Source organism: Clostridium sp. AF19-22AC, assembly GCF_003479085.1.
Lineage (GTDB): Bacteria > Bacillota > Clostridia > Lachnospirales > Lachnospiraceae > Faecalicatena_A > Faecalicatena_A orotica.
On sequence record NZ_QUGN01000007.1, the window covers coordinates 1 to 115,343 of the forward strand.

The window sequence follows — 115,343 nt, forward strand, 5'->3', positions numbered from 1 at the left end:
TTTTTATTATTTCACTTGTCTACCTAGAAGGGAGCATATCAGAGTTTGCGGCGGCCTGTTTTTTTGCTTTATAGAAAGTGCACCCTGTGAAACTAGATTCATTCTATCTATAGGCGGCGAAGTTTGTCCAGCCTGAAATCCAGTTCTTTTCCGGTACGCGGATGACGGAATGTAAGACGGCAGGCATACAACTGGAGAGTATCATAACTCCGCGGACTGCCGTCTTCTCTGGGATCTTTCGCGGGAGTGACGCCATATTTCCGGTCACCGGCAATGGGGCAGCCAAGATGGGACATCTGCACCCGGATCTGGTGGTGGCGTCCTGTTTCCAGAGTGATTTCGGCCAGCGAGTACGGAGGTTTTGACTCCAGTATTTTGTAATGCAGCAATGCCTTTTTTGCACCAGGGGTGTCGGCTGTGCACACGCGGGAAGAATTCGTTCTGGCATCCTTAACAAGGTAATTAGTGAGATCACCTTCAAGGGATACGGGTGTTCCGGTAAGTATCGCCCGGTAATGCTTTCCGAAACCGGATTGTGTCAACTGCCGGCTGAGGTTTTTTGCGGCAGCGGGTGTCTTGGCAAATACAAGCAGCCCCTCTACCGGCTGGTCCAGCCGGTGTATGACCGCGAGATACGGCTGCTGCTTACCCGGGGAATTTTTATAAATATAGTTTTTTAATATACTTACCATATCAGGTGCCTGCATCATGCTGCTTTGGGTGGCAGTGCCGGCCGGCTTGATACAGACGATCAAATCCTGATCTTCAAATATAATCTCGGGTGTCATAAGTTCGCTCCTTTGGTTTGATATCCTTGACTTTTCTGAAAAATCTGACTACACTGATTATCGTATAAATAAAAAGCGAGGTCAAGTATGATAACATATTTATTATTGATTATAGGTTTTTTCCTGCTTATCAAAGGAGCAGATTTTTTTGTGGATGGAAGCTCCAGCGTGGCAAAACTTCTTAAGGTTCCTTCTATTGTAATCGGACTTACGGTGGTTGCCTTTGGGACAAGCATGCCGGAGGCATCTGTCAGCGTGACAGCCGCGCTGATGGGGAAGAATGAACTGGCAGTGAGCAACGTGATTGGCTCCAATATATTTAACCTTCTGGTGGTTCTCGGGGCGAGTGCACTTGTGCGGCCGATTCAGGTGAAGTGGTCTATCTTGAAGCGCGAGTTTCCATTTTCCATTGTGATAACGGCGATTCTTCTGCTGATGATGACAGGATTCGATTTTCAGGGCATTATGTCAGGCGGAGAGAATAAGGAATATATACTGTCAAGAATATCCGGGGTGATTCTGCTTGTTTTATTTGTCGGGTTTGTTATAGCAGCGGTGATTGATGCACTGCATTCACGCAGGAAGATTGCTGCCTCAGGGGAACCTGAGGAAGAGTATGAATCTCTGACACCGGTGCGTAGTGCGGTTTACATTGTGGTTGGAATTGCCGGAATCATTATCGGAGGAGATTTTGTGGTAGACAGTGCGTCAGAGATTGCAGCAAGTTTCGGTCTCAGCCAGACATTTATCGGCCTGTCTATTGTTGCATTAGGAACATCCCTTCCGGAGCTGGTAACCTCGATGGTAGCGGCGAAGAAGGGGGAAAATGATCTTGCACTCGGCAATGTTGTGGGATCAAATATATTTAATATACTCCTGATTCTGGGGATGTCGGCATCAATTACTCCAATTACGATCAATGCTCTAGCCGTGCAGGATACAATCATATTAATTGTGGCAAGCATCCTTGTTTATATATGTGCTGTGAGCAGAAAGGGACTCTCCAAACTGGAGGGCCTGATGTTCCTTCTGTTCTATGCAGGATTTTTCACATATATTCTGGTGAGGTGATTTGCTCAGGCGCATTGATTTTTCAGAGCAATTCTATTATACTTGAATAAGGTGGTGCCGGCAGCCGGCACTGGCGCCTATTAAGATGAAAGCGATATGGAATATATTTTACAGAAATCCTGTAAAGTGAGGCATAGGTGAAGATATGGCGAATCAAGATTGGGAGAAATTTGGTGAAGATATAAGCAGAACTGTGCAGGAGGCGATCGATGCACAGAATTTTGACCGTTTGAACCAGACGATTACGAATACGGTTAACAGCGCGATGAATAATCTGGGGAAAGGTTTGCATAATGTAGGGGATGCTGTGGATAAGACTGCCCAGAGTTTTCAGAAACAGTCCTATAGGAACAACAGACGTGTGAACAGGGATGCTTACCGGTATAACAGGCAGGCGGGACCGTCTCCGTTCGGGGGAAGCGGTGCGTTTCGGGGAGAAAATGTTTATAAGGAAGGCAATACAGGTCCGGGGCCGAATGCTGGTTTTAACGGATATGGTTATCAGGGACAGAGTTATCAGAACCAGCGGTACCAGCGTCAGGAAGTGCGGCAGAGCAGAAGGAACAGCGCCGAAGAGGGACTGGCTGCACTGCAGAAGCATCCGGGGCTCTTTGTGAAGACATCGGGGGCGAAGGCCGGCGGTATTGCGATGACGGTGACGGGATATACGCTGGGGGTTGCGATGTTTCTGATTCTGGCGTTTTTAATAATCGGCATAATTGTTACGACAGAGGTAGTGCCCACGGGAATTTTGGCATTTTCGGTCATTACCGGTATTATGATGTTTGGCGGAGGAATTCTGGCCGGAATCGGTACAGCCTTGTTAGGCAGAGTAAAGCGGTACAGGCTCTACTTAAGCACGCTTGGCGATAAAGAGTACTGTGAGATAAAGGAACTGGCCGGCCGTCTGAGGAAATCTAATAAATATGTTGTGAAAGATATACAGAAGATGATCCGTAAAGGCTGGTTCAGACAGGGGCATCTGGACAGCCAGAAGACATGCCTCATTGTGAGTAATGATGCATTTACACAGTATAATGAACTGATGCAGCGCATGGAAAAGCAGAAACTGGAAGAGAAGCTGAACAGAGAAAAGCAGGCTCAGGAACATAAGAATCTGGACCCGCAGGTGCAGGAGATTATCCGTACCGGTGATGAATATATTAAGAAGATTCATAAAAGTAATGATGCTATTCCGGGAGAAGAGATATCTGCTAAGATTTCACGCATGGAGGTGCTGGTAGACAGGATCTTTGACAGGGTTGAGCAGAACCCGGAGAACATAACGGATATCAGACGGCTTATGGAGTATTATCTTCCAACGACTGTAAAACTTCTCGAAGCCTATGAAGAACTGGATGCAATGCCGGTACAGGGTGAGAATATCCTTTCATCCAAGAACGAAATAGAAAAGACACTGGATACATTAAATGTAGCTTTTGAAAAGCTGCTTGACAGCCTGTTTCAGGATACAGCCTGGGATGTGGCGGCCGATATTTCTGTGCTGAATACGATGCTTGCACAGGAAGGACTGACAAAAGATGATTTTTAAACAGCATACTTGCTCAACGGAGGAGAAAATATGAGTAATGAATTTGAAGGATTTGCGACAACCCCTACATTAACGCTGGAACCTTTTCAGGAGGAGAAACAGGCCCCGGCCCCGGTTCCTGAGAAGGAGGAGCCCGCACTTGATGACAGTCTCCTGTCAGAGGAGGAAAAGCGTGCCGTGGATGCTTTTGCCAGCCAGATCGATCTGACGAACTCGGCTGTGATTCTGCAGTACGGGGCAGGAACACAGAAAAAGATGGCTGATTTCTCGGAAAATGCCCTAGAAAATGTAAAGACGAAAGACTTAGGGGAGATCGGTGACCTGCTGTCCGGTGTGGTAAGGCAGCTGAAAGATTTCGATGAAGAAGAGGAGAAGGGATTCCTTGGTATCTTTAAGAAGCCGGCCAATAAGATTTCAGCGATGAAAGCGAAGTATGCCAAGGCAGAGGTCAACATCAACCAGATCTGCAAGGTCCTTGAAAACCATCAGGTACAGCTGATGAAGGACATCGCGATTCTGGATAAGATGTATGCGGTCAACCTGACATATTTCAAGGAACTTTCCATGTATGTACTGGCTGGAAAGAAGAAACTGAATGAAATCCGTTCTACCACGCTTCCGGAACTGCTTAATAAGGCACAGTCTTCAGGGCTGCCGGAGGATGCACAGGCGGCAAAAGACCTGGATTCTATGTGCAACCGGTTTGAAAAGAAGATACACGATCTGGAACTGACACGCACGATTTCGATCCAGACGGCCCCACAGATCCGGCTTGTGCAGGGGAACGATACGCTGATGGTAGAGAAGATTCAGTCTACGATAGTGAATACCATCCCGCTTTGGAAAAGCCAGATGGTGCTTGCACTTGGAGTTGAACATTCTGCGCAGGCAGCGGCAGCGCAGCGTGAAGTGACCGACATGACTAATGAGCTGCTCAGAAAGAATGCAGAGAAACTGAAAATGGCCACAATTGAAACTGCGAAAGAGTCGGAGAGAGGCATCGTGGATATCGAGACACTGAAGATTACCAATGAGTCGCTGATTTCTACATTAGATGAAGTTATGCACATTCAGCAGGAAGGCCGCCAGAAGAGACAGGAAGCGGAAAGAGAAATGCAGCGTCTCGAGGGTGAACTGAAACAGAAGTTACTACAGGTACAGGGATAAATTAACCAGTCTTGACAATTTATTTTTTATCAAGTAAAATCACATGTATAATTAGCGATGAACGGGAAAAGTATATGCGCAGAAGTATAACAGAGAGGGAGTGTATGGTGGAATCTCCTGTATGGAACGCATAGAACCGGCCCGGGAGCTGCCGCGGGAAACTGCGGCGTAGAACCGGCGTTAACGGTATATGAGTGAGCTGCGTCAGGGGATGCAGTTAATTAGGGTGGTACCGCCGAGACTTTCGGTCCCTTTTTTGCAGGGAAGGAAGTTTCGGCGGTTTTTCGCTGTACATGGATTCTTCCCGCAGGCATAAAGTAACGGAGCAAGGGCTTCGGATCATGGAAAAGGAGACACATTATGGCAAAGGAAAAGAAATTAGTCGAATCAATCACATCGAGGGATGAGGATTTCGCACAGTGGTATACCGATGTGGTGCGTGAAGCAGAGCTGTGTGACTATTCAGGAGTAAAAGGATGCCTGAACTACCTGCCCAACGGATATGCAATCTGGGAAAATATTCAGGCAGATCTGGACAAACGTTTTAAAGATACCGGGGTAGAGAATGTATATCTGCCGGTCCTGATTCCTGAGAATCTTCTTCAGAAAGAAGCAGATCATATTGAAGGATTTGCACCGGAAGTAGCGTGGGTAACACATGGCGGGCTCGAGAGGCTTCAGGAGAGATTCTGTATCCGTCCTACCTCTGAGACATTATTCTGCGATCTGTGGAGCAAGACGGTACAGTCATACAGGGACCTTCCAAAGGTATGGAACCAGTGGTGTTCTGTGCTCCGCTGGGAGAAGACAACAAGACCTTTCCTGCGTTCCAGAGAGTTCTTATGGCAGGAAGGACATACAATCCATGCGACCTATGAAGAGGCAGAGCAGAGAACCCTGACCATGCGTGATGTATACAGAGACTTCATTCAGGATGATCTGGCGATTCCGCTTATCTGTGGACGCAAGACAGAGAGTGAGAAGTTCGCAGGTGCGCAGGATACCTATACAGTAGAAGCGCTGATGCATGACGGGAAAGCACTGCAGTCAGCAACCAGCCATTTCTTCGGTAATGCATTCCCGGATGCTTTTAATATTAAATATGCAGATAAGAACAATGAACTGCACAGTGTTTATGAGACTTCATGGGGGTTGTCGACAAGAATCATCGGGGCGATCATCATGGTACATGGTGATGACAGCGGTCTTGTACTTCCTCCGAGAATCGCACCGGTACAGACAAGGGTGATCCCGATTGCACAACACAAAGAGGGCGTGATGGACAAAGCAAACGAACTGCTTCAAGCATTAAAGGCTGCCGGATACCGTGCAAAGATAGACGATTCCGAGAAGAGTCCGGGATGGAAGTTTAGTGAGCAGGAGATGCTCGGAATTCCAACCAGGATCGAGATCGGACCAAAAGATATTGAGAACAACCAGGTTGTAGTAGTACGCCGTGACACAAGAGAAAAGATTGTAGTGCCGATGGATGAAATCACAACAAAGCTTGCTGAAATTCTGGAGACAATCCAGAAAGACCTGTTTGAGAAGGCAAAAACTTTCCTTGATTCCCATATCGATTCTGCAGTGACAATGGACGAGATGGTAGAAAAGTTCCAGGATAACCGCGGATTTATCAAAGCGATGTGGTGCGGGGAGGAATCCTGCGAGGATGATATCAAAGCACTGACAGGCGGGGCATCCTCAAGATGTATCCCGGATGAGGAAGAACACCTGTCAGATGTGTGCATCTGCTGTGGGAAACCGGCTAAGCACATGGTATACTGGGGAAAATCATACTAAAAATATACGGGGTCAGGCACTTTTGCAAAGGGGTCTGACCCCTTTGAACAAAAAAGAAACGATAAAGTTGACATGGAGGCGGCGATAATGGACAGAGAAGAAGCATATAAGATTCTTACGAAATATATGAAGGGTGAAAGATATCTTCAGCATTCTTATGCTGTGGAAGCAATTATGCGCGGGCTGGCAAAGAGACTTGCCCCTGAGCAGGAGGAGCGCTGGGGGATTGTCGGACTTCTGCATGATCTGGACGAGGAACAGTGTGAATGGCAGGAACATCCGGAGGTGCACGGACCGACGTCCGTAGAAATATTGAAAAAAGAAGGAATAAATGATCAGGAATTGTTCGATGCTATATGTGCGCACAATCCTGCCTCTGGCGTGAAAGCACATACAAATCTTCAGTATGCGGTGCTGGCGGCCGATCCTATGAGCGGCTTTTTGAAAGCGATTGCCCAGATCTATCCGGACAAGAAGATAACTAGTGTAAAGCACAAATCAGTAAACAAAAGATTCAATGAGCTCCGTTTTGCATCGGGGGCGAACAGGGATTATATGGAAGCAATTGAATTTACCGGGCTTTCTCTGGATGAATTTATCGATATTTCATTGGAAGAAATGTGCAGTATCGCGGATGTTTTAGGTCTTTAGGGGGCAATATAGGCAAAGTTTAAAAAACTTCACGAAAATCGGAGCAAAGCCCTTGACTTTCCTGAAAAAACGTAATAAACTAATTTAGCGTGCACAAAGGCGTATAGTTTTTTGTGTGCAAATCAAGATAATTACGATTATCTGCAACCCCTCACCGTATAAGCGGGAGGAAACGAAAGAATCATAGGAGGTGAAAAAGAATGCCAACATTTAACCAGTTAGTTAGAAAAGGACGTCAGACTTCTGAAAAGAAATCAACAGCACCGGCACTTCAGAAAGGATACAACTCTCTGCAGAAACGTGCTACGAATGTATCTGCACCACAGAAGAGAGGTGTATGTACAGCTGTTAAGACAGCTACACCTAAGAAGCCTAACTCAGCTCTGAGAAAGATCGCCAGAGTTCGTCTCTCTAACGGAATCGAAGTAACAAGCTATATCCCGGGAGAAGGACACAACCTTCAGGAGCATAGCGTTGTTCTGATCCGCGGAGGAAGAGTTAAGGACCTGCCAGGTACAAGATACCATATTGTCAGAGGTACACTTGATACAGCAGGTGTTGCTAAGAGAAGACAGGCTCGTTCTAAATACGGCGCTAAGAGACCTAAAGACGCTAAAAAATAGGACTTGAAAACTTAGCAATTTGTAACTAAACAGTTAAATATCGTATCACAAACAGAACTATGATTATCGTACCTTGTTGGATCTCCACGGTTCAATAAGTACAGGTTGCGGATTTAAGATATTAAAAGTCTCGCGGCCACGAGCACATGAAGCGCGATTTCCATAGAAAGACACATGTGAGTACCGATGAATTAATCCCGGAGAAGACCGGAAATAATGATTAAGGAGGGAAGGACCGTGCCACGTAAAGGACATACTCAAAAAAGAGATGTATTAGCGGATCCAATATACAACAATAAAGTTGTTACCAAACTTATCAATAACATCATGTTAGATGGTAAGAAAGGTGTAGCACAGAAGATTGTATACGGAGCATTCGAAAGAGTTGAAGCAAAGGCTGATAAGCCAGCTATCGAGGTATTTGAGGAATGCATGAACAACATCATGCCTGTACTCGAGGTTAAGGCAAGACGTATCGGTGGAGCAACTTATCAGGTACCTATCGAAGTAAGGGCAGACAGAAGACAGGCGCTTGCACTTCGCTGGCTGACAATGTATTCTCGTAAAAGAGGCGAGAAAACAATGGAAGAAAGACTTGCTAATGAAATCATGGATGCAGCTAATAACACTGGTGCATCAGTGAAGAAGAAAGAAGATATGCACAAGATGGCAGAAGCAAATAAAGCATTTGCTCACTACCGCTTTTAATTAGGAGGAAAAAATCTTGGCTGAAAGAGAATATCCATTAGAGAGAACCAGAAATATTGGTATTATGGCTCATATTGATGCTGGTAAGACAACATTGACAGAGCGTATCCTCTATTATACTGGTGTAAACTATAAGATTGGTGATACTCATGAAGGTACTGCTACGATGGACTGGATGGAGCAGGAACAGGAAAGAGGTATCACAATCACTTCAGCCGCTACAACATGTCACTGGACTTTGGAAGAGAAGACTCAGCCAAAGCCGGGTGCTCTGGAACATCGTATAAACATCATCGATACACCAGGACACGTTGACTTTACTGTAGAGGTTGAACGTTCACTTCGTGTACTGGATGGTGCTGTAGGTGTATTCTGTGCTAAAGGTGGAGTTGAGCCGCAGTCAGAAAACGTATGGCGTCAGGCAGACACATACAATGTACCAAGAATGGCGTTCATCAACAAGATGGACATCCTGGGTGCTGATTTCTACAATGCTGTAGAACAGATCAAGACAAGACTTGGTAAGAATGCAATTTGTCTTCAGCTGCCGATCGGTAAAGAAGATGAATTCAAAGGAATCATCGACCTGATGGAGATGCAGGCTTACATCTATAATGATGAAAAGGGCGAAGACATTTCTATTACAGATATTCCGGAAGAAATGAAAGACGATGCAGAGCTTTATCATACTGAATTAGTTGAAAAGATCTGTGAATTAGATGACGATCTGATGATGGAATACCTGGAAGGTGAAGAACCATCTGTAGAAGCACTCAAAGCTGCTTTGAGAAAAGGAACATGCGAGTGTACAGCTGTACCGGTATGCTGCGGTACTGCATACAGAAACAAAGGTGTTCAGAAATTATTGGATGCAGTTATCGAATATATGCCTGCTCCGACAGATATCCCTCCGATCGAAGGTGTGGATGATGAAGGAAACAATGTCGTAAGACATTCATCCGATGCAGAGCCATTTTCCGCTCTTGCATTTAAGATCATGACAGACCCGTTTGTAGGTAAGCTTGCTTACTTCAGAGTATATTCAGGTTCTATCAACTCAGGTTCTTACGTGCTGAATGCAACAAAAGGCAAAAAAGAACGTGTTGGACGTATCCTTCAGATGCATGCCAACAAGAGGGCAGAGCTGGATAAAGTATATGCCGGAGATATCGCGGCAGCAATCGGATTTAAGTTCACAACAACAGGTGATACAATCTGTGATGAACAGCATCCGGTTATTCTGGAGTCCATGGAATTCCCAGAGCCTGTTATTGAGCTCGCTATCGAGCCTAAGACTAAGGCTTCCCAGGGTAAATTAGGTGAGTCTCTTGCAAAACTTGCAGAAGAAGATCCTACGTTCCGTGCACACACAGATAAAGAAACAGGACAGACAATCATCGCAGGTATGGGTGAGCTCCATCTGGAAATCATCGTAGACAGACTTTTACGTGAATTCAAGGTAGAGGCTAATGTAGGTGCACCTCAGGTTGCTTACAAAGAGTCCTTCACAAAACCTGTTGATGTAGACAGCAAGTACGCTAAACAGTCCGGTGGACGTGGACAGTACGGACACTGTAAAGTTAAATTCGAACCAATGGATGTGAATGGTGAGGAAGTATACAAATTTGATACAGCTGTAGTCGGCGGTGCTATTCCGAAGGAATACATTCCGGCAGTAGGTGAAGGTATCGAAGAGGCAATGAAAGCCGGTGTTCTGGGTGGATTCCCGGTTGTTGGTGTTCATGCTACAGTATATGACGGATCATACCATGAAGTCGATTCCAGTGAAATGGCATTCCATATTGCAGGATCTCTGGCATTCAAGGACGCTATGAAGAAATCTTCACCAGTGCTTCTTGAACCTATTATGAAGGTTGAGGTAACAATGCCTGAAGAATATATGGGAGACGTTATTGGAGATATCAATTCACGCCGTGGACGTATCGAAGGTATGGATGACTTAGGCGGCGGTAAGATCGTACGTGCGTACGTTCCGTTGTCAGAGATGTTCGGTTATTCAACAGACTTACGTTCCAAGACACAGGGACGTGGTAACTACTCAATGTTCTTCGAGAGCTATGAGCCGGTACCGAAGTCTGTACAGGAAAAAGTATTGTCTAATAAAGAGGCATAAATAAAATGGTTAAATCTCATAAAAAGGCTTGAAAAAGCTGTGATTATGAAATATAATCAGAATTAGCCGAGTAAAAGCGTAAACCAATAAAATGCCTGTAATCAGGCTATATATTAAGGAGGATTATTCAAAATGGCAAAAGCTAAATTTGAAAGAAACAAACCACATGCTAATATTGGTACCATCGGACACGTTGACCATGGTAAAACAACATTAACAGCTGCTATCACAAAAACACTTTCTGAAAGAGTTGCCGGAAACGCAGCAGTAGATTTCGAAAACATTGATAAAGCTCCAGAAGAGAGAGAGCGTGGTATCACAATCTCTACAGCTCACGTTGAGTACGAGACAGAGAAACGTCATTATGCACACGTTGACTGCCCAGGACATGCTGACTATGTAAAGAACATGATCACAGGTGCTGCTCAGATGGACGGAGCTATCCTTGTTGTAGCTGCTACTGACGGAGTTATGGCTCAGACAAAAGAGCACATCCTTCTGTCACGTCAGGTTGGTGTACCTTACATCGTAGTATTCATGAACAAATGTGACATGGTAGACGATGAAGAGCTGCTTGAATTAGTAGAAATGGAAATTCGTGAACTCTTAAGCGAGTATGAATTCCCAGGAGATGATACTCCGGTTATCCAGGGATCAGCTCTGAAAGCTCTGGAAGATCCTTCATCAGAGTGGGGAGACAAGATCATGGAACTTATGGACGCTGTTGACAGCTGGATTCCAGACCCACAGCGTGATACAGATAAGCCATTCCTGATGCCTGTAGAGGACGTATTCTCTATCACAGGACGTGGTACAGTTGCTACAGGTAGAGTAGAGCGTGGAACACTTCACGTATCTGATGAAGTTGAAATCATTGGTATCCATGAAGACGTTAAGAAGACTGTTGTAACAGGAATCGAAATGTTCCGTAAACTGCTTGACGAAGCTCAGGCTGGTGACAACATCGGAGCTCTGCTTCGTGGTGTTCAGAGAACTGAAATCGAAAGAGGACAGGTTCTGATCAAACCAGGTACAGTTAAATGCCACAAGAAATTTACAGCTCAGGTATACGTTCTGACAAAAGATGAAGGTGGACGTCATACACCATTCTTCAACAACTACAGACCTCAGTTCTACTTCAGAACAACAGACGTAACAGGTGTTTGCGATCTGCCGGACGGAGTTGAAATGTGCATGCCTGGAGATAACGTAGAAATGACAATCGAACTGATTCACCCAGTAGCTATGGAAGAGGGTCTTGGATTCGCTATCCGTGAAGGTGGACGTACAGTTGGATCAGGAAAGGTTGCTAAGATCATCGAATAATCGTTGATTTACAATCAATCAGTATAATTAAAACCGCAATTCTTGAGTAATCAGGAATTGCGGTTTTTTAATGTACCAGTTAAATATATGCTCTTTACCAGAACGTGATTTTTATGTTATGCAAATAATTGCTTTAGAGCTACTTATAGTAGTATTTTCCTTTGAAACATGGTATACTATTTTCAGAAAATTATGTTCGGAATAAAGAAAGGAATGGTCTTTCAGACAATTGCTGAATGAATGTCAGAAAGCCATCGGGAAATCAATATGAAAAAGAAATGGCAGTATGCCCTCCTTGGTTTTTTCCTTGGAATGGCACTTTTAGTCTGCTCTGTTTTTCATTCTGTATACAGTACCCAGTCTTACGGGCGATTGATAAACTATGTTGGTATTGTACGGGGAGCAACACAGCGTCTGGTGAAGCTTGAACTGAACAATGAACCAAGTGACGAACTGATAACGTATCTGGATGATATTCAGGAGAATTTAAGGGATGGAGAGGGAAAGTATGATTTAATCCTTCCGGATGATGAAGAATATCAGGAATGTCTGGGTCAGTTGGAGGACCGTTGGGAAGAACTGAAAGAAGATATTTATACATATCGGGAAGATCATTCTGAAAAAGATGAACTGCTAAAGGATAGTGAATCGTATTTTGCATTGGCCAACGATACTGTATTTGCGGCAGAAGCATTTTCATCTGACCAAATCAGGAATCTGCTGGGAATGACGATTGTCCTTATTGCATGTATTATTGTGATCTGGCTTTTCTTATTTTGGTCTAATATAAGAAAGATACTGAATCTTGAAAGTGCGAATAAAACATTGGAAGATAAGGCCGGAAGAGATATTCTGACAAATGCATATACTGTAGTGAAATTTAAAGAAGTTGCCCAAAAGCTGTTGGACAAAAACCACGATAAAAAATATGCGGTATTTTATGTTGACTTTGCAGATTTCAAGTATATTAATGATTTGTTTGGATATGCGTGGGGAGACCGGATACTGAAGGAGTACGCGAATATTATACAGAAAGATATGAGGAGTGATGAAGTTTTCTGCCGTGTGAATGCGGATAATTTTGTGATTCTGAGATACTATGACTCAAAGAAAGAATTACTGGAGAGACAAAAAGAAGTTGATACAAGGGTTACAGAGTATATGCGTCAATCAACCGAGAAACATGCACTCTCTGTGTGCTGCGGGTTATGCTGTGTCGAAGACGTTATAGAGGACTTGAAGATTGAAGGCCTGATGGACCGGGCCAATTTTGCAAGAAAAACGGTAAAGACAGGTAAGTTTGACAAATACCGTTTCTATAACGAGAGTATCAGGCGAAAGCTCTATCAGGAGAAATCTATTGAGAGCAGTATGGATACAGCACTTGAACAGAAGGAGTTCAAAGTATACTACCAGCCTAAGGTTGAGCTTTCCACCAACAGGGTAGTCTGCTCAGAGGCACTTGTCCGATGGCAGAAGCCGGACGGTACAATCATTTCCCCTGCAGATTTCATCCCTGTTTTTGAGAAGAATTATACGATACCGCTTCTTGACAGATATGTATTTGAAGAAGTATGCAGATGGCTCAGGCATCTGCTGGATACGGGGAGAGAGGCACTGCCTGTGTCTGTAAATGTTTCCCGTCTTCAGTTTTATAACAGTGATTTTGTTAAGGCTTACGCAGAAATCCGTGACAAATACAGGATACCTGAAGGGCTGCTGGAAATTGAGTTCACAGAGACCATCCTGTTTGATAACTGGGACGTACTGAGCGGAATCGTCGAGGATCTGCACAAGGCAGGATTTTCCTGTTCTATAGATGATTTTGGAAAAGGATATTCTTCCCTCAGTACAATACAAAATCTGAATATAGATGTCCTGAAGATTGATGCCATGTTTTTCCCGAATATTACCACAAAAGAAAAGGACAGGCTGCTTGTCGAGGGAATCATAAAACTGGTCCGCCAGTTCGGTGTTGTGACTGTAGCGGAAGGCATTGAGACAATGGAGCAGGTAGAATTTTTAAGGAGCGTTAATTGTGACATGATTCAGGGATATGTGTTCTACAGGCCAATGCCTGAAGCGGAATACGAAGAGCTGCTATATACGCTGGAGAACCGGAGAGAGGATATTCCTGTGCAGGAAAGACTAGAGACATGCCTGTGTTGAAAGAATAGGTGTCAGATGAACTTAATATGAAGATAAGAATCCACCAGAGCTGTAAGATGGCATCTGGTGGATTTTTATTAGGGCGCTGTGTATTTTGGGGATCATAAAATATCCAACTTAATTCGAAAAATATCCCACCTTATCCAAAAATAATACAAATATATCGTAAGAAAACATACCATATGAAAGAAATATATGATTGTTGTCTTTTGGGAATAGCGGTAAAATATTGGTGACAGGAGGTCATAAGATGATAAAAGTATTTCTTGTAGAAGATGAGATTGTAATAAGAAACGGAATTAAAAACAGTATTGACTGGCATAGAGAAGGTTATGAATTTGCAGGAGAGGCGAGTGACGGAGAACTGGCTTACCCAATGATCCTGAAGGAAAAGCCGGACATACTGATCACAGATATCCGCATGCCCTTTATGGACGGCCTTGAGCTTAGTAAAATGGTCAGAGAGGCACTTCCAGATATTAAGATCCTGATCCTGAGTGGGTATAATGAATTCGACTATGCGAAGGAAGCGATTCACATAGGGGTTGCTGACTATCTTCTGAAGCCGATATCATCGGCAAAGCTTTTGGGGGCCCTCGGCCATATTGCGAGGCAGGTTGAGCAGGAGCGCGAAGAGCAGCAGATGAAAGAACAGTTCAATAAGGATAACCAGGAATTTATCGAGAATGAGAAAATGAGACTGTTTGACGGATTGATTGCAGGGAACCTTTCTGTGAGTCAGGCGGTAAACGAGGCAAAGGCATTGGGAATGGACTTGAGTGCACAGGTGTATAATGTGTTATTGTTTAAAGTGTCTGTAAAAATCAATGATTATGATACACCCGAACAGGCAATGGAAGCTTTTCGTGACATTGAAAGTGCACCGGATACCGTACCGGGGACTTTTTATTTCCGCAGGGGCGTGGAAGGCTGGGCATTTCTTGTAACGGCAGGGACGGTGGAAGAGGAGCAGGAGAAGATGAACCGCCTCAAAGGATATTTTTCAGAGGTCATGGAGAAGTATCCCGGCGTCGAATATTACGGGGGGATCGGACAGAGCGTTCAGCGGATCCGGGAGCTCGGAAACTCTTACGATCAGGCAGGGATTGTGTTTTCTACACGCTTTGTCAATGAGTCCCGGCAGATCCTGACTGCAAATGATATCAGGCTTATACATGAGAAGGGAACCATCAATGTACAGAGCCTTGACTTAATGGAGAGGAACAGGACACTAATGGAGAAGTTTCTCTCAAAAGGGACGGCAGAGGAGATTGAAAGTTTCCTTACAGCCTATTTTGACGAGATGCCGAAAGAAAATATGCAGTCATCCCTGATGCGCCAGTATATTACAATGGATATGTACATCGTAGCCAGTTCTTTCTGTGACAGGCTTGGAATCCCCAAGGAGGAGCGCGAAGAAGAGGCGAAAGAGCTGGAAACAGCCTTACAGACGATGACAGGAGAAGAAAGCGTGAACAAATATGTCAGACAGCTCCTGAAAAATACAATTGACAGAAGGGATACAGTGAGTGGGAGCCGCTATTCCGATGTGATAGAGAAGGCAAAGGAGTATATTGCTTCCAATTATATGTCTGAAGATGTATCCCTGAATACTGCGGCGGCTGCTGTAAATATGAGTCCAAGCTATTTCAGCTCGGTATTCGGGCGCGAAGCCGGCAGGACATTCGTGGAATACCTTACGATGGTGAGGATGGATAAGGCAAAAGAGCTGCTGATGTGCTCCCCGCTTAAGACTTCTGAGATCGGTTATGAGGTGGGGTATAAAGATCCCCACTATTTCAGCTACATATTTAAGAAGACGCAGAACTGTACTCCGAAGGACTACAGACAGCGGGGAAAGAAGGGGCAGGAATGAAAAAACACGGCAAATCATTAACGTTAAATAAGCGGATAGCCCTGATCCCATGCTCTGTATTCCTTCCAATGCTTCTGGTTGTGGTCTATCTGGCTGTAACATTAATCAGGTCTGCCGATGCTTACAGCGCGATCACGGAGAGCGTCATGTATGCCAACTTTTATTCGAAGGAATTCAAAGAACGCATGGATTACAGCATGTATCTGGCAGTGATCGGCAGTAAGACAACGGAGGAATTAGGGGATGGTAAGACGACGATCAACGGTGTTGTGACAGTAGACCCATATAAATATATAGAAGAATTATCGGATGTCTGTGATGAGCTGTCAGATATGGCAACCGCGTCTATTAACAGGAAGAAGATCATTCAAGTGAATAACAGCCTGAAATCTCTGAAAAAATGTGTGACAGAACTGGAGCGTATGATTACGGATAATGTCTCCTATGATGAAAAGATGGATTATCTGGATGAAAATATCCGCGGAAGAAGCGGTCTTACCACTGTGATACAGGGAGCTCTGCAGGAGTATGTATACAACGAAACGAAGAATTTTGACCAGGCGAAGGATGAACTTCGGTTAAAGACAAGAAATGCCGTTGAAATGACCATTATTGCCCTGTGCATCACCGCAGTGATTGCGATCGGTTTGTCCATACTGGCGGTCCGGAGTGTAACACGTCCGATTAAAAAACTGTGCTCGCAGACGAGGAAGGTTGCCAAAGGGGACTTTACTGCCAAGACAAAGATTGAAACGGTGGATGAGATTTCAGTTCTGACAGACAGTTTTAATGATATGACGGCAGAGATCGGCGTGTTGGTGGACAATATCAAGAAACAGGAAAAGAACCTGCGCATCACAGAGTCCCGCCTCATGCAGGCACAGATTAACCCGCATTTCCTCTATAATACGCTGGATGCGATTATATGGCTGGCAGAGGAAAAGAAAACGGATGATGTTGTTTCTATGGTGAACTCCCTGTCGGAATTTTTCCGCACAACGTTAAGCAAAGGGAAGGATTATATTACGGTAAAAGAAGAAAAATCCCATGTAGAGAGCTATCTGGAGATCCAGCAGTACAGATATCAGGATATCATGGATTATGAGATTGATATTGCAGAAGAAATATACCCTTACATGATACCAAAGCTGACCCTGCAGCCCCTCGTGGAGAATGCCCTTTACCACGGAATCAAGAATAAAAGGGGGAAGGGCACGATCAGGATCACCGGATGGAAAGAAGGGGAGAGGATTTACCTGAAGGTATCTGATAATGGAATCGGCATGAGTGAGCAGGCGCTTGATAAACTGCGCAGAAGCATGTATGGCATCAACGGTGAGGTGGATGAGAGTGGTTTTGGACTGGCGAACGTGAATCAGCGCCTGCAGTATTATTATGGTGAAGAATATGGGGTGTTTTTTGAGAGTGAGGAAAATGCCGGCACAGAGGCCACTGTAATTATCCGGGCAAAAAATATCGCCCCTTTATCGTAAATAATCCATACTTCTATAAAAATGGGATGAAGATATCTTAAAATATTATAAAAATGTAAAAGGATAGTCTGTTTCTTATTTCCGGAAAAATCTGTAAGATATAGCCAAGATGATTGATACAAAAGCAATCAGAAATTTAAGGAGGATTTGTAGAATGAAGAAAAAATTGTTATCAGCATTTATGTGTGTTGCGATGTCGGCGGCATTACTTGCAGGATGCGGCGGAAAAGACCAGAGCGCCGATGCAGGTACAGACAACGGGGGAAATGAGGGCGGCAGCGATGTAATCACGATCGGTTTCTCACAGGTTGGTGCGGAATCTGACTGGCGTACGGCAAACTCTGAATCTATGAAGAGTACATTCAGTAAGGATAACGGATATGACCTGATTTTTGATGATGCACAGCAGAAACAGGAGAATCAGATTACTGCAATCCGTAACTTTATCCAGCAGGAAGTTGACTACATTGTGCTGGCACCTGTTACAGAGACCGGATGGGATACCGTTTTACAGGAAGCAAAAGACGCAGATATACCGGTTATCATTGTTGACCGTATGGTAGACGTTTCAGATGATGACCTGTTTACCGCATGGGTCGGATCAGACTTCGAACTGGAAGGAAAGAAAGCATGTGCATGGCTGAATGCATACGCAGAAGCAAAAGGAATGAAGGAAGTTAATATCGTGGACATCCAGGGAACAATCGGTGCATCTGCCCAGATCGGCCGTACAAAAGGTCTGGAAGACGCGGCAAAGGAGTATGGATGGAACCTGCTTGCATCACAGTCAGGCGAATTCACACAGGCAAAAGGACAGGAAGTTATGGAGTCTATGTTAAAACAGTATGACAACATCAATGTAGTATACTGCGAGAACGATAACGAGGCATTCGGTGCAATCGATGCGATCGAAGCAGCAGGCAAGACAGTAGGTCCTGACGGGGATATCCTTGTAATGTCATTCGATTCAACAAATGCAGGACTGACAGATACATTAAGTGGAAAGATAATCCTTGACACAGAGTGTAACCCGCTCCACGGACCCCGCGTAGAAGAAATCATTAAGAAACTGGAAGCAGGGGAGACGCCTGATAAACTGGCCTATGTTGATGAAGAAATCTTTGCACACGGCGCTGATGTTGCATCTGTAACAGTTGACGGAAAAGACTATGCTGTAACAGAAGTAACGGAAGATGTTATCTCACAGCGTGCATACTAAGAAGAAAATAAAGACCAGACTGCCGGAAGCGGCAGATATTTAGAAGCAGGAATTGAACAGACAGGCGTGGCGGAAGACTTAAGGCATGTTACCTGATATGCTGCCACGCCCTTTTTATGCCCAAAATCGGCGAAGGAAAGCAGGTGAACCCCAAAATGGAAGATAATATTGTATTGACGATGAGAGATGTCTCAAAAACATTTCCGGGTGTGAAAGCATTACAGCATGTAGATTTCACACTGAGGAAAGGAGAAATCCATGCATTAATGGGAGAAAACGGGGCCGGGAAATCTACACTGATCAAGGTGCTGACCGGTGTGCATGAATTTGAATCCGGTGAAATCCGGTTAGAAGGAATCGACGGCGCAGTAATCAATCGTTCCCCCCAGGATGCCCAGGGCCGGGGGATTAGTACCGTTTATCAGGAAGTGAACCTCTGTCCGAACTTAAGTGTCGCAGAGAATCTGTTTATCGGCAGAGAACCGAAGAAAGCAGGTATGATAGACTGGAAGACAATGAATAAAAAATCCACACAGATATTAAAGGATTTGGATATAGAAGTATCAGCGGGACAGAATTTAGAGGAATGTTCCATTGCAAACCAGCAGATGATTGCGATAGCAAGAGCGGTTGATATGCAGTGTAAAGTGCTGATATTGGATGAACCGACATCATCACTGGATGATGATGAAGTAGAAAAGCTGTTTACCCTGATGAAGAAGCTTAAAGACGAAGGCGTCGGAATCATATTTGTTACTCATTTCCTGGAACAGGTTTACGCGGTATGTGACAGGATCACAGTACTGCGAAACGGGGAACTAGTCGGGGAATATGCAGTGAAAGACCTGCCGCGTGTGATGCTCGTGGCAAAGATGATGGGAAAAGATTTTGACGACCTTGCGGATATAAAGAGCCTGCATGGTGAAAAGGACTACAGCAGGGCGGATACGGTTATTCAGGCAAAAGGCATTGGGAAAAAGGGAACGATCCGGCCGTTTAACCTGACAATCCGTAAAGGGGAAGTGATTGGCCTCTCCGGCCTGCTTGGATCCGGACGTTCCGAGCTGGTCCGGGCGATATACGGAGCAGATAAGCCGGACAGCGGTGTTCTGGAAGTAGACGGGAAACCGGCAAAAATCAATGCCCCGATCGACGCAATGAAAAAGGGGATGGCTTATCTGCCTGAGGACAGGAAAAGGGACGGTATTCTGGCAGATTTGTCCGTGCGTGAAAACATCATTATAGCCCTGCAGGCGAAGAGGGGGATGTTCAGGCCTATGAGCCGGAAGGAAATGGAAGAAGCGGCAGACAAGTACATTGATATGCTGCAGATTAAGACAGCCAGCCGGGAGACACCGATCAAGAGCCTGTCAGGGGGGAACCAGCAGAAAGTGATCATCGGGAGATGGCTGCTGACGAATCCCGAATATCTGATTCTGGATGAACCGACGAGGGGAATCGACATCGGAACAAAGACGGAGATACAGAAACTGGTTCTGGACCTTGCCGACCAGGGAATGGCGGTGACCTTTATTTCTTCTGAAATAGAAGAAATGCTGCGTACCTGTTCCAGAATGGCAATCCTGCGCGACGGGAAAAAGGTAGGGGAGTTAGAAGGCAGTGAACTGTCCCAGGATGGCATTATGAAAGCGATTGCCGGAGGTGAAGAGTAAGATGAATAAGAATTTCAATCTAAAAAAATTAACAGGCATGCGTTTGTTTATGCCAATCGTTTGTCTGCTTGCGGTGCTGCTGATCAACGTCATTACGACGCCGGGATTTTTTAAGATATCGCTGAACAATGGTGTACTATATGGCTATATCATTGACGTGGTAAACCGTGCATCTGAGCTGGTTGTACTTGCAGTCGGAATGACCCTCGTAACGGCGGCATCCGGCGGGCAGGACATCAGTGTGGGAGCCGTGATGGCCGTGGCAGCGGCTATCTGCTGCCAGATACTGTCTGGCGGGGACGTTTCCACAAATGCATTCCAGAACCCCTTCATACTGGCGGTTATTGCGGCTCTGGCCGGTGCCGTTCTCTGCGGTGCGTTCAACGGTTTCCTTGTGGCAAAGCTGAACATCCAGCCAATGGTTGCCACCTTGATCTTATTTACGGCAGGGCGCGGAATCGCGCAGTTAATTACAAAAGGACAGATTACATATGTCCGTGTAGAGAGTTACAAGCTGCTGGGCGGCTACATCGGAAAGTGTCCGATCCCGACCCCGATATTTGCGGCAGTCATTGTTATTCTGATTGTACATTTTATCCTGAAAAAGACAGCGCTCGGCCTTTACATTGAAAGTGTCGGTATCAACGCGACCGCTTCCAGACTGGTAGGGCTTAATTCTACCATGATTAAGTTCCTGACATATGCCATTTGCGGCTTTCTGGCGGGTATTGCAGGCCTTGTGGCATCCAGCCGTATCTATTCAGCCGATGCGAATAATATCGGTCTGAATCTGGAAATGGACGCGATCCTTGCGGTCGCACTCGGCGGCAACGTACTCGGCGGAGGTAAATTCAGCCTAATGGGTTCTGTCATCGGTGCATACACCATTCAGGCGCTGACGACAACTTTATATGCCATGAATGTATCAGCTGACCAGCTTCCGGTATATAAGGCAATCGTTGTAGTCATTATCGTGACGCTGCAGAGCCCTGTATTTAAGAAGGCGGTAGCAGGAATGAAAGCAAAACGGAGTTTGAAAAGGCTGGCGGCGGAAGGAGGAAATCAGTAATGAATCGGTTTAAAAATAAGAAAAAATTAAACGGCAGCAGTTATCTGCTTATAATTACCATCCTTCTGTTCATCTTTATGTATGTGGCAGGCATGGCAGCCTTTAGCGACAAAGGATTTGCAAAACCCCAGATGTTCCTGAACCTGTTCATATCAAATGCGGGACTTCTTGTCATCGCTATGGGGCAGACGATCGTCATGATCACTGCAGGAATCGACATCTCGGTTGGTTCGGTGACAGCGCTCGTCTGCATGGTAATCGCAAACCAGATGGAGAACCACGGCGCCAATGCGTATGCCGCGGTAGCTATGGCGCTTGGAATTGGCCTCGCGTTTGGCCTTGTGCAGGGGTTCCTTGTAGCATATCTGGACATCCAGCCGTTTATCGTGACACTGGCCGGGATGTTCTTCGGAAGAGGAATGACATCCATGATCAGCACGGAAATGATATCTATTAAGAATGAAACATTTTTGAAATGGGCTAACTATAAGATTTACCTTCCAATCGGTTCCTACAGCAAGAGAGGGAATTTCCTCCCGGCCTATATATACCCGACGGTCGTGATTGCACTTGTTGTACTCGTTATTATCATCATCGTCATGAAGTATACGAAATTTGGGCGCTCGGTCTATGCAATCGGGGGAAATTCCCAGAGTGCTATGATGATGGGGCTGAATGTCAGGAAGACAAAGCTGAAAGCTTACCTTCTGGATGGGTTTCTGGCAGGACTTGGCGGGTTCCTCTTCTGCCTGAACAGCTGTTCCGGATTCGTAGAGCAGGCAAAAGGGCTGGAAATGGATGCGATTTCATCCGCGGTAATCGGTGGTACACTGCTGAGCGGCGGTGTGGGGGCGCCATTTGGAACATTGTTCGGAGTTCTGATCAAGGGAACCATCTCGAGTCTGATAACCACACAGGGGACGTTGTCCAGCTGGTGGGTAAGAATCACACTGTCCGCATTGCTGTGCTTCTTCATCGTGTTACAGTCCATTTTTGCGGGAATGAAGAAAAAGAAGTAGTGAAGCAGTTCCCCGGCAGTCTGATGATTTGGATGGCGGATTGCGTCGCAGATGCAGTACAGTGGGAAAAAGAGGCAGAAAATAAAAGACATCTCTTTTGTCTTTGTTTTTCTGTCTCTTTTTAGTTCAAGTATTACTGAGAGTGCCAAAAAGCGTGATTACAGTAACGCTGCAACTGGCGGTTGCGGGTGTGTAAATTAGAAATGGTGGTGGGATTCTCTGGCAGATGGTATAGTAAAGGCAGGATAAAGATAAATTTTGAGGGGCTGAAAAGATGCTGACATATTATGAAAACTTGAAATGGAGGAGCTTGATATGACGATTGGTGAGAAGATTCAGAGGTGCAGGAAGGAACAAAAGATGTCTCAGGAGGATCTGGCTTCAAGGCTTGGGGTCTCAAGGCAGGCTGTTTCTAAGTGGGAATTGAATGAATCTGTGCCGGATACAGAGAATGTAGTTGAGCTGGGACGGATTTTCCGGGTTTCGCTGGATTATCTTTTGAAGGCCGAAATTTCGGAACCGGAAGAAACTGCGTGTGTGGTGGATGATTCTTATCAGGAGGATGAAAAAAGAGGAGGGACGAAAAACGTGAAATGGTACAGGCGCCCGGCGGTTATTGTCTATTTCGTTGTCTGTATTTTAATTATCACAAGTTTATCTTTTTTGGATTCCCCAGGAGTGGGACTTCTGTATGTGCTCGATATTACCTTCCTTTGGGGGATCGGATATCTGGTATGGCTGTGTGTAAAGGCTTTGAAAAAGTATGTACGGAAATAGAACTTAGTGATTGTGGAAATCTTTGTGTAAATCCGTCTTTTGATTGTGGATATCTTTAATGTATGATAAAATTTATGTGGAAAAAAGCAGGATGTATCATGATAAGGAGAAAAGATTATGCAGGATTTTACTTTTTACAGTCCAACCTATTTTGTGTTCGGAAAAGGAAAAGAAAATGAGGCAGGACATTATGTGAAACGGTTTTGCGGAAGCAAGGTTTTGATCCACTACGGCGGCGGAAGTGTAAAGCGCTCCGGACTGCTTGACAGAGTGAAAGCTTCATTAGAACAGGAAGGAATCGAGTATGTGGAGCTCGGAGGTGTTAAGCCGAATCCCAGAAGCGGCCTTGTGTATGAGGGAATTGAACTTTGCCGGAATGAAGGCGTTGATTTTGTCCTGGCTGTCGGTGGAGGAAGTACGATTGATTCTTCCAAGGCGATTGCGGCAGGGGCTATTTACGACGGAGATTTCTGGGACTTTTATCAGGGGAAGGCGATAGAGCGTGCACTTCCGGTAGGGACAATCCTGACGATTGCGGCAGCAGGCAGCGAAGGGTCACCGGATTCTGTCATTACGAAAGAAGAAGGGATGTTTAAGAGAGGGGCATCAGGGGAAGGGATACGCCCGGCGTTCTCTATCCTGAATCCGGAGCTCACACAGACTCTTCCGGCTTATCAGACAGCCTGCGGGGCGACAGACATTATGGCCCATGTTTTTGAACGTTATTTTACAAATACTGCTGATGTAGAGATTACAGACAGATTCTGTGAAGCAGTACTGCTTACAATGGTAAAAGAAGTTCCAAGGGTTCTTGCAGATCCCAATAATTATGAGGCGCGTGCAAACATTATGTGGGCAGGAATGACAGCCCATAATAATATCTGCGGAGTAGGAAGAGAACAGGACTGGTCCAGCCATGATATAGAGCATGAATTAAGCGCAGTTTATGATTGTGCACATGGAGCGGGGCTTGCAGTGGTATTCCCGGCCTGGATGAAATATACGGTGGAGCACAATCCGATGAGGTTCGCCCAGATTGCTGTCCGTCTGTGGGGATGCCAGATGGATTTTGAAAATCCAGTCAATACGGCCCTTGCGGGAATAGATGCATTTAAATCATTCCTCAGCTCGATCGGGATGCCAGTATCCTTTGCAGAACTTGGAGCAAAGGAAGAAGATATCCCTGCGATGGCAGAAAAATGCTGTCATGGAGACAACAGGGGCGGGACGGTTGGAAATTTTGTGAAATTACATCAGGAAGATGTGGAAAACATTTACCGTCTGGCATTATAATGAATAAGCAGAACGATAACAACAAGATGGAGGAAAAAGGAAAATGAAAATAGGAATTGGAAACGATCATTCAGCACTGGAACTGAAAGCAGAGATCATAGAGTTTCTTGAGAATAAGGGGCACGAAGTGGTTGACTTCGGGACTAATTCAGCAGAGAGCTGTGATTATCCTGTATATGGCGAGAAAGTTGCACGTGCTGTTGTAAGCGGGGAAGTGGATCAGGGGATTCTGATCTGCGGAACAGGACTTGGCATTTCACTGGCCGCAAACAAGGTAAAGGGAATCCGTGCGGCAGTCTGCAGTGAACCTTTTACCGCGCGCATGGCAAGACAGCATAATAACTGCAATATTCTGGCTTTTGGTGCAAGGGTAGTCGGCGGGGAGCTTGCGAAGATGATCGTGGAGACATGGCTTGATACAGAGTTTGAAGGAGGCCGCCACCAGCGGAGAGTGGACATGATCAGTGCTATTGAAGAAAAGAACGAATAGGAAGCTTTTACATAAAAGAGGAATTGAATTATGAAGAAAACAATTCTTGATTGTGATACAGTTGCTCTGGATGAGGAAAACGGCGCCCTGGTGATTATCGACCAGACCCAGCTTCCGACGAGGATCGAGCTTAAGTTCCTTACAGATATAGAAGATATCTGGGAGGCAATCTATCTGCTCAAGGTCAGAGGGGCGCCGGCGATTGGTGTGGCAGCAGCAATCGGTGTGTATCTTGCGGTAAAAGACCTTCAGACTGACAGTATGGAGGTTTTTTCAAAGAAGTTTAAAAAGGCAAAGGATTATCTGGCATCGTCCAGACCGACTGCCGTGAACCTCTTCTGGGCCCTTGACCGGATGGAGGCGGTGGTTACTGGGCACATGCAGTGCGGCGTCGGGGAAGTGAAAGAACTCCTGCACCGGGAGGCGGTTAATATCCGCTCAGAAGATATTCAGGTCTGCCGCAGGATCGGCGAAAATGCACTAGAACTCGTTAAGCCGGGAGCCGGCCTGCTTACACATTGTAACGCGGGACAGCTCGCTGCGGTAAAATACGGAACGGCCACAGCACCGATGTACCTCGGACAGGAGCGGGGGTATGGATTCCGCATCTATGTGGATGAGACGCGTCCACTGCTTCAGGGGGCAAGGCTGACCGCATTTGAACTGCAGGCCGCGGGTATGGATGTAACGCTGATCTGTGATAACATGTCCAGTGCGGTTATGAAAAAGGGGCTGGTGGATGCAGTCTTTGTGGGATGTGACAGGGTTGCGGCAAACGGAGATACAGCAAATAAAATCGGCACATCCGTAGTGGCGGCTGTGGCAAAGTATTATGGGATTCCTCTGTATGTCTGCGCGCCGACATCAACGATAGACATGTCCCTTCCGACAGGAGATAAAATACCGATAGAGGAACGTTCGGATGACGAAGTCACAGAAATGTGGTACGAAAAAAGGATGGCACCGGCAGGAGTCAAAGTTTACAACCCCTGTTTTGACGTAACGGATCACGGATTGATCTCAGGTATCATTACAGAATACGGCATGGCAAAGGCTCCTTATGAAGAGGCGTTTCGGGAGATATTCAGGGAAAAACTTAGTAAGTAGAATGAAATACACAATCGGTGATATAAACTAGATTGTGTATTTTTTTGACAATATTAAAAATTTGGAAAAAATTGGAAAAATATGTATCTTGTAGGGGAGAAAGTGTGCTAAAATATGAACATAGGAATCATATATCATTCCTATAATTGTGGTGTTTGGTTCAGGAAGCTTTTCTGAAAATACACAGGGAGATCGGTATGGAGGAACGCAGAAGAAAAATCTTACAGGAACTTGAAGAAAAAGGAAAGGTCCGTGTAAATGAATTGAGTGCAGAGCTGGGGTGTTCTGAAGTGACAATCAGGAATGACATCAAATGTATGGAACGTGCAGGACTTCTGATTCGTACTCACGGAGGTGCACTAAAGATAGAAGAAACCCCGCAGAAAAAATATTCCGCAGAAAGCATCTACAGGAATACAGACAAGAAAAAAGCCATTGCTGCACGTGCGTACGAGTGTGTAGATGACCGGGACACAATTATTATTGATGATACGTCTACCGGTTTTTATCTGGCACTTCATATTAAGCAGCATGCTGAGAAAAGAATTGCAGTTGTGACAAATTCACTGCTTGTAGGTAATGAGCTTGCAGGATTGGATCATGTTGAACTTTACATGGTTGGCGGCCCGGTAGGGGGACACCTTGCGGCTACTATGGGGGACGAGGCAGTCGCAGATATTTCCAGATTCCATGTGGACAAGGCTTTTATTGGCGTGCATGGCATTAATTTTGATGTGGGGATTACATCAACAGCATCTCCACAGGTTCAGGTGAAGCAGGCGATTATGAAAGCTTCAGATAAGGTAATTGTGCTGGCAGACAGCAGTAAATTCGGCGGTGGATATCTGTCAGTTATCTGCCCGCTGAGAGATATTTACCAAATCATCACAGATGAAGAGGTAGATGAGGAATATTCTGAACGCGCTGAAAGAGAGCAGATACCGCTTATAATTGCATAATTGCCGGAAAATACAACGGCTCAGGGCTCCTGCTTCAATTTGATGCAGGAGTCAAAATCGTGGAAAATTTATCTTGTATAAAGCGTTATGCAGTGCTATACTAACTTCACATCAAAATCTCAGACCATTTTATTCATAATATTCTAAGGTCTGAATCTTATTTTCTGCATCTGGCAGAAGATAAATCTGATTTCCTTGGCGATTCAGCCGGAAATTACCAGTTTTGATGAACTAAAAACTAAATAAGGTGGATATGATCAGTGTCCAGGCAATGTACTCTGCTTTATGTTATCATATACAATTTCAGACTTTTTGTATGGTAATACTAGATTGAAACAACATGGGCCTGTGTATATAATAGAAGCTAGGAGAGTACATCTTACGTGACGTTTGGCATATCCCCCGGAAAGAAGCATGCATCCGGCGCTGTTTTGATATGGCGAAGCAGGTAGAGGACGCGCAGGAGCAGGTATTTATACTTTCTGGTATACTGGTATTTGCAGATAAGGTGATAGATAACGAAGATTCTAAGGAAATGAGGGAATGGATAATGATGACAAAAGTATCAAAGTTATTCGAAGAAGAAAAGATCGAGTATGGGAGAAAAGTGGCTGCAGAGGTTTCTGAGAAGGCGGCTAAAGCAACGAAAGAGGCAGTTGAAAAAGCAACGAGAGAAAATGAAATTGGGATTGTAAAAAGGATGCTGTCTAATGGTATTTCCTTGGAACAGGTTAAAGCAGTCGTGACTATTTTAACGGAAGAGGAAGTGAAAGACCTGCAGAAGGAAGTTAAACGGCAAAATAATAATGATTAAAAATTTCAATATTATTTGTAGTATTGAAATAAAGAGTCAATTGTACTAAAATTGATGTGTAACAATTGGAGAATATTTAACAATTTAGTATTATTCAAAAAAATGCAGAAAATTTGAACGCTGTATCATTTGTAAGAATGAGTTTTCTGGCAAAGGAGGAAAAGTAAAGTGGGGATTACGATAAAACAACTGTCAGAAATGAGCGGATATTCCTGTTCAACGATTTCCCGTGTGATTACGAATAAAGGGAATGTAAAGGCCGAGACAAGGGAAGCCGTTGAACGGCTTTTGATGGAGCAGAATTACCGTACGAATGTTATGGAATTGAGAATGGCCGGAATTAACCAACGGACGATCATGATTATAGTCGGAGACCTGGATAACTGGTTTTATATGGAGATGATACGGGGAATACAGAGGCGGGTGGCAGAGGAAGGCTACATTTCCGTAATCGGATACAGTGATAATGAAGAAAAGGCCGAAAATGAATATGTCCAGATGGCTTATCAGGAAAGCTATGCAGGGATCATGTTCATTAACGTGAAAGGTGACTCTATCCTGAAGCAGATGCTTATGCAGAATAAGTGTCCGGTCGTGTTCCTGAACAGGTCGGTGCGGTTTGTAGATCTGGATACGGTTTGCAGTGATAATTATCAGGGGGGATATATGGCAACAAACTACCTGATTGAGATGGGACATAGAAAGATAGCTCATCTGACCGGGAGTCTGTATTCATCTGTTACTTTTGAGAGGATGAGGGGCTATGAGGATGCCATGCGGGATGCCCATTGTGTCATATCTAAGCACAGCCTGTTTTATGGGGACCTTAAAAGGGAAAGTGGATATCAGTTTGGCAGACAGCTTGCCGAGAAAGGATGGGACTTTACGGCAGTATTCTGTGGGAATGACCTGATGGCCGTCGGACTTCTGGAGGCGCTGGAAGAGTATGGAATACAGGTCCCTGAGGAAGTCAGCATCGTATGTTATGATGACACACCGATAGCGGAAAAGGCAAAAATACATTTGACAACAGTGGGAGTAGAGGCAAGCCGTATGGGGAAAGTTGCGTCAGAAATGCTGCTCTCCAGAATAGCCGGAGAAAATATAGAGTCCAGAACAATATCCTTTAAACCTAAGATGACAATACGAGACAGTGTCAGGAAGATATAGGACAAGGTGATGGCGGCCCAGAATTTATAAGAAAAGGGAGCCGGATCAACAGAAAGAAATTTGATGAACCAAATCAAATTTCTTTCTGTTGATCCGGCTCCCTTTTCTTATATATACGTAGACAGAAAGAGTAATATTGATAAAAATTTAACAACAAAACGAATGAATAAAAATTTCATAAACGATATTCTGGTTATTGTTTTGTTACAAAAAAGAAATAGGAAGTTTAGGTAATTTACGAATTGCGAAAGTATTGGTAAGGGAATAAGCTTTAAGTAGGTACAGAGAGTTGATAAAGATCAAAGGAGGCACACATGAGACTGAAAGATAAAGTAATCATTGTTACGGGGGGAACAAAAGGAATCGGAAGAACGATTGCACTGGCAGCTGCGGCAGAAGGGGCAAAGGTTGTGATCGGAGGCCGGGATGCAGAAGGCGGCCGTACATTTGTTGAAGAAGTGAAGCAGAATACCCCGGGCGACGGTATGTTTGTGAAGGGGGATCTGACAAGTGTGGACTGTTGCAGGGAACTGGTCGAGGAGACGGTTAGAAAGTACGGGAAGCTGGATGGTCTGGTTAATTATGCAGGAACAGTATTATCAATGGCCCCGATCACAGAGACAACCGAGGAACAGTTTGATTCTATTATGTCTATCAATTTTAAGAGTGCGTTTTTTGTCACTAAATATGCGGTAAAGGTTATGCAGGAGAATGGGGGAGGTTCCATCATCAATATGGGATCCATGCACGCATATGGGGGAGAGATCGACAGAACGGCCTATGCCTGTTCCAAGGGGGCAATGTATACACTTTATAAACACATTGCAAAGAATTATGCAAAGGACCTTATCCGGTGCAACTGGATTACAATCGGCTGGGTTGCAACACCAGGGGAACTGGCCCTTAGAAAGGAACAGGGGGTCGGTGAGGACTGGCTGAATGAAGTGGGGAGTAATTACTTTCCAATGGGCCGGCTCCAGACCCCGGAGGATTATACAGATAGTGCGTTATTCCTGTTGGGAGACGGATCTTCACAGGTAACGGGAACGGAGATATTTGTAACAGGTGGGTTTATGTTTTAAATAATACCGGATGTGTTACTGTTCACACCCTACGGGCGTGCACAGTAACGGCATCTGCCCATTAAAAGTCGCCTGCGGCGAGGGGCAGATGCCCCGAAACCATCACTTTATCGGCCCCGATGCCGTGCAGCTAGGTGCACGGCACGGTGTGAACAGTAACCCGGATGTGCCTAGCGGGTACAGGATTGGAGGAGACAAGTGAAAGATATTGTAATTGTTTCAGGAGCAAGAACAGGAATCGGAAGTTTCGGGGGCTCACTGAAAAATATGAGTGCCAGTGACCTTGGCGGAATCGCCATAAAAAGTGCGGTTGAGAGGGCGGGGTTAAAACCGGAACAGATTGATGAAGTTGTGTACGGATCAGTGGGGCAGATTGCGGAAAATGCATTTATATCCAGAATCAGTGCAATTAAGGCAGGTATTCCGTATGAGGCTACGGCGTTAAGTGTGAACAGACTCTGCTCGTCAGGACTTCAGGCGATTCTGACTGCGGCACAGGAAATCGAAACAGGATTTTGTGAAATTGCAGCAGCCGGCGGAACGGAGAGTATGTCCACGCTTCCTTATTATGTAAGGAACGGACGGTTCGGATACCGGATGGGGCATGGGGAGCTGGAGGATGGCCTTATTACCATACTCTCAGACCCGCTTACAAGAGACCATATGGGGATCACTGCTGAGAATGTGGCCGAAAGGTATCAGATTTCGCGGGAAGATCAGGACACCTATGCATACAAAAGCCAGATGAGGGCGGCAGCGGCAAGAGACGCCGGAAAGTTTAAGGATGAGATCATACCGGTTACGGTAAAGGTTAGCAAAAAGGAAGAAAAGGTCTTTGAACAGGACGAATATATCAGAGATACGATTTCACTGGAAAGTCTTGCGAAGCTCCGCCCATGTTTTAAAAAGGATGGAACTGTCACTGCGGGAAATGCATCTGGCATCAATGACGCAGCGGCAGCAGTCGTTTTGATGGAAGAAAGAAAGGCGAAGGAGCTTGGATTAAAACCTCTTGTCAGAATCAAGGCAGCGGCATGTGCAGGAGTCGATCCCGCACTCATGGGAATCGGACCGGTTCCGGCAATGAAGAAATTATTTGCACAGACAGGCCTGACAAAAGAAGATATCGGCCTTATTGAATTAAATGAAGCCTTTGCTTCACAGTCTCTGGCCTGCATCAGGGAACTCGGACTGGATGAAGATAAGGTGAATGTAAACGGAAGCGGGATCTCAATGGGACACCCTATCGGAGCGACCGGATGTATCATTACTATTAAATTAATGAATGAAATGATCAGGAGACAGGTAAAGTACGGCATTGCTACACTGTGTATCGGGGGAGGCCAGGGGCTGGCAGTGTTATTTGAACTATGTGGCAACGATTAAGCACATCCGATTAAGAGGAGAAACAGATCGTGTGAACAGTAACGGAAAGGATATCTCCTATGGATTATACGGATCATATAAAACAATACCATAAACCTTTTTTAAACATATATGGGACATTAGTCGATTCTGCAGTCAGATATCCGGACAAAATTGCTATTGCAGATGATGAGAGATCGGTTACATACGCTCAGCTGCTTAACGAAGCAGACAATTATGCGTCAAAAATAGCTGGATTGAAACTCAACACCGGAGATCAGGTCGGATTTGTCATGGTAAACAATATTCGTATGGTATCCTGCTTCTACGGGGCGGTGAAACTCGGATGTATCGTGGTCATGATTAATACAAAATTTAAGGCAGAGGAAATAGCAAAACTTCTTTCAGAGATGGATGTCAAAGCAGTGTTCTGTGATGAGAGATGGAAAGACAAGGTAACAGGGACTGCGGAGAAGCTGGGTATCTGCCATGTTATTACGGAAAATTATGACTGGGGTGAGATAGAAGAAAAAAAGACTTCCTATGTGCAGAATCCGGACTACCCAGCTGTTATTATGCATACATCAGGGACGTCTGGTCCACCGAAAGGGGTCATGATTACCCACCGGAATATACTGGAGACTGCATATGGATATCAGGAAATTCAGGGGCTTGACAGCAGTGCGGTTACAGTATTGTCTGTTTCACTGTTCCATATTCTGGGACTGAGCTGTGTTACGACATACTTTATTTATCTGGGAGGCACTATTGTAATGTCCGCGTTCTATGATGTCAAGGATGTCTTGAAAAATATAGTGAAGTGGAAAGCAACACATTTTCATTCGGTTCCGACGGTATACCATCAGATTATTCTTGCCGGCAGCGGTAAAGTGAGTCTCTCATCTTTAAAAGTTACAGTATGCGGAGGCGCTCCGATCAAGGAAGAACGAGTCAGGGAATTTGTAAAACTGGCGCCTAATGCATCCTTCCGCCTTGCTTACGGAATGACGGAGACGGCCGGGTCAGGGGCATTATCACGCGGGCACCGGGAACCGTTAAAGGCAGTGAAGAATGTTTACATAGAAGTACAGGGGAAAAACGGGCGGTCTTTGAAACCATATGAGAAGGGGGAGATTGTGTTTTACGGACCTGTTGTGGCAAAGGGGAGATGGAATTGTGAATCTCTGAAAGAAGACAGGATGCCAAGCGGTGACACCGGTTATATGGACGAAGAAGGCAGGATATTTGTGCTGGACAGGATGAAGGACTTGATTAACCGGGGCGGGGAGAAGATATTTCCTTCGGAAATAGAAAGCACACTTCTGGAATATCCGGGAATCATCGCAGCTTCCGTGGTGGGAGTCAGAGATGAGGAGTATGGAGAACTTCCGGCAGCAGTCGTCGTGCCGGGCCGGGGAGAAAAGGTGGATAAAGAGGCGTTGAAGTACTGGATGAAGGAAAGGACAGCTACATTTAAAATGCCCTGTATGTTCGAGATATGGGACAGTCTGCCTGTAACACAGAATGGCAAAGTAAGGAAAACGGAAATTAGAAAAATGCTGGAAGAAATGAGGGATAAAGGATGAAAAAGCCCAAAGTGATTACGGCCGGCGAGGCTGTCGGATGGATCAGGAATGGTTCCACGCTGTGCACGATCGGGATGTCGCTGGTTTCATCGTGTGAAACAATATTGAAGGAAATAGAGAGACAATTCTTAGAGACCGGAGAGCCGAGAGAGCTTACCTATCTGCACAGCTGCGGACAGGCTGACCGGAGAGGCGGGTTTGTACATCTTGCACATGAAAATCTTCTGAAACGGGTGATCGGGGGACACTGGGGGCTCGGTCCACAGATGATGGACCTTATCGCCGGAAACAAGGTGGAAGCCTACTGCCTGCCGCAGGGACAGATGGCAAATATGTACCACAGCATGGCACTTCGGGAACCGGGTAAGATCAGCAAGATAGGTCTTGGAACATTTATTGATCCGCGAATTGAGGGCGGAAAGATGAATGAAAGAACAAAGCCTCTCGAAGATATTGTGGAAGTGATCGAAATAGACGGGGAAGAGTATCTGAGATATAAGGAAATTCCAATTGATACCTTACTGATCCGCGGGACTTATGCGGATGAAAATGGAAATATTTCCACAGAAGAAGAGGCTATGGTACTGGAAGTATTGCCGGCTGTAATGGCTGCGAAGCGTTTCGGAGGTAAAGTGATCTGTCAGGTAAAGCGGATCCTGAAGGCAGGATCAATGGATCCCAAAAGGGTGGTGGTGCCCGGAGTATTTGTGGATGGGATTGTGGTATGTGATGATGTTTATGAAAACCACCGGCAGACCTCATCCTGGTATTATGACCCTTCCTACAGCGGGCAGGCAAAAGTTTCAGAGTCTGCATCTGAGCCGGTACCCTTAAGTGTAAGGAAAATTATCGGTAGAAGGGCCGTCATGCTTCTTAGTAAAGACAGTATTATCAATGTAGGAACCGGGATACCGAACGACGTGATCGGTGGAATACTGGAGGAGGAAGATCTTCTGGATGATATTACGATCACAGTGGAGTCAGGAATCTACGGAGGCGTACCGGCGGGCGGCATTGATTTTGGCATATCCAGAAATCCGCAGGCTCTGATTCCTCATGACAGGCAGTTTGAATTCTACAATGGTGCAGGTATCGATTTTACTTTCATGGGTGCCGGGGAGATGGATAAAAACGGCAATGTAAACGCGACAAGAATGGGAAACAAGGCACCCGGAGCCGGTGGATTCATCGACATTACGACGCTGGCCAAAACGGTTGTATTCTGTTCAACATTTACGGGAAAAGGTTTGGATGTCAGTTATGATTCAGAGGGAATCAGAATCAGGAAAGAAGGGGAGATCAAAAAACTGGTAAATAATGTACAGCAGATTTCTTATAATGGGAAGCTTGCAGCCAGGAATGGCCAGAATATGTATTATGTGACAGAACGTGCCGTTTTCCGGCTGACTGAAGACGGTCCGATGTTAATTGAAATCGCAGAAGGAATAGACCTGCAGACAGATGTGCTTGACCAGATGGAATTCACTCCGCTGATCAGTACGAATCTAAAATTCACGGATAAGGCAGTTTATCAGGAAAAGCCGGTCGGGATCAAAGAAAGGATGGTGGGAGCTTGAAACCACTCAGACTGCACCATGTCGGGATTATTATGAATTCTAAGGAAAGGGCTGATTTGTTTCTGGAACAGTTTGGACTGGAGACAGATTATATGGAATACGTGGAAGAATACCATGCAGATTGTCTGTTTACGAAATACACGGAACAGGAAAGTCCTATAGAACTGATTATACCGACAGAAGGTGTTTTAAAGGAATATAACAGGGGAAAAGGCGGAATCCATCACATTGCTTTAGAGGTGGATGATGTGGAAGCGGCAAGGGCAGAATTCGAAGGAAAAGGGATGGAGATGCTGGAAAAAGTGCCTGTGAAGGGCGCAGGAGGGATTCTCGTCAATTTTTTAAGACCAAGATATGGACTGGGCGTTTTGGTAGAGTTTGTCCAGAGAATATAAGGCAGGATAACTGTTACGGACCGTGACCAGTTACAGAATATGAATGAAAGGGGAAGAAGAATGGATGTAAAAAAAGTAATGGTGGTTGGAGCAGGCATCATGGGCAGCGGCATAGCACAGGTCTGCATTGAACATGGTTTTGAGACGGTTCTGGCGGATATATCACCAGAGTATGCAAAAGCTGGGGCTGCTAAGATCGAACATTTTTTACAGCGTAAAATTGAAAAAGGACGCATGGAGGAAAATGAGAAGGAGAAGGCACTGGCCCTGCTGAGGGCGGCTTCAATAGAAGAAGGCGCAGATGCCGATCTGGTGATCGAAGCGGTGACCGAGGATGTAGAGATTAAAAAAGAAATTTTCCAGAAACTTGATGAATTGTGCAGGCCGGAAACGATACTTGCCTCAAATACATCGACGATTTCTATTACACTGCTTGCCGGCGCTACGCAGAGACCCGAACAGGTAGTGGGCATGCACTTCTTTGTTCCGCCTCCGGTCATGAAACTGATTGAAGTGATACCGGGACTGTTGACAAGCGAAGAGACAGAGAAGACAGCGATGGAAACAGCAGAGGCTTTCGGGAAAACACCTGTGAAGGCGCCTGATTCCTCCGCATTTCTTGTGAACCGGCTTCTTGTCCCTATGTGGAACGAGGCGATGTTCCTCGTTATGGAAGGCAATGAACCAAAGGACATTGACACGGCTATGAAGTTAGGCGGAAATCTTCCGATGGGGCCGCTGGAACTGGCAGATTTTGCCGGACTGGATACTGTGCTGGCAGTAATGACCCAGATGTATACTGACCTGGGGGAACCGAAGTACCGTCCGTGTCCGCTGCTTAAGAAAATGGTGAACGCGGGGCTTCTGGGAAGAAAGAGCAAAACAGGATTTTATAACTATTAGAAACTCACAATTTCAGGTATATGCAGTTGCCTCGGTGCAGCCGATGCAGGAAAAACACTATGGTATTAAAACAATACAGGCCAGAAAATCTGGATGCAGGGATTTCAAGAAAGGGGAAAGAGGTATGAAAAATAGTATGATGAAGAAGGTATTGCCATGTTTGCTGGCAGGAGCACTTGTATTATCTTTAACAGCATGTTCATCCGGTACGGAAGAAGATAAAGGAGAGACAAAAAAAGAGGAAACAAAGACAGAAGATACAAAGGAAGGCAATACGGATGATCTGACATTTGCACTTGCAGTGCCTACACTGGATAATCCATATTTCGTACAGGTTCAGCAGGGTTTTGAAGATAAGTGTAAAGAACTTGGGGTTAAGACAATTGTGAATGGATCTGATTATGATTCAGCCCAGCAGTTCTCACAATTTGAAAATTATGTTTCAGCAGGTGCACAGGCAATCCTTGTATGCCCGGTCGATGCGGTCAGCCTTGAAGATGCGGTGGATCAGGTGCATGAAGCCGGCGGTAAGGTAATGGGAATTGCACAAGGCGTTTCCAATGCAGACGCGAATAATATACTTGATGATTATGCTTACGGCGTTAACAACGGAGAGCAGGCAGCAAAATGGATCAATACTTATTTAAAGGATGAGGCAAAAGTGAAAGTCTGCCTGATCACACTGGATCATGTGGAACAGGTAAAACTCCGCGGTGACGGTATGGAAGATACAATCAAAGAAAAGTGTCCGAATGCCGAAATCGTATACCGGCAGAAAGCAGAAACGATGGAAGAAGCAATGAATGTAGCTGAAACAGCACTTCAGGCCAATCCGGATATCAAAGTAATCGCATGTGTCAACGACCAGCATGCCCTCGGTGCATGGCAGGCAGTACAGAATCTGGGGCTTAACACCGACGATTTCTATATTGGCGGAGGGGATTATACAGATGAAGCAATTGAAGCAATGAAAGACCCGAAATGTGCGATCCGCCAGACTACAGACATCCAGCCATACCAGTCTGCACAGGAATGTGCACAGAGAATGTATGACATGGTTGTGAATGGAGAGAAGGGGACGGAGACATTGCTGACACTTCAGCCACACTGGCAGGAAGCATATAAAGATTTGGAAAATGAATAAGAAAAGCAAAGTATAAATGGCTGAGGATGAGGCAGTAATTAAAAAGGTACGCATATACCAGGACAAAGTGTGAGTAATTCAGGAATAAAGCGGTGATGAGAGGCTTTCTGTTCGAATAAAAATTTGAAAAGATATTCGATAGAGCAGAAAGCCTTTTCAGCTTTTTTCAGACGGTCCCGGAAATCAGGAGGAACAGATATGGGCGAGACGATACTGAAGCTGAATAATATTGGAAAAAAGTTCCCGGGCGTGGTTGCTCTGGACCATGTGTCATTTGAACTGAAAAAAGGTGAGGTTCATGCACTTTTAGGCGAAAATGGAGCCGGAAAATCGACATTGATCAAGATATTGACAGGGGCATATGAACCTACAGAAGGTACGATAGAATATAACGGAAAAACCTATGAAAAATTTGAGCCTAAGCAGGCAAAAGAACTGGGGATAACTGCGATTTATCAGGAATTTAATCTGGTACCATACATTTCTGCGGCACAGAACGTATTTTTAGGGCAGGAGTTGAAAAAGGGAATATTTCTGGATATGGCGGGGATGGAAAAGAAAACAACGGAACTTGCCAGAGAAATGGGGGTAGAAATCAACCCGAAAACAAAAGTTAAAGATCTGGGAGTTGCTTATATGCAGATTGTAGAGATCATAAAAGCAATATCTGAGGATACTAATATACTGATTATGGATGAACCCTCTGCTCCTCTGACAACCCGTGAAATAGACGCAATGTTTCAGATTGTCAAGCGGCTGAAGGAAAAAGGGATCACAATTATTTATATTTCTCACCGGCTGGAGGAACTGTTTGAAATCTGTGACCGTGTCACAATCATGAGGGATGGAAAATATATTTGTACAAAGGAAATCAGGGATGTCACAAGACATGAACTGATTGCGGACATGGTAGGACGGGAGCTGAACGAAATGTATGCGGGCGGTGCCGGGGCTTCAGACGACATTATTATGGAAGCAAAAGATTTATGTACGGATAAGATACACCATATATCGTTCAGCCTGAAAAAGGGGGAGATCCTTGGTTTTGGCGGTCTGGTTGGTGCAGGCCGGACAGAAACCGCACGGGCGTTATTCGGTGCGGATGAACTACTGTCAGGGACTATCATGAAAAATGGGGAAGTGGTAAAGATTCATTCCCCAAAGGATGCAATCAAAGCAGGAATTGGCCTGCTGCCAGAGGACAGAAAGGATCAGGGGCTTGTGCTCGGGATGAGTGTGAAGGATAATATCGTCTATTCCATCTTGAAACAGGAAACAAAAAGAATTTTTCTGGATAAGAAGGACATACATAAAAAATGTTCAGATCTGAAAGATGATCTGCGGATAAAAACACCCTCACTTGGCCAAATTAGCAAATTTCTGTCAGGAGGAAACCAACAGAAGGTAGTATTGGCAAAATGGATGGCAACGGACTGTGACGTCCTGATATTTGATGAGCCGACAAGAGGAATCGACGTCGGGGCAAAGCAGGAGATATACCATCTCATGAACCAGCTGACTGCACAGGGGAAAAGCATCATTATGATCTCGTCTGAAATGCCGGAACTGTTCGGAATGGCAGACCGGGTTATTGTCATGCATGAAGGCTGTATAAAAGGCGAATTGAGCAAAGAAGAGTTTGACCAGGAGAGAATGCTTGCAATCGCATCAGGGCTGTAGAGCTGAACGGGGAATAAAAACGGAGGTTAGAATATGCAGAAGAAAAAAGTAAATCTGGTAAGTTTTCTTGGAAAATATGGAATTGTCGTAGTCCTGATAGTCCTGATTGTGTTCTTTTCTGTGACGAGTAAGCAATTCCTTGCTGTAAGTAATATTATCAATATTTTAAGGCAGGTTGCAGTTGTCGGGATTATGTCGGTAGGCATGACGATGGTCCTGATTACGGGCGGCATCGATCTGTCGGTAGGATCCGTGGCGGGGGTAGCCTGTGTATCAACGGCACTTTTGATGAATAAAGGTCTTCCGTGGGCGGCAGCCGTACTGCTTGTATTGATTGTGAGCTGCGCATTGGGCGGAATCAATGGTTTCTGTATAAATGCATTGAGTATTCCTCCTCTAATCACCACGCTGGGGATGATGACTGCATTAAGGGGCACGGCCTACCTTCTGACAGGCGGCCTTCCGGTCTTTGGATTTCCTAAGGATATTCTCTTCCTTGGAAAAGGTTCTGTAGCAGGGATTCCGGTACCGGTTATCATTATGGCGGTAATTTTTGTGATTGGTATTTTGTTTATGGATAAGACGAGATATGGGGTATATATCTACGGTGTAGGAGGAAATGAGGAGGCTACGAGGCTCTCAGGAATCAATGTTAAGAAGATTAAATATCTGGTCTATATGGCGTCTGCCACACTGGCGGGACTGGCAGGCATCGTACTTCTGGCCAGAGTAAACAGTGGCCAGCCAAAGGCAGGGGACGGATATGAGATGGATGTTATTACGGCAGTCGTATTAGGTGGTGTCAGCATCTCAGGAGGAGAAGGAAGCATGCCGTTTGTTATTATCGGAGTCCTTTTCATGGGAGTGCTTTCCAATGGTATGGTCATGCTGAATATACAGGATTATACACAACAGGTAGTAAAAGGTATCGCACTTCTGCTGGCAGTGGCATTTGACCGTTATATGCAGAATAAGAAGGCGAAACAGGTAGAGTAACGAAGATGCCAAACGGGAGGAAACTATGCGGGAATCGGGAAATGCAAACATTCAAATAGAAAGTATGGGATCACGGGTTCAGTTTTATACTCTGAAAAACCAAACAGGAATTCAGGTTACTCTGACAAATTATGGGGCGGCTGTTTATCGGATACTTACACCTGACCGTGACGGCAGAGTCGATGACATTGCCTTGTCCAGTCCTTCCCCGGAAACATTCATGGACAACAAAGCATTTTTCGGGGCTACGGTAGGAAGAGTGGCAAATCGTATAAAACAGGGCAGAATTACGGTAGGCTGCAAGGAGTACCAGTTGTCACTGAATGAAGGAAAAAACCACGCTCATGGCGGATTTTCCGGGTTTGATAAGAAAATATGGAATGGAAAAATAAGGAATAATGCAGTAGAATTTACTTATACAAGTCCGGACAAAGAGGAAGGATACCCGGGCAGTGTGACGGTAACGGTGAGTTACCGGCTGGACGGGGAAGGGAGGCTGCATATCCGGCATCATGCCGAAAGTACGGAAGACACGATTATCAATCTTACAAACCATACGTACTTTAATCTGGGAGGACATGCTTCCGGTAAGATATATGACCAGAGACTTCAGATAAACGGAGGTTTTTATCTGGAAAGTGACGCGGAACTGATACCAACCGGACAGATATTGCGTGTGGGGGGAACGCCCTTTGATTTTACTCAGGAAAAAGAGCTTGGGCTGGATATTCATTCAGAGATACCAATGCTCACCAACAATGGAGGATATGATGTAACATTCCTAAAAGCGGAACGTGGATTTACCAGAGCCGCGGTTCTAAAAGACAAAAAGTCAGGGAGATGCCTGGAGGTCTTCACAGATTACCCTGCAATCCACCTATATACAGGCAATTTTCTGAAAGATGAACCGGGACTGGAGGACAGGGTATATAACCGGCACGAATCTGTATGTCTGGAAGCGCAGCGGCTTCCCTTCGCCAGCGGTTATGCACATTTTGGTGAAATCGGACTGAAAGCAGGAGAGCAGATGGAAAGAAATATTTGTTATCATTTTTCGGCAGAAAGGTAGAGAGGTGTCAGAATGAATGTAGAATTAGTACTAAATGCGAAATGTCTGATCGGAGAAGGCCCATGCTGGGATGAGCCTACAAAAACGATTTATTTTGTGGATTTGCTGGGAAACCGTATTTATTCATTTGATGGGAAAATCGAACATCACGTGAGCTTTGACCAGAATCTGGGGGCAGCAGTAGTAAGGGAGAAAGGCGGACTTGCCGCAGCAATGCAGCATGGCTATTATTTCGTTGATTTTCCGGGAGGCGGATTGGAAAAGATTGCTGATCCTGAGGCGGAATATCCGGATCATCGGTTCAACGATGGTAAATGTGATGCAAAGGGGCGGTTTTGGGCAGGTACCATGAGTAAAAATCTGGATACCGGATATGGAGAGGCAATACCGGACTGTGGTCTGTATTGTCTGGATACGGATGGAAAGGCGGAACAAAAGCTGTCAGATGTAATACAGGGAAACGGGCTTGGCTGGACGAAGGACAGTAAGAAAATGTATTTTATTGATTCCCAGACTTATACGGTACAGGAATTTGATTTTGATCTTGAAAAGGGTAGTATTTCAAATGGCAGAGTAGCAGTGGAGGTACCAAAGGAGATGGGGCTGCCCGACGGCATGACTGTAGATGACGACGGCATGCTCTGGATCGCACTGTGGGGAGGCGGATGTGTAAGCAGGTGGAACCCAAAGACCGGCGAACTGCTGTGCAAGATAGAAGTTCCGGCGAAGAATGTGACAGCATGCACATTTGGAGGCCCCGATATGAATGAACTTTACATCACTACAGCAAAAATGGATACGGATGAGGAACAGTATCCTCATGCCGGCGGCCTGTTCAAAATCAAACTGGATATAACAGGAACACCATCGTATCGTTACCAGGGGTGACGGAAACATTACAGGTGGTACACTAAAATAAAAAGGTTAAAGGAACAAAGGGACCTGCCGGATAAATAACGGCAGGTCTTATTGTCTTATTATTCGAATAACTTTTTCAGATATGTCCGGATCTTTCCTTTCGGGAGCTGGGAAAGGAATGCATCATCCCAGTGCTTTCTTAAAAACATTTCTGTATCGGCATCAGCGGTATCATTCAGGACGTCATATTCAATCTGTTTACCGAGTTCTTTCAGCAGGTCAGAATGCCGGATTCCAAACGCAACGCAGTAATTGTGAAGGCCAAGCTGCTGCAGGAGATATGTGATCCTTTCAAAGTCCCTCACTGTCATCTTCTCTTCATTCAGTATCAGTTTCGAATCGGATTCCGAGCATAAGGCCAAAAACAGTATCTTTTCTTTTTCTATTTGTAATTCTTTTATCTTTTGGAATTCTTCCGGGTCTGTGGTAAAATTATCATCATACATGGTGTCTCTCCTGATGAGTTGTTTTATATTTCGCAAATGCTGGAAATTAAGTTTCTTTACTCATTTTTCTCCTACCTGGTTAATATATTCCATATGTTGCAATATAACTAATAATACATGATACATTGCAAATTTGCAATATATTATTAGGGTCTGTTGCATAATATAATGTAGACAGTTACCAGACAGTTGGAGGTGGGTCTATGGAAGAGAAGAAGCAGCCGGTGAAGTTCAGAGTTGCGAGAAAACCGATATATAAAGAAGAAAAGACCGTGAACATGACGTTGCGAATAGATAAGGGGCTACAGCAAAAGTATGATTTATGGGCAGAGAAAACAAATCGTTCCAGAAATGAACTTATGTGTATGGCACTGGCTTATGCAATGGAGAATATTGAAATCATTGACGAGGAAGACAATTGACAGAAAAAGGTGTCAGAACACTGAAAAAAGAGGCTGGGCGCTAATGGATGATTCAACATTAGCGCCCGGCTTCTTTTGGGTTAATTGATTTCTCCAATCAGGTCTTCAAGTACGTCTTCCACAGAATCGGTGACATAAGTTGAGTAATAGGAGATGCCGGGTGCGGCATTGGACATGGCATAACTGGTTCCTACAAGCTGGAGCATCTCTACATCATTGTACTGGTCGCCGAAAGCCATACATTCCTCCGGGCTGATATGAAGCTGATCAAGTAGTGTCTGCAGTGCAGTCCCTTTATTAGCCCCGGGGGCAATAAAATCGATCCAGATGTTGCCGGATGTAACGACCTTGATTTCGCTGCCGAACATATCCTGCAGATGCTTCAGATATTTATCGATAATGTGGGGGCCGTCCTTCATATTACAGATTGCAATTTTTAAAATAGGTCCCTCTACTGCCGCAACATCATCTACAATCTGGGTCGTATTTTTCATAATATTAACAATGTGGTCTACAAAAGCCGGATCATTGTTTTCGATAAAGCAGGAGTCCTCTCTGGATACCACAATCTCAAAATGCTTCTCACGCTTGATCTCCTCGATGATTCTGGCACACAGGCCGTCATCAATAGTGGCACGGGCAATTACTTTGCCCTGATGAACACAGATGGAGCCGTTCTCGGCAATATAGGATATTTCGTCCTTAATCTGTTCGAACACCCTGCGCTGGTTGTCATATTGTCTTCCGCTGGCAGATACAAATCGTACGCCTGTTTCTATTAGCTGATGGATCAGTTCAATGGCACGTGGTGTAAGTTTCTGGGCTCCGCCCTGCAGAAGAGTGCCGTCGAGATCACTTGCTACTAATTTAATCATAAAGCCCTCCATAGCCTGTTATATATTAAGTGTAACTGTTCAGGACTGTGAACAGTTAGTTGCACTTCTTATATATTACCTTAAATCAGGCGGATTGTATAGCCTTGTTCTGTGAAAAAATGTGTGCTAGTATTGATATTGTAGGAATTGTGCGGAAATTGCGCAGGGGTCTGACCCCTTTGCAATTCTGTATTTGTAGGAAAGCCGAGGGATAAGATGAAACAGTATGATGTTATTATTATTGGTGCCGGCCCGTCTGGTATATTCTGCGCATATGAGTTGAAACGCCAGAAGCCGGATATGAAGATTTTAATGGTTGAGAAGGGACGCTGCATTGAAGACCGGCGGTGTCCGAAACGAAAGACAAAGGTATGTGTCGGCTGCCAGCCATGTTCGATTACAACAGGTTTCGCGGGTGCCGGGGCATTTTCAGACGGTAAGCTTTCACTGTCACCGGATGTCGGGGGAACGCTCCCTGAGATTCTAGGCTATGAAAAGGCGACAGAATTAATCAATGAGGCAGACAGCATCTATCTACAGTTTGGAGCCGATAAGAAAGTGTATGGTATTGAAGACCAGCAGGCGATCACTGACATACGATCCAAGGCAATCCGTGCTAATTTAAAGCTGATTGAATGTCCGATCCGGCATCTGGGAACAGAAGAAGGGTACAAGATTTATACCCGGCTTCAGCATCATCTGCTGGATGCGGGCGTGGAGATTCTGTTTAAGACGATGGTAGAAGATATTATTATAGAAGACGGAGCCGCAAAAGGAGTCACGACTGATAAAGGTGAGAGCTATTATGCACCGGAGATTGTCTCCGGGGTAGGCAGGGAGGGTTCGGAATGGTTTTCACATATCTGCAAGGGGCATGATATCGAAACCAGAAACGGAACGGTTGATGTCGGAGTCCGGGTGGAAGTCCGTGACGAGATCATGAAAGAGCTCAATGAAAAGCTCTACGAGGCAAAGCTGGTGTATTATACGCCTACATTTGATGATAAAGTCCGTGTATTCTGCACAAATCCGTCCGGGGAAGTTGCGACGGAATATTATGAAAACGGCCTTGCGGTTGTAAACGGGCACGCGTATAAATCAAAGGATATGAAGACGAACAATACGAATTTCGCCCTTCTTGTATCCAAGAACTTTACGGAGCCGTTTAAATCCCCGATTGAGTACGGTAAACATATAGCCCAGCTGGGTAATATGCTGTGCGGCGGGAGAATTCTGCTCCAGCGCTATGGGGATTTCCGAAGAGGCCGCAGGACCACGGAAGAGCGCCTGCTCCGTAACAATATTACCCCGACGCTGAAGGATGCGGTACCGGGTGACTTGTCACTGGTATTCCCGCACCGGATTATGGTTGCCATTGACGAAATGATCAAGGCGCTGGATAAGGTAACGCCGGGGATTGCCAGCGACGAGACACTTTTGTATGGTGTAGAGGTTAAATTTTATTCTAATAAAGTACTGGTTGATAAGAACTTCGAGACAAATGTGAAAGGACTGCGTGCGATGGGGGATGGCGCATCCATCACGAGAGGACTGCAGCAGGCATCAGCGAATGGACTGTGTGTAGCGCGTGCCATCATAAATAAAATGGAGAGTTAGTATACCGCCTCCTGAATACTGTTCACAGGCACGCTTGTAGTTACTGTTCTCAGGCAAGTCTGTAAACAGTAACGCGCCTGCCCATAAAAAAATGTTGTAACTTGAGCCATATCAGAATATAATGTTAATGAATGTTGCATCCCGGGGTATAGAAAGTATGCCCTAAGCAGCATGGCAACCAGAAACTAGATGATAAGAGGATGAAGACATATGGGTAAATATTTTGGAACAGATGGATTTAGAGGAGAAGCAAATGTAGTTCTGACTGTCGAGCATGCCTTTAAAGTCGGCCGTTACCTGGGATGGTATTTCGGACGTGAACATAAGGCAAGAATCGTAATCGGAAAGGACACAAGAAGAAGCAGCTACATGTTCGAATATGCACTGGCTTCTGGGCTGACGGCATCAGGAGCAGATGCATACCTGCTTCATGTGACGACAACACCGAGTGTTTCCTATGTTGTCCGGACAGAAGACTTTGACTGCGGCATCATGATATCAGCGAGCCATAATCCATTCTATGATAACGGCATCAAGGTCATCAACGGTCAGGGACATAAGATGGAGGCAGAGGTAGAAGAGAAGATCGAGGCGTATATTGACGGTGAGATTGAAGAACTCCCGCTTGCAACGAAGGAAGACATCGGACGCACAATCGACTATGCAGCAGGAAGAAACCGCTATATCGGTCATCTGATCTCACTTGCTACACGTTCTTTCAAAGACATGAGAATTGGCCTTGACTGTTCGAACGGAAGTGCTTTCACGATCGCAAAGAGTGTATATGATGCGCTGGGAGCGAAGACCTATGTCATCAATAACGAGCCTGATGGAACAAACATCAACACAAACTGCGGATCGACACATATCGAAGTACTTCAGCAGTATGTAAAGGATAAAAAACTGGATGTAGGATTCGCATTCGACGGCGATGCCGACAGATGTATTGCAGTAGACGGCAATGGACATATCGTAGATGGTGACCTGATCCTCTATGTATGCGGAAAGTACCTGATGGAGCAGGGGCGTCTTGCGGGAAATACAATCGTAACGACAATCATGTCTAATTTAGGATTATACAAAGCCTGCGACAAGATAGGCATGAATTACGAACAGACAGCCGTGGGCGACAAGTATGTATATGAAAATATGCTTCAGAACGGCTATGTGCTGGGCGGCGAGCAGTCCGGGCACATCATATTCAGCAAACATGCAAGGACCGGTGACGGCATCCTGACATCTCTCATGATCATGGAAGTTATCATGGAGAAAAAACAGTCACTGGCAAAATTATGCGAAGAAGTAAAGATTTACCCGCAGCTTTTGAAAAATGTCCGCGTAACAGACAAAAAGACAGCACGGGAGAATCCGGCTGTACAGAAAGCAGTAGAGGATGTGACGGCGGCACTTGGAACTGACGGCCGGATCCTTGTAAGAGAAAGCGGTACAGAGCCTGTGATCCGTGTCATGGTAGAGGCTTCAACCGATGAAATTTGTGAAAAATATGTAGATCAGGTGATTGATGTGATGAAAGCTGAGAATCTTGTTATCAAATAGGAGGACGGCAAAGTCTGGGAAAGCTATATAAAGGTTACTGTTTACAGGCGTGCCTGTGAACAGTAACATATAAAGAAGAGACTGTATCTGCGCCTTTGATGGCGTGATACAGTCTCTTTTTTAAGCCTCTTCTAAATCAGGTGCATATCAGCCTCTGTGTTACAATGTCGGAATAGATTTCAATATTTTCATCCCTCATATCTGTTACGTGTATGACATCAGGATAGAGCTCTTCTTCTGAACTGCCGGCAAGCAGCGTCTCCAGATGGTTAGGCTGTCTCAATATTTTCTCTTCATTAAAGTATACATCCCGTTCATTCTGGAACAAAGCAATATAGAAGATATTGGACTCTACGATATCCTGGAAGAAATGGCTTCCGTAGGAGAGGTCTGGCATGAGCCCGAGTTTTTCATAGGAAACCTCACAAATGGCGTTCATGTTACAGAGATCTGTAAACCGGACAGGAACTCCTAGGGCAGGCGTTGTTGTACCCCAGCGGCCAGGGCCGATGAGCACGGCATGTCTGTCCTTTAATATATGATTCAGTGTTCCGATCTGGTTCGCTATAGCGTACTTCTGTGGCTCGGTCAGCTTTAGGTATGGCTTGATCCTTACAAAGATGAAATAATGCACCGGAAGCCGGACATTTCCGCCCATAAAGTTTCCTTTTGAAGAAAAGTAAGCCTGTTCCCGGTCTACGTTCTCAGGAAAGTCAATCTTCCTGCCCAGCCCCTTCGTCTGGAGCGGGCGGCATTGAAGAAGATTGATGCGGTAGTGTTCCTCTTTATTGAAGTTACAGGTAAACTCAATGTCCACTGGGTAATCATAGGTATGAGACAAAATTGCCAGAATATTTTCCAGTGCTTTCGGAAAATCTGTATGCCTCAGCAGCCGTGTAAAACTGACGATATCCGGGACATTCCGGTTCCGGTGCCCGGTTTCCCTGAAATGTCTTGCAAGCTCAAAATCTGGTTCCATAAAGAGCCTGACATTCGTCTTTAACGGAAGTCCCCTGACCGACTCAATCGGAATAGTCTGGAATTCATTTTCCTCCAGATTAATTACATCCACATAATGCTGTGAGAACTTTCTTTCATCCCCGTAGGCCAGCAGGGGCGGGCGTTCCGGCTTGTCCAGCGCAACGATGCGCGGATAGTCGGAATTGACCCTGTCCACGGCCCGTGTTCCCATTCCGAACACAAGGCGCAGCATTCCCTTGGACGGATCTGTGTTCTTATCCCAGACAAAGAGGTTGGAAGAATTTCCGACACCTGCACAGTGCGGGAAGAAATACTTTCCGTGGTAATCACCGGAAACCCTCTGCACGAGCAATGCCATCTGCTCATCCTTATCTGCCAGACCTCGGTTTTGACGATACTCCAGCGCTTCACGGCTCATTGTGCTGGCGTAAACCTTTCGTACGGCATCCAGAAAAGCATCGTACCTTTCCTCCGGGGTTCCCTGGTTCGGACAGAAAAAGCTGTCATACTTTCCTGCAAACGCATTCCCGAAATTATCTTCCAAAAGAGAACTGGACCGCACGATAATAGGAGACTGCCCGAAATACTCCAGCATTACCATGATCTGCTCTTTAATGGTAGTTGGGAAATGCCCGCTCAGCAGGATTTCCCGAAGCTCTGCTGCCGCAGTAAAGTATCCTTCACCGGTTTTTTGCTGCATGCGGAGCCTCCAGCCGCCATTCTGGACGATATAAGTGTAAAAGACGTCAGACCCTATATAATAGGAATCATGCCGCTCCATATGTTCTTTATAAAAATCCGGATTCTTTGTTTCCAGTATCTTGCGGGCCAGAAGCATACCGACAGATTTTCCGCCGATGTAACCCGTTCCGATCTCCCGGCTCCCGATCTGGATCAAATCCTCCAGTGTAAAGAATTCTCTGCTTAGTGCTGCTATGCGTGACCGCTTACCAATCAGGAGATTCTGCAGGTTTTCTTTTACATAAGCCTGCTCGGCAAGGGATGCGCTTAAGTAAGGCTTCGCTTCCTCGAAACTTAAATCCCAGTAATCAAGCTTCTTAGTATGGATCTGGAGTCTGGAAAATAGTTCCGCGGAGCTTGCACTGTCCGTGATACATTCCGAACCGACCTCTGTCAGAAGATGAGGGAGGAACATAACAGGAGAATAACGTTTCCACACCTTCAGTGGATGCAGATAGTAGCGGCTGTCAATATAGTATAAGTTTAAAAGAAGCTGTGTGACCTCCCGGATTCGGGCAATCGTGTCCTGCGTATGGGCATTCCTGTAAAGTGCAAAATATGTGACAGCATCCCGCTCAAATAAGTAAGGGCATGTAACCTGAAAGAAATTTCCCGTCATGAGGTCGGAGCACCAGAATTCCTGCAATTCGCTCAGACAATCGAATACATAGAATGCGTTCTTCCCTTCGGCAGTGATAATCTGGTAGACACTGCTTGTAAAAGATTCAAATCCCATACCGGCATCCAATGTAAACATTTCAAAATCAGCACCCTTTTCAAGGAGCGCTTCCTTATCTATCAGCGGCGCGTGGCAGCCGAAATGAATATAAACAAGACGTCTGTGATCAGCAGCGGCCTGCTGCACAAAATGCTCCACCACAAATGAGTAGGCTTCAAAAGAATCCACCTGCCAGATGATATTATCTCCGGGGCGGAGGGTATCAATGACTTCATCAGCACCCTTAAGGCCTGTACTTATCTGCTCCATACTTTCCATAGCTTTCCTCCATTCCCTGATATACAGGATTCATAAAGGTATATCAGAAGAACAATCATAATTATAACCAGTTTACCACAAAAAGAGAAAAAAACAAAATGCCGTTGCGAATTTAAGGAATAAAAAAATCCGGAGTTCGAAATTGATACTGAACTCCGGATTTTTAATTCTGTCCATGACGCCAAACCTTCTTACCTGCTGACAATCACAGTCGGATACCCCGCCCGTTTCAGCCGCTGTTCCATTTCGGTTGCGTCATCGAGTGTATCATAATTACCAACCTGCACCCGGAAGAATCCGTCTGAATCTATAATCGAAGCAGGGAAGTCCTGTTCCAATAGTTCGTTCAGCAGTCTGTTGGCGTAAGTAGGGTTGCGGAAGGCACCGACCTGTACTCTGTATCCGGGCGGGTCGATCTCATGATCCATCTCCAGAGTGTCGAGGATTCCGTCCGCGATAGCCTGGGCGATGTCATTAAAATTATCATCAAAAAGCTGGTTATCGGTATTGGAATTGATAAAACCGACTTCTACCAGCACGGCCGGCATGCGGGTGCGCCGGAGTACGACCAGATTTGGGCGGGCTTTTACGCCGAGATTTACAAAACCAACAGATTCCAGCTGCTCATTGATGTTTTCTGCCATTTCGAGTTTAATTCCCGATTTGTCATATACAAGTGACTCTACCCCGGATACGACATTATCCGTGGGGAAGGAATTGCGGTGTATGGAAATAAAAAAGTCGACACCGGCATTATTGGCCTCCATTGCTTTTTCATATGGAGACTGGTATACGTCCGTTGTCCGGGTGTACTGCACGTCGATTCCATTATTCTGAAGAATTTCCCCTATAGCCAGTACAAGGCGGAGCGTATCATCCTTTTCCTGACGCCCGTTGTATACAGCACCGGGATCACGCCCCCCGTGGCCGGCATCTAACATGATTGAATAAGGCATAAGTATAATTCCTTTCACATTGTTCTATTTTATAATATGTTGGAATCCAAAAGAAGTTACCCCGCCACCGGAATGTTTTGGAAAATAAAAAAATCCCTGCATTCCATTAAGGAAATGCAGGGAGAACTGTTATATTTTTTAAGCTTCTGTAGAAACTCCTGATTCTGATTCCATATTTTCATCATCGGATTCTTCATCATCGGATTCTGTCTTCTCAGGCAGATAGACGTGTACACTTTCAACACGGTTCTTATCCAGCGTTTCTACAACGAGCCGTATACCATGTTCACTTGTAACTTCGTCACCAACTTCAGGAAGACGGTCAAGATGTTCGATAATAAATCCGCCGAGGGAATCATAATCCTCAGACTCCAGTTCTAAGTCAAGACGGTCATTTACATCGTCCAGACTCATGGAGCCTTCAATAATATATTCATATTCATTTAACTGCTTTACAAATTCTTCCTCGTTCTCGTCGTATTCGTCGTGAATCTCGCCCACGATCTCTTCCAGGATATCCTCCAGTGTGATCAGGCCGGCTGTCTCACCGTACTCGTCCAGAACGATTGCAATATTGAAGGAAGCATCCCTCATCTCCACAAGGAGCTCGGAAATGTTCTTATATTCATAGGTAAAATAGGCTTCCCTGAGAATGTCACGCACACAGAAATGCTCCTTGTTATCGAAAAGAAGCAGGTCCTTCATGTTAATGGTACCGATGACATTATCTGTTGTATCTTCGTAAACGGGAAGACGCGTAAACTTGTCCTCCTTGAAAATGTCGATCAGCTCTTTATAAGTGCTGTTCACATCTGCGAATGTCACATGCACACGGGGCACCATGACATCCTTTGCACGTGCATCGCCTAAGTCGAACACGTTGTAGATCATTTCTTTTTCTTCCGATTCGATGATACCGTCCTCGTGGCTTACATCCACAATCGTCCGGAGCTCATCCTCCGTCATTGCGTTATTCTTTGCATTGGGGTCAATGCGGAATAAAAACAGGATACCACGGGAGAATAGATTAATAATAAATATAAAAGGCGTCATAATGGTCATAAATGGCCGTATCACGCGTATATAAGATAGAGAAAGCTTATCTGAATGCAGCGTCGCTATACTCTTCGGGGTAATCTCTCCAAATACAAGGATTGCAACTGTAAGTGCTGCAGTTGCGATACTCACCATATATCCGCCGAAGCTGTATGCCAGCGTAGCGGCCAGTGAAGACGCGGAAATATTGACAATGTTGTTGCCGATCAGGATGGCGCTCAGCATCTTACGGGAATGATTCTCCGTAACATCTAAAACAACCTTTGCACGCTTGTTGCCGTCTTCCGCAAGAGAACGCATTCGTATCTTGCTTACGGTAGTCAGCGCTGTCTCCGCTGATGAAAAAAATGCAGACAGTAGTAATAATACGATTAATATAACAAATTGTATGGCATCACTCGAGTCCAATTATCTGTTCACTCCTTTATTCCTTTAATTGCTCTGTTGCCAAAAGCATGTACACGAAATTAATATACATCATTTAGGGAGATTTTGCAAGCATTAGGCGCTTTATCATGGCTGGCAGGGGCGAAAAATGGAATGTCAGGTGAAACTCTTTTCTTAGGTCACAGGTTGAAATACGGTAAGGTTTGTTGTATGATTTGGGTAAAGAAGCGCGGCATAGCTGCAATACAAAGTTTAGGAAATTAGAGAATTGGAGAACGTTTATGGTTTTATATGAAAAGTTATGTGACTTACTTGGAGCAGAACAGGTTCTGAAAGATGAGCCTATGAGCAGGCATACTACATTCCGTGTCGGGGGCCCTTCGGATTATTTTGTGGTTCCCCGCAGTACAGGGGAGATAAGGGACACGATAGCAATCTGCAGACAGGAGGGGGTTCCTTATTATATCTTAGGAAACGGAAGTAACCTTCTGGTGGGAGACAAAGGATACAGGGGGGTGGTCATCCAGATCTATAAGAATCTGAATCAGATACGGACAGAGGGAAATCTGATTTATGCACAGGCGGGTGCGCTGCTTTCGAAGGTTGCGGCAGAGGCGTTGGAACACAGCCTGAAAGGCTTGGAATTCGCATCCGGTATCCCGGGGACACTCGGGGGAGCCGTAATGATGAATGCGGGTGCCTATGGCGGCGAGATGAAACAGGTGATTGAACGTGCAGTGGTCCTGACTCAGGATGGGGAGATTAAGACCCTGTCACTGGAAGAACTGGAACTGGGTTACAGGACCAGTATTATTGCCCGGGAAAACTATGTAGTTCTGGAGGCCGTAATTCGTCTTGAAAAGGGAGATGCAGAAGAAATCCGTTCATATATGGAAGAACTGAAAAACAAGCGTGTAACGAAACAGCCACTGGAATACCCTAGTGCGGGCAGCACATTCAAGCGTCCCGAGGGCTTTTTTGCAGGGAAGCTGATTGAGGATGCAGGCTTAAGGGGATTTCAGGTAGGAAATGCACAGGTTTCGGAAAAACACTGTGGCTTTGTGATCAACAAAGGCGGTGCGACTGCGGCCGAGATTGTTTCTCTGATGGAACAGGTTGCAGACAAGGTGGAAGCAAACGCGGGAGTCAGGCTGGAACCGGAAGTGAAGAGGATAGGAGAATTCTAAGATGAGATTTGTAGTAGTTACGGGGATGTCGGGCGCTGGAAAATCAACTGCCTTGAAGATGCTGGAGGATATGGGATATTTCTGCGTGGATAATCTGCCCATTTTGCTTATGCCGAAGTTTGCAGAGATGCTTTCAACCCCGGATACGGAGATCGAAAATGTCGCTCTGGGAATTGACATCCGGGGCGGTCAGGCATTTAGAGGACTGGAAGAGAACTTAGCTCTGATTGACAAGATGGGGATACACTATGAGATTCTCTTTCTGGATGCCGGAGATGACGTTCTCGTGAAGAGATATAAAGAAACGAGGCGCCAGCATCCCCTGGGAGGGGAAGGTCATATTGACCGCGGGATTGCAAAAGAGAGAGAGAAGATTGCGTTCTTAAAAATGCAGGCCACGTATATACTTGATACAAGTAAGATGCTGACAAGGGAGCTGAGGCTGGAGCTTGAGAAAATCTTCGTAGAGGGGAAGGATTTCAAGAACCTGTACATTACAGTTATGTCGTTTGGATTTAAATATGGAATACCTCAGGATGCAGATCTTGTATTTGACGTCCGTTTTCTCCCGAATCCCTACTATATAGAAGATTTAAAGCCGAAGACGGGAAATGATCCGGAAGTCAGGGATTATGTCATGGATAATGACAAAGCGAGGGAATTCCTTGCAAAGCTTACAGACATGATGGATTTCCTCATTCCCAATTATATACTGGAGGGGAAGAACCAGCTGGTCATCGCTGTCGGATGCACTGGTGGGAAGCACCGGTCAGTCACGCTTGCAAATGCCCTGCACCAGTTTCTGGAACCGAAGGACAGTTATGGAGTGCGTATTGAACACCGGGATATCGGGAAAGATGCAATCACAAAGGCAAAATAATACAGGAGAGCATTATGTCATTTTCAGGGAATGTAAGGGAAGAACTATCGAAACAGTGGAGTACTGCAAGGCACTGCCAGATCGCTGAATTAGCCGCGTTGATCAGCATGTGCGGGTCGATTGTCATCAATAGCTGCGGCCGCTACAGTGTAAAAATTCATTCGGAAAATCTTGCTGTTGCAAGAAAGTGCTTTACATTAATCGAAAAAACATTTAATATAGAAGCTGATATCTCTATCCGCAGGAATATTCCGAAGCAAAGTGTTTCCTATGCAGTCGTAGTCAGACGGCATAATGACGCCCTTCGTATCCTTCAGGCAACGAAGCTGATAGACGAACATCAGGCAGGATTTGAAGAGGTTCATATAGTGAATCCGCTTGTAGTCCAGCAGACCTGCTGCCGGCGTTCTTTTATCAGAGGGGTATTTTTAGCGGCAGGCTCAATGAGTGACCCCAACAAGTCATATCATTTCGAAATTGTCTGTGCGTCACCGGTAATGGCACGCCAGATACAAGAACTGATTTGCGGATTTTCGATGGATGCCAAGATTGTCCAGAGGAAGAGGTCCTATGTTGTATACCTGAAAGAAGGTTCCCAGATAGTGGATATCCTGAATATTATGGAGGCGCACATTTCATTAATGGAACTGGAGAATGTCCGTATCTTAAAAGAAATGCGCAACACCGTAAATCGTAAAGTAAATTGTGAAACTGCCAACATTAACAAAACCGTATCTGCAGCAGTTAAGCAGGTAGAAGATATTACATATCTGAGAGATACAATAGGTTTTGAAAAATTGTCGGAAGGATTGGAAGAAATAGCGCTTGTCCGCCTTTCTCATCCTGATGCGACACTGAAAGAGTTAGGAGAACTCTTATCACCGCCGGTCGGTAAGTCTGGAGTGAACCACAGGCTTCGCAAGTTAGGTGAGATGGCAGAAAAGGTTAGGCAAAACAAGGAGGATTATTATGATTGAAACACCGGTTGTTGTTAAGCAGGAACAGGGTCTTGACGGTAGACCTATTGCTTTGTTGGTACAGGAGGCAAGCCAGTATGCAAGCAAAGTATATATCCATATTGACGAAAAACAGATAAATGCAAAAAGTATTATGGGAATGATGAGTCTGACACTCAAGGAAGGTGAGACTTTCACAGTAGTAACAGAGGGCGAAGATGAAGTGAAGGCTGCAGAAGGAATTAAATCTTTTTTTTCAGAAGATTCGAAATAATCCGGCCAGGTTTATAATATAATAAAGAACAAGAAAGAGGTTGTGCTTTTGTACAGCCTCTTTTATAATGAGTACATGAAAATGAAGTTTAAGTGATATTAGACGGAGGAAGTAAGCTATGAAGAAAATGCTTTTTATTTATAATCCGAACGCAGGGACCGGCCTGCTGAAGCCAAAGCTGTCAGAGGTGCTGGATATTTTCGTAAAGGGCGGCTATGAAGTGACGGTTTATCCCACACAGCGGTATCACGATGCACTGAGCAAGACGATTTCCTATACGGATGATTATGATATTGTCGTATGCAGCGGCGGGGACGGGACTCTGGATGAAGTTGTGACAGGAATGGCCCAAAGGGAGAAACAGGTTCCAATCGGCTACATACCAGCAGGAACGACGAATGACTTTGCCAACAGCCTCCATATCTCTAAAGACATGCTGGAAGCGGCTGACACAGCGGCAAATGGAGTCCCTTTTCCGTGTGATGTCGGAATCTTCAACGACGATTTCTTTGTCTATATTGCAGCTTTTGGCCTGTTTACAGACGTATCCTACGAGACAAAGCAGAGTATGAAAAACGTACTGGGACATCTGGCTTATGTGCTGGAAGGAACCAAACGTATTTTCAACATCCCATCTTATCATATAAAAGTAACCCATGACGGGGAGACACTTGAGGATGATTTTGTATTCGGAATGGTGACCAATTCAAGATCGGTAGGAGGCTTCAAAGGAATCATCGGGAAAAATGTCGTATTCGATGACGGAGAATTCGAGGTGACACTGATTAAGACACCGAAGAATCCGATCGAGCTCAACGAAATCATCGGATCTCTGGTGATTAAGCAGATTGACTCTGCACATATGTATTCCTTCCGTACAGGCAGCATCAAGTTTGAATCCGTGGAAGAAATCCCGTGGACGCTGGATGGTGAATTCGGAGGAGAGCATGATGAAGTCGTGATAAAAAACAGAAAGCAGGGGCTTAAGATTATGGTAGCTCCAAAGGCAATTGAAAGATTGTCCGTAAAAGGCAGGATTGAAGCTGCAATCCAGGAGTTTCAGGGAGAAGAGTAATATAATTTCACAGAAACCATAATATAAAAAAGGCTGCGGTGAGTGCCATGTGGGTATAATCGGCAGCCTTCGTAAAAAGTTATCAAAAAAAGTTGAAAAAAGTACTTGCATTATTAAAAAAGGTATAGTATAATGAAATTCGCTTGTGAGAGCGAAATAAAACATGGCTCCATGGTCAAGCGGTTAAGACGCTAGCCTCTCACGCTGGAATCAGGGGTTCGATTCCCCTTGGAGTCACTACGAAAAATTATCCATAGAATATTCTATGGATAATTTTTTTGTCTGAATCCTTATATATCAAGGGGAAGAGGAGAAAGTATCTCTAACATCCCTATTCTGATAATCTTTTATACGTCTTAAAATCCCTCTAAACAGTAATCTTCTTGTCCTAACCCGAAAGACTTGATTAAATTTGTCCACTTTCATTATAGTCATGGTAAGACTATTTTCCAATAGTCGCAATGAGACTTTCTTATAATAAAAAGATAAGGAGGGACTCTCATGGTTTATGAAAATATCCGCAATTTGCGGGAAGACAGTGATAAAACTCAGATTGAATTAGCAGAATACCTCAATATAACTCAAACTACTTATTCAAAGTATGAATTAGGGAAAATAAATGTTCCGGTAGAAGTCTTTGCAAAATTAGCAGATTATTATCACGTATCTGTTGATTACTTACTCGGACGAACGAAAAATAAAAATTAATATATAGTGTCATCAAGGTTTGATTACATCTGCCCGGACAATGTGAGAAACGCTTAGGTAGTTCGTTTATTGTTGACAATTTTGTATACTTTGCTATAATATACTTAACAAGAGAACCGTTGGTCAGCGTACACCTGACCGCCGGAAAATAAGTGTTATAAAGATAGCGCCTTTTACCAGAGCAGGGGCGCTATTTTTTGCGTTTTATAAGCATTACAACAAGAGTAATAACAGCGCAAAGCATATATTATTTATTCTTTATTATAACTAATTATCATATCCAGAATCCTCTGTGACCGTTCGGAAAGTGTATAGCTCCCTTCATGAAGGCACCAGTCATAAATCAGTCCCCTTGAAACTCCAAGGATATCCTCTGTAATCGCAGTAGAATCACCGTGAAGGGTTCCTGTCTCTGTTTCTGCTTCAACGGCATGCAGGATGGTCTGATAGAAAAAGCGGTCAGGGTTCAGGATATACTTTTCATTGCTGGAAAGCTGATGCTTGAAGTATTGGAGCGCTGCCATTGCACCCATATTTTCCATTGAATGGGCCTGCTCCATTATAAGGAACCGGATAGCTTCAAGCGGTTCATCGGGGTGTCCCTGATTCCAGGCTTCTTCAGACTGCTGGTCAAAGAGCCGGTAACCCTCATCCAGAATGTTATCCTTGCTCTGAAAATGATGATAGAAAGCACCTACAGATACCTCTGCCTCATTACAGATATCCTGAACTGTTATACTCTCGTATGACTTCTGTGCGAATAAAGACAAGGCACAGGAAAAGATTTTCTGTTTGGTTGCCAGAGCCTGTTTCTGACGGTTTGTCTGTGGTTTCATAATATTCCCCCTTATATACGGCAAAGCGGACGTTACTGTGAACGCCCCGCAAGGGGGCGGTAACGGGCGGACCTGCTTTATATACACTAGGATAACATGCAGATTCTGTTTTTGACAATACAGCAAATCAGAATTGGACATATTTCACAAAATAACATTCGCCGAATTGTATTCTGTGTCAATGGATTTTATAGGGGAGAAGTGTTATTATTTTAACAGAACAATAAACGGATCAAAAATTGCTCGTAAAACTGAGCAATCCAAGAGGATGGAAGGAGATGCCTATGTCTACAAAGTATGAACATTTATTTTCCCCGATTAAGGTAGGAGGTGTTGAACTGCCGAACCGTATCGCCATGATGCCGATGGGAGTTTTCTCACCGCGCCTTATGAATCAGAAGACCGCGGCCTATACGAAAGATGGGGCGGATTATTACATCGAGCGTGCAAAGGGCGGAACGGGGCTGATTATTTCAGGGGTAGTCCCGATTATCCCGATTCCGGTGCGTACGCCTGTATGTTTCCCGGATGAATATGTAGAAGAGATGAAGTATCTGATGGACGGAGTCCATAAATATGGTTCTAAGATGTTTGTCCAGCTGACTGCGATGACAGGACGCGCGGCGCATCTGGAGAGTGAAACTGACTGGAAGATACTTCCCGCACCGGCCCCGATTCAGAATGTATGGGACCCGACAGTGAAGAACCGCGGGATTACGAAGGAAGAAATCCATAAATATGTAGAAAACTTTGCAGAGGCATCTTACCTTGTAAAGCAGGCCGGGGGCGACGGTGTTGAGATTCATGCCGTCCATGAAGGTTATCTGCTGGATCAGTTTGCAATCGGGTTCTACAATAAGCGTACCGATGAATATGGCGGATGCCTTGAGAACCGCCTGAGATTCCCGAGGGAGATCGTAGAGGCGATCAAAGAGAAGTGTGGAAAAGACTTTCCGGTTTCTATCCGCTACAGCGTAAGAAGCTATGTAAAAGACTTTAACCGCGGTGCACTCCCGTGGGAGGAATTCGAGGAAAAGGGCAGGGGTCTGGAAGAGGGGATCACTGTTGCGAAGAAGCTTGAAGAATTCGGATATGATATGCTGAACTGTGACAATGGAAGCTATGATTCCTGGTTCTGGCCGCATCCCCCGGTATATATGCCTAAAGCATGCAATTTAAAGGATGTCGCAGAGGTTAAGAAGGCCGTGAATATTCCTGTGGTCTGTGCGGGCCGTTTTGATGACCCGGATCTTGCCGAGGAGGCAATTGCAGAAGGGAAAATGGATATTCTCGGAATGGGACGCCCGCTGCTTGCCGATGCAGAGCTTGGACATAAGTTCTATGAGGGAAGGCTGGATGATGTCCGTCCGTGTATATCCTGCCATCAGGGCTGTCTGGGACGGATCTTCCAGGGGAAGGATATCAGCTGTGCAGTGAACCCTGCCTGCGGACGTGAGAAGAGTTATGAATTAAAAACTGCGGATGTCAGGAAAAAAGTCCTTGTCATCGGCGGAGGCTTAGGCGGTATGGAAGCAGCAAGAGTCTGTGCACTGCGCGGCCATGACGTGGACCTCTATGAAAAGACAGGGGAACTCGGCGGAGTATTCGTTGCGGCTGCAACGCCTGATTTTAAAGATGACGACAAGAACCTGCTGAAATGGTATAAGAAGCAAATGACGGACCTGCCGGTCAACGTACATATGAATACAGAAGTAACAGAAAAAATGACGGCAGGATATGATGAAATCTTTGTGGCGACAGGTGCAGCGGAACGAAGGCTGGATACCCCCGGATTCGATGCAGAGAATGTGACATATGCGATTGATACTCTGAGGAATACAGATATCAAAGGCGACAATGTAATCATTGTCGGCGGGGGCCTGACAGGATGTGAGATTGCCTACCTGCTTGGAAGAGAAGGTAAAAAAGTCACAATCGTGGAGATGGCGGAGACAATCCTGAACGCGTTCGGTCTGTCAGCGGCTAACTATAATATGCTGATGGAGATTCTCGATTATTATAAAGTAAAAGTGATTAAAAATGCGGTTGTCGAGAGCTATCAGGATGGTATTGCAACGGTTATCGAAACAGAGAAGAACTACCCGAATGCGGCCAACAGGGCAAAACGCATGTTTGCGGTAGGACCTCAGGGACTGAAGGTAAAACACGAGATTCCGGCAGACCATATTGTTGTATCGGTCGGATATATCCCGAACCAGTCCCTCTATGAGAAGATCAAAGGGGAGCACGTACACCTGATCGGTGACGCGCAGCAGCCTACAAATGTGATGGATGCGATCTGGGCGGCTTATGAGACTGCCATGAATCTGTAATCGTAGAAAAATAACAGGAAATAAGGGAAAGGGTCTGTATGTGTATGCTATGCAGGCCCTTTTAAGTGTGGGAAATATGAATAGTTTTTCATTTCCTGCCGTATTATGCAAGATTAATTGTAACAATTGCGGATTGTCTTTTTTACGTTAATAAGCTATAATAAGAAAAAGATTTTGTAGCTGTACAGTACAGATATAAGATTTTATAACAAACATGCCGGGCGGGGCATATCCGCCGGGTTAGAAGTGGAGGAAGAGAATATGTTAGTATCAGCAAAGGAAATGCTTCAGAAGGCAAAGGCTGGCCATTATGCAGTGGGACAGTTTAACATCAACAACCTGGAGTGGACAAAAGCGGTTTTAACAGCTGCTCAGGAATTAAACTCTCCGGTCATCTTAGGTGTATCTGAAGGTGCAGGAAAGTATATGACAGGATATAAGACTGTTGTAGGTATGGTGAACGGTATGATGGAAGAGATGAACATCACTGTTCCTGTAGCGCTTCATCTGGACCACGGCAGCTATGAAGGATGCTTAAAGTGTGTGGAAGCAGGCTTTTCTTCTATCATGTTTGACGGTTCCCACTATCCGATCGAAGAGAATGTTGCCAAGACAAAAGAGCTTGTAGGTATCGTAAAAGAGCACGGAATGTCACTGGAGGCAGAAGTTGGATCAATCGGCGGTGAGGAAGACGGCGTAATCGGCAAAGGCGAGTGTGCTGATCCTGCAGAGTGCAAGATGATCGCAGACCTCGGGATTGATTTCCTCGCAGCAGGAATCGGCAATATCCACGGGAAATATCCTGAGAACTGGGAAGGCTTAAGCTTCGAGACTCTGGATGCAATCCAGAAGCTTACAGGAGACATGCCTTTAGTACTTCACGGTGGTACAGGTATTCCGGAAGATATGATCAAAAAGGCAATTGATTTAGGCGTTGCTAAGATCAATGTTAATACTGAATGCCAGTTATCATTTGCAGCTGCTACACGTAAATATATTGAAGCTGGAAAAGATCTGGAAGGAAAAGGCTTTGACCCGCGTAAATTACTGAAACCGGGCGCTGATGCAATCATTGCAACAGTTAAGGAAAAGATGGAATTATTCGGATCAGTAGGAAAAGCTGAATAAATTAATTTTAAATTTTGCTTGCCTTTTTTAGACGATTGAGGTATACTGACAAACGTAGAAACGAACAAAGGCGTTCCAAGTCAGCTTGGAGTGCCTTTTTTTGTCTTATGAAAGGCAAAAGAAAGGAAGGAAGTATGAATACTGAACTTGTTAATGTTGCAGATATTTTTGGGGAAAACGTGTTTAATGAAACTGTGATGCAGGAACGTTTGCCGAAAAAGATCTACAAAAACCTGAAGAAAACAATTGAGGAAGGTAAGGAACTGGATTTAGAGACGGCTGATGTCATAGCCCATGAGATGAAGGAGTGGGCGATTGAAAAAGGCGCGACACATTATACGCACTGGTTCCAGCCTCTGACAGGTGTAACAGCAGAAAAGCATGACTCTTTCATTTCAGCCCCGCTTCCGAGCGGTAAGGTGCTGATGAGCTTTTCAGGTAAAGAGCTGATCAAGGGGGAGCCTGATGCATCCTCATTCCCGTCAGGAGGTCTTCGTGCTACATTCGAGGCCAGAGGCTATACTGCATGGGACTGTACATCACCGGCGTTTGTCAGAAAAGACGCAGCCGGAGCCACACTCTGTATACCGACAGCTTTTTGCTCATATAAGGGAGAAGCACTTGATCAGAAGACGCCGCTTTTGAGATCTATGGAGGCGGTAGGGGCGCAGTCATTGAGACTTCTGCGTCTGTTTGGAAATACAACCTCTAAAAAGGTTACTCCGTCTGTAGGACCGGAACAGGAATACTTTTTAGTGGATGCGGAAAAGTTTAAACAAAGAAAAGACCTGATCTATACAGGGCGTACATTATTTGGTGCAATGCCTCCAAAGGGGCAGGAGCTGGATGACCACTACTTCGGAACGATCCGCCAGAGAATTGCATCTTTCATGAAAGATGTCAATGAAGAACTCTGGAAAGTCGGGGTTTCCTCCAAGACGCAGCATAATGAGGTGGCACCGGCACAGCATGAGCTGGCACCAATCTATGCTGAGGCGAATATCGCGGTTGACCACAATCAGTTGATTATGCAGACATTAAAAAGAGTTGCAAGCCAGCATGGGATGAAGTGTCTTCTCCACGAGAAACCGTTCGCAGGTGTGAATGGTTCCGGTAAGCACAACAACTGGTCACTGACAACAGACGATGGGATTAACATGCTCGAGCCGGGCAAAACACCTCATGAGAATACACAGTTCCTGCTCGTTCTGACTTGTATCCTGAAGGCCGTGAACAGGCATGCGGACCTGCTCCGTGAGTCTGCTGCAGATCCCGGTAATGACCACAGGCTGGGGGCAAATGAAGCACCGCCGGCGATTATTTCTGTATTCTTAGGAGAACAGCTCGAGGATGTGCTGGAACAGTTAATCAGCACAGGAGAGGCTACACACAGCCTGAAGGGCGGAACGCTTGAGACTGGTGTTAAGACACTTCCTGACCTGGCAAAAGATGCAACAGACAGAAACAGGACTTCACCATTTGCATTTACCGGTAATAAATTCGAATTCCGTATGGTTGGTTCCCGTGATTCTGTTGCGGCTCCGAATGTTGTACTGAATACGATTGTTGCGGAAGCATTTGCAGATGTATGTAATATTCTGGAAAAAGCGGATGATTTTGATAAGGCGGTACACGACCTGATCAAGGAATATGCGATAGAAAACCAGAGAATCGTATTCAACGGCGACGGATATTCAGAGGCGTGGGTTGAGGAAGCGGCAAGAAGAGGCCTTCCGAATATCCGCTCAATGGTGGAAGCCATCCCTGCTATGACGACAGAAAAAGCCGTTAATCTGTTTGAAAGATTTAATGTATTTACAAAGGCGGAGCTGGAGTCACGTGCAGAGATTCAGTATGAGTCTTATGCAAAAGCAATCAATATTGAGGCACGTACCATGATCGATATGACGAGCAAGCAGATTATCCCTGCAATCATGGGCTATACAAAGACTCTTGCGGATACAGTTATCTCAGTTAAAACAGCAGGCGCCGATGCATCTGTCCAGTCAGAACTGCTTGCAGAAGTTTCTGCCCTTCTGGTAGAGACCAGGAATGCACTGAATGTCCTGATTCAGGTGACGGAAGAAGCGGCAGCCAAGGAAGAAGGCGCTGTTCAGGCAAATTACTATTATACCGATGTAGTTCCGGCTATGGAGAGCTTACGTGCTCCAGTAGACAAACTGGAAATGATTGTGGATAAAGACGTATGGCCAATGCCTTCATACGGTGACCTTATTTTTGAAGTTTAATAAAGCATAATATGTCATAAATGAAAATACCCCCTGATGGCAGTCAGGGGGCATTTTCGTTTGAAAGAAGGAATTATAAGGTAAGGGATTAATGTGTGTTGCCTTTTCCGCTTCCGCCGATAACGATATCGTCATCACATATAGGCTGAAGCCACAGTTCCGGTGGTGTTGAAGGAATATAAGGCATAAGGATGTATGAAGGATGATCCTTATCTCTGTAAATCTTATAGTTGATTGTCTTAACGCTCGGGATCGGTCCAAGGTGGTCCATCTTTGCCTGCCAAGCCCCGCTCTGAGGCTCGAAGTTATCCATCGCTTTGATCTCAAGTTCAATAGCGGTGCCAGGTGCAAATACCATGCCGATTGGGTTAATCTCAATGACGTATTCTTTGATTTCTCCCGGAACAACAGGTACTTTCTTTGTATAATCGTGTACCGGACGTCCGATTTCGCTCTTTTCTTCGTCAAGAGGATAGCAGGCCTTTAAAGATCCTGTACGGGAAACAGGCATTCTTGTTCCGCCGGCTGTAATCTGCCATACTTTTGTGATAAAGTTTGCATTATCGCTGTCGATAGAAGCCCACAGGTGCAGTTCAATCGGTCCTGTGAACTCGGTCGGACGGCTGAAGCGGTCTGTGCGGTATGTCAGCTTTTCAACCTCTGTTGTAATGAACGGAGGACGGTGTGTAAAGCTGTCAGGTGCCAGATTACCTTCTACAACAGGCTCCCAGCGGAGGTTGCCAAATGTATGGAGGTATAGTTTCTTCCAATGTGTTCTTTCCAGCGGGTATTCATTCTCATAACGGTAACCAGCGCCTAAGATGTTCAGCTTCATCGGAGGTTCGTCAACGATACCTGTGTCGACACCCTTCATCCAGTAATCATACCAGCGAAGCATTTCTTCGTTCATGAAGCGGTATGGGAGTTCCATTCCGTTGTAGCCTTCCATAACACCACAGCGTTTGTAAACGTTCAGTTCCTTTGAATTCATTGCGTTAAATACAGGTGCTGACCAGCGGCCCTGAGGAGCCCATCCGCACTTGAAGTATACAGGTACTTTGATCTGGTCGTATTTGTATTTCATGGAACGTGGACGCCAGAAATCATCCTCCTGTGGATGAAGCAGGTAATCAAGATAGAAAGTATGGTATTTCGGCGGCCATACATTGAACATCTTGTTGAAATAGGTGTTCATACCGATATCCGGGTCTTTCTGTACTTCTTCGATCAGGTCTTTCATCTCGTCCTCGGACATCATTTTGCTTGTCCATGTGGTCGGGTTATTGGACGGGCAGAGTTCCCAGTACATATTCATGTATGTATCTGCAACACCACCGTAATATCCATGCTGGTAATAGTCGTCTGTATAGCTCAGAGGCATGATACATACGAGGTGAGGTGGCTGGAGGGCTGCAACAAGTGACTGGATGATTCCGAAATAAGAATATCCGAGCAGTGCAACCTTTTCTGTGCTCCACGGACAGTCGATTCCTGCCCACTCTACATAATCATAAACATCTTCCTGCTCCTGAGGATTGTAAACGCCGAGGTATTCGCCCTCACTTCTTCCGATTCCGCGTCCGTCAGGAATGATAAATGTATATCCTCTTTCTACGAAGAAGTCAATGTCTCCGGCTTCGAGGCTGTGGTCAAAATAGTTGGAAGCTCCCGGAAGTGCTCCGTGGCGCATTCTCTGCATTTTCTTTCCGTAAGCTGAATAAGCTATCAGGGAAGGAGCTGACTCTAATTCTGCCGGATGGTAAACATCGACATAAGTCTTGGTACCGTCTCTTAAAATAACTTCCACGTCTTCTTCAAGTTTAACTGTGTAAATAGGTTTTGAAAGTTTGTCGAGGTTTTTTGTATATCGTCTGTCCCAATAAACCGGTACCTTCTCCAAACCTGTTACTTCGCAAAATTCTTCTTGGTTCATAAATCGTACCTCCTACGTTTTTGATAGGCTAAGTATAATCAATAAAAAAAGTTCTGTCTGTCTATAAAGTGACACAAGGTAAAATTTCTGACAAAAGGAAAATCTGCCCCCTCAAATTTGCTGAAGCGGCAGATAAGTACAGTTTTTTGACTAATCTCCTATCTCACTGTTAAGGATGATGTCAAGGAGTTTGTTAAAATCGAGAACAGAAAGCTTGCCCCTCTCGGTGGAGATGATTCCTTCCTTGCGCCAGTCGCTCAGGATCTTTGCTGCGGTCTGGCGGGCCATGCCGGAAGAAAATGCGAGGGCGCTCTGCGTGATCCGTATGTTCATGCTCTTTTGCTTGCTGTTGGTTGTCAGGTTAACGATTGTGGAGGCTAAACGGCCCGGGGCATCCAGATACATGGCATTCACCATGTGCTGTGCCGAGTTCAGCAGACGGTCTATGAGCTCAAAAATGATAACCTTGCAGACACAGGTATTGCTCCAGACAGTCTCCAGAAAGTAGTTCTTGGGGATTGAGATAAGCTGGCAGTCCTCCAGGGTGAGGGCTGTATTCGGGTAAGGCTCGTTGGTGAGCATGCCCATCTCCCCGAAATATTCACCGTCGCTCCTGACTTTTACGATAATGTCAGCACTGGTTCCGTAAAATACGGATTCCATTATGTAGCCGGATTTGATAATGTATAAGTGATTAGATGACTCATCTTTTCTGTATATTGTTGCACCTTTTTTCTTGTGGAGAAGACGGCAGTGCGTTGAAAGTTCAATGAGTTGCTTTACAGGCAGCTTTTCTAATAGTTCGGTAGCCTTTAATGCCTGGAAAATAGCCTGTTCTTCTTTGCTTAGGTCTTGGAGTCTGGTAGTTTTGTCCATTTTAGCAACAGTCCTTTCTTTTACTATGTGTTAATGAGATTTTAACATATTGCACAAAAAAAGAAAAGAAATAACTCAAAATCGGTTAAATGTCACATACCTGACACTTTTGGATTCAGAAATTGGGTATAGTAAACTAAAAATAACAGAAAGAAAAGAGGTAAGTAGATGAAAAAACAGAAAATGGGTTTGTTGTCTTGTATCTTGATGGGTGTCGGAAGTATTATAGGTGCCAGTGTTTTTGCTACAACACCAATCGCTATCAAGATAATCGGCGGTAATGGAATTGTTGTTGGTTTCATCTGTGCGGCGCTGTTCGTATTCTTACGCAGTATCCCTGAGATGTTACTTGTATCAGCATTACCTGCCAACGGAGGTTCCTACATGTACCTGACCAGGCTGGTACATCCGATTATGGGAGCATGGGATGCGTTTAATGAGCTGGTGGTAGGTGTAATGAAGATCGCTACGATGGCTTTGACGTTTTCTACATACTTTTGTATGCTGGTTCCGGCATGCCCGGACAGAATTGCAGCAGCGGTCTGCGTAGTAATCTTTACCATTATTTCCTGCTTTGGAATCAAGTTCTCATCCACAGTACAGAATATCTGTGTTGGTGTCCTTCTGGTAGCACTGGGCGTTTATATTTTCGGTGGATGGGGAGCAACAGTGGTATCCTTCAGTGAAGTTATTTCCACAACATTCCAGCTTGGAGCACTCTGGGCAGCAATGGGAATCATGCACGGAAGTCTTATCGGTGCAAACGTACTGTACTACTCAGCAGAAGAGATCGAGGATCCAGGCAAGAACGTTCCGATCGCATATCTTGTCAGCACACTCGCAACAGCTGTTATTTATGCAGCAGTAGCATATGTAACAGTAGGTGTTATGCCGAACTTCTATGAGATTGACAACCTTGCAACAGTTGCAGGAAAGTTTATGGGACCGGCAATGCTGATGTTCTTCGTGGCAGGCGGTGCACTCCTTGCGGTTGTAACAAGTATTAACTCTGCAATGATGATGTTCTCCAGAATTAACTTTGCGGCAGCCAGAGACGGACTGTTCCCGAGTAAGATCTGTGAGTCCAACAAACACGGCGCACCGGCAGTTTCCCTTTGGGTTAACTCTGTGATCGCTATCGTGGCAATCTTATCAGGATTCAATCTGGATGATGTTGTAAAGATTACAACAATTCCGGGACTGTTACTGCTTCCAATTACATTCTTGAGTATCTTTATGCTGCCGAGAAAATTCCCGAATGCATACAAGAACGCTTATATCAAGACACCACATGTCCTGAACTGTATCCTTACAACGGTTGCCGGTGTAATGTGTGTAGTTCTCGGAAGCTATGTAATTGCTGAGATGAAGCCTAAGAACTGGATAACGATGCTCGTATTCTATGGCTGTGCAATTGTTTACACAATTATCAGACGTAAATATGTTCTGGATAAGAAGGGATACGATATCTTCAGCAAGATGAAAGAACCTTATGAGCCTTGGTTCGAGATGGAGAAGTCAGCAAAAGCTAATCTGGACAGCAAAGCAGCAAAATAATTTTCTGGATCATATAATATCGGGAAGGAATGCCCGTAAGGTGATCATGAGTGGGAATTCAGAAAAATCGGAAAAATGTGTCATAATTGTCTCGTGAGATGACACTAAAAATTTAAAAAATGGTGTGTACATGACAACTGTACACACCATTTTTTGTTATGATTAGTACATGAAAAGGAGGTACGATAAACTATGAAGAAAAGAATAACAGAGGTTCTTGGAATTGATGTACTGCCAAATTACTGGGACAAACGCTATGTAAAGAATTTGGACAAATTGTCAAGACCTAAGTACGAAGTGGAACTGCATGAGGATGTTTGGATGACATTAAGAGACGGTGTACGCCTCTGCGTAGATGTTTATCTTCCGAAGGGAGCAGGTCCGGTCCCGTCACTGGTAAGCTGGTCTGCTTACAGCAAAGAAATGCAGGGCATCAAGAGAGGAGCGATTCCGCCGGAATCCCTTTTATTTGACCACAGTCTGGAAGCAGGCGATATTGAGTATTTTGTACAGAGGGGCTACGCATTTATCATTCCGGACCCGAGGGGGATCGGCAAGAGCGAGGGCGTATTCTACGGCGTTTATAATCCGCAGGAGCACCTGGATATCTATGATATGATTGAATGGGCAGCAGAGCAGGAATGGTGCGACAGTAATGTAGGTATGGTTGGATATTCTTACTTCGGAATCTGCCAGATCCTTGCAGCAGCACAGCAGCCTCCTCACCTGAAATGTATTATGCCTTGCTCATTTGTTGATGATTACTATCAGCATGGATATTACGGCGGTGTACCGTCTACCTATATGAGCATTTACTGGGAACTGTGCCCATCCAATAATCCGATGCCGTGGTCTGTAAAGATGTATGGTGAAGAAAAAGTAAAAGAAATGATGAAAGAGCGCCTGCAGGATCCTGACATCGCGGTAAACTCATACTTTACAAAGATTCTGACAACATGGCCGCCGACTTATCATACGTTCTATCTGGATTACCTGCTTCATCCGCTGGATGACGAATACTGGCAGCAGCGTTCAGCTAACCAGATGTATGACAAGGTAAAGACACCGGTATACCTGCACTGTGCATGGTCACCACTTGGAAGATGGAGTTCCCCGATCTTCGCTGCTATGAATGACGACCGTCTCCAGGCTCCGAAGCGCCTTGGCGTCCTTGAAGGATATGACGGACTGGAACTTCCATACCGTGCATTGAACGAAGAATGCTTAAGATGGTATGATCACTGGCTCAAGGGAGTTGACACAGGAATCATGGATGAACCTCCGTATAAGTTCTGTGTAATCAACTCGGGCACACGCTATGAAAACGAATGGCCGCTGGCAAGAACGGAATGGCAGAAACTTTACTTACGTTCCTTCAACCGCCTGCGCTGGGACAAAGAACCGGATAAGGATCTTCCACCGGATGGATTTACACATCTGCCGCCTTCAATTTCTACAGAAGTGAACAAGATTGTGTACAAATCATCCAGATTTGCACAGGCTAAGGAGATTACCGGACCAATCGAGTTACATCTCTGGGCTTCCATTGATGCAGAGGATGCAAACTTTGTCTGCAGCCTGTTTGATGTACTGCCAGATGGTACAAGAATGCCGCTGCTGCGTTATGGCGCGCTGAGAGCTTCTCATCCGCTGAATGAAGAAAAATCAACGATCGGATCACCGGTACATGACAACAGCGTATCTATTCCTGTTACACCGGGAGAGGTTCGTGAGTATGTAATCGAGATGAGCCCGACTGCTATGGTTATTCCGGCAGGCCACTGGATTGAACTGGAAATCACAAGCCAGTGCCCGAATGAGTGCCATACAGAAAGCTGGACAGGAAAAGTCGGCAACATGAATGTAATTCCTACGAATACTACGACTGCTTATAAGATATACAGAGACAATAACCATCCGTCATATCTGCTCCTGCCTATCATTCCGTATACCGATCCGGAACAGTGGGTACAGCCGTTTGAAAACTGGGATGAAATCGAAGTAGAAGATTAAACTGATAGGGAATGGTCTTTGTACGGGGGAAAGCCCATGTCTGCAAAGATTACCCATAAGAAAAAGCAAGAAAAATAAAGGCGCAGGCCGGTATTTTTCCTGCTTTTTTCTTTTCCGTAAGAATAAGGGAGGTTTTTATATGAAGGATATGACGGTTGGAAAACCGGCCCGTATTATCGGAGGATTTGCACTGCCGATGCTGTTGGGGGATGTTTTTCAGCAGTTTTACAATATTGTGGATTCGGTCGTGGTCGGCCGTTTTGTAGGGGCGGACGCTCTGGCAGCCGTGGGCGGGTCTTTTCCTGTTACTTTTATTTTGAATGCGGTTATGATCGGGCTTACCATCGGTGCTTCAGTGCTTTTGTCACAGTTATTCGGTGCCAGACAGATCGGGGATTTTCATAAGGCTCTTTATACGATGATTGTCGGGATGGGTGTGCTTGCCGTGGTTCTGACAGGGGTGAGCCAGGCTCTGGCAGTTCCCCTGCTTCGTCTGATAGGAACTCCGGATGCAATTATGCAGGGAAGTACTCTGTATCTGCGGATTGTATTCGGGGGACTTGTACTGACGTTTGCCTATAACGTATGCACGGCAATTTTCCGATCAATTGGAGACTCAAGGACTCCGCTTTATTTTTTGATGATTGCATCTATATTAAACATCATCCTGGACCTGCTGTTTGTAATTGTGTTTCATATGGGAGTTGCCGGTGTGGCAGTTGCGACTATCATGTCTCAGGGGATATCGGCGCTTCTGTGTGTTCTGTATATTAGGAAGAAGGCTGAAATACTGCGGATGTCTAAGGAGGAGCGCGTGTTTGACGGTGAAATGCTCAGGAGGATTATGGGACTGGGTGTGCCAGCTATGTTTCAGCAGGTATCGGTTTCTGTCAGCGTGATGTGCGTGCAGGGGATGGTCAATCTTTTCGGAACGGCGGCAATGGCCGGTTATGCGGCGGCAGGAAAGGTGGAGTCGCTTGCCATGATGCCGATGTTTGATCTGGGATCTGCTCTGTCTACATATGTGGCCCAGAACATAGGCGCCGGGAATGAAAAACGGGCCAGACAGGGCGTTCATGCGGGATTCGGACTGGCTCTGGTGGTCTGCGGAGGCATTGGAATTCTGATTTTCATTTTCAGATACCAGTTAATTGGCATATTCCTTAAGGGGGATGTAAACCCGCTTGTAATTGAATTCGGTGTGGGGTACCTTGGGGCAATTGCGCTGTTCTACCTGATCAATGCATTTTATAACAATCTGAGCGGTGCACTGCGCGGCGCGGGGGATGCTTTATATTCTATGGCGGCAACGGTTATCGCACTTGTTGTAAGAGTTGCATCTTCCTACCTTATGCTGAAGTATACGAATCTCGGGATGGCTTCTGTCTGGTGGGGGCTTCCGGTTTCCTGGAGCACGGGTCTGATTCTGTGCCTTGTAAGGTATCTGAGCGGGAAATGGAAAAAAGAAGTATAAATAAATGGTTATGGATACTATACGAATATATGTCTTTGATTATATGACCTCCCGGATTTATAATATGTCTGTAAAAAGAAACAGGCAATTCAATCTGGGAGGTCATTTGTTATGGTGATGAAGAAAAAAATAGATGGAATGGAATGCAGAACGGAAAAGGATTCGATCGGGAGCAAGGATATTCCGGAAGGCGTGTACTATGGAGTGCAGTCCCTGAGGGCTGCGGAAAACTTCCGAATTACGGGGCTGTCCATGCATCCGGAGGTAATCAACAGTCTGGCGCAGATCAAGAAAGCGGCGGCGATTACAAACTGTGAGATTGGGCTGCTCGATAAACATATTGCTGAGGCAATCGTGAAAGCCTGCGATGAAATTATGGAGGGCAGACTTCATGATGAGTTTATCGTAGACCCGATACAGGGAGGGGCAGGGACCTCGATTAATATGAATGCCAATGAGGTGATTGCAAACCGTGCCATTGAATTACTAGGCGGGCAGAAGGGCGACTATTCCATTGTACATCCGAATGACCATGTAAACTGCGGACAGTCTACCAATGATGTTATTCCGACTGCCGGGAAAATGACTTCCCTGAAACTTCTGAAAAATGCGAAGAAAGAACTGGAGAGGTTACATAAGGCACTATGTGATAAAGGAGAAGAATTCGACACGATTATCAAAATGGGAAGAACCCAGATGCAGGATGCGGTGCCGATCCGTCTCGGTCAGGAATTTAAGGCTTATTCGGTTGCGATCCAGCGGGATATCAACCGTATGGAAAAGGCGCAGGAAGAGATGAGGACGCTGAATATGGGCGGGACGGCAATCGGAACCGGAATCAATGCAGACGAAGCATATTTAAGAAGGATTGTTCCAAATCTGGCACGGATCAGTGATATGGATCTTGTGCAGGCTTACGACCTGATCGATGCAACACAGAATCTGGATCCGTTTGTGGCAGTTTCCGGTGCCGTAAAGGCCTGCGCAGTGACACTTTCAAAGATTGCGAATGATTTCCGGCTGATGTCATCCGGACCGAGATGCGGATTCGGTGAAATCAACCTTCCTGCGAAACAGAACGGATCATCCATCATGCCCGGAAAAGTAAATCCGGTGATTCCGGAAGTAGTCAACCAGGTAGCATTTAACATCATAGGAAATGATGTGACAATCACGATGGCGGCTGAAGCCGGACAACTGGAACTCAATGCATTTGAGCCGATTGTATTCTACTGTCTGTTCCAGTCCATCGATACTCTGGCCTATGCGGTTGAGACATTTGTTGATAACTGTGTCAGTGGAATTACGGCAAATAGGGAGCGGTGTAAAGAACTGGTGGATAACAGTGTCGGAATCGTTACCGCACTCTGCCCGCATGTTGGATACGCGAAGGCGGCGTCACTGGCAAAGACGGCAGTGAAGACAGGGGAGTCTGTCAGAAAGCTGATTCTGGAGGAAGGGCTTCTGAATGAGGAGGAGTTAAACGAGATACTGGATGTAAAGAATATGACGGAACCCGGAATTTCAGGAAAAGAACTTCTGCTTAAGAATATGGAGTAAGAAAGGAAGAAAGAGGTGCCTGTTATGGATTATGGAAAAGAAGCAATAAAGATGCATGAAAAATATCGTGGAAAGATTGAAGTGTGCAGTAAAGTGCCGCTGAAGACAAGGGAAGATCTGAGTACGGCATACACACCGGGAGTAGCCAGCCCGTGTATGGAGATTCATAAGGATGAGAAAAAAGCATATTCCTATACAGCCAAAGGTAATCTGGTTGCAGTTGTAACGGACGGTACTGCAGTTCTGGGCCTGGGTGATATCGGGCCGAAGGCTGCAATGCCGGTCATGGAAGGAAAGGCAATTCTATTCAAGGAATTTGGCGGGGTAGATGCATTTCCGATCTGTTTAGACACAAAGGATACGGAGGAAATCATTGAAACTGTGAAGCGGATAGCGCCGTGTTTTGGCGGCATTAATCTGGAGGATATCTGTTCTCCGAAATGCTTTGAGATCGAACAGAGGCTGGAACAGGAACTGGATATCCCTGTATTCCATGATGACCAGCACGGAACGGCGATAGTGACGACGGCGGCACTTATGAATGCCCTGAAAGTTGTCGGGAAGAAAATAGAAGATGTCAAGGTTGTGCTGAACGGGCCGGGGAGCGCAGGAACTGCGATTGCAAAAATGATGCTGCATGCCGGGGTGAAACACATGACAATCTGTGATCTGGAAGGAATTCTGGCAGAAGGATGCCCGTTCGCAGTGGGGCACAAGCTGGAGCTGGCCAGACTGACGAATCCGGAAGGGATTACCGGGACTTTGAAGGATGCGATCGTGGATGCGGATGTATTTGTAGGCGTTTCAGCAGGGAACATCCTGACTAAAGAAATGGTGCGGACGATGGCACCGGACCCGGTTGTCTTCGCGATGGCGAATCCGACCCCGGAAATCACCTATGAGGATGCTGTCGAGGCAGGGGTAAAAGTCATGGGAACCGGGCGTTCCGATTATCCAAACCAGATCAATAACGTGCTTGCATTCCCCGGTTTGTTCCGCGGGGCGTTGGATGCAGGCGCGCGGGATATCAATTATGACATGAAGCTGGCCGCAGCCCGTGCAATAGCCTCACTTGTCACCGATGAAGAACTAAAACCGGAATACATTATCCCGTCCCCGTTCGATCCGCGTGTGGCTGCAAAAGTTGCGGAAGAAGTAGCAAAATGTACACATATGTCAGTTTTCTGACAGTAAAAAAATCCCCGTTCCTTTATACTTATAGCAAGATAACAAGGCTTGAAAGAACTAAGCTTAAGAGGCGAAGGGGAGCATCCATGTTGCTAAGGCTCAAAAAGACTGAGCCAAAGCCAACAGGATGTACTTTGCCACATAAGGCTTGAAAAGACCAAGCCTAAGAGGCATAAGTAAGGACGGTGATTTTTTATGGGGACTGAGTATACGTGGGCGTTTGACAGGAGTTTTCTGGTATTTCTTGCTATTGCATTTGTTTCATTGGCGATAGCGGCAAAATTAAAATCGATGATTCCGATGCCGCTGATTTATGGTGTCATATTTGCTATTGGATTTGGGACGGGGGTCCTTCCGAAGGATATGTTGCTTTCTGCTAATATGATTGCAGTAGGTACGATTGCGTTTAATGTGCTGGTTATTCATTCCGGTACAATGATTAATCTGAAGATGCTGAAGGCGAAGAAAAAGGAATCACTTCTTTGCATTATAGCCTCTCTGGTTCTTGTTGTAATTGTTGGATTCGGGCTTACTCCGATACTTGGGAAGGGACTTGCATTTCTGGCTCCAGGCTCAGTAATCGGCGGAGGCGCTTCCTGTGCGATCGCTTCGAGATGGGTACTGGACAAGAATCCGGCAATCTCTGTGTTTCCCTGGCTTGTGTTCATGTTTCAGGGATTGTTCAGTGTTCCGGTTGTAACGTGGGCGCTGAAGAGAGAAGGAAAGGCACTTTCTCAGGAATTCAGAGCAAGGAATTCACAAGGTGGAAATCAGGGCGCTCCTGAGGGGGCAGGCAATATTCCGCCGATGACCGGGCCGGGCTGCCCCGGAACTGGTAAGAGTCCTGCGACTGGTCAGGCTGGGAAGGTTCCGTTCTGTGAGAGAATTCCTGCAAAATATAAAAACACGGCGTATTTCCTGGGGATTATTATGATAGTGACAGTCATCAACAATCTGCTTCACGGGACGATTCTGGCTGGTCTGAATATTAATCCGAATATTACGGCACTGCTGTTTGGGTTAATCCTCGGCAGCCTTGGCTTTATGGATAAAGCGCCTCTGTTTAAAGCGGATGCATATGGGCTTCTGTTATTAGGCCTGATGGGACTGATGGCCAATACAATTGCCAATTGCCCGTGGCAGGGACTGGTAGCGTTTATTCCACCGTTGCTGATTGTGTTTGTCATCTCTACGATTGTGCTTGTACTGTGCGGGATCGTCGGAGCGAAGGTCTGCGGATTCCGGGCAGAACGTGGTATTGTGCTGACAATGAACTGTATGATGGGGTTCCCTGTGAATGATATGCTGACAAATAATGCGGCAGCAGCCGGAGAAAGCGAAGCAGAAAAAGGATACATAAAGAGTCAGGTTGGTCCCCTTCTTGGGATTGGAACGATGCTGATTTCAAATGCGGTGTCGGTACTGATTGTCAGTATTATGGTAATATTCGTGTAGTGGGAAGATCATGTACACGAGGATGTTAATGATTAATTAAATTTATAAAAGTGAAAAGCACTGAGAATGTAAAAAGAGATGACATTTTCAGTGCTTTTTTGTTTGGAAAATAGGCTGCGGATGATAGGTTAAATAAATAATATGGTTGGAATAATAGAGTACTCGTGAACATTCTAATAAATACTATATTAATATTATAAAATCAGATAATATTAAAATATAATTGTGATATTCAACAAAATACATGTGCAATATTAATGCAATATGCTAGTTTTGGAAAATTATATTGACATTTATGCACAAAGGGAATATCCTTTATTTATAAAAATTAGTTACACGTGTACATTTAAACCAAAAAGCAGATATACGATAAACCGGTAAGTGTGTTTGCTGAATGTTCAAGAAAGGGAGACAGGATTATGAATAAAATGAGCAAGTGGAAAAGAATGGCTGCACTTGGTATTTCGACAATGATGATTGTTTCAACAGCAGCTTGCGGAAGTGGTTCAGGAGGAAACTCTAAATCAGAAAAAACGGATGCAAAAAATCAATCAAAAGGAACCACAATTTCATTCTGGAACAGCTTTACAGGTTCAGACGGAGATATGCTGGTTGAGCTGGTGAACCGATATAATAAAGAGAATGAAGATGGAATTACTGTTGAGATGGATATTTCTTCAGATTTTGACAGTCAGCTTTCCACTGCATTTGCAGCAGGCACAGGTCCTACCATGATTTTAAGTTCAAGTGCCTATCGATTTACATATGGGGACTATATGCAGGATATCAGTGATGTATTTGACAAAACTGATTTAGATAAGGATGATTTCATACAATCTTATTTAGATTATTGCTCCGAGGGAGATAAATTATATTTTGTACCATTTCAGGTTGTAGGTTATTACATGTACTGGAATAAAGATTTATTCGAGGCGGCAGGACTTGATCCGGAGGCTCCTCCGACAACATGGGAAGAATGGCAGACATATGCTGAAAAGATTACGGATGAGAGCAAGAATGTTTATGGATCGGGTATTTCCTATGATTATCCTTACCAGATTGCACATATGATGCAGCGTCTGGGCGGGTTGTCAGTAACGGATGATAATGGCAGCTGGAAGGCAAACTTTGCAGGAAATAAGGGATATGCTGACTTCCTTACGATGTATAAGACTTTAACAGAAAACGGGGATAACCCTCTGGAAGCGGATACGGATTCTATGGTAAGTGCAGGGCAGATTGGTATGACTGTCGGGGGCCCCTGGGTCACGGCAGGACTTGATACAGCAGGTGTTAATTACGGAATCGGTCTGATACCTCAGGGAGATGCAGGGGATATGAACTCTGTAGAAGTACTCGGATTTTCTGTAACAACGACAGCAAGCGATGAGGAGAAAGAAGCTGCATATAAATTCATTGAATGGTGGAATTCAGAAAATGAAGAGGGATCAAGTCCGGCTTTAGAGTGGTCAGTGGCAAATGGTTTTCCTGCTTATACATATTCCGTTCAGGAGAAAGATGAATATAAACAAAGTGAAAAACTTAGTGTGATGTCTTCTGCAAATCCAGATGCACCGACGGACTTTATTGTTGATTCAAGTTTTCCGGGAATCAATGATATTCTGAATGATGTCATCCCTGAGATGATTAACTCCGTAGCGTTTGGAAACATGTCGGTGAATGATGCACTTGAAAAAGCCCAGACAACTGCAGATAAGATTGTTGGGGAATATAATAAATAACTGATTTCAGGGACTTTTGGCAAGTGGAGAGGCGGTTCCGTGCAGCCGCCTTTTCTTTGGAATTTGAGACAGGCGGGTAGGAGAAGTTAAATGAAGAAAATGATGAAATACTGGAATAAGCCTTCCAGAAGTGCGTATCTCTTTTTGGCCCCATCGGTCATTTTGTTAATCCTGTTTAGTGTGGTGCCGCTAATTATAGCTTTTGGACTAAGTCTGTTTGATGTGTCCATCACGATGGACTCGGCACGTTTCATCGGTATGGAAAACTTTGTCGAAGCATTTCGGGACAGCCGGTTTATAAACAGCTTAAAAGTGACTGCTATTTTTACGGGGCTGGAGGTGCCGCTGCAGGTTCTGGGAGCATTGGTAGTTGCAGCGCTGATTACAAAGAATAATATAAAGAATAAATTTTTCAGAGCGGTTTATTTTCTGCCCGTCATATGTTCTGCGACAGCAATCGGTATTATGTGGAAGATGATTCTTCACTCCAATATTGGTTTTGTTACAGCGGCGTTACAATCAATGGGGCTGGGGAAGATTAATTTCCTGAATACACCGGGACTGACAATATTCGTCGTTTCATTTATATCCATATGGAGGAGTTTTGGTATTTCTGCAATTATTTATGTGACGGCGATCCAGCAGGTATCAGCGTCCTTATATGAAGCGGCTGAAATGGACGGGGCTGGGAAGATACGGCAGTTCTGGCATATCACCGCACCTTCCATCAGACCGACCTTCTGGTACATTTTAATGACACGGTTTGCAGGGGCATTACAGATATTTGACATCATCTATATTACGACAAATGGTGGACCGAATTATACAACAGAATCCACGGTTACTTACATTTATTCCAGAGCATTTTCATCACGTTCGAGTATGGGGTATGCGTCTGCAATGTCGGTGATTTTATTTGCGATAATCATGGTTGTTACTGTAATAATGTATCGCAAAATGAATCAGGAGGATTAGTATGAAAAAGAAAAAAGCGATTAAAATCAAAAATATAACAATCAGTATTCCGATCTTTATCGTTTTGGTCATTCTGGCATTGCTGGTTCTGGTGCCGGTTATATGGATGACATTAAGCGCGTTTAAGCCGGAAAAGGAGATTATATCCTGGCCGCCTACTTTTATACCGAAATCATTGACTCTGGAAAATTTTGTTGATGTACAGGACCGAATTAATATTCTTCGTTATATGCTTAACTCAATTATTTATGCAGGGGGAACCACATTGCTGGCTGTTGTTGTAAACAGTATGGCCGGGTATGCCTACGCCTTTTATGATTTCAAAGGAAAGACAGGGCTGTTCCTAATGACTCTGGCGACAATGATGGTACCATTTCAGGTTATTATGGTCCCGCTATTCCTCGTTGTGTTCAAGATGGGGATGTACGATTCTTACTGGGGGCTGATAATACCAAGAGTTGCAGTTGCAGGTTCGATCTTCATGATGCGCGCCGCCTTTTCAGGCATACCAAAGGAACTGGCCGAGGCTGCCAGAATTGACGGGCTTTCCGAAATGGGAATATTCTGGAGAATCATGATGCCGCAGGTAAAACCGGCAGCGATCACTCTGGTTATTTTAAGTATCAATGGTTCGTGGAATGATTTGCTGTGGCCGATGATAGTGACGAGCAGGACAGAGATGCGTACACTTGCAAACGGACTGGCATTATTTATTGGGCAGAATACCATCGAGTATGGCGCCGCATTTGCAGGTGCGCTGATTTCACTTCTTCCGATGTTTATTCTGTATATGGCAGGGCAGAAATACTTCGTGGAAGGTATGGCAAGTGCCGGATTAAAGGGGTAAGGAGAATCATATGTTAGAGGCTAAAATAATTTGCGATAAAAATTTTATAATAGGCAGCATTGATCCAAGGCTGTATGGTTCTTTTCTGGAGCATATGGGGAGAGTTATTTATACAGGAGTGTACGAACCGGATAACTTAAACTCCGATGAAGAAGGTTTTCGCAGTGATGTGATTGAAAAAGTAAAGAAAATGGGGGTGACGGCAGTACGCTATCCGGGCGGAAACTTTGTTTCTGCTTACCATTGGGAAGATGGTGTTGGACCGAAGGAGGACCGGCCGAGAAAGCTTGAGCTTGCATGGAAGGCTGTAGAAACGAATGAATTCGGGACGGATGAATTTATCCGCTGGGCACGGAAAGCTAATATTGAGCCGATTTTCACCGTGAATCTGGGAACCCGAGGGATAGAGGAAGCTGTTCAATATATTGAATACTGTAATTTCCCGGGAGGGACGAAGTATAGTGAAATGAGGAAGGCTCATGGCATTTCAGAACCATATGGTGTGAAAATGTGGTGCCTTGGCAATGAAATGGATGGGGAGTGGCAGATCGGGCATAAGACAGCCGGTGAATATGGGCGTCTGGCAGCAGAAACAGGGAAGACTATGAAATTGGTGGATCCCAATATAGAGTTGATTGCATGTGGCAGTTCGCTTTCGAATATGGAAACATATCCAATATGGGATATGGAAGTTCTCGAGCATACATATGACGTGATTGACTATTTGGCCCTGCACCAATATTATGGCGGGCAGGAAAAAGGCACAAAAGCGTTTCTGGCCCAGACACTCGATATGGAGGAATATATTAAGACCATCCGTTCCGCTGCTCAGGTGATAAAGAAGAAAAAACGTTCCTGTAAGGAGATGAAATTCAGCGTTGATGAGTGGGGCGTCTGGGCGCTTCCGGGTGATTCTGTAAATATGGAAGTGTCGAAAGGACCCTGGAAGGTTGCGCCTGCAATCAGCGAACAGATTTACACTCTTGAGGATGCCCTGCTTTTTGCGGGAATGCAGATGGTTATGCTGAGAAACGCTGATGTGATAAAGATTGCATGCCAGTCCCTTCTTACAAATGTCAGTGCATGCATTATGACTGAAAAAGACGGTGGACTCTGGCTTCAGACAATCTATTATCCATTCTACTATTTTGCAAATTATGCGAGGGGGATTGTTTTAAGAAGCACCTCATTAGGACCTACATACCAGTGTGAAGACTTTGATCAAGTTCCGTATCTTGATGAGGTTGTTGTCTGGAACGATGAAAAAAATGAAATTGTTATTTTCGTAGTTAACAAGAGTGAAGACGAACCAATGAAAGTGGAAGTGATGCTGCAGAATTTTGAGCCAAAGAAGGTCACAGAATTTGTAAGCATGACGGCAGATGACAAAAAGATGACAAATCAATATGACCATACGGCTGTTCAGCCCTGCTCAAGAGAAGGGGCACATGTTATATCAGGCAGCTGTATTGCAGAAATCGAACCGCTGTCTTTTAACATGATTCGTATAGAAATATAACGGGTTGTCTTCGTTGCGGCAGTTATGTTTTGGTGTTATACTTAAGCTGATTTTATGCAGGGTATGATGTGTCCCGGCTTAGAAATGCAGGGGCTTAACGAATGAACGGAGGTAGTGGGAGATGGCAATCACTGTAAATCAGATAGCTGAAAAATGCGGTGTGTCGAGAACAACTGTGCTGAGGGCTTTAAATGACCGGGGGAGTGTTGGCAAGGAGACAAGGGAAAGGATTCTGTCTGTTGCCAAGGAATATAATTACCGTCCGAATCTGCTGGCAAGAAGCCTGAATCATGGCAGAACTATGTCTCTGGGCGTAGTAACGATAAATATTGAGAATATGTATTTTGTTCAATCTTTAAATATTATTAATAAGGAAGCGGACAAGAGAGGGTATTTTACGAATATTGTGGTCTGTGATGAAAGTCTGGATTGGGAACAGAAACTTATTCAGGGGCTTGCTGACCGTCAGATGGAAGGGATACTAATCAGCCCGATTAATAAAGGGAAAGAGTTTGAAAAGTTCCTGCTTTCGCTCCATATTCCGATTGTCTGTATAGGAAACCAAGTGTCGGACGCAATCACAACAGTACAGGTTAATGAGATGGCAGCTGCTATGGAGTCAGTAGATTTGATCGTATCTAAGGGATATCAAAAAATTATATTTATCTGCCCCCCGCTAGCTGTGAAAGAAAAAGAAAATATATATGTTCACGAACAGCGTCTTTTAGGGTTTCAGGCATCAATGGCCAAATATCCGGAGATTGAATCCTCGGTGATTGGTAAGACTGACTATCTGCAGGATGTGAAATGTCTGATTGATAAAGGAACAGAAAAAAAGACGGCTTTTCTATGCTCTGGCGACAGCTATGCCCTGAATGTGATGCGCTGGGGGCAGCAGAATGGAATGACCATACCGAAAGATTTTGGGTTAATGGGATTCGATAACATTAGTATTCTGGAATTTATTACACCTAAGTTGACAACAGTATCAACAAATCTTGAGGGGGTTGCAGCAACGGCAGTCTCAGAACTGCTTGCCCAGATAGATTCGGAGGAATATTCACCGAAAGCCATTTATCTGAACTATAAGATATTAGACAGAGAAACTCTGTGACAGACAGGTGGTATGGGGCAGATAGTAGTAATGTGAGGAAATAATAGTGAATAGAGACAATTTTATAAAAACGAATTATAATGAACCATTTATTATTCAGCGGGCAGATCCTTATGTCTATAAACATAAAGATGGAACCTATCTGTTTACCGGATCTGTACCGGAATATGACCGGATCGTGCTCCGTCAAAGTAGTACGCTTGATGGTCTGAAGGATGCGGATGAAGTTACCATATGGAAGAAGCATGAGCAGGGGATTATGAGCATGCATATATGGGCACCGGAAATCCACTATATTGAAGGTAAGTGGTTTATTTATTATGCAGCAGGTGATAAAGATGATATATGGGCGATACGTCCGTATGTCCTTGAATGCTCAGGCAAAGACCCGCTGAAGGACCCTTGGAAGGAACTGGGGCAGATGCAGGCGTCTGACGATTTTTCCTTCAGAGATTTTTCGCTTGACATGACTGTATTCGAGAATCGGGGGATATGGTATTGTGTATGGGCAGAAAAGGTTAGTGTCGGGAAGAAGATATCGAATCTATATATAGCAGAAATGGAAAGTCCAGTTAGGCTTTCTACACCCCAAGTGCTTTTAAGCTCTCCTGATTATGATTGGGAGCGGGTTGATTTCTGGGTGAATGAAGGTCCGGCACTGTTGCGCCATGCCGGGATGTTATATCTGACTTATTCGGCGAGCGCAACGGGTGCATGTTATTGTATGGGAATGCTGAGTATTCCGGATGATGAAGAACTCCTGAATCCGCGTGTGTGGAAAAAGGAAAGGATTCCCGTCTTAAGAACCGATTGGAAGAAAGGAATTCTGGGGCCTGGCCATAATTCGTTTACAAAGTCAGAAGATGGGGCAGCGGATATTATGATTTACCATGCCCGGCAATACGACGAGATTACCGGAGACCCGTTATATGATCCTAACAGACATGTATATCGCATGAAAATCATGTGGGATGAAGAGGGATGTCCCGTATTTTCTTTTGAAAATAATTTTTAGCTTTTATAAATTAGAAAAAGCAATGCTTAGTTGATAAAAGAGGAGGTAAGAAGGATGAGAAAATGGCATAAGAAACTGACTGCACTAGTAGCGGTATTTACATTGGTATTTTGTTTTTCTGTTCCTGCGTCGGCGCAAACGACGGATAATGGTACTGTTGTTTATGTTTCAGACAAAGATGCGACATTCGATCCGGGAGGGGCTACATATTCCAGAATTATCTGCTTAAAAAATAGTGGTAATGCTAACGGAACTTTATTGTGTACATATGATCAACTGAAAAATGTAACTATTGCGATGGAAGACGGGACAAGTGTTTCAAAACAGGTTTATCCTATTTATAAAAGTACGGACAACGGAGACAACTGGCAGTTGATTAGTAATGTATATGATAAGGAATATGGTCTTTTAAGGACTTCCCAGCCGTGTCTGTATGAATTGCCGACTCAGGTGGGGGACATGCCGGCGGGGACAATCCTGTTGGCCGGAAATATTTTTGACGATGATCCTTATACTCAGTCAAGAATTGTATTGTATAAGAGTATAGACGGGGGATATACGTGGTCGTTTCTAAGCGAAGTGGATAATGGGGGACCTTGCATATATGATCCAAGTACCACATCTTCTACAACAACTGTATGGGAGCCATTTTTGGGAATGAGTGCATCAGGAGAATTGGTATGCTATTATTCTGATGAAAGACAGAAATCTGATGGTGTTTTGCAGGCGGTATCGCTTAAAACTTCATCAGATGGTGTGAATTGGAGCGGACTTACGAATGTAACAGCTATTAATAATACAAGTGACAGGCCGGGGATGATAACGGTGACAGAACTGCCAAATGGAAGGTACATGGCTACATATGAAATGGTTAACAGACCAAGCCTGAGTAAGAATAATGCAGTCGTTTACTGCAAATTTTCGGATGATGGTGTGACGTGGGACGCAGGAAGTCCTGGAACCCGGGTTGCTTTGGCAGATGGCAGAGGAATCGGTTCTTCTCCCTATGTAAAATGGATTGATGCAGGGGGGCCGAATGGGATGGTTGTAATATCTGCAAAGTGGGGAACGGATAGCAGTGACAATATCAGTGGCGGACAGAATTTTTATGTAAACTATAATTTGGGACAGGGAGCATGGGAACGTCTTCCAATGGCAGTGACCTATGATTATAATGATTTGGCAGGAGGTTATTTTTCAGGATTTAGTCAGAGTTTTGATGTAAGCCCGGATAATACGACCCTCTATCAGGCCACTAACGTAGAGAACTTCAATAACTCGAAGATAATTGATGGAGTAAGCTATAATCTGAACGATGTACGGGTTGGCACTCTTCCCTTGAAAGGCTGCATTTACGAAGCGGAAAAGGCAGTGATCACAAATGCCCAGGCGGGCAATGCCATCGATGCATCTAATGGACAAGAAGTACAATATATTAATGAATCAGACAGTGCGGTTGATTTCCAAAACATAAAAGTTGAAAATGCAGGGAATTATAATATCTTAGTCAGATATTCCAATGGTGAGGGAACAGAGGCCTCTCATACGGTTTCTGTTAATGGAACCGAGATAGGGACAGTAAATTATCCTGTTACAGTTAATTGGGACCGCTATCTGTGGAGTAGTTTTACCTGCTATTTAAATTCTGGTACAAATTCCGTTAAATTTGCAAAAAATGTAGGTTTTGCGGAATTGGACTGCATACAGGTCAGCGAAACTTCGGATGATTTTTCTGTTATTAATAAAAACAGTGGCAAGTATCTGGAAATTAAAAGTGCATTAACAAATGAGGGTGCAGAAGCAGGTCAATGGGGAATAACAGATCATTGGTGCCAGAAATGGAATTTTGAAGAAGCAGGAAATGGTGGTTATAGAATCAAAAACATGAACAGCGGCCTTTATCTGGATATTGAAGGGCAGAGTGCAGCTGATGGGGCAAAAGCGATTCAAAACGATTATGCCGAGAGTGATTCACAGATATGGTTACTGGAAGAGACAGAAGGTGGATATTGCCATATTGTGAATAAAAACAGTGGTAAATATCTTGAAGTATTTAGTAATTCTGCGGAAGACGGTGCATCAGTAGGGCAATGGGGCGCAACGGAATATGGATGTCAGGAATGGACACTGATAAAAGAAGGTATCCATTAACAGAACAAATTTAAATTAGAAGCAGAGTAGATTCTAATTCCACTCTGCTTCTAATTTTTTTTGTGTATCCAAGACATCTCTGGCAAGTTCTGCAATCCGTTCATCTGACATACGGTTGACCGGTGCGGAAATACTAAATGCGTATTTAGGTTTCCCTTTATAATCCTTGATGCAGGCGGCGATACATCGAACGCCTAATTCATTTTCTTCATCGTCGATGGCATATCCTTGTGTATGAACCTGTTTTAGGTGCTTTTGCATCTCACTGAAATCGGTGATGGTATGCGGCGTCAATTCCTGAATGTCACTGTTATCCCATATTTCCCGGGCGTCATCCAGATCCATTTCCGCCAGTAATGCTTTTCCGACACCGGAGCAGTAGAGTGGAATACTCTTTCCGACTTTCGACACCAGCCGTACCGAGTTAGTATAAGACTCGACTTTGTCAATATATACAGCTTTTCGGCCATCCACCTGAACGAGATGGACTGTCTCGCCGCATTTGGAGACAAGTTCTTTCAGATGTGGTCTTGCAATATCTACAATGTCATTTTGGGTCAGTAACTGGTTTGCCAGTTCCCAAATCTTAAACGTGAGACTATATTTAGTAGTCTCCGGATTCTGTTTCACATATCCCATATAAATCAGAGAGTTGAGAATACGGTGTACGGTGCTTTTGTTCAGAGACAGCTTTGAAGATAGTTCCATCAGACCGGTAGGGCCTGACTCAGCCAGAACCTCCAGAGTCTGAAAAAGACGGTCGGCCACCTGAATTGGGTTTTTATTTTCCATTATAATCAATTCCTTCTTTCGTTACTGTTCACACCGTGCCGTGCACTTAGCTGCACGGCATCGGAGCCGATAAAGTTATGGTTTCGGGGCATCTGCACCTCGCCGTAGGCGACTTTTAATGGGCAGATGCCGTTACTGTGCACGCCCGTAGGGGGTGAACAGTAACTTTCTTTCTCGCGGGAATAAAGAAATACGAAAAAATGTATTGACTTTATTATATAAATGAGTATAATAAAAGTCAACAGTTCCATATTACAAAACATAGTTTCATAATACGGAACAAAATACGAGATGCAATTATTTATTTCATTGGAGGAGATTACATGAACGCAATTTTAGAGCAATTTGGTGAAATCGGAATCATTCCGGTTGTTGTATTGAATGATGCAAAGGACGCTCTGCCGCTTGGAAAAGCGCTAATCGAAGGAGGACTTCCGTGTGCAGAGGTTACATTCCGTACAGATGCAGCAGAGGAATCCATTCGTCTGATGTCAGAAGCATATCCGGATCTGCTGGTTGGAGCAGGAACAGTTCTTACAACAGAACAGGTCGACCGTGCAGTAGCAGCCGGAGCAAAATTTATCGTCAGTCCCGGATTGAATCCGAAGACCGTTACTTACTGTCAGGAAAAGGGGATTCCGGTGTGCCCGGGTGTTGTAACGCCGAGCGAGATTGAGAAAGCGCTGGAACTTGGGCTGGACGTTGTAAAATTCTTTCCGGCTGAACCGTCAGGCGGACTTTCGATGATCAAGGCAATGTGCGCGGCTTACACGAAGCTGAAGGTGATGCCTACTGGTGGAATCAGTGCAAAAAATGTTGTAGATTACCTGAAGTGTGACAAGATTCTTGCATGCGGCGGGAGCTGGATGGTGAAGGGCGATATGATTGAAGCTGGCGAGTTTGACAAGATTACAGAACTGTGCAAAGAGGCGGCAGAAATAGTAAAAGCAGCAAGAGCTTAATCAGGTATATAAAATAGCAAGAATATTAGTGACTGTTCATGGTCCTGAACAGTTACTAATATTAATTATAAGGAGATTAGTAGAATGTCAAAGAAAGTAATCACATTTGGAGAAATCATGTTAAGACTTGCACCGGAGGGATATTACCGGTTTGTTCAGGCGGACACATTTGGCGCAACATATGGCGGCGGAGAAGCTAACGTTGCAGTTTCACTCGCAAATTACGGTTTTGATGCAAAATTTGTCACCAAGCTTCCGGCACATGAGATTGGACAGGCGGCTGTAAATTCACTTAGAAAATATGGGGTGGACACCTCTTATATTGCAAGAGGCGGCGAACGCATCGGTATTTATTTCCTCGAAAAAGGTGCTTCCCAGAGACCTTCCAAGGTTATTTATGACAGAGCGGGATCTTCAATCTGTACAGCTTCCGCATCTGATTTTAACTGGAAGGAAATCTTTGACGGGGCAGAGTGGTTCCATTTTACAGGAATTACACCGGCGCTCAACGATGAGGTTGCGGCAATCTGCCTCGAAGCTTGTAAAGCTGCCAATGAGATGGGAGTTACAGTATCCTGTGACCTGAACTACCGCAACAAGCTCTGGAGCAAAGAAAAGGCAGGCCAGGTAATGGGCGGTTTATGTCAATATGTGGATGTTTGTATCGCGAATGAAGAAGATGCTTCCGATGTATTTGGCATCAAGGCAGCTGACACAGATGTCACAACAGGAACTGTAAACCACGAAGGTTACAAAGACGTTGCAAAACAGCTTGCTGACAGATTCGGTTTCAAGAAAGTAGCGATTACACTTCGTGAATCTATATCAGCAAATGATAACAACTGGTCTGCAATGTTATATGATGGATCTGATTATTTCTTTAGCAAAAAATATAAAATGCATATCGTTGACCGTGTTGGCGGCGGCGATAGTTTCGGCGGTGGACTTATCTGTGCCTCCCTTAACGGATATGATTCACAGGCAGCCATCGAATTCGCAGTAGCGGCTTCATGTTTGAAGCACTCTGTCGAAGGAGATTTCAATATGGTATCAATGGACGAAGTGTTAAAACTTGCCGGAGGCGATGCTTCCGGACGTGTCCAAAGATAATAAATCCCTAATGCCATGTGGGAATATAATGTAAAGAAAAACCTCTCTGCAGCAGGCGGAGAGGTTTTTCTATTGGTAATAGTATAAAGTGCAATATTCTTATAAAAACATATAAAATAGGCAATTTTAGTAAGAAAATTTGCACCTTGTTATGGTATGATTTACAATGTAAAAACTTAGAAGAACTTATAGAATGTAAAAATAAAAAAGGAGATAAAAGCAATGGAACTTAGAACCGCAGCATCGCCAAGAGACGTAAAACATTATACAACAGAGAGATTAAGAGAGGAATTTTTAATTCCACAGATTTTTTTCCCGGACGATATTAAATTAGTATACAGTCATATTGACCGTATTATCACAGGCGGGGCAATGCCAGTGGCACATAGCTTAAAATTAACAGCCGGGGATGAACTCCGTGCGGAATATTTCCTCGAGAGGCGTGAGATGGGGATTATTAATATCGGCGGGGACGGAACGGTTACCGTAGACGGCAGCGTGCATAAGGTGGGAGCCAGAGAGGGGATGTACATCGGGAAAGGCGCCAGGGATATCACATTTGCAAGTGACGATGCAGAGAATCCGGCAAAATTTTATTTGAACAGCGCTCCGGCACACACAAGCTATCCGACAGTCGTAATCAAGCAGGAAGGAACTCCAAAAGAGGGTGTTGTCATTGTAAAAGAAGAGAACAAAGTGGAGCTTGGAACATTGGAAGACTCCAACCACCGCGTTATTTGCAAATACATTCTCCCGGGGCAGGTAGAAAGCTGCCAGCTGGAGATGGGCATGACGCATCTTGAGCCGGGAAGCGTATGGAATACGATGCCGTGCCACACACATGACCGGAGAATGGAAGTGTATCTTTACTTTGATCTTCCGGAAGACGCATTTGTGATGCATTACATGGGAGAAGCCACGCAGACAAGACATATCGTTGTCCGTAATGAGCAGGCTGTCATCTCGCCAAGCTGGTCGATCCATTCCGGCAGCGGATCCAGAAACTACACATTTATTTGGGGAATGGTCGGAGAGAATCAGGATTTCGATGATATGGACCATATCCCAAATCAGGACTTATTATAATGGAGGAGAAATAAGATGAAGATCGCTTTAATTAATGAAAACAGTCAGGCGGCAAAAAATGAAATCATTTGCAGCTCTTTGAGAAAAGTCGTGGAGCCAATGGGACATGAAGTGTTTAACTATGGCATGTTTACGGCGGAGGATGAGGCACAGCTTACCTATGTACAGATCGGTATATTGGCGGCAGTTCTGCTGAATTCAAAAGCGGTAGACTATGTCATTACAGGATGCGGTACCGGAGAGGGGGCGATGCTTGCGTGCAACTCCTTTCCGGGCGTTATCTGCGGGCATGTGGAGGACGCGTTAGATGCATATACATTTGCACAGATCAACGATGGAAACGCTATTGCACTTCCATTTGCAAAAGGATTCGGCTGGGGCGGAGAACTCAATCTGGAATATATTTTCGAGAAATTATATGTGGAAGAAGGCGGAAAAGGTTATCCGAAAGACCGCGTTGTTCCGGAACAGAGAAATAAACGGATTCTGGATGAAGTCAAGACGGTTACTTACAGAAAACTGACTGATATCCTGAGGGAACTGGATCAGGAGCTGGTCAAAGGAGCATTATCCGGCGCGAAATTCCGGGAATACTTCTTTGCAAATTGTCAGGATGAAGAAATTGCGGCAGTTGTAAAAGAAATTTTAGCTTAGTAAAGACAAGATAAGAAGACAAAGGGGCGTGTACTTTGTCTTTTTTCTTTGTAGAAGGAGCTTTGTCTTAAAAAAGGAGATCAGAATATGAAAATTGGTGTACGAGCACACGATTATGGGAAAATGAATATAGAAGATTTGGCGCGTGTCCTTCATGAGGAGGGATATGATGCGGCGCAGCTTGCGCTTCCGAAGGCATTTACGGGAATCGACAGCTATGAAGATATCACACTTGCTCATCTGGAACGGATCAGACGGGCATTTGAAGCACAGAAAGTGGAGATTCCGGTATTTGGCTGCTATATGGATCTGGGTAATCCTGACGAGGAGATTCGTGCTTATGCACTCACAACGTTAAAGCAATGTCTGGCCTACAGCAAAGAGGCAGGAGCGAATGTAGTCGGCACAGAGACTGCGTATCCGCATCTGGATGCAGAGCAAAAAAAAATCTGGTATCCGTATATGCTGGACAGTGTACAGCGTGCAGTGGAAGAGGCAGTCAGGCTGGATGTAAAGCTTGCGATTGAGCCGGTATACTGGCACCCGCTCGAAAATCTGGAGGCGCTGACCAAGGTACTGGAGAAAGTGAACGACGAAGCGCACTTGCGTGTGATTTTCGATGCTTCTAATTTGCTGGAGTTTCCCGATACCACAGATCAGGAGAAGTACTGGACCGGGTGGCTGTCGCAGATCGGCAAATATATAGAAGCCATGCATATCAAAGATTTTATGTTTGGGGAAAACAAGGAATATCAGCCAACACTGCTGGGGGAAGGCTGTATTCAGTATGACACAATATCTAAATGGCTTCGTGAAAATGCGCCGGATATGTATCTGCTTCGTGAGGAAATGAATCCTCAGACCGCACAGCATGACATCATGTTTATGAAGGAGGTTCTATGTTAAGATTAAGACAGGACATACCACTCTTTCCGAAGGGAAGAAAGAAAGCTTTGACTTTTAGTTACGATGATGGAATCACGCAGGACCGGAGATTCGTGGAGATGCTAAACCGTTATCATCTCAAAGGTACATTCAATCTGAATCCCGGACTGATGGGAAACAAAGACTGGTTAAGCCAGCCCGGAATCGAAGTCAGCCATTACAAGATGGATAAATGCGAGATAGCAGAGCTGTACAAAGGGCATGAGATTGCAGTACATACAATGACGCATCCTGATCTGCCGCGTGTTCCGGAGGGAATGATTGCATATGAAATCGCAGCGTGCCGCAGGGAACTGGAGGAAATTGCAAAAAAACCGGTTACTGGAATGGCATATCCGTTCGGAACCTACAATGATAAGGTGAAAAATGCAGCGAAGGTGTGTGGTATCACCTATTCCAGAACAACAAAGCAGCACTTTAGCTTTCATCTGCCGGAGGATTTTCTGGAATGGCATCCAACTATTCATCACACAGAAAATACACTATACTCTTTATGGGAAAAATTCTTAGAACCTGTTGATAACGAAATGTACAGGCAGCCCCAGCTTTTTTATGTATGGGGACATACTTATGAATTCGATGCATTTGACCAGTGGAAGGATATGGAGGAGTTTCTAAAACAGGCAGGCGGGCATGACGAAATCTGGTATGCCACGAACGAAGAAATATACAGGTATGTAATGGCGGCCCAGAGGCTGGTTTACAGTGCGTCCGGCGATTATATCTTCAATCCGGGTGTGCTGGATGTGTGGATGCTGATAGATAAAAAAGAATATCACATTCCGGGCGGAGAGACGGTTACGATTGGATAAGCGGATGAAATTTATAAAAAGATAGAGCAATATACTTTGGAAAAAATGAAATAAGTGCAATATAGATAAGAAAATTGTCATAACCATATGCTAGAATAACAACAGTTACAATATATTATGTATTCGATTATAGGCGCCGTAATCGATATGATGTTTTTTAGGAGAAGGAGTAAAAATGGGAAGCTTAAAGAAAAAAATAGGCATTGCGGTTTCGGCCATAGGCCTGGCCGCAGTAGTCATAACCTTTGGTATGGTTCTGAGCGAAAACAGCACAGACAAAATTAACATCCGTATGGCACATAATCAGGCAGATGGTTCAGAAATTGCAGATTCAATTGCAAAGTTTTCAGAGTTTGTTGCAGAAGATGCATCAAAGAATCTCGAAATTGACATTTATCCGAGTGGAGTACTCGGTTCAGAAAAAGAAGAAATCGAGATGGTTCAGGCGGGTATCCTGGACATGGCAAAAGTAAGTTCAAATACGTTAGGGCAGTTTGAGGACAAATATTCGATTTTCGCAGTACCGTATCTGTTCACAAGTCAGGAACATTACTATGAGGCGATGGAGAAGAGCGAAGCTGTACAGGAACTCTTCCGGTCAACAGCAAATGAGGGCTATATTGCCATCGGATATTATGCAAATGGTTCCAGAAACTTTTACTTAAAGGAGAACAAAGCAGTTACAGATCCCTCCGTGTTAAAATCGAAGAAAATTCGTTCCATGCCCAGTTCCACCTCTATGGAAATGATTAAGTACATGGGCGGGTCCGCAGTACCGATGGCAGGGAGCGAGACATATTCCGCCCTGCAGCAGGGGGTGGTAGACGGAGCAGAGAACACAGAACTTGTTCTGACAGTTGACGGTCATCAGGATATTGTAAAATCCTATACATATACAGAACACCAGTATTCTCCAGACATTTATATCATCAGTACAAAGAAATGGAACAGCCTTTCAGCAGAGCAGCAGGAATATCTTGTGAAATGTCTGGGCGAGACAAATGATAATTTCAAAACCATGTATAACAGAATGATGGATGAAGCAATTGCAGAAGCAGAAGACCACGGCGTTACCATTTACAGAGACATTGATAAAACAGCATTTATCGAAGCTGTTTCACCGATTCATGATGAGTTCTGTGAAAAAGGTGATGATTATAAAGCACTGTACGACGATATCGAACAGTATGCAGAGTAGGAGGATAGCAAATGAAGATACTGAATAAAATATTAGAATATGTCCTTGCAATTCTGGTAGTGGTAATGGTCGCAGGCTGCATATGGCAGATCGTAACACGATTTATTTTACAGAACCCAAGTGACTGGACAGAAGAATTAGTCCGCTATGCACTGATCTGGATGACAATGGTCGGTGTTCCATATGCATATGGCAAACAACAGCATATTGCCGTGACATTTATTACGGATACATTTACAAAAAAGGGCACTTTAAAAGATAAGATTTTTATTGAGATTCTTGTTCTCTTCCTCAGCGTATTCGTTATGACTGCAGGCGGGATTATGGTCAGCATGAATGCAGCCGGACAGGTTTCACCTGCACTGGGAATTCCGATGCAGTTCTATTACATCGGGGTACCGGTCTGTGGTGTTCTCATGGTAGTATACGCAGCAGAACGTTTGATCCGATTTATAAAAGAGTTTAAAGAACTGAAGAAGGAGGAAAAATAAATGGAATTACAAGCAGCATTAGTATTAATTATCGTATTCTTTTTCTTGCTGGCAATGAGCGTTCCAGTGTCATTTAGTATTATTTCAGCAGCCTTGGTTACCATCATCATGTTCCTGACTCCTCAGTTCGGAATGTTTATCTCAGCACAAAAATTAGTCGGTGGTATCGATAGTTTCAGTTTGTTAGCTGTACCATTCTTTATTCTGGCAGGACAACTGATGAGTAACGGGGGTATTGCGAAACGGCTCATAAATCTCGCAATGTTAATCTTAGGAAAAGTGCCGGGATCTCTTGCACTGACCAATGTCGCAGGAAATGCAATGTTTGGTTCATTATCAGGATCAGGTATCGCAGCAGCAACAGCAATCGGTGGTGTTATGAACCCACTGGAAAAAGAACAGGGGTATGATGATGGATTTGCAGCGGCAGCCAATATCGCATCTGCACCGGTCGGACAGCTCATCCCGCCAACCAATGCATTTATTGTGTATTCAGCAGCATGCGGCGGCGCATCTGTAGCGACTTTATTCATGGCCGGATGGATTCCGGGACTATTGTGGGCATTCCTTTGTATGGTAGTTGCATTGGTATATGCAAAGAAAAAAGGGTATGTTGTAAAGAGGGATGAAAAATTAACCGGAAAAATTGTACTTAAGACAATCTGGGATGCAATTCCAAGCTTACTGCTTATTGTGATTGTCATCGGCGGTATCTTATCGGGATATTTCACACCAACAGAATCATCTGGTGTAGCAGTTTTGTATGCATTTATCTTAGCGGTATTTGTTTATAAGACAATTAAGATTACAGATATCAAAAAGATATTAGTGGATGCGGCAGTAATGACAACCATTGTTATGTTAATCATCGGCGCTTCCTCAATCCTGTCGTTTGTTCTTTCATTTACAGGACTTCCACAGGCAATCAGCGCAGCAATGCTGTCGGTATCAGACAACAAGATTATCATCCTGTTACTGATTAACATGATCCTTCTGATTGTAGGTACATTCATGGATATGGCACCGGCACTTTTAATCTTTACACCAATCTTCCTTCCGGTTGTAACAAGTATAGGGATGAATCCGATTCAGTTTGGTGTTATGATGGTCATGAACCTTTCCATTGGAACGATTACACCACCAGTCGGCAGTGTATTATTTGTCGGGTGCAGTGTGGCGAAACTCAAGATTGAAGATGTGATGAGACGCCTGATCCCGTTCTTTGGGGCTATTGTCGTAGCACTTCTGTTCGTTACCTTTGTACCCGCATTCAGTACATGGCTTCCAACCGTACTGGGCTTAATGTAACAGGAATTTTAAGGGTTCACCGGCAGAATCAGAGGCTTAATAATATCCAGATTCTTACGATATTTTAGTGGAGACATAGTCATATATGTTTTAAATGTCTGCTCAAAATGTGTGGTACTTCCATAGCCGACACTTTCTGCAATCTTGGAAATGCTGTAATCCGTTTCTTCCAGTAGTTGTTTTGCATGCTGGATACGGATCACATTGACATACTCACGAATCGTATAGCCGGTGACTTCCTTGAACAGACGGCAAATGTAATACTTACTTAAGAAAAACTGATCCGCCAATGCCTCTAAGGAAATGTCCTGCTCATAATTCTGAGAGAGATAGTCAGCGATTTCGTACACATGGCGATGCTTCCCCTCCTGTGGAAGAAGCGGAGTTTCCGGCATACGGATATCAAGTTCACGGGTCAGATACAGAAAATACGTTGTGACTGCAAGTTCAACTGCCTGTTTATAATTATGTTTTTTCTCATTACATTCTCTTTTGATGAGATAGTAAAGGTCCATAAATGCCCTCTGCTGTGCTTCTGTCAGATGATACACACCATAATGCTGGTGAAGGAAGCGGGTCAGGTGCAGTGTTGGATATTTCGTATCAAATTCCTGCACTTTGTCAGGCGTGAGATACAGGATGATTCGGTTGTGGCCGCTGTCATTACTCGATACAGACTTGGTCATATGAATCAGGTTCGTGTCGATTAAAATCAAGTCCCCTTTGGAGGCGACAAAATTACGATTATTAAAGAAGAAACTCCGTGTTCCTTCTAATATATAAAAAATTTCATATTCGTTGTGGAAATGCTTAACCCGCATGTCAAACTTGCCATAACGAACCATGTGTTCCAGTGAAATACCCTCAATGGAGGCGTAATAAGAGAGTTTTTCCAAATGTATCACCTGCTTTTTAATATTTTACCTGCTTTTGTATTATTATATAATAAATTGACGCAAAAGACTAGAGAGCGTATTGGGAAAATAAGACAGAGATGAAAGGAATGTTACCATGAATATAAATGAAACGGAACTCAGAAAAAAGCTGAATCTCGTAATCGAAAAGCTGCTGAGTCTGGGTGGTCCCGAAAATGAAAAGGAACTTGCGGAAAATGGTGGAGAAGCCATCGGCTTTTTTAAAAGAGATTTTGGTATCAAAGAGTGGGACTGGCCGCAGGGAGTGGGGCTTTACGGACTCCTAAAAATTATGCAGGCAGAGAAAAATGAAGAATACAAAGAATTTCTTCATAATTGGTATCTCGAAAACATGGAGCTCGGGCTTCCATCCCGGAATATCAATACAACCACACCTCTTTTAACCTTAAGCGAGTTAAATGAATATTATCATGATCCAAAGTTTGAAGACCTTTGTAAGGATTGGGCAAACTGGCTGATGACCTGCCTCCCGAGAACCAAAGAAGGCGGTTTCCAGCATGTGACCAGCGCCAATGGTGATCGTCAGGGCGTGCGTCTCAATGAAAATGAGATGTGGATTGATACCTTATTCATGACAGTTTTATTTTTGAATAAAATGGGACAGAAATATCAGAATGAAGAATGGATCAACGAAGGGATTCATCAGGTTCTTATGCATATCAAATACTTGTATGATAAAAAGACAGGATTGTTTTATCACGGCTGGACCTTCAATGGCAACAACAATTTCGGCGGCGTATTCTGGTGTCGTGGGAACAGCTGGTTTACATTAGGCATACTCGACTATGTTGATATGTTTAAAGGAAGTCTGAACCCGGGCGTCAAATCAATCATTATAGATACATATAAAGCCCAGGTTGCAAAATTAAAAGAATTACAGAGCAAAAACGGTTTGTGGCACACGGTTCTTCCCGACCCGGAAAGTTACGAAGAAGTATCTGGTTCGGCAGCAATTACAGCCGGTATCTTAAAAGGTATCCGCTACGGAATTCTGGATGATTCTTATCTGCCATGTGCAGAGAAAGCAGTTAAAGGGATCTTAAAGAATATTGACAAGGACGGAACCGTGCTAAATGTATCCGGTGGTACTGGAATGGGCATGGATGCAGAACACTATAAGAATATTCTTGTTGCACCAATGGCATATGGACAGTCACTTACAATTCTGGCGCTTGCGGAAGCGCTGAAGCATTTATAAGAATCAGGAGGTAAATTTAGAAATGAGTATTTTAAATCTTTTTTCATTAGAAGGTAAAGTCGCACTGGTGACAGGCGGCGCATATGGGATTGGCTTTGCTATGGTGGAGGCTTATGCACAGGCCGGAGCAAAAATTGCATTTAACTGCAGGAGTCAGGCACATTTGGATCAGGCACTCGCTGATTATAAGGCAAAAGGCATTGATGCGAAAGGCTACATTTGCGATGTGACAGACGAAGCACAGGTAAAAGAGATGGTTGCATCTATCAAAAATGATCTGGGAACGATTGATATTCTTGTGAATAATGCAGGAATTATCAAGCGTATCCCGATGACGGAAATGAGTGCGGAAGACTTCCGCCAGGTGGTGGATATCGACCTTACAGCGCCGTTTATCATGTCAAAGGCAGTGATTCCGGACATGATCGAAAAAGGGCATGGCAAGATTATTAACATCTGCTCGATGATGAGTGAACTGGGGCGCGAAACTGTATCCGCATATGCAGCGGCAAAGGGCGGACTGAAGATGCTGACCAAGAATATCTGCTCCGAGTACGGTGAGTATAACATTCAGTGCAATGGTATCGGACCGGGCTATATCGCAACACCACAGACCGCTCCTCTCCGCGAGATACAGGAAGATGGCAGCAGACACCCATTTGACCAGTTTATCATCTCCAAGACGCCCGCAGCAAGATGGGGAGTCCCGGAAGATCTGATGGGACCAGCTTTATTCCTTGCGTCAGAAGCATCTGATTTTGTGAACGGACAGGTCCTGTATGTAGACGGAGGAATCCTTGCCTATATCGGAAAACAGCCAAAATAGTTTCAGCTAAAAGATCTCCCTGACGAAACAATGCCTAATGCATTGCTGCCGGCAGGGAGATCTTAATACTATAATTTACCCTCTGACAACTTATTTACAATATTTTTTAATTCTTCTAATTCTTTTTTGATACCTTCCTTCTCAAGCCGTTCTATTTCTATCTGCTGGCATTGTTTTTCATATTTTTCCTGTTGTTCAACAAATATTTTCTGTTGATCTTCCAGCCTTTTCTGTTGATCTTCGTATTTACGCTGTTGTTCATCAAACATTTTCTGTTGCTCTTCTAGCCTTTTCTGTTGCACTTCGTATTTACGTTGCTGTTCATCAAACATTTTCTGTTGCTCTACGTATTTTCTTTGTTGCTCTACGTACTTTCGCTTCTGCTCTTCCAGCCTTTTCTTCTGCTCTTCAACTTCTTTCCGCTTTTCATCCACCTCTTTGTGCAATGCATCCAGTTGTTCCTGCTGCTCTTCAATCATATACTGCACTGTGTTGCGGTCTAATTCCAGTAATTCCTTAGAGAACATATCCATCACCCCTTCGATATTACCGCAGATTTCGTATACCTCTTCATACATTTCCTGAAAGTCGGGATACTTACCTACAATCTCTAAAATCCGTTCCGGGCTGTCATCACACAAAAAACTCAGCCAGGCCTCCAACTTGTTATTTATAGTTTTATTGTGCGTGCTTTCTTTGTAAATGTCAAGTGGGATTAAAACATACTCCTGCAGCATATTCAAATTCAGTCCTGTCTGGAATACCTGTTTTGCCCTGTGAATATATGCGGATTCGATTTCGTGAAACTCAGATGTGCTTTTTTCGAAAAATACAATGGTATAGACGGTTTTTACATCCTGGTATGTAAACTTCTTTTTCCTCTGTCCTTTGACCCTTTTGTATTGTCTCAGCAGTAAGTCGGCGGAATAGCAGGCTCCGCGCTGGCCGGGGAATGCATCTCCGATTTTCTGGATTTCAATATTTGCCAGACTTCCTTCTTCCAGCTCGACCACGATATCCGTAATCAGAAGCGAACTTTCATCGGCCAGCCGGACCGAGTCATTGGGAAGCACCTGCCGGATATGTATATTCTGTCCCAGTAATAAGGAAAGCAGTTCTTCCAGACGTTCCGGATGAACATCGGGATTCATAATTTCTTTAAAGAATGAATCATATGTCATTTTTACTCCCCGCACACCCGTACATACATCCAGAAATTCTTTTTTCTGTTCATCATTCCACTGGGCAAACTGCCACGAACATACCGGACTGCGGTTAATCTCATCTAACACCTCCTTTCGTGTCCTGATTTGTGGAAAATACTTTTTTAGCCCTTTTTGCATAGGCAATGCTCCTTTCTTTGCGTACTGCACTGATTTCTTCTTTGTTTTGGTTTTTTCATTCGCGGATACAGTTTCGATAGTGAAACGCCGAAATGAGATGTCAAACGGCTCTGAGCCGGCGGAATCGCCTGCCGTTTTGATGGATTAAGAGTATCATATCCAAAATGGGAATTCAATTAACAATTTATAAAATTTAGAAAGCAAAATTCGAAGGAGGACAGCGTTTTTGAAAAAGATCTTGCAATATACCCAGTGGGGGTATATAATGCGAGTATAAAGTGAGGTGTTAATCATGGAAGAGACAAAAGAATGTTGTCATAAGACAAAGGAACGTTCTGAAAAAGAATATAAAGATCTTATCAATCGTCTGAACCGTATTGAAGGTCAGGTGCGGGGTATTAAAAAGATGGTAGAGAGCGATACTTATTGTACAGATATCCTCGTACAGGTATCGGCAGTGAATGCAGCCCTGAACAGTTTTAACAAGGTGCTTCTTGCCAGCCATATCCGGACCTGTGTTGCGGAGGATATTAAGAATGGGAAGGATGAGACGATTGATGAGCTTGTCGTAACCCTACAGAAATTAATGAGATAGGAGGCAGAAGATGGAACAATATACAGTAACAGGTATGAGCTGTGCGGCCTGCAGTGCCAGGGTAGAAAAAGCGGTAGCCAAAGTGCCGGGGGTTACATCCTGCTCTGTCAGCCTGCTTACGAATTCTATGGGAATAGAAGGAACGGCCGCACCTTCAGATGTGATAGCAGCCGTGGAAGAGGCTGGATACGGAGCAGCACAGAAGTCTGCGGGGGCAGATAGCAGGGCTGCGGGGAAACCGGCGGCTGACAGTGAGTTTTTAAAAGATAAAGAGACCCCTTTGCTAAAGAAGAGGCTGACGGCTTCTTTGTGTTTATTAATACCGTTGATGTATGTCTCGATGGGGCATATGATGTGGAATTGGCCGGTGCCGGTCTGGCTGGAAGGGAACCATGTAGCAATGGGCCTGATACAGCTTTTACTGACAACGGCGGTCATGGTTGTTAATCAGAAGTTTTTTATCAGCGGTTTCCGGAGCCTGTGGCACAGGGCCCCCAATATGGATACGCTGGTTGCCCTTGGTGCGGGGGCCGCATATGGATACAGCACCTATGCACTATTTGCCATGACAGATGCCCAGATGCATAATGACATGGCCGGGGTCATGACCTATATGCATGAGTTTTATTTTGAATCTGCAGCAATGATCCTGACGCTGATCACGGTCGGGAAAATGCTGGAGGCACATTCAAAAGGAAGGACGACGGATGCACTAAAGGGCCTTATGAAACTTGCGCCGAAGACTGCGACGATCATGAGGAATGGAACCGAGACAGAAGTTTCGATAGAGCAGGTTAGAAAAGGGGACATATTTGTAGTAAGGCCCGGGGAAAATATACCCGTGGATGGTATCGTGATCGAGGGCAGCAGTGCGGTTAATGAGTCGGCTCTTACAGGGGAAAGCATACCCGTGGATAAGACTGCCGGTGATACAGTTTCGGCAGCGACATTAAATCATTCCGGCTTTATTAAATGTCAGGCATCCAGAGTCGGAGAAGATACAACACTCTCCCAGATCATTCAGATGGTAAGTGATGCGGCAGCGACGAAAGCACCCATTGCCAAGGTGGCAGATAAGGTATCTGGGATATTTGTACCGGCCGTGATCGGAATTGCGGCCGTTACAATCATTGTCTGGCTGCTTGCAGGACAGAGTATTGGTTTTGCCCTGGCGAGGGGGATTTCCGTACTCGTCATCAGCTGTCCGTGTGCATTGGGGCTGGCGACGCCGGTTGCTATCATGGCCGGAAATGGAATGGGTGCAAAGCATGGAATTATGTTCAAGACGGCCGTATCTCTGGAAGAGGCGGGCAAGATGCAGATCGTGGCTCTGGATAAGACCGGCACGATTACGAGCGGAGAGCCAAGGGTAACGGACATCATACCGGCTGAGGGAATTTCAGAAGAAGAACTTCTTGCAATGGCATATGCACTGGAAAAGAAAAGTGAGCATCCTCTGGCCCACGCTGTATTGAAAAAGGCAGGGGAGAATGAAATAGCGGATCTGGAAGAGGTCTCGGATTTCAAGGCTGTACCGGGGAATGGACTTTCCGGAAGAATGGGCGAAGATATCCTGACAGGCGGCAATCTTAAATTCATCAGCGAAAATGCAGCGGTTTCAGATGAAATAAGACGAAGCGCAGAACAGCTGGCTGAGAGTGGAAAAACACCATTATTTTTCAGCCGCAATGGTAAGCTGGCCGGAGTGATTGCAGTTGCCGATGTTATCAAGGAGGACAGCCCGGGGGCTGTAAAAGAACTGCAGAACATGGGAATCCGTGTGGTTATGCTGACAGGTGATAATGAACGGACTGCGAAAGCGATCGGGCAGCAGGCCGGAGTTGATGAGGTAATTGCGGGAGTTCTTCCGGAAGGAAAGGAGAGTGTCATCCGTACACTTAGGAAGAAAGGCAAAGTTGCAATGGTCGGGGATGGGATCAACGATGCTCCGGCACTTACGAGAGCAGATATCGGTATCGCGATTGGAGCAGGTACGGATATTGCAATCGATGCCGCGGACGTTGTGCTGATGAAGAGCAGGTTAAGCGATGTTCCTGCTGCAATCCGGTTAAGCCGTGCAACACTCAGGAATATCCACGAAAATCTGTTCTGGGCATTTTTCTATAATGTCATCGGAATCCCTCTGGCGGCAGGGGTATGGTACTCCCTTCTCGGATGGAAACTAAATCCGATGTTCGGCGCTGCGGCAATGAGCCTGTCCAGCTTTTGTGTAGTTACCAATGCTCTGCGTCTTAATTTATTTAAGATGTATGATGCTGGAAAAGATAAAAAAATAAAAACAAGAAAAAATCAGGAGGAATTAACAATGGAAAAAACAATGAAAATCGAAGGCATGATGTGCGGACACTGTGAGGCAAGGGTAAAGAAAAGTCTGGAGGCTCTTGCAGAGGTAGATGAAGCAGCAGTGAGCCATGAAGCAGGAACGGCGGTTGTAACTCTTAATGCGGAGATTGCTGATGACCTGTTGAAAAAGGCTGTGGAAGATCAGGACTATAAGGTACTGGAAATCCAGTAGAAAAAAGGGATGCCGCCTGGCATCCTTTTTTTCTATTTCATAGGAAAGTACGTCCTATGAAATAAAAAGCCCTCCGGGGGATGCGCACTGCGGCGTATAAGGTAGATGTCGCGATGCGACCGCCGCAGGCGCGAGTTTCGCAAGCGAAACTCTATTTTACTCATAAGTTCCGAACCGCCTGATTGCTCCGTCTTCCATCATGATCTGGCCTCTGGCAATGACTGTCTTAAGTTCCAGATCCTTATTGAGCAGAATCAAATCAGCATCTGCCCCTTCCCGGACGTGGCCTTTCCTGTCATGGATTTCCAGAGACTCGGCTACATTTGTGGTAAAATAAGTCAGGGCCTGTTCCAGTGGTACAGACAGTTCCTGTACCAGCTTTCTCAATTCTCTGAACATGGTGTCTACTTTGGAGACTCCAATTTCCAGAAGAGTCCCGTCTTCGGCATAATTTGACCAGCTCCCGTGTCCGTCAGAGCTGATTGTAATGTGCTGCTGCAAAAGCCCGCGCTTCATGGCGGCCACGATACATTCTCCGGGGGACGGCTGTCCCGGCATACCGCAGGTAAGGTCGATATACCCGCCCTTGTCCAGAAAAGCATATCCTGCTTCCAGTAAGTCCGGGTTCCGGTTTACGTGGGTCGGGTGGAAGACGCGGATCGGTATGGCGCTTTGGGAGAGGGCTGTCAGGACCGGATCCAGACCGCTTTCGGCATCGCCCATGTGGAGCACCAGAATGCCTGCCTTGCCGCTGAGCATGCCGGCAACTCTGGTCTTGCTTGCAATCTGTATCAGTTCTTCTGCTGTGACATTGGGTGCCCTGTGGTCAGAGATTGCCAGTTTCATTCCCAGTACACGCTCCAGAAATACGATGTCCCTGTCAGGTTCTCCGGTGATCGTCGGTGCGGGATATCCATAAGCCCCTGTAAGCATATAGGCAGTTACCCCTTCTTCATTCAAGGCGGCTATCTTTGCATACAGATTCTCCACGCTGCGTGTCATTCCATCTGTGCCAAGCAGGCCGACTACCGTCGTGATACCGCTTCCGATTAGTTCAGACAGTTCCAGTTCAGGGGTGCGGGTGTGGAAGCCGCCTTCGCCGCCGCCGCCCGTCACATGAACATGCTGGTCAATCAGGCCGGGGGCGAGTATCAGGCCTTCCCCATCCAAAATACGGCAGTCAAACGGCAGCATTCCGATTTCGTCTGCAATGCATGCAATTTTATCTCCACATATGAATACGTCTTTGCGGCCAATATATGTTGGCGTATATACATCTATATTTTTAATCAGCAACATGGTATAAGCTCCTTTTCCCCACCAGTATTTTCTTAATCTCATATTGACGTACTTTTAATGATTTGTCAATACTGTGCAGCTATCCGGGGATCACATATGACTGCCGAAAGCGGCAAATGTATCCACTACCCGTTGCATATCCTCAAGAGTATACCGCTGGTCACAGCTGATCGACATGATATGGGCATATACATACTGTGCATGCGGAAAATCAGCAATCTCTATGAATGGCGGAACCGGCCAGTAAACCTTCGGAGCAATATCGTTTGCAGTGAGAAAATCCATGAGCGGCTGTCTGTCATCGCAGAGGAAGGGGAAGAACATCGGGCATGCATCTCCGGAAAGGACCGGGAATACCGGACGGATGGCTGGATTCTCAGGCAGATGCTCCAACAGATACGCATAATTCTCCCGCCTCTTTTGGATGGCTTCATCCAGAGGATAGTGGCAGATGGCATTCAGAGACTGGGCATCCCCTTCCTGTATATCGAAAATTTCCCGGAGCATGCATTCTGCTTCCCAGAATGCATCGTAGCCCTCTTTTTGGAGCGCGGTGTCTCCGCCGGCCTCGTACCCCCTGCGTGCCTGTAAAGCGTGGTCACGAATTGCCAGGTGCTTTTCATCAGGGGGAAGAAGCGTCACATGGAAGGTTCCACTGCGTTTGAATGCGAGACCTCCGGAGGTGACACCCATCCATTTGCGGAGGCTGACTGCCACATAGTCGGTATCCGGGCAGGTTGCCTCCATAGAAAATGCTGTATGGGTGGTATCCTGCATGACAGTCACGCCGTTCTTTCTGCATCGTTTCACAAAACCGGTATCAAATGTGGTGAATCCATAGTAACCACATATGAGCAGGAAACTGATCTTACTGATCAGGTTTTCGTCAAAGAGTGGGACCATATGCTCATCTACATCATAATAATAAATCTGATAGCCGGCCTTTACAAAGCATCCGCTGACTGTTTCACAGGTGTAGGCGGGGAGATAAGCGACCCTCCTTGTATCTGTCAGCATGGAATCTTTAAGACACAGGTAAATCGCGCACCTGCCTGACATCAGATGCCTGACATCTCCTGCATCCGGACATACACGCTGTGCATAATGGTTTTCGGTTGGCATTGCCTTTTCATACGGGAAAAATCCTCCAATTTCCTTCATGTAGAACCTCCTTGAATATGTAATGTGTTTTTAAATATACCGGCAGAAATGAGAAAATATTTCTGACAGCAGATTTTCAGAAGAACAGAATCTGGGACACGGATTCTTTAGGATGGCAGTGTATCAATAAATTCCTCTCTTTCTGATGCCGGGACCATGTCAATGACAAGGCAGGATGCGAGAAGGTTCAGGAGTGCCATCGGGACAGTCAGAGAGTTATAGAACATCCTTGTCGAGGTCTGGCAGAGGAGCAGGTGGCTGCAGCACTGTGCCACGGGGGACGTTACATTGTCTGTAATTGCAAGGAGAGATCCTGCTTTTTCAATAGCCTTTTTGGCAATGCTCCCAATCGGATAATAGTATTTGGGAAAAGAAAAGAATATGGCAAGATCTTCTTTTGTCAGCTGCTGCAGAAACTGCTGGGTCTGGGCAAGGTCGTCGAGATCGATCAGGACCGCATGGAAGTTAAGCAGCTGCAGGCGGGCTGATAAAAATTCCCCGAGTGTTTTTGAAATATCATGCGCAAAGATAAAAATACGCTGGCTTTTCTGGATCAGGCTGGCAGCAGTCATAATATCAGCGAGATTTACGGCAGCGAAAAAGTCGGTAACTGTGACAGATTCCTGGATACAGATATCACGCAGAAGAGATTCTTTGTCTGCATCATTGGCCACAGTCTGCTCCGGAAGAAAATAGGTAGGGGCAGACAGCAGCTTTATCATATGTTGTGTATAATCACGGAACTTATCCTTCAATTCCAGAAAACTGGAGCAGCCGATTTTTTCACAGAATCTCAGCAGGGTCAGTTCGGAGGCGCCTACCTGCTGGCTGAGCTGTGCAAGTGTGACATAGCAGATATCCTCCGGGTTGGAAATCAGATAATCGGCAATGCTTCTCTGCTTTCTAGTAAATGTAGGATAAAGGCTTTTGATGTGTTCAAGTATGTCCATATCTTAAATCTCCTTAAATTGTGCGAATTGTTTTAAAATTTGATTCCTAAAAATAAATATTAAAATTTTTTGAATAATATGTAAGTAAACACTTTACAATAATATAATATCATGTATAATAGAAAATAACAAGTAAAGTATTTACTTTACTTTCGGAAAAAGTTGCAACGAACAGACCGAACAATTATTTGCAGAAGAAACTGCAAAAAAACAAAGGAAAGAGAGGATGTACAATTGAAGAAATTATTTGAAAACCACTTTGAGCGGACATGGCTGATCATTTTTCTGTTTCTATTCTTTCTGATCATGATTCCGTTCCCATTTTTCTACAGTGAGACGTATATTCCGGCGTGGGGAGGAATCCCGTCCTTCTTGTTTGGATGGTTCGCCCACACGACAGTCACATTTGTCCTGATAATCGTGTATTATCGGATGTGCATGAAGAGAAAAGAGTATCATGTGTATGATGAAGAAAATGAGAAGGGAGAAAGTGAAGTATGAGTGAGGCAATCAAACCGTCACCAGGACCGTTTTATGCGGTGCTGATTTTCTATCTTGGAATTATGGCTTTTATTGGCTGGTATGCGAGCAGAAAAACAAAGAGCCTCGGGGACTTTTTCGTGCTGAGCGGAAAAGCCGGTGTGCTTGTCAGTGGTATCGCATACTTTTCTACCCAGTTTTCTATGGGTACATTCTTAGGAACGCCCGGAACCATTTTTGGGGTCGGGTATGCAGGAATGGCGATTTCTGTACCTGGAGCGGTGTTCAGTATGATCCTTCCGGCACTTCTGATAGGAAAAAAACTGGTAACACTGGGCCATGAGTATGGATTTCTTACAATGGCAGATTATCTGTCTGACCGTTACCATTCTAAGAGCATGAGCGGAGTGCTTGGAATTATGATGCTGTTCTTCCTCATTCCAATGATGGGTGCGCAGATTATCGGAGCGGGTGTCATTGTACATGTATTTACAGGACTTCCGGAGTGGGTCGGTGTTGTAGGAATGGGTACGATTGTTATCCTGTATTGTATGACCGGCGGTATGAAGGGCGCCATGATGACGGATGTCATTCAGGGAACTCTGATGTTCGGGACGGCTATCGTTACATTTATTGTTTCTATTTCAATGGGGGGAGGCTTCCATAATATCAACAATACCCTGCAGGGGATGAACGAAGCTTACCTGACGTTCCCGGGAGCGAATGGGTATATGCCGTGGGCATACTTTGTATCTAACATTGTACTATGGTCCTTCTTTACGATGGGACAGCCGCATTTGTTTACCAAGTTCTTCACGATGAAAGACCACAAGACTATGTTCAAGGCAATTCTGTTGGGTACAGCGGGGATGTTCGTCTCAGCGACTTTGATCGAGTGGGCCGGTGTGAATGGAATCGCTTCCATCCAGAATATCGCAAAGGCAGACCAGATCGTTCCAATGATTCTGCAGAGAGGATTGAATCCGTTCCTGGCATCCATCTTTATATCAGGTATTGTTGCGGCAGGTATGTCTACCATTGATGGTATTCTTGTCACTACAACTGGAGCAGTGACACGTGATATTTATCAGAAGGTCATCAACAAAAAGGCCACAGATGAAAGCGTTATGAAGCTTTCAAAGGTTGTTACTATTTTGATTGGTATCATTGTGATTCTGTTTGGCGTATTCCAGCCGGGAAGTATTTTTGAAATCAATCTTTTCGCATTCTCGGGAATGGCAATTTTCGTAGTACCGATCCTTTTTGGAATGTACTGGAAGAAATCCACAGCACCGGGCGCTATTGCAGCAGTTGTAGTCGGAGTCATCACACTTTTGTGCTTCACTCTGATTCCGTCCGTGAAAGCACTGGCATTTGGCTTCCATGCATTATTCCCGGCTACTATCCTTGGGGGAATTACGATGGTCATTGTCAGCAGCTTTACTCAGGCACCACCGGAGGAGACAATCCGACGCCACTTCGATGTTTTTAAAAAGAACAATAATGCTATTGGGAAAAAGGAGGCAGCATAATGTATCTTGGTAAAATGACGACAGCACAGGCAAAAGAAGCATTTGCAAAGGACCCGGTCATTGTGATTCCGGTAGGAAGTACAGAACAGCACGGGGCACAGTGTGCACTCGGGACGGACTATATGGTACCTACATATCTGGCAGACCATATCGAGGATATGGAAAATGTAATCATTGCACCGACCGTACCATACGGTGTCTGCCCTTATCATCTGAGTTTCCACGGAAGTATCAATATTGGCTATGAAGGGCTGTATATGGTTCTGCATGGAATCATGGATTCTCTGATGCAGCATGGAATCAAACGCTTTGTAGTCTTAAACGGACATGGCGGAAATACTCCTTCGATCGACCGTGCGGCACTGGAAGTTTATCACAAGGGCGGAATCTGTGCCAGCATTGACTGGTGGAGCCTTGTTGCACAGCTGGACGATAAATTCCGCGGAGGACACGGTGATATTCTGGAAACGTCTGCCATGATGGCAGTGGATCCGGATGCAGTACATCTGGAGCTGGGAGAGCCTATGAACCCACAGGATCCTTCTGAAAATGTGAAAGCGGCATATATTCAGGCAGTAGACTACAGGGGCGGGACCGTACGTCTGGTAAGGGACACTAAAGAGATCGCACCAAGCGGCTGGTTCGGACCGTTTGATCCGAAAGATTCCACAGCAGAGCTGGGGCAGGAGGCACTTGATATTTCTGTTGATTTTATCAGAGGTTTTCTGGAAGAAATGAAAGAATTCAAATGTAAATAATATGTTTTTTTGAAAGTGATGCAGTAGAAGCGGGCGGAAATATCCGCTGTAAGAAAGCTGCCGCCCGAAGACGGGGCGGCAGCTTTTTCCTTGATAAAAGGGGAAAATAAGGAGGCTGAAAGGTATGAACATATTAGAAGAAGCCAAAGGGCTACAGGAACAGCTTGCACAGTATGCAAGAGATCTGCACATGATACCGGAGATCGGTGCAGTGCTGCCTGAGACGGCAGGTTATATAAAAAGGAAGCTGACAGAATGGGGAGTTACATATCATGAGTATCTGGACGGAAATGCAATTGTGGCGACGATAGGCAGCAGCTTGCAGGGAAAACGTATCGCGCTGCGAACGGATATGGATGCTCTGGCAATTGCGGAAGAGACAGGGCTTTCTTATGCATCGGTAAACGGGAATATGCATGCCTGTGGACATGATGCACATATGGCAATGATGCTTGGCGCTGTCTATATTTTAAAACAAAGGGAAACAGAGCTTTCAGGAACGGTGGAGATATTCTTCCAGCCGGACGAGGAGGGGCTGGATGGCGCGAGGCAGATGATTCAGGAAGGTGCGCTGAAAGAACACCCGGCAGATGGAATCCTGATTCTTCACCTGGCACAGGATGAGGGTCTGGAAAGTGGACAGTTCCTTTTTAAAGAGGGGCCCCTGATGGCTTCGGCGGACACATTCGATATCCGTCTCGAGGGAGAGGGCGTGCATGCGGCACACCCGGAGCTGGGCAGAGACCCGTTGACCGCGGCCGCACATTTGATACAGGCAGTGCAGACGGCTGTCTGCAGAGAATTTCCGGCACTTGATCCGGTGGTAGTCAGTATCTGCAATATACGGACAAGGCTGAATGATGGAGAGGATGACAGGGTGGTATACAATGCGCTGCCCAAATATGTTGATATGGCGGGAACCATCCGGTGTATGAGCGGGGAAATACGTGAAAGGGCGGTTCGAAGGCTGGGAGAACTGACAGAAGCAGCAGGACAGATGTTTCATATCAAGACTTCTCTGCGGATGCGGAGAAAGGTTCCTGTGACGGTAAATGATGCAGAACTGACAAAAGCATGGGAAAGGACATGCCGCAATCTATTTGGGGATTCGGCTGTCCTTCATCAGGAACAGCCGTTCATGGGATCGGAGGATGCAGGATACTTTATGCAGGAGATTCCGGGTTCTTATGTGCATCTGGTATCCAACGTCTATCAGGACGGCAGAGTGATCCCCGGACACCATCCCCGCTATCGCGCAGATGAAAAGATCCTATACCGGGGGGCTGCATTGCTGGCAGAAGGAGCAGCAGATTTTTTAAACCAATAGACGGGCAGATCACAACGAAAGGTTTTACAATTGTACGCTCAAATGCTACAATAGGTATAAATATTGTACAGAAGTCAAAGGAGTTTTTATGAGCATATTAAATGTAGAGCACTTATCATATGGTTTTGGGGACCGTGCAATTTTCCAGGATGTTTCTTTCCGTCTGCTGCGCGGCGAGCATATCGGCCTCATCGGAGCAAACGGGGAGGGGAAATCCACATTTTTTAATATAGTGACCGGGAAGCTCACCCCCGATGAGGGGAAGGTCGAGTGGGCAAAGGATATCCGGATCGGGTATCTGGACCAGCATACGGTGCTGACGAAAGGGATGACCATACGGGATGCCCTTAAATCAGCGTTTTCCTACTTGTTTGATTTGGAAAAGAAAATGAATGATATTTGTGAGCGTCTGGGAGATGTGGATGAAGAGACGATGAACCAGCTGATGGAGGAACTGGGGACGATTCAGGACACGCTGACGATCCACGATTTTTACGTCATTGACGCGAAGGTGGAAGAAGTTGCACGTGCACTGGGGCTCCTTGACCTGGGTCTGGACAAGGATGTCACGGATTTAAGCGGCGGCCAGCGCACAAGAATCCTTCTGGGCAAGCTTTTACTAGAGAAGCCAGACATCCTGCTTATGGACGAGCCGACAAACTATCTGGATGAAGAGCACATCAACTGGCTGAAGCGCTACCTTACCGAGTACGAGAACGCGTTCATCCTGATTTCCCATGATATTCCGTTTCTGGATGAAGTGGTCAATATTATTTACCATATGGAGAATCAGGAATTGAACCGGTATGTTGGGAATTATGAGGATTTCCAGCGTATTTATGAAGTGAAAAAGTCACAGATGGAAGCAGCGTACAAGAGGCAGCAGCAGGAAATCAGCCAGCTTAAGGATTTTGTGGCTCGCAATAAGGCAAGGGTGTCCACGAGGAATATGGCGATGTCCCGCCAGAAAAAACTCGACAAAATGGATGTGATTGAGCTGGCGGCAGAGAGGCCGAAGCCGGAATTCCACTTTAAAAAGGGAAGGACCCCGGGAAGATACATTTTTGAGACAAAAGATTTTGTGATCGGTTATGAGGAACCTTTATCAAAGCCGCTCAATATTTCACTGGAGCGGGGGCAGAAGGTTGCACTGACCGGGGCAAACGGAATCGGAAAGACAACATTGATACGGAGTATCATGGGACTGGTGGAACCGATCAAGGGCAAATGTGTATTAGGGGAGAACCTTGCAATCGGGTATTTTGAACAGGAGATAAAAGGAGAAAACAAATCCACCTGTATCGAGGAGATATGGAGTGAATTTCCTTCTTTTACACAGTACGAAGTGCGTTCCGCGCTGGCAAAGTGCGGACTCACAACGAAACATATAGAGAGCCAGATCCGCGTGTTAAGCGGAGGAGAGCAGGCAAAGGTGCGCCTGTGCAAGCTGATCAACAGGGAGACGAATGTTCTTATGCTCGATGAGCCTACGAACCATCTGGACGTGGATGCAAAGGATGCATTAAAACAGGCTTTGAAAGAATATCAGGGAACCCTCCTTTTGATCTGTCATGAGCCGGAGTTTTATCAGGACATTGTGCAGGAGGTATGGGACTGCTCGAAGTGGACGACCAAGCTCGTATAACAAGATATAATGTAACTGTTCATGGTCCTGAACAGTTACGATATAATTATAAATAGGAAAGAAGTGTATAGGAATGCAGACATCAACAGACTTAAAGAACTTATTAAACAGAATTGACCATAAGAGTTATCCTGCGTATAAGGACACAAAGGGGATTTATCAGTTCGCAGGCTACCAACTCTCCATTGACCACGTGCAGGGTGACCCCTTTGCATCTCCTTCCAAATTGAGTATTCATGTGAAAGGTGCTGTCGCCGGTTTCCCGAAGGAATTGTATGAGACAGTACACAGAAGAGTTGCACTTCAGGATTACCTGACAAGACAGTTTGGGCGCTCTGTGGAGCGATATGCATTCAAAGCAAAAGGCTCGGGGAAAAGCGGCCTGATTTCGGTCAGCCGCTGTGGTCAGGAGATTCTGGAACGCACGGCCTGTGAAATAGATACGAAGAGCGGGGATTTGATTCTCCGGCTGGAGGCCGGATTCCCGGCAAACGGCAGAACAATCAATGCAAGGGAATTAATGAAGATATTGTTCGATTTTTTGCCGGAGAGTGTGGAAAACTCTCTTTATTATAAGAATAGTGATAAAAAAAGAATCCAGCAGACGGTTTTTCTGGCAGATGACCAGCAGTATATCAGAGAACAGCTCCCGAAGCTGGGACTGACTGCATTTGTGGCGGACGGTTCCATTCTTCCGAGGGAGTCGGGAATCTCATCCAGACCGATGAAGGGCGCGGTTGCGTTTACTTCGCCGAAAGAACTAAAGGTGACACTGAAGCTGCCCCATAAGGGTGACATTACGGGGATGGGAATCCGCAAAGGAATTACACTGGTTGTGGGCGGCGGCTACCACGGAAAGTCGACCCTTTTAAAAGCACTCGAACTGGGAGTTTACAATCACATTGCAGGTGACGGGAGAGAATATGTGATCACGGATGATACCGCTATGAAGATTCGTGCCGAGGATGGCAGAAGCATCAAGAAAACGGATATATCGATGTTTATCAGTGACCTTCCGAATGGGAAGGAGACAAGGGGGTTCTATACAGAAGATGCCAGCGGCAGCACCTCCCAGGCGGCAAATGTGATCGAAGGGATGGAGGCGGGGGCAGGCCTTCTCCTGATTGATGAGGATACAAGTGCGACCAACTTCATGATCCGTGATGAGCTGATGCAGCGTGTAATCCACAGGGACATGGAACCGATTACACCGTTTATCGAACGGATACAGGAATTATATGAATCTTACGGGATATCAACAATCATCGTAGCCGGAAGCTCAGGAGCATATTTCCATATAGCAGACTGCATTATCCAGATGGACCGATATGTTCCGAAGGATATTACACAGCTTGCTAAAAAAGAGGCTGAAAACTTTCCGGTCTTAAGCGGGCCGCAGGAAAAAGCACAGAACCCGGCATTTTCCAGATGTCCAGGGGCGAATGCCGCCTTCCGGGGAAACGACAGAATTAAAATGAAAACACTGGGCAGAGAGGCAGTGCAGATCAACAGGGAGTCCATAGACCTGCGCTATGTGGAGCAGATCGTTGACAGTGAGCAGGTGTCGGCGCTTGGGTATTGTGTGAAATATGCAGAAAAACATCTGCTGGACGGAAGAAAGACGCTTAAGAGTGTCGTAGATGAATTAGAGAAGAAGATTGAAAAAGACGGTCTGGCCGGTTTATGTGAGACCAGTTCCAATATAGCCGCGCTTGCCGTACCGAGAAAGCAGGAAATGCATGCCTGCCTGAACAGGTACCGCGGGCTGAAGCTATAAGGTTACTGTGCACGCCCGAGAGGGTGAACAGAACCTTATAAGAGGACAGAGAGGAAACAGCATGAAATTTATTCATTTATCAGATTTGCATATCGGAAAACAACTGCATCATTACAGCCTGATAGAAGACCAGGCACATATCCTCAGTGAAGTGACTGGCCGTGTGAAGGAGCTTGCGCCTGATGCAGTCGTGATTGCCGGGGACATCTATGATAAGTCTGTCCCCTCGGCAGAAGCCGTTTCCCTGTTTGATGAATTCCTCACCGCTCTGGCCGAGATCAGGCCTGCCGTGAAGGTTTTAATCATTAGCGGAAACCATGATTCCGCCCAGCGGCTGGACTATGCAGGCAGAATCCTGCGAAGACAGAATATTTATATAGCCGGGAGCGTGCCGTCCGGAAAGGATGAGTATCTGAAGAAAGTGACTCTGTCGGATGAATTTGGGGAAGTGGATTTTTATCTGCTTCCATTTTTAAAACCGGGTTATGTACGCGGGGTATTTGCGGATGAAGAAGACGTGCCGGAGACATACAGTGATGCAGTACGCCGCATCCTCGGGCGGGAAGAAATTGATACGGAAAAGAGAAACGTACTCATATCCCACCAGTTTTACACCGGGAATGGAAATGCACCGGATACCTGTGACTCGGAAATGTTTTCTGTCGGTGGGATTGACAATGTGGATATCAGTCCTCTGCTCCCGTTTGAATATGTGGCGCTCGGACACCTTCACGGTGCACAGCAGGTACAGGTCCCTTCTGTCCGCTACTGCGGCACACTTCTGAAATATTCGGTCAGTGAGGCGGCCCATATGAAATCACTGCATGTTGTGAAACTTGGGGCAAAGGGTGTGGCGCCGGAAGTGGAACAGATACCGCTGCATCCGCTTCGTGACGTCCGCAGGGTCCGCGGGGAATTAAAGGAAATCGTGGAACATGCATCGCCGGATAACCGGGATGATTATATCAGCGTGACACTGACTGATGAGACTGACCCGTACAGGCCCAAGGAGCAGCTGGAAAAGGTATATTCCCACATTCTCGAGATCAGGATTGATAATAAACGGACAAGGAAGCGTCTGGAGGACTTTCATGATGAGGCTGTGATCGCAGACCCGCTGACCATATTCAGTGATTTTTATCAGGAAATACAGGGGCGCGCCCTGTCGGAAGAAGAACGGGGATATCTGGAATCCGTTCTGGAAAAAGTGAAAGGGGAATAGCATGAGACCTGTGAAGTTAATCATGTCTGCATTCGGTTCCTACGCAGGTGTGGAAGAAATAGATTTTACAAAAATGCAGCACGGGCTGTTTCTGATTACAGGAGACACGGGGGCAGGTAAGACGACCATTTTCGATGCCATCACGTATGCGCTTTATGACCGCACAAGCGGAGGGAGCCGGGACGGGAACATGATGCGCAGCCAGTATGCAAATGACGGGACGGACACCTTCGTAGAATATGTTTTTTCTTACAGAGACAAGGAATATACGGTCAGAAGAAACCCCGAATATATGCGTATGGGAAAGCGGAAAAAGGCAGACGGCACACCCAGGCTTGTGAAAGAGACTGCCAAAGTAAGCCTGATTCTTCCTGACGGCAGTGAGTATCAGGGGAAGAAAAAGGAAATTGATCATAAAATAGAAGAAATCATCGGGCTGGATGTAGACCAGTTTACGCAGATCGCTATGATTGCACAGGGAGATTTTCTGAAGCTGCTTCATGCGGAATCCAGAGAAAGGAAGAGAATCTTTTCAAGAATCTTCCAGACCAGAATCTACTGGCAGGTACAGGAAGAACTGAAGGAACAGGCAAAGCAGCTTTACATCCGCCTGCAGGATAATATAAAGGACTGCATAAGGGAAATGGAGCGTGTGGAAACGGTTCCTGAGAGTGGGGAGGCTTCCGCCTGGGCAGACTATCTTACTATGAAGCTTCCGCCTGCAGATGGCGTGATGGATACGCTGAAGGAAATCTGCCGTCAGGGAAAGACAAAAGAGGCAGAAGCTGAAAAGCTGTCTTATGAACTCCAGAAACAGTCTGAGGAACTGAACGCATCCATACGAAGTGGCGAAGAGGTGAACCGCCTGTTTCTGCTGCTGGCTCAGGCAGAAGAAAAACAGCACAGCCTGGAGGCAGAAAAAGAAAAGATGGGGGAGCAGCGCAGGCAGGCAGAGGACGGCGCCCGTGCCGAAAAGGTCTCTGTCAGAGAGACACAGCTTAAGCGGACGAAGGCGGAAGGAAAACGGCTTGTACAGCAAATTGCAGATACCAGGGAATGGATTGAGGAACAGAGTAAAAGTGCGGTATCGGAGGAGTCAGTGCTCAAAGCCGCAGGGGAAGAACTCCAGAAGTCAGAACCTCTTCTCCAGAAACAGATCATCCGTCTCAGGGACATCCTGCCCAGATATGCACAGATCCGGAAATTGGAAAAAGAGTATATCGGGAATCTGAAAAAGATGGAGGCGGTGCTGGAAGAGTGCAGGCTGGCCTCTGAGGATTATGAGGAAAAATACAGGCTTTTCTTTGAGGAACAGGCAGGGATTCTTGCAAAAAAGCTGACAGCCGGGGAGCCGTGCCCTGTATGTGGTTCCACAGAGCATCCGAAAAAGGCCGGGATTTCGGGAAAGGCACCGGAACAGAAGGATGTGGAAAAGGCAAAGGAAAAAAGAGATAAAATAGAAAAAGAACGCTCTCTGATACAGGAGAAGTTCCAGCAGGCAAAGAGCCGCCTTGAATCTGAAAAAAAACTCTTTGAGGAGGAGGCTATTGAAATACAGGGAAGTACAGAACTCAGTGAAGAGCAGGTGAAAGAAAAGCTGGCCGGATGCGAGACTGAGTTAAGTTTAATAAAATCAAATTACCAGAAACAGGAAA

At 45.2% G+C, this 115,343-nt stretch carries 95 protein-coding genes, 1 tRNA gene and 1 other annotated feature (1 of these 97 running past the window's edge); of the genes, 81 read left to right on the forward strand and 15 right to left on the reverse strand.

The window, feature by feature from the left end; all coding sequences use genetic code 11:
• Positions 1 to 107 precede the first annotated feature (107 nt).
• Entirely contained in the window at positions 108 to 788 is a 681-nt protein-coding gene (locus DWX43_RS09580; protein WP_118620153.1) for an RNA pseudouridine synthase, read from the reverse strand.
• 87 nt (positions 789 to 875) lie between these two features.
• Here DWX43_RS09580 and DWX43_RS09585 point away from each other — a divergent pair, with 87 nt between their 5' ends.
• From DWX43_RS09585 to DWX43_RS09750, 34 genes are all read left to right on the forward strand, one after another.
• On the forward strand, positions 876 to 1,859 hold the full coding sequence (locus DWX43_RS09585) for a calcium/sodium antiporter (RefSeq protein ID WP_182440664.1): 984 nt from the start codon (positions 876 to 878) through the stop codon (positions 1,857 to 1,859).
• Between the two features lie 145 nt (positions 1,860 to 2,004).
• Entirely contained in the window at positions 2,005 to 3,411 is a 1,407-nt protein-coding gene (locus DWX43_RS09590; protein ID WP_118620154.1) for a 5-bromo-4-chloroindolyl phosphate hydrolysis family protein, read from the forward strand.
• Positions 3,412 to 3,441: 30 nt separating this feature from the next.
• Positions 3,442 to 4,578, forward strand: a complete 1,137-nt coding sequence (locus tag DWX43_RS09595; RefSeq protein WP_118620155.1) for a toxic anion resistance protein — start codon at positions 3,442 to 3,444, stop codon at positions 4,576 to 4,578.
• Positions 4,579 to 4,626: 48 nt separating this feature from the next.
• Positions 4,627 to 4,834 (forward strand) — a binding site (T-box leader).
• 104 nt (positions 4,835 to 4,938) lie between these two features.
• Positions 4,939 to 6,381 carry a proline--tRNA ligase gene (gene proS / locus DWX43_RS09600; RefSeq protein ID WP_118620156.1) on the forward strand — a complete coding sequence of 481 codons (1,443 nt, stop codon included), beginning with the start codon at positions 4,939 to 4,941 and terminating at the stop codon, positions 6,379 to 6,381.
• A gap of 87 nt (positions 6,382 to 6,468) precedes the next feature.
• Positions 6,469 to 7,032, forward strand: a complete 564-nt coding sequence (locus DWX43_RS09605; protein ID WP_109732658.1) for an HD domain-containing protein — start codon at positions 6,469 to 6,471, stop codon at positions 7,030 to 7,032.
• A 200-nt stretch (positions 7,033 to 7,232) separates the two neighbouring features.
• Positions 7,233 to 7,655 (forward strand): 30S ribosomal protein S12, encoded by a 423-nt coding sequence (gene rpsL, locus DWX43_RS09610; protein ID WP_109732657.1) that lies wholly within the window; start codon positions 7,233 to 7,235, stop codon positions 7,653 to 7,655.
• A 237-nt stretch (positions 7,656 to 7,892) separates the two neighbouring features.
• Positions 7,893 to 8,363 (forward strand): 30S ribosomal protein S7, encoded by a 471-nt coding sequence (gene rpsG / locus DWX43_RS09615; RefSeq protein ID WP_207657870.1) that lies wholly within the window; start codon positions 7,893 to 7,895, stop codon positions 8,361 to 8,363.
• Positions 8,364 to 8,379: 16 nt separating this feature from the next.
• Positions 8,380 to 10,497 carry an elongation factor G gene (gene fusA / locus DWX43_RS09620; RefSeq protein ID WP_109732655.1) on the forward strand — a complete coding sequence of 706 codons (2,118 nt, stop codon included), beginning with the start codon at positions 8,380 to 8,382 and terminating at the stop codon, positions 10,495 to 10,497.
• A gap of 132 nt (positions 10,498 to 10,629) precedes the next feature.
• Positions 10,630 to 11,823, forward strand: a complete 1,194-nt coding sequence (gene tuf / locus DWX43_RS09625; protein ID WP_109732654.1) for an elongation factor Tu — start codon at positions 10,630 to 10,632, stop codon at positions 11,821 to 11,823.
• 267 nt (positions 11,824 to 12,090) lie between these two features.
• The gene (locus DWX43_RS09630) at positions 12,091 to 13,992 is read left to right on the forward strand and encodes a bifunctional diguanylate cyclase/phosphodiesterase (RefSeq protein ID WP_118620157.1); all 1,902 of its coding nucleotides are present in this window, start codon (positions 12,091 to 12,093) and stop codon (positions 13,990 to 13,992) included.
• Positions 13,993 to 14,242: 250 nt separating this feature from the next.
• Positions 14,243 to 15,868 (forward strand): response regulator, encoded by a 1,626-nt coding sequence (locus DWX43_RS09635; protein ID WP_109732652.1) that lies wholly within the window; start codon positions 14,243 to 14,245, stop codon positions 15,866 to 15,868.
• A complete protein-coding gene (locus DWX43_RS09640; protein WP_118620158.1) occupies positions 15,865 to 17,361 on the forward strand; it encodes a sensor histidine kinase in 1,497 nt (498 codons plus the stop codon). The genes DWX43_RS09635 and DWX43_RS09640 overlap by 4 nt, the downstream gene beginning before the upstream one ends.
• 154 nt (positions 17,362 to 17,515) lie before the next feature.
• Entirely contained in the window at positions 17,516 to 18,580 is a 1,065-nt protein-coding gene (locus DWX43_RS09645; RefSeq protein ID WP_109732650.1) for an ABC transporter substrate-binding protein, read from the forward strand.
• Between the two features lie 155 nt (positions 18,581 to 18,735).
• Positions 18,736 to 20,253: a sugar ABC transporter ATP-binding protein gene (locus DWX43_RS09650; protein ID WP_118620159.1), complete on the forward strand. Its 1,518-nt coding sequence runs from the start codon at positions 18,736 to 18,738 to the stop codon at positions 20,251 to 20,253.
• Between the two features lies 1 nt (position 20,254).
• A complete protein-coding gene (locus tag DWX43_RS09655) occupies positions 20,255 to 21,322 on the forward strand; it encodes an ABC transporter permease (RefSeq protein WP_118620160.1) in 1,068 nt (355 codons plus the stop codon).
• Positions 21,322 to 22,341: a sugar ABC transporter permease YjfF gene (locus tag DWX43_RS09660; RefSeq protein WP_109732647.1), complete on the forward strand. Its 1,020-nt coding sequence runs from the start codon at positions 21,322 to 21,324 to the stop codon at positions 22,339 to 22,341. Before DWX43_RS09655 ends, DWX43_RS09660 begins: the two co-directional genes overlap by 1 nt.
• A 315-nt stretch (positions 22,342 to 22,656) precedes the next feature.
• On the forward strand, positions 22,657 to 23,118 hold the full coding sequence (locus DWX43_RS09665) for a helix-turn-helix transcriptional regulator (protein ID WP_118620161.1): 462 nt from the start codon (positions 22,657 to 22,659) through the stop codon (positions 23,116 to 23,118).
• A 117-nt stretch (positions 23,119 to 23,235) separates the two neighbouring features.
• Positions 23,236 to 24,411, forward strand: a complete 1,176-nt coding sequence (locus tag DWX43_RS09670; RefSeq protein WP_118620162.1) for an iron-containing alcohol dehydrogenase — start codon at positions 23,236 to 23,238, stop codon at positions 24,409 to 24,411.
• Between the two features lie 43 nt (positions 24,412 to 24,454).
• Complete coding sequence (rpiB, locus tag DWX43_RS09675) at positions 24,455 to 24,901, forward strand: ribose 5-phosphate isomerase B (RefSeq protein WP_109732644.1); 447 nt, start codon at positions 24,455 to 24,457, stop codon at positions 24,899 to 24,901.
• A 30-nt stretch (positions 24,902 to 24,931) separates the two neighbouring features.
• Complete coding sequence (mtnA, locus tag DWX43_RS09680; RefSeq protein WP_118620163.1) at positions 24,932 to 26,008, forward strand: S-methyl-5-thioribose-1-phosphate isomerase; 1,077 nt, start codon at positions 24,932 to 24,934, stop codon at positions 26,006 to 26,008.
• Positions 26,009 to 26,205: 197 nt separating this feature from the next.
• On the forward strand, positions 26,206 to 26,967 hold the full coding sequence (locus DWX43_RS09685; RefSeq protein ID WP_109732642.1) for a DeoR/GlpR family DNA-binding transcription regulator: 762 nt from the start codon (positions 26,206 to 26,208) through the stop codon (positions 26,965 to 26,967).
• Positions 26,968 to 27,403: 436 nt separating this feature from the next.
• On the forward strand, positions 27,404 to 27,781 hold the full coding sequence (locus tag DWX43_RS09690) for a hypothetical protein (RefSeq protein WP_118620164.1): 378 nt from the start codon (positions 27,404 to 27,406) through the stop codon (positions 27,779 to 27,781).
• Between the two features lie 168 nt (positions 27,782 to 27,949).
• Entirely contained in the window at positions 27,950 to 28,951 is a 1,002-nt protein-coding gene (locus tag DWX43_RS09695; protein ID WP_109732641.1) for a LacI family DNA-binding transcriptional regulator, read from the forward strand.
• A gap of 314 nt (positions 28,952 to 29,265) precedes the next feature.
• Positions 29,266 to 30,033: an SDR family oxidoreductase gene (locus DWX43_RS09700; protein ID WP_109732640.1), complete on the forward strand. Its 768-nt coding sequence runs from the start codon at positions 29,266 to 29,268 to the stop codon at positions 30,031 to 30,033.
• Positions 30,034 to 30,231: 198 nt separating this feature from the next.
• Positions 30,232 to 31,419, forward strand: a complete 1,188-nt coding sequence (locus DWX43_RS09705) for a thiolase family protein (RefSeq protein WP_118620165.1) — start codon at positions 30,232 to 30,234, stop codon at positions 31,417 to 31,419.
• Positions 31,420 to 31,478: 59 nt separating this feature from the next.
• The gene (locus tag DWX43_RS09710) at positions 31,479 to 32,984 is read left to right on the forward strand and encodes a class I adenylate-forming enzyme family protein (protein ID WP_118620166.1); all 1,506 of its coding nucleotides are present in this window, start codon (positions 31,479 to 31,481) and stop codon (positions 32,982 to 32,984) included.
• Positions 32,981 to 34,561 carry a CoA-transferase gene (locus DWX43_RS09715; RefSeq protein WP_118620167.1) on the forward strand — a complete coding sequence of 527 codons (1,581 nt, stop codon included), beginning with the start codon at positions 32,981 to 32,983 and terminating at the stop codon, positions 34,559 to 34,561. The genes DWX43_RS09710 and DWX43_RS09715 overlap by 4 nt, the downstream gene beginning before the upstream one ends.
• Complete coding sequence (locus DWX43_RS09720; RefSeq protein ID WP_109732636.1) at positions 34,558 to 34,956, forward strand: VOC family protein; 399 nt, start codon at positions 34,558 to 34,560, stop codon at positions 34,954 to 34,956. The genes DWX43_RS09715 and DWX43_RS09720 overlap by 4 nt, the downstream gene beginning before the upstream one ends.
• A 60-nt stretch (positions 34,957 to 35,016) precedes the next feature.
• Positions 35,017 to 35,859 (forward strand): 3-hydroxyacyl-CoA dehydrogenase NAD-binding domain-containing protein, encoded by an 843-nt coding sequence (locus tag DWX43_RS09725; protein WP_118620168.1) that lies wholly within the window; start codon positions 35,017 to 35,019, stop codon positions 35,857 to 35,859.
• Between the two features lie 124 nt (positions 35,860 to 35,983).
• Positions 35,984 to 37,003: a sugar ABC transporter substrate-binding protein gene (locus DWX43_RS09730; RefSeq protein ID WP_182440665.1), complete on the forward strand. Its 1,020-nt coding sequence runs from the start codon at positions 35,984 to 35,986 to the stop codon at positions 37,001 to 37,003.
• Positions 37,004 to 37,201: 198 nt separating this feature from the next.
• Positions 37,202 to 38,683 (forward strand): sugar ABC transporter ATP-binding protein, encoded by a 1,482-nt coding sequence (locus DWX43_RS09735; protein ID WP_109732633.1) that lies wholly within the window; start codon positions 37,202 to 37,204, stop codon positions 38,681 to 38,683.
• 33 nt (positions 38,684 to 38,716) lie between these two features.
• Positions 38,717 to 39,679 carry an ABC transporter permease gene (locus tag DWX43_RS09740; RefSeq protein WP_109732632.1) on the forward strand — a complete coding sequence of 321 codons (963 nt, stop codon included), beginning with the start codon at positions 38,717 to 38,719 and terminating at the stop codon, positions 39,677 to 39,679.
• 25 nt (positions 39,680 to 39,704) lie between these two features.
• Positions 39,705 to 40,748 (forward strand): aldose epimerase family protein, encoded by a 1,044-nt coding sequence (locus DWX43_RS09745; RefSeq protein ID WP_109732631.1) that lies wholly within the window; start codon positions 39,705 to 39,707, stop codon positions 40,746 to 40,748.
• Between the two features lie 12 nt (positions 40,749 to 40,760).
• On the forward strand, positions 40,761 to 41,636 hold the full coding sequence (locus DWX43_RS09750; RefSeq protein ID WP_118620170.1) for an SMP-30/gluconolactonase/LRE family protein: 876 nt from the start codon (positions 40,761 to 40,763) through the stop codon (positions 41,634 to 41,636).
• A gap of 89 nt (positions 41,637 to 41,725) precedes the next feature.
• On the opposite strand, the gene DWX43_RS09755 is transcribed toward DWX43_RS09750, so the two are convergent.
• Positions 41,726 to 42,112, reverse strand: coding sequence for a hypothetical protein (locus DWX43_RS09755; RefSeq protein WP_109732629.1), 387 nt, complete (start codon positions 42,110 to 42,112; stop codon positions 41,726 to 41,728).
• A gap of 203 nt (positions 42,113 to 42,315) precedes the next feature.
• Between DWX43_RS09755 and DWX43_RS09760 the strand changes: the two genes are divergently transcribed.
• Positions 42,316 to 42,534, forward strand: coding sequence for a CopG family transcriptional regulator (locus DWX43_RS09760; protein ID WP_109732628.1), 219 nt, complete (start codon positions 42,316 to 42,318; stop codon positions 42,532 to 42,534).
• An 80-nt stretch (positions 42,535 to 42,614) separates the two neighbouring features.
• Here the strand turns inward: DWX43_RS09760 and DWX43_RS09765 are convergent, their stop codons facing one another.
• The gene (locus DWX43_RS09765; protein ID WP_109732627.1) at positions 42,615 to 43,409 is read right to left on the reverse strand and encodes an HAD family hydrolase; all 795 of its coding nucleotides are present in this window, start codon (positions 43,407 to 43,409) and stop codon (positions 42,615 to 42,617) included.
• A 216-nt stretch (positions 43,410 to 43,625) separates the two neighbouring features.
• Between DWX43_RS09765 and DWX43_RS09770 the strand changes: the two genes are divergently transcribed.
• Positions 43,626 to 45,026: an FAD-dependent protein gene (locus tag DWX43_RS09770; RefSeq protein WP_109732626.1), complete on the forward strand. Its 1,401-nt coding sequence runs from the start codon at positions 43,626 to 43,628 to the stop codon at positions 45,024 to 45,026.
• A gap of 210 nt (positions 45,027 to 45,236) precedes the next feature.
• On the forward strand, positions 45,237 to 46,583 hold the full coding sequence (glmM, locus tag DWX43_RS09775) for a phosphoglucosamine mutase (protein WP_118620171.1): 1,347 nt from the start codon (positions 45,237 to 45,239) through the stop codon (positions 46,581 to 46,583).
• Positions 46,584 to 46,719: 136 nt separating this feature from the next.
• On the opposite strand, the gene DWX43_RS09780 is transcribed toward glmM, so the two are convergent.
• The 3 genes from DWX43_RS09780 to DWX43_RS09790 all read right to left on the reverse strand — a co-directional run bounded on the left by DWX43_RS09780 (position 46,720) and on the right by DWX43_RS09790 (position 51,722).
• A complete protein-coding gene (locus DWX43_RS09780) occupies positions 46,720 to 49,302 on the reverse strand; it encodes a PEP/pyruvate-binding domain-containing protein (protein WP_118620172.1) in 2,583 nt (860 codons plus the stop codon).
• A 191-nt stretch (positions 49,303 to 49,493) separates the two neighbouring features.
• Positions 49,494 to 50,258 (reverse strand): N-acetylmuramoyl-L-alanine amidase, encoded by a 765-nt coding sequence (locus tag DWX43_RS09785; protein WP_118620173.1) that lies wholly within the window; start codon positions 50,256 to 50,258, stop codon positions 49,494 to 49,496.
• Between the two features lie 138 nt (positions 50,259 to 50,396).
• On the reverse strand, positions 50,397 to 51,722 hold the full coding sequence (locus DWX43_RS09790) for a hemolysin family protein (protein WP_118620174.1): 1,326 nt from the start codon (positions 51,720 to 51,722) through the stop codon (positions 50,397 to 50,399).
• A 260-nt stretch (positions 51,723 to 51,982) separates the two neighbouring features.
• On the opposite strand from DWX43_RS09790, the gene murB reads away from it, so the two are divergent.
• From murB to DWX43_RS09825, 7 genes are all read left to right on the forward strand, one after another.
• Positions 51,983 to 52,888: a UDP-N-acetylmuramate dehydrogenase gene (gene murB, locus DWX43_RS09795; RefSeq protein ID WP_118620175.1), complete on the forward strand. Its 906-nt coding sequence runs from the start codon at positions 51,983 to 51,985 to the stop codon at positions 52,886 to 52,888.
• A 1-nt stretch (position 52,889) separates the two neighbouring features.
• Positions 52,890 to 53,768, forward strand: a complete 879-nt coding sequence (gene rapZ / locus DWX43_RS09800) for an RNase adapter RapZ (RefSeq protein WP_109732620.1) — start codon at positions 52,890 to 52,892, stop codon at positions 53,766 to 53,768.
• Between the two features lie 14 nt (positions 53,769 to 53,782).
• Positions 53,783 to 54,745 carry a DNA-binding protein WhiA gene (gene whiA / locus DWX43_RS09805; protein WP_109732619.1) on the forward strand — a complete coding sequence of 321 codons (963 nt, stop codon included), beginning with the start codon at positions 53,783 to 53,785 and terminating at the stop codon, positions 54,743 to 54,745.
• Complete coding sequence (locus tag DWX43_RS09810; protein WP_109732618.1) at positions 54,738 to 54,998, forward strand: HPr family phosphocarrier protein; 261 nt, start codon at positions 54,738 to 54,740, stop codon at positions 54,996 to 54,998. Before whiA ends, DWX43_RS09810 begins: the two co-directional genes overlap by 8 nt.
• 118 nt (positions 54,999 to 55,116) lie before the next feature.
• The gene (locus DWX43_RS09815; RefSeq protein ID WP_109732617.1) at positions 55,117 to 56,073 is read left to right on the forward strand and encodes a YegS/Rv2252/BmrU family lipid kinase; all 957 of its coding nucleotides are present in this window, start codon (positions 55,117 to 55,119) and stop codon (positions 56,071 to 56,073) included.
• A gap of 165 nt (positions 56,074 to 56,238) precedes the next feature.
• Positions 56,239 to 56,310, forward strand: a tRNA-Glu gene (locus DWX43_RS09820).
• A gap of 264 nt (positions 56,311 to 56,574) precedes the next feature.
• Entirely contained in the window at positions 56,575 to 56,781 is a 207-nt protein-coding gene (locus tag DWX43_RS09825; RefSeq protein ID WP_109732616.1) for a helix-turn-helix transcriptional regulator, read from the forward strand.
• Between the two features lie 251 nt (positions 56,782 to 57,032).
• Here DWX43_RS09825 and DWX43_RS09830 read toward each other — a convergent pair whose 3' ends face one another.
• A complete protein-coding gene (locus DWX43_RS09830; RefSeq protein ID WP_182440666.1) occupies positions 57,033 to 57,617 on the reverse strand; it encodes a TetR/AcrR family transcriptional regulator in 585 nt (194 codons plus the stop codon).
• Positions 57,618 to 57,901: 284 nt separating this feature from the next.
• Between DWX43_RS09830 and DWX43_RS09835 the strand changes: the two genes are divergently transcribed.
• The 3 genes from DWX43_RS09835 (at position 57,902) to DWX43_RS09845 (ending at position 63,327) form a co-directional block, all read left to right on the forward strand.
• Entirely contained in the window at positions 57,902 to 59,950 is a 2,049-nt protein-coding gene (locus tag DWX43_RS09835) for an FAD-dependent oxidoreductase (protein ID WP_118620177.1), read from the forward strand.
• A 261-nt stretch (positions 59,951 to 60,211) separates the two neighbouring features.
• Entirely contained in the window at positions 60,212 to 61,078 is an 867-nt protein-coding gene (fba, locus tag DWX43_RS09840; protein ID WP_109732613.1) for a class II fructose-1,6-bisphosphate aldolase, read from the forward strand.
• Between the two features lie 134 nt (positions 61,079 to 61,212).
• Positions 61,213 to 63,327, forward strand: a complete 2,115-nt coding sequence (locus DWX43_RS09845) for a glutamine synthetase III (protein ID WP_118620267.1) — start codon at positions 61,213 to 61,215, stop codon at positions 63,325 to 63,327.
• Positions 63,328 to 63,415: 88 nt separating this feature from the next.
• Here the strand turns inward: DWX43_RS09845 and DWX43_RS09850 are convergent, their stop codons facing one another.
• Positions 63,416 to 65,260, reverse strand: coding sequence for a CocE/NonD family hydrolase (locus tag DWX43_RS09850; protein ID WP_109732612.1), 1,845 nt, complete (start codon positions 65,258 to 65,260; stop codon positions 63,416 to 63,418).
• Between the two features lie 150 nt (positions 65,261 to 65,410).
• Entirely contained in the window at positions 65,411 to 66,136 is a 726-nt protein-coding gene (locus DWX43_RS09855) for a Crp/Fnr family transcriptional regulator (protein ID WP_109732611.1), read from the reverse strand.
• Positions 66,137 to 66,304: 168 nt separating this feature from the next.
• Between DWX43_RS09855 and DWX43_RS09860 the strand changes: the two genes are divergently transcribed.
• From DWX43_RS09860 to DWX43_RS09920, 13 genes are all read left to right on the forward strand, one after another.
• Entirely contained in the window at positions 66,305 to 67,693 is a 1,389-nt protein-coding gene (locus DWX43_RS09860) for an APC family permease (protein WP_118620178.1), read from the forward strand.
• 192 nt (positions 67,694 to 67,885) lie between these two features.
• Entirely contained in the window at positions 67,886 to 69,706 is a 1,821-nt protein-coding gene (locus tag DWX43_RS09865) for a CocE/NonD family hydrolase (RefSeq protein ID WP_109732609.1), read from the forward strand.
• A gap of 139 nt (positions 69,707 to 69,845) precedes the next feature.
• A complete protein-coding gene (locus DWX43_RS09870; RefSeq protein WP_118620179.1) occupies positions 69,846 to 71,180 on the forward strand; it encodes an MATE family efflux transporter in 1,335 nt (444 codons plus the stop codon).
• 111 nt (positions 71,181 to 71,291) lie between these two features.
• Complete coding sequence (locus DWX43_RS09875; protein WP_109732607.1) at positions 71,292 to 72,740, forward strand: aspartate ammonia-lyase; 1,449 nt, start codon at positions 71,292 to 71,294, stop codon at positions 72,738 to 72,740.
• A 24-nt stretch (positions 72,741 to 72,764) separates the two neighbouring features.
• Positions 72,765 to 73,928, forward strand: a complete 1,164-nt coding sequence (locus DWX43_RS09880; RefSeq protein ID WP_118620180.1) for a malic enzyme-like NAD(P)-binding protein — start codon at positions 72,765 to 72,767, stop codon at positions 73,926 to 73,928.
• Positions 73,929 to 74,123: 195 nt separating this feature from the next.
• On the forward strand, positions 74,124 to 75,383 hold the full coding sequence (locus DWX43_RS09885; protein ID WP_118620181.1) for a hypothetical protein: 1,260 nt from the start codon (positions 74,124 to 74,126) through the stop codon (positions 75,381 to 75,383).
• 419 nt (positions 75,384 to 75,802) lie between these two features.
• Positions 75,803 to 77,125 (forward strand): extracellular solute-binding protein, encoded by a 1,323-nt coding sequence (locus tag DWX43_RS09890; protein WP_109732604.1) that lies wholly within the window; start codon positions 75,803 to 75,805, stop codon positions 77,123 to 77,125.
• 90 nt (positions 77,126 to 77,215) lie between these two features.
• Positions 77,216 to 78,100, forward strand: a complete 885-nt coding sequence (locus tag DWX43_RS09895; RefSeq protein ID WP_109732603.1) for a sugar ABC transporter permease — start codon at positions 77,216 to 77,218, stop codon at positions 78,098 to 78,100.
• A gap of 1 nt (position 78,101) precedes the next feature.
• Positions 78,102 to 78,947: a carbohydrate ABC transporter permease gene (locus DWX43_RS09900; RefSeq protein WP_109732602.1), complete on the forward strand. Its 846-nt coding sequence runs from the start codon at positions 78,102 to 78,104 to the stop codon at positions 78,945 to 78,947.
• 10 nt (positions 78,948 to 78,957) lie between these two features.
• Positions 78,958 to 80,466, forward strand: a complete 1,509-nt coding sequence (locus DWX43_RS09905) for an alpha-N-arabinofuranosidase (protein WP_118620182.1) — start codon at positions 78,958 to 78,960, stop codon at positions 80,464 to 80,466.
• 121 nt (positions 80,467 to 80,587) lie between these two features.
• Complete coding sequence (locus DWX43_RS09910) at positions 80,588 to 81,580, forward strand: LacI family DNA-binding transcriptional regulator (RefSeq protein ID WP_109732600.1); 993 nt, start codon at positions 80,588 to 80,590, stop codon at positions 81,578 to 81,580.
• A 46-nt stretch (positions 81,581 to 81,626) separates the two neighbouring features.
• Positions 81,627 to 82,595, forward strand: coding sequence for a family 43 glycosylhydrolase (locus DWX43_RS09915; protein ID WP_109732599.1), 969 nt, complete (start codon positions 81,627 to 81,629; stop codon positions 82,593 to 82,595).
• Between the two features lie 54 nt (positions 82,596 to 82,649).
• A complete protein-coding gene (locus DWX43_RS09920) occupies positions 82,650 to 84,746 on the forward strand; it encodes an RICIN domain-containing protein (RefSeq protein ID WP_109732598.1) in 2,097 nt (698 codons plus the stop codon).
• Positions 84,747 to 84,779: 33 nt separating this feature from the next.
• Here DWX43_RS09920 and DWX43_RS09925 read toward each other — a convergent pair whose 3' ends face one another.
• Positions 84,780 to 85,538, reverse strand: a complete 759-nt coding sequence (locus DWX43_RS09925; RefSeq protein ID WP_109732597.1) for an IclR family transcriptional regulator — start codon at positions 85,536 to 85,538, stop codon at positions 84,780 to 84,782.
• Between the two features lie 323 nt (positions 85,539 to 85,861).
• Here DWX43_RS09925 and DWX43_RS09930 point away from each other — a divergent pair, with 323 nt between their 5' ends.
• The 9 genes from DWX43_RS09930 (at position 85,862) to DWX43_RS09970 (ending at position 94,104) form a co-directional block, all read left to right on the forward strand.
• The gene (locus tag DWX43_RS09930; RefSeq protein ID WP_118620183.1) at positions 85,862 to 86,500 is read left to right on the forward strand and encodes a bifunctional 4-hydroxy-2-oxoglutarate aldolase/2-dehydro-3-deoxy-phosphogluconate aldolase; all 639 of its coding nucleotides are present in this window, start codon (positions 85,862 to 85,864) and stop codon (positions 86,498 to 86,500) included.
• Between the two features lie 84 nt (positions 86,501 to 86,584).
• Positions 86,585 to 87,610, forward strand: a complete 1,026-nt coding sequence (locus DWX43_RS09935) for a sugar kinase (protein ID WP_118620184.1) — start codon at positions 86,585 to 86,587, stop codon at positions 87,608 to 87,610.
• Between the two features lie 222 nt (positions 87,611 to 87,832).
• Entirely contained in the window at positions 87,833 to 88,696 is an 864-nt protein-coding gene (gene kduI / locus DWX43_RS09940; protein ID WP_118620185.1) for a 5-dehydro-4-deoxy-D-glucuronate isomerase, read from the forward strand.
• 15 nt (positions 88,697 to 88,711) lie between these two features.
• The gene (locus DWX43_RS09945) at positions 88,712 to 89,350 is read left to right on the forward strand and encodes an RpiB/LacA/LacB family sugar-phosphate isomerase (protein ID WP_118620186.1); all 639 of its coding nucleotides are present in this window, start codon (positions 88,712 to 88,714) and stop codon (positions 89,348 to 89,350) included.
• Between the two features lie 87 nt (positions 89,351 to 89,437).
• Positions 89,438 to 90,256, forward strand: coding sequence for a sugar phosphate isomerase/epimerase family protein (locus tag DWX43_RS09950; protein WP_109734039.1), 819 nt, complete (start codon positions 89,438 to 89,440; stop codon positions 90,254 to 90,256).
• A complete protein-coding gene (locus DWX43_RS09955; protein ID WP_118620187.1) occupies positions 90,250 to 91,107 on the forward strand; it encodes a polysaccharide deacetylase family protein in 858 nt (285 codons plus the stop codon). The genes DWX43_RS09950 and DWX43_RS09955 overlap by 7 nt, the downstream gene beginning before the upstream one ends.
• Positions 91,108 to 91,282: 175 nt before the next feature.
• On the forward strand, positions 91,283 to 92,305 hold the full coding sequence (gene dctP, locus DWX43_RS09960) for a TRAP transporter substrate-binding protein DctP (RefSeq protein WP_118620188.1): 1,023 nt from the start codon (positions 91,283 to 91,285) through the stop codon (positions 92,303 to 92,305).
• An 11-nt stretch (positions 92,306 to 92,316) separates the two neighbouring features.
• Entirely contained in the window at positions 92,317 to 92,796 is a 480-nt protein-coding gene (locus DWX43_RS09965) for a TRAP transporter small permease (protein WP_109734042.1), read from the forward strand.
• Entirely contained in the window at positions 92,797 to 94,104 is a 1,308-nt protein-coding gene (locus DWX43_RS09970) for a TRAP transporter large permease (RefSeq protein WP_118620189.1), read from the forward strand.
• Positions 94,105 to 94,112: 8 nt separating this feature from the next.
• Here the strand turns inward: DWX43_RS09970 and DWX43_RS09975 are convergent, their stop codons facing one another.
• The gene (locus tag DWX43_RS09975) at positions 94,113 to 95,000 is read right to left on the reverse strand and encodes an AraC family transcriptional regulator (protein ID WP_109734044.1); all 888 of its coding nucleotides are present in this window, start codon (positions 94,998 to 95,000) and stop codon (positions 94,113 to 94,115) included.
• A 115-nt stretch (positions 95,001 to 95,115) separates the two neighbouring features.
• Here DWX43_RS09975 and DWX43_RS09980 point away from each other — a divergent pair, with 115 nt between their 5' ends.
• Positions 95,116 to 96,237: a glycoside hydrolase family 88 protein gene (locus DWX43_RS09980; RefSeq protein ID WP_118620190.1), complete on the forward strand. Its 1,122-nt coding sequence runs from the start codon at positions 95,116 to 95,118 to the stop codon at positions 96,235 to 96,237.
• Between the two features lie 22 nt (positions 96,238 to 96,259).
• Complete coding sequence (locus DWX43_RS09985) at positions 96,260 to 97,063, forward strand: gluconate 5-dehydrogenase (protein ID WP_118620191.1); 804 nt, start codon at positions 96,260 to 96,262, stop codon at positions 97,061 to 97,063.
• 68 nt (positions 97,064 to 97,131) lie between these two features.
• Here DWX43_RS09985 and DWX43_RS09990 read toward each other — a convergent pair whose 3' ends face one another.
• Positions 97,132 to 98,406, reverse strand: coding sequence for a PD-(D/E)XK nuclease family transposase (locus DWX43_RS09990; RefSeq protein ID WP_118620192.1), 1,275 nt, complete (start codon positions 98,404 to 98,406; stop codon positions 97,132 to 97,134).
• Between the two features lie 292 nt (positions 98,407 to 98,698).
• Between DWX43_RS09990 and DWX43_RS09995 the strand changes: the two genes are divergently transcribed.
• On the forward strand, positions 98,699 to 99,001 hold the full coding sequence (locus DWX43_RS09995; RefSeq protein WP_109732197.1) for a metal-sensing transcriptional repressor: 303 nt from the start codon (positions 98,699 to 98,701) through the stop codon (positions 98,999 to 99,001).
• A gap of 10 nt (positions 99,002 to 99,011) precedes the next feature.
• Entirely contained in the window at positions 99,012 to 101,537 is a 2,526-nt protein-coding gene (locus DWX43_RS10000) for a heavy metal translocating P-type ATPase (RefSeq protein WP_118620193.1), read from the forward strand.
• A 156-nt stretch (positions 101,538 to 101,693) separates the two neighbouring features.
• Here the strand turns inward: DWX43_RS10000 and iadA are convergent, their stop codons facing one another.
• The 3 genes from iadA to DWX43_RS10015 all read right to left on the reverse strand — a co-directional run bounded on the left by iadA (position 101,694) and on the right by DWX43_RS10015 (position 104,947).
• On the reverse strand, positions 101,694 to 102,836 hold the full coding sequence (gene iadA / locus DWX43_RS10005) for a beta-aspartyl-peptidase (protein ID WP_118620194.1): 1,143 nt from the start codon (positions 102,834 to 102,836) through the stop codon (positions 101,694 to 101,696).
• Between the two features lie 90 nt (positions 102,837 to 102,926).
• On the reverse strand, positions 102,927 to 103,997 hold the full coding sequence (locus tag DWX43_RS10010) for a DegT/DnrJ/EryC1/StrS family aminotransferase (protein ID WP_118620195.1): 1,071 nt from the start codon (positions 103,995 to 103,997) through the stop codon (positions 102,927 to 102,929).
• Positions 103,998 to 104,104: 107 nt separating this feature from the next.
• On the reverse strand, positions 104,105 to 104,947 hold the full coding sequence (locus DWX43_RS10015) for a MurR/RpiR family transcriptional regulator (protein WP_109732201.1): 843 nt from the start codon (positions 104,945 to 104,947) through the stop codon (positions 104,105 to 104,107).
• Between the two features lie 234 nt (positions 104,948 to 105,181).
• Here DWX43_RS10015 and DWX43_RS10020 point away from each other — a divergent pair, with 234 nt between their 5' ends.
• The 8 genes from DWX43_RS10020 to DWX43_RS10055 form a co-directional block, all read left to right on the forward strand.
• On the forward strand, positions 105,182 to 105,448 hold the full coding sequence (locus DWX43_RS10020; RefSeq protein WP_118620196.1) for a hypothetical protein: 267 nt from the start codon (positions 105,182 to 105,184) through the stop codon (positions 105,446 to 105,448).
• Entirely contained in the window at positions 105,445 to 106,959 is a 1,515-nt protein-coding gene (locus tag DWX43_RS10025; protein WP_109732203.1) for a sodium:solute symporter family protein, read from the forward strand. The genes DWX43_RS10020 and DWX43_RS10025 overlap by 4 nt, the downstream gene beginning before the upstream one ends.
• The gene (locus tag DWX43_RS10030) at positions 106,959 to 107,717 is read left to right on the forward strand and encodes a creatininase family protein (RefSeq protein WP_109732204.1); all 759 of its coding nucleotides are present in this window, start codon (positions 106,959 to 106,961) and stop codon (positions 107,715 to 107,717) included. Before DWX43_RS10025 ends, DWX43_RS10030 begins: the two co-directional genes overlap by 1 nt.
• Before the next feature lie 124 nt (positions 107,718 to 107,841).
• Entirely contained in the window at positions 107,842 to 109,044 is a 1,203-nt protein-coding gene (locus DWX43_RS10035; RefSeq protein ID WP_118620197.1) for a M20 family metallopeptidase, read from the forward strand.
• Between the two features lie 88 nt (positions 109,045 to 109,132).
• On the forward strand, positions 109,133 to 110,689 hold the full coding sequence (locus tag DWX43_RS10040; RefSeq protein ID WP_118620198.1) for an ABC-F family ATP-binding cassette domain-containing protein: 1,557 nt from the start codon (positions 109,133 to 109,135) through the stop codon (positions 110,687 to 110,689).
• A gap of 73 nt (positions 110,690 to 110,762) precedes the next feature.
• Complete coding sequence (locus tag DWX43_RS10045) at positions 110,763 to 112,466, forward strand: ABC-ATPase domain-containing protein (protein WP_118620199.1); 1,704 nt, start codon at positions 110,763 to 110,765, stop codon at positions 112,464 to 112,466.
• A gap of 61 nt (positions 112,467 to 112,527) precedes the next feature.
• Entirely contained in the window at positions 112,528 to 113,688 is a 1,161-nt protein-coding gene (locus DWX43_RS10050) for an exonuclease SbcCD subunit D (protein WP_118620200.1), read from the forward strand.
• 1 nt (position 113,689) lies between these two features.
• Positions 113,690 to 115,343 carry the 5' portion of an SMC family ATPase gene (locus tag DWX43_RS10055; protein ID WP_118620201.1) on the forward strand. 1,001 nt of this gene lie beyond the right edge of the window, so the window shows 1,654 of its 2,655 coding nt (coding positions 1-1,654); it begins with the start codon at positions 113,690 to 113,692; its stop codon lies beyond the right edge, outside the window.

Bases quoted from the DNA above. Each gene is read 5' to 3' on its own strand.
- DWX43_RS09580 (WP_118620153.1), bottom strand. From the start codon at position 788: ATGACACCCGAGATTATATTTGAAGATCAGGATTTGATCGTCTGTATC.
- DWX43_RS09585 (WP_182440664.1), top strand. From the start codon at position 876: ATGATAACATATTTATTATTGATTATAGGTTTTTTCCTGCTTATCAAA.
- DWX43_RS09590 (WP_118620154.1), top strand. From the start codon at position 2,005: ATGGCGAATCAAGATTGGGAGAAATTTGGTGAAGATATAAGCAGAACT.
- DWX43_RS09595 (WP_118620155.1), top strand. From the start codon at position 3,442: ATGAGTAATGAATTTGAAGGATTTGCGACAACCCCTACATTAACGCTG.
- proS (WP_118620156.1), top strand. From the start codon at position 4,939: ATGGCAAAGGAAAAGAAATTAGTCGAATCAATCACATCGAGGGATGAG.
- DWX43_RS09605 (WP_109732658.1), top strand. From the start codon at position 6,469: ATGGACAGAGAAGAAGCATATAAGATTCTTACGAAATATATGAAGGGT.
- rpsL (WP_109732657.1), top strand. From the start codon at position 7,233: ATGCCAACATTTAACCAGTTAGTTAGAAAAGGACGTCAGACTTCTGAA.
- tuf (WP_109732654.1), top strand. From the start codon at position 10,630: ATGGCAAAAGCTAAATTTGAAAGAAACAAACCACATGCTAATATTGGT.
- DWX43_RS09630 (WP_118620157.1), top strand. From the start codon at position 12,091: ATGAAAAAGAAATGGCAGTATGCCCTCCTTGGTTTTTTCCTTGGAATG.
- DWX43_RS09635 (WP_109732652.1), top strand. From the start codon at position 14,243: ATGATAAAAGTATTTCTTGTAGAAGATGAGATTGTAATAAGAAACGGA.
- DWX43_RS09640 (WP_118620158.1), top strand. From the start codon at position 15,865: ATGAAAAAACACGGCAAATCATTAACGTTAAATAAGCGGATAGCCCTG.
- DWX43_RS09645 (WP_109732650.1), top strand. From the start codon at position 17,516: ATGAAGAAAAAATTGTTATCAGCATTTATGTGTGTTGCGATGTCGGCG.
- DWX43_RS09650 (WP_118620159.1), top strand. From the start codon at position 18,736: ATGGAAGATAATATTGTATTGACGATGAGAGATGTCTCAAAAACATTT.
- DWX43_RS09655 (WP_118620160.1), top strand. From the start codon at position 20,255: ATGAATAAGAATTTCAATCTAAAAAAATTAACAGGCATGCGTTTGTTT.
- DWX43_RS09660 (WP_109732647.1), top strand. From the start codon at position 21,322: ATGAATCGGTTTAAAAATAAGAAAAAATTAAACGGCAGCAGTTATCTG.
- DWX43_RS09665 (WP_118620161.1), top strand. From the start codon at position 22,657: ATGACGATTGGTGAGAAGATTCAGAGGTGCAGGAAGGAACAAAAGATG.
- DWX43_RS09670 (WP_118620162.1), top strand. From the start codon at position 23,236: ATGCAGGATTTTACTTTTTACAGTCCAACCTATTTTGTGTTCGGAAAA.
- rpiB (WP_109732644.1), top strand. From the start codon at position 24,455: ATGAAAATAGGAATTGGAAACGATCATTCAGCACTGGAACTGAAAGCA.
- mtnA (WP_118620163.1), top strand. From the start codon at position 24,932: ATGAAGAAAACAATTCTTGATTGTGATACAGTTGCTCTGGATGAGGAA.
- DWX43_RS09685 (WP_109732642.1), top strand. From the start codon at position 26,206: ATGGAGGAACGCAGAAGAAAAATCTTACAGGAACTTGAAGAAAAAGGA.
- DWX43_RS09690 (WP_118620164.1), top strand. From the start codon at position 27,404: ATGGCGAAGCAGGTAGAGGACGCGCAGGAGCAGGTATTTATACTTTCT.
- DWX43_RS09700 (WP_109732640.1), top strand. From the start codon at position 29,266: ATGAGACTGAAAGATAAAGTAATCATTGTTACGGGGGGAACAAAAGGA.
- DWX43_RS09710 (WP_118620166.1), top strand. From the start codon at position 31,479: ATGGATTATACGGATCATATAAAACAATACCATAAACCTTTTTTAAAC.
- DWX43_RS09715 (WP_118620167.1), top strand. From the start codon at position 32,981: ATGAAAAAGCCCAAAGTGATTACGGCCGGCGAGGCTGTCGGATGGATC.
- DWX43_RS09725 (WP_118620168.1), top strand. From the start codon at position 35,017: ATGGATGTAAAAAAAGTAATGGTGGTTGGAGCAGGCATCATGGGCAGC.
- DWX43_RS09730 (WP_182440665.1), top strand. From the start codon at position 35,984: ATGAAAAATAGTATGATGAAGAAGGTATTGCCATGTTTGCTGGCAGGA.
- DWX43_RS09735 (WP_109732633.1), top strand. From the start codon at position 37,202: ATGGGCGAGACGATACTGAAGCTGAATAATATTGGAAAAAAGTTCCCG.
- DWX43_RS09740 (WP_109732632.1), top strand. From the start codon at position 38,717: ATGCAGAAGAAAAAAGTAAATCTGGTAAGTTTTCTTGGAAAATATGGA.
- DWX43_RS09745 (WP_109732631.1), top strand. From the start codon at position 39,705: ATGCGGGAATCGGGAAATGCAAACATTCAAATAGAAAGTATGGGATCA.
- DWX43_RS09750 (WP_118620170.1), top strand. From the start codon at position 40,761: ATGAATGTAGAATTAGTACTAAATGCGAAATGTCTGATCGGAGAAGGC.
- DWX43_RS09755 (WP_109732629.1), bottom strand. From the start codon at position 42,112: ATGTATGATGATAATTTTACCACAGACCCGGAAGAATTCCAAAAGATA.
- DWX43_RS09760 (WP_109732628.1), top strand. From the start codon at position 42,316: ATGGAAGAGAAGAAGCAGCCGGTGAAGTTCAGAGTTGCGAGAAAACCG.
- DWX43_RS09765 (WP_109732627.1), bottom strand. From the start codon at position 43,409: ATGATTAAATTAGTAGCAAGTGATCTCGACGGCACTCTTCTGCAGGGC.
- DWX43_RS09770 (WP_109732626.1), top strand. From the start codon at position 43,626: ATGAAACAGTATGATGTTATTATTATTGGTGCCGGCCCGTCTGGTATA.
- glmM (WP_118620171.1), top strand. From the start codon at position 45,237: ATGGGTAAATATTTTGGAACAGATGGATTTAGAGGAGAAGCAAATGTA.
- DWX43_RS09780 (WP_118620172.1), bottom strand. From the start codon at position 49,302: ATGGAAAGTATGGAGCAGATAAGTACAGGCCTTAAGGGTGCTGATGAA.
- DWX43_RS09785 (WP_118620173.1), bottom strand. From the start codon at position 50,258: ATGCCTTATTCAATCATGTTAGATGCCGGCCACGGGGGGCGTGATCCC.
- murB (WP_118620175.1), top strand. From the start codon at position 51,983: ATGGTTTTATATGAAAAGTTATGTGACTTACTTGGAGCAGAACAGGTT.
- rapZ (WP_109732620.1), top strand. From the start codon at position 52,890: ATGAGATTTGTAGTAGTTACGGGGATGTCGGGCGCTGGAAAATCAACT.
- whiA (WP_109732619.1), top strand. From the start codon at position 53,783: ATGTCATTTTCAGGGAATGTAAGGGAAGAACTATCGAAACAGTGGAGT.
- DWX43_RS09810 (WP_109732618.1), top strand. From the start codon at position 54,738: ATGATTGAAACACCGGTTGTTGTTAAGCAGGAACAGGGTCTTGACGGT.
- DWX43_RS09815 (WP_109732617.1), top strand. From the start codon at position 55,117: ATGAAGAAAATGCTTTTTATTTATAATCCGAACGCAGGGACCGGCCTG.
- DWX43_RS09825 (WP_109732616.1), top strand. From the start codon at position 56,575: ATGGTTTATGAAAATATCCGCAATTTGCGGGAAGACAGTGATAAAACT.
- DWX43_RS09830 (WP_182440666.1), bottom strand. From the start codon at position 57,617: ATGAAACCACAGACAAACCGTCAGAAACAGGCTCTGGCAACCAAACAG.
- DWX43_RS09835 (WP_118620177.1), top strand. From the start codon at position 57,902: ATGTCTACAAAGTATGAACATTTATTTTCCCCGATTAAGGTAGGAGGT.
- fba (WP_109732613.1), top strand. From the start codon at position 60,212: ATGTTAGTATCAGCAAAGGAAATGCTTCAGAAGGCAAAGGCTGGCCAT.
- DWX43_RS09845 (WP_118620267.1), top strand. From the start codon at position 61,213: ATGAATACTGAACTTGTTAATGTTGCAGATATTTTTGGGGAAAACGTG.
- DWX43_RS09850 (WP_109732612.1), bottom strand. From the start codon at position 65,260: ATGAACCAAGAAGAATTTTGCGAAGTAACAGGTTTGGAGAAGGTACCG.
- DWX43_RS09855 (WP_109732611.1), bottom strand. From the start codon at position 66,136: ATGGACAAAACTACCAGACTCCAAGACCTAAGCAAAGAAGAACAGGCT.
- DWX43_RS09860 (WP_118620178.1), top strand. From the start codon at position 66,305: ATGAAAAAACAGAAAATGGGTTTGTTGTCTTGTATCTTGATGGGTGTC.
- DWX43_RS09865 (WP_109732609.1), top strand. From the start codon at position 67,886: ATGAAGAAAAGAATAACAGAGGTTCTTGGAATTGATGTACTGCCAAAT.
- DWX43_RS09870 (WP_118620179.1), top strand. From the start codon at position 69,846: ATGAAGGATATGACGGTTGGAAAACCGGCCCGTATTATCGGAGGATTT.
- DWX43_RS09875 (WP_109732607.1), top strand. From the start codon at position 71,292: ATGGTGATGAAGAAAAAAATAGATGGAATGGAATGCAGAACGGAAAAG.
- DWX43_RS09880 (WP_118620180.1), top strand. From the start codon at position 72,765: ATGGATTATGGAAAAGAAGCAATAAAGATGCATGAAAAATATCGTGGA.
- DWX43_RS09885 (WP_118620181.1), top strand. From the start codon at position 74,124: ATGGGGACTGAGTATACGTGGGCGTTTGACAGGAGTTTTCTGGTATTT.
- DWX43_RS09890 (WP_109732604.1), top strand. From the start codon at position 75,803: ATGAATAAAATGAGCAAGTGGAAAAGAATGGCTGCACTTGGTATTTCG.
- DWX43_RS09895 (WP_109732603.1), top strand. From the start codon at position 77,216: ATGAAGAAAATGATGAAATACTGGAATAAGCCTTCCAGAAGTGCGTAT.
- DWX43_RS09900 (WP_109732602.1), top strand. From the start codon at position 78,102: ATGAAAAAGAAAAAAGCGATTAAAATCAAAAATATAACAATCAGTATT.
- DWX43_RS09905 (WP_118620182.1), top strand. From the start codon at position 78,958: ATGTTAGAGGCTAAAATAATTTGCGATAAAAATTTTATAATAGGCAGC.
- DWX43_RS09910 (WP_109732600.1), top strand. From the start codon at position 80,588: ATGGCAATCACTGTAAATCAGATAGCTGAAAAATGCGGTGTGTCGAGA.
- DWX43_RS09920 (WP_109732598.1), top strand. From the start codon at position 82,650: ATGAGAAAATGGCATAAGAAACTGACTGCACTAGTAGCGGTATTTACA.
- DWX43_RS09925 (WP_109732597.1), bottom strand. From the start codon at position 85,538: ATGGAAAATAAAAACCCAATTCAGGTGGCCGACCGTCTTTTTCAGACT.
- DWX43_RS09930 (WP_118620183.1), top strand. From the start codon at position 85,862: ATGAACGCAATTTTAGAGCAATTTGGTGAAATCGGAATCATTCCGGTT.
- DWX43_RS09935 (WP_118620184.1), top strand. From the start codon at position 86,585: ATGTCAAAGAAAGTAATCACATTTGGAGAAATCATGTTAAGACTTGCA.
- kduI (WP_118620185.1), top strand. From the start codon at position 87,833: ATGGAACTTAGAACCGCAGCATCGCCAAGAGACGTAAAACATTATACA.
- DWX43_RS09945 (WP_118620186.1), top strand. From the start codon at position 88,712: ATGAAGATCGCTTTAATTAATGAAAACAGTCAGGCGGCAAAAAATGAA.
- DWX43_RS09950 (WP_109734039.1), top strand. From the start codon at position 89,438: ATGAAAATTGGTGTACGAGCACACGATTATGGGAAAATGAATATAGAA.
- DWX43_RS09955 (WP_118620187.1), top strand. From the start codon at position 90,250: ATGTTAAGATTAAGACAGGACATACCACTCTTTCCGAAGGGAAGAAAG.
- dctP (WP_118620188.1), top strand. From the start codon at position 91,283: ATGGGAAGCTTAAAGAAAAAAATAGGCATTGCGGTTTCGGCCATAGGC.
- DWX43_RS09965 (WP_109734042.1), top strand. From the start codon at position 92,317: ATGAAGATACTGAATAAAATATTAGAATATGTCCTTGCAATTCTGGTA.
- DWX43_RS09970 (WP_118620189.1), top strand. From the start codon at position 92,797: ATGGAATTACAAGCAGCATTAGTATTAATTATCGTATTCTTTTTCTTG.
- DWX43_RS09980 (WP_118620190.1), top strand. From the start codon at position 95,116: ATGAATATAAATGAAACGGAACTCAGAAAAAAGCTGAATCTCGTAATC.
- DWX43_RS09985 (WP_118620191.1), top strand. From the start codon at position 96,260: ATGAGTATTTTAAATCTTTTTTCATTAGAAGGTAAAGTCGCACTGGTG.
- DWX43_RS09990 (WP_118620192.1), bottom strand. From the start codon at position 98,406: ATGCAAAAAGGGCTAAAAAAGTATTTTCCACAAATCAGGACACGAAAG.
- DWX43_RS09995 (WP_109732197.1), top strand. From the start codon at position 98,699: ATGGAAGAGACAAAAGAATGTTGTCATAAGACAAAGGAACGTTCTGAA.
- DWX43_RS10000 (WP_118620193.1), top strand. From the start codon at position 99,012: ATGGAACAATATACAGTAACAGGTATGAGCTGTGCGGCCTGCAGTGCC.
- iadA (WP_118620194.1), bottom strand. From the start codon at position 102,836: ATGTTGCTGATTAAAAATATAGATGTATATACGCCAACATATATTGGC.
- DWX43_RS10010 (WP_118620195.1), bottom strand. From the start codon at position 103,997: ATGAAGGAAATTGGAGGATTTTTCCCGTATGAAAAGGCAATGCCAACC.
- DWX43_RS10015 (WP_109732201.1), bottom strand. From the start codon at position 104,947: ATGGACATACTTGAACACATCAAAAGCCTTTATCCTACATTTACTAGA.
- DWX43_RS10025 (WP_109732203.1), top strand. From the start codon at position 105,445: ATGAGTGAGGCAATCAAACCGTCACCAGGACCGTTTTATGCGGTGCTG.
- DWX43_RS10030 (WP_109732204.1), top strand. From the start codon at position 106,959: ATGTATCTTGGTAAAATGACGACAGCACAGGCAAAAGAAGCATTTGCA.
- DWX43_RS10035 (WP_118620197.1), top strand. From the start codon at position 107,842: ATGAACATATTAGAAGAAGCCAAAGGGCTACAGGAACAGCTTGCACAG.
- DWX43_RS10040 (WP_118620198.1), top strand. From the start codon at position 109,133: ATGAGCATATTAAATGTAGAGCACTTATCATATGGTTTTGGGGACCGT.
- DWX43_RS10045 (WP_118620199.1), top strand. From the start codon at position 110,763: ATGCAGACATCAACAGACTTAAAGAACTTATTAAACAGAATTGACCAT.
- DWX43_RS10050 (WP_118620200.1), top strand. From the start codon at position 112,528: ATGAAATTTATTCATTTATCAGATTTGCATATCGGAAAACAACTGCAT.